This window comes from Bradyrhizobium sp. 149, assembly GCF_023073915.1.
Taxonomy (GTDB): domain Bacteria; phylum Pseudomonadota; class Alphaproteobacteria; order Rhizobiales; family Xanthobacteraceae; genus Bradyrhizobium.
In genome coordinates, this window is the sequence record NZ_JADPKK010000022.1 from 1,855,206 (window position 1) to 1,969,528 (window position 114,323).

Here is a 114,323-nt window from a genome sequence, read left to right on the forward strand (position 1 = left end):
GCGCATCTCGATGTTCGTAAGCGCGGGCGGAGACGTCAGGTCGGCGCTGACATGGCTCGGAATGCCAGCCTTGATCTCATCGAGCACCGCGACAGCAGAGCAGATCTGCCCCGGCGTGCAATAGCCGCACTGATAGCCATCATGTTTGACGAAAGCCGCCTGCATCGGGTGCAGTTGCTCGGGCGTACCGAGGCCTTCGATCGTGGTGATCCTATCGTCCTGGTGCATGACCGCGAGGGTGAGGCAGGAGTTGATGCGAACTCCGTTTATGATCACGGTACATGCCCCACACTGACCATGGTCGCAGCCCTTCTTCGAGCCGGTGAGATGAATATGCTCGCGGAGCGCGTCGAGGAGCGTGGTGCGCGTGTCCAATTGAAGGCTGTACGGCTTGCCGTTGACTTCGAACGAGACCCCGAAATCCTGCCGAGCCGCGTCAGATCTTGCCGATTGGGCTTGCACTTGCCCGCTTGGGAGGATTCCGATCATGGCCGTAGCAGTTCCGCCGACCAGGACGCCTCGTCTCGACACTTCCGAATCGACGGGGTTTGCCATGATATCTCCAGATCTCGTTGCGTGTTTTCGTATAACGCAAGCCAATCCCCGTACCGTTTGATAGTTCATGCGCCCAAGGTTGATGCGACGATGAATGTTTCTCATGTACGCCGGCGCAGGTCTGAGCCAGGGCTACACGGCCGAACTCCGCGAGCGACCATGCCGAAATTGGGGCCCAGCCCCATCCGACGTATGCGAGGACGGCGGGGAGACAAAGTATGCAGCGCTGATATGGAAGGTGCTTTGGTAGCCCTTCAGGGCATAGAACGGGTCGCCAACGGTGGCGCCGATGATTGCCAGTCGGATCACCGCGACCATAACGCCTCCAGCGGATCGGACGCTTCATTGAGCCAAATTCAGCGATCCGGAACGAGCCGGTTCAAAGGCCGAGCGGCCGCAGCTCCCGGACATGGTCAATGAAGAGCCGCAGCGCCGCTGGGACTTGGCGACGGCTCGAGTAGTATGCGTGAAATCCGGGACCAAGCGGTGCCCAGTCGTCCAACACTGTGCGCAGCGTGCCATCGCGAAGATAGTCACGAACCATTGGGTCTGCGACGTACATCAGTCCGGCGCCGTCCTTCACGGCGGCCAGTCCGATCTGCCCCTGATCAACGGTCAATCCGCCCTGAACATTCACCTCGAATTTCTCGTCACCGCGCTCGAACTCCCAGCGAAAGATGCTGTCGTCTCCGATTCGGATCCTCACGCAGCGATGAGCCTGCAGATCATCGGGATGGAGCGGTGCTCCGTAGCGTTCGAGATAGGACGGAGCCCCTACCACGAGCCAGCGGATATCGGCGGAGAGGCGCTGGGCAATCATGTCCTGCGGGACGGTGCCGCCGTACCTGATGCCAGCGTCAAAGCCGTTTTCAACCACATCTATCATCCGATTGTTCACAGAGAACTCGATTTCGATTTCGGGATATCGGTCGAGAAACGTGGCCATCACCGGCCCGATGAGAAATTGGGCCGCCTCGGTTGGTACGCTGAGCCGCACTCGCCCCCTGGGCGTTTCGCGGAAACGGTTGAGCACATCGAGGGCACCATTGATTTCATCGAATGGCCGAGCGAGCGCGGACTGGAGCGCTTCGCCTGCGGCTGTGAGCGTCACGCTACGGCTCGTCCGGTTCAAGAGGCGGAGCCCGAGACGCTCTTCGAGGCCACGCAGCGCGTGGCTCAGGGCCGAGGCGCTGATCTCAAGCTCGAGCGCAGCCCGCCGAAAATTGCGATGTTTCGCGATCTCCAGGAAATATGAGAGGTCGGCAAAGTTCGATCGACGAGACTGCATTCAGGGCTCCTTGGTTCAGCCGGAGCGCTCTACGCTTCCGGCGACAGCGTGGCGTCCCTGGAGAAGCATACATTGGTGGCGCTGATGCGCTTAGCGGCATCCACGCGGCCCTAGAAGAACAGAGCATTATGATGCAGGACATGTCAGCAACATGTAGAAGGCTTCCGCCGAACGCGGCCTGACCGAAACCGCAAGGTAGCGGAATCTGCCCGAGGGACGGCCATGTCCGCTTCGGGTCTACCAGCGGCCGCTCAGCGATCACCCGCTTCCGCGGGCAGTGACACCGTGAATGAAGCGGCAGTTTGGACTACCTCGCCTCACGCCCCCTCGAACTGCAACCTTGCCAGCCTGGCATAGAGCCCGTTCGCCGCCACCAGCTCGGCATGCGTGCCCTGCTCGACGATCTTGCCCTGGTCCATCACCAGGATGCGGTCGCAGGACAGCACGGTGGCGAGGCGGTGCGCGATGACGAGCGTGGTGCGGTGGCGCATCAGCTCTTCCAGCGCGGTCTGCACCAGCGTCTCGCTTTCGGCATCGAGCGCGGAGGTGGCCTCATCCAGCAGCAGCAGCGGCGCATCGCGCAGGATCGCGCGCGCGATCGCAATGCGCTGGCGCTGGCCGCCCGACAGCGTCACGCCGCGCTCGCCGAGCGGCGTCTCGAAACCTTCAGGCAGGCGGCGGATGAACTCGGCGGCATGTGCGAGCTCGGCGGCGCGCTCGACCTCGGCGTCCGACGCCTCGGGCCGGCCGAAGCGGATGTTGTCGCGGGCACTGGCGGCGAACACGTTCGACTCCTGCGGCACCAGCGCGATGCGGGACCGGAATTCACGGGGATCGGCGGATTTGACCGGCACGCCGTCGAGCGAGATCGCGCCGCTGCGCGGATCGTAGAAGCGCAGCAGGAGATGAAAGATCGTGCTCTTGCCGGCGCCGGAGGGACCGACGATGGCGACCTTCTCGCCCGGACGCACGGTGAACGACACGGTGTCGAGCACCTTCACGTCGGGCCGCGCAGGATAAGAGAAGCTGACCTGGTCGAAACCGACTTCGCCGCGCGCCGGCACCGGCAGCGCGCGCGGAGACGCGGGCGCGGTGATGTCGGGCCGTACATGCAAAATCTCGAACAGCCGTTCGGCTGCGCCGGATGCCGCCGAGACCTCGCCCCAGACCTCGCTGAGCTGGCCGAGGCCAGCGGCGGCGAACGCCGCATACAGCACGAACTGCCCAAGCCGGCCCGGCGAGATGGTGCCGATCAGCACGTCGTGCGAGCCGATCCAGAGGATCGCGACCACGCTTGCGAACACGATGAAGATGATGATGGCGGTGAGCACGGCGCGGGCCTGGGTCGAGGTGCGCGCGGCTTCATAGGCCTGTTCGACCTCGCCGCCGAAGCGCTTCTGGGCGAGCCCCTCGCTGGTATAGGCCTGCACGGTGCGGATCGCGCCGACCAGTTCGCCGGCATAGGCCGAGGCCTCGGCCAGCGTGTCCTGCGCATTGCGCGACAGACGCCGCACCCAGCGCCCGAAGGCGACCAGCGGCAGCACGATCAGGGGAATGGCGAGCAGCACGAAGCCGGACAAACGCGGGCTGGTGATCACCATCATCGCCGCAGCACCGAAGAACATCATCAGATTGCGCAGCGCGATCGAGACCGAGGCGCCGACGGAGGATTTGATCTGGGTGGTGTCGGCGGTCAGGCGCGACACCAGCTCGCCGCTGCGCGCGGAATCGAAGAAGGCCGGCGAGAGCGACAGCAGATGGGCGAAGACGTCGCGCCTGAGATCGGCGACGATGCGCTCGCCGATCGTCATCACGAGGTAGTAGCGCGCGGCGCTCGCGAGCGCGAGCACGGCGACGACCGCGATCATCACCGAGAAATAGCTGTTGATCAGCTCGATGCCCTCGGGCGTGAGGCCGAAATCGATCATCCTGCGCACCGCGACCGGCACCAGCAGGGTGGTCAGCGCCGCGATCGTCAGCGCCACGAAGGCCAGCGCCGCGCGGCCGCGATAGCGCGCCACATAGGGTGCGAGCGCCAGCAGCGGCCGCAGCTTGGCGCGGCCCTTCGCCGGCACCTCGATCAGGTCGGCTTCGATCGACGGGGCTTCCGCGGGCCCGGTTTCAAGCCGTTCTACTGCGCTCATGAGATCCGACCAAAAGACAAAAGAGAGGCGTCCGCTCCAGATAGGCCGCGCGCGCGGGCGTGGCAAATCCGGGATGTCCCTTAGGTGACAGCCCGGTCCTCAAAGGCCTGCCAAGGCCCTGCCAAGACACTGCAATGGCTTGTTTTACAGGGCCTCGTGGGGTATAGACCCCGCCAAATCCGTCATTCGATAGCCACTCAAGTGAGGCGCCGGGGCGCCGAGGAATTGCCATGAAAGCCGAAATTCACCCGAATTATCATACGATTAAGGTCGTGATGACCGACGGAACCGAGTACCTGACCCGGTCCACCTGGGGCAAGGAAGGCGACACGCTGAACCTCGACATCGACCCCAAGTCGCACCCGGCCTGGACCGGCGGCAACGCGCAAATGCTGGATCGCGGCGGCCGCGTCTCGCGCTTCCAGAAGAAGTTTTCGGGCTTCCTCAAAAAGGATTGATCCGGCCCTCGCGGCTGGAGACGAAAAACGCCCCCGGAGAGCCGGGGGCGTTTTTGTTTGGGGCCTCGTCATTGCAATGACGGAAGGGTGGAGCTTACCGCTCGAACGCCGCCTTCAGCGCGTTGAGGTGCGGCACCAACGGGTTGCCGATCGAGGGATGATCGACCGGCGGGGTGTGGATGGTGGTGTCCAGTCGGCGCACGCGGGTCTGCAGGCTCATCGAGCGATGGATCAGGTCCTGCAACTGCGACGGCAGCTTCTCGATGGTGTCGGTGGAGCCGGGATCGGCGGCGGAGAGCTTGACCTTGGTTTTTTCGCGATTGGCCTGGCCCAGCGTCATCTCGCCTTCCTTCACCGCGCGGTGCAGCAGCAGCCATGAGGCGAGCTGCATCAGGCGGGTGGTCAGGCGCATGCTCTCGGTCGCATAGGTAAGGCTGACGGCGCGATCGAGCGCCTTGGCCTCGGTGCGGCCGGCGCCGTCGAGATAGGCGGCGGTCTCTTCGACCAGGTCCATGCCCTCACGGAACAGGACGCCGAACGCCGCAGAATTGGTGAACCGCTCGCTGAGTTGAACGAGAGCGCCTTCGGCTTGCAAACGTTCCATGGTTAACGCCCCTTACGCAACTGTCTGACTGCCCGGCTTTGGCGCCGGCTTATGATGAACAAATCATTGCGCGGGCCGGACGCCGAGTCCAGTGACAAGCGCGGATATGGTTTCCACGGGTCTTCCCTCCGAATTCAACCGGAGCCAGTCAGTTTTTTGACCCGTTTTCTTCGCGCGAACCGGTACCCACTTCGCTCGAAAACGCTTTCGAAGCAAAAAAAAGAGCCGCCGGAAAACCGGCGGCTTTGAAAGTTGATAACAGGGAGGCGTCAAACAGAGTGGACAGGAGCCACTCGGTGTCCAAACGAGGACAGTTCCAAGTCATAAACTCGAAAGCTTAATGTGGAGTAAACGAGCGATTATTTTGAGGGTTCGTTAGCCATGTCGGTCAGTGGCCGAGTGCGCCCGCGGAACAATCTGCCCGTCATGCCCGGACTTGTCCCGGGCATCTACGTTCTTTCTTTTGGGCGAGAGAACAAGAGCGTGGATGGCCGGGACAAGCCCGGCCATGACGCCGTGGTAGCGATCACGCTCCTCTTCCAATCCTCTACGACTTGAAGATGCTGTTCGCCGCATCGCGCGAGGCGCGCTTTTTCGTGGCGGCTTCTTCCAACCTTGTGATCTCGCCCTTGAGCAGCGCGATGCGCTCGGTCAGTTCCTCCACTGACAAGAGTGAGAGATCCTGTCCGATTTCATGGCTGATCTTCTTGCGCGGACGGTCGTCGTCTTCCATCGCCATCCTTGTTCCTCCTGCGTTCGCGCGGCGAGCCAAGCCGAGGTTGCCAGCCTGCACCGCGCTGGCTAAGCAAAGGCCTCACGCCATCCCGCACCTTTGCTCAAGGACACATCATGGACAAGCTGCCCGCGCAAATGACCGTGGTCGCCATCTCCAAACCCGGCGGACCGGAGGTGCTGGTGCCGGAACAACGGGCGCTGCCGCAGCCGGGTCCCGACGAGATCCTGGTCAAGGTGCAGGCCGCCGGCGTCAACCGGCCCGACGTCGCGCAGCGCTCCGGCGCCTATCCGCCGCCGCCCGGCGCCAGCGACCTGCCCGGCCTCGAGATCGCGGGCGAAGTGGTGGCGGTCGGCCGCAACGCCAGGAAGCACAAGGTCGGCGACATCGTGATGTCGCTCGTCGCCGGCGGCGGTTATGCGCAGTACTGCATCGCCCAGGACGCCCAGGCGATGAGCGTGCCGCCGGCGCTGTCGATCAAGGAAGCCGGCGCATTGCCGGAAACCCTGATGACGGTCTGGCACAATGTGTTCGAGCGCGGCGCGCTGAAGGCCGGTGAGACGCTGCTGATCCATGGCGGCTCTTCCGGCATCGGCACCATGGCGATCCAGCTCGCAAAAGCGTTCGGCGCGAAGGTGATCGTCACCGTGGGATCGCAGGACAAGATCGACGCCTGCCTCAAGCTCGGCGCGGATCGGGCCATCAATTACAAGGACGAAGACTTCGTCGCCGTGGTCAAGGCGGAGACGAACAATGCCGGCGCCCATCTGATCCTCGACATGGTCGCCGGCGACTATGTCGATCGCAACTATGACGCCGCAGCCGTGGACGGCCGCATCGTGCAGATCGCGACCCTCAACGGGCCCAAGGTCAACGTCAACATCGCCAAGGTGATGGTGAAGCGCCTCACCCATACCGGCTCGACGCTGCGCCCCCGTAGTAATGCGGACAAGGCGGCGATGGTGGCCGCCATCGAAGCGAAAGTGATGCCGCTTTTGCGCGAAGGCCGGGTCAAGCCGCTGATCGACAGCACTTTCCCGCTGGAAAAGGCCTCCGATGCGCACCGGCGGATGGAGACCTCGGCACATATTGGCAAAATTGTGTTGGAGGTCTAGGCCAGCGGCCCACAGGACAAGCCGGAAACCCTTTGATTTTCCTTGCTTTCGTGGCATCTATCGCGACGCACCGAACCATCTTGTTCCGTTCGGAAAACGCCGTGCACCGATAGAGGCTGCACCGAAGAGTTTGCGTCGAACGCGGAGAACTGACCTTGCGTCTGATCAGGTGCCTCGCGCCCATAGCGCTGGGCCTCATGATTCTCGTCTGCGCGTTCCCGGCGCGCGCGCTGGACGCTGTCAGCGTCCGCGGTGACGCGCCCGCGATCGACCTCACCGGCGTGCTCGAGCATCAGCGCAGCGACGCCGACCGTATCCAGGTCTCCACCGCGCCCGGCACTGACGGCATCGTCCGCCGCATCGAGGTGCGCGCCCGCGAAGGTGGCCAGAACTGGGTGGTGTTCGCGCTCGCCAACAACACCGACGACCAGCTCGACCGTCTGATCGTCGCCCCGCATTATCGCATCGTCTCCTCGGGGCTGCTCTGGCCCGACCTCGGGCTGTCGCGCATCGCGACCATCACGCCCTCGACCGGCGACCGGCCGGAGCGGCAGGAGAGCCCCACCGCCGACGTCTTCCGCATCACCCTCGACCCTGGCGCCGTCATCACCTTCGTCGCGGAGCTGCGCACCGACAAGCTGCCGCAGCTCTATCTGTGGGAGCCGGAAGCCTACAAGGACAAGGTCAACTCGTTCACGCTGTACCAGGGCATCGTGATCGGCATCTCAGGGCTCCTCGCTCTCGTTCTCACCATTCTGTTCGTGGTCAAGGGCAGCATCATGTTCCCGGCCGCCGCGGCGCTGGCCTGGGCGGTGCTGGTCTATATCGGCGTCGATTTCGGCTTCTGGGGCAAGGTGCTCGACATGTCGAACAACGCCGAGCGCATCTGGCGCGCGGCGGGTGAGGCGATCCTGGCGGCGACGCTGCTGGTGTTCCTGTTCGCCTATCTCAATCTCAGTCGATGGCACGTGCGCTATTCCCACATCACGGTGGGCTGGCTCGCGTTCCTGGGCTCGCTGGTGGCGCTCGCCCTGTTCGACCCCGCCGTAGCCTCCGGCATCGCACGCATCTCGCTGGTGCTGATCGCCTTCGCCGGGTTCGCGCTGATCGTCTATCTCTCCACCCACGGCTTCGACCGCGCGGTGCTGCTGATCCCGACCTGGTTCCTGCTGGTGGTCTGGGTGATCGCGGCCGGCATGACGGTCGCGGGCTCCGTCACCAACGACATCGTCGGCCCTGCGCTGCTCGGCGGCCTCGTGCTGATCGTGATGCTGATCGGCTTCACGGTGATGCAGCATGCGTTCGCGGGCGGCGGCGCCACCACCGGCGTCGTCTCCGACATCGAGCGCCGCGCGCTGGCGCTGGCCGGATCCGGCGATTTGATCTGGGACTGGGACGTTTCCGCCGACAAGGTCTTCACCAGCCCCGAGACCGAAGCCCTGCTCGGCCTCAAGCGCGGCACGCTGGAAGGTCCGGCCGCCTCGTGGCTGGAGGTGCTGCACCCGCTCGACCAGGATCGTTTCCGCGCCGCGCTCGACAGCGTGCTCGACCAGCGCCGCGGCCGCCTGGTGCAGGATTTCCGCCTGCGCACGCCGGACGGTCACTTCATGTGGTTCGCGCTGAAGGCGCGCCCCGTCGTCGGCTCCGACGGCGAGGTCTCGCGCGTGGTCGGCACCCTCACCGACGTCACTGAGCTCCGCAACGCCGAGGAGCGCTTGCTGCACGATTCCGTGCATGACAACCTCACCGGCCTGCCCAACCGCAAACTGTTCATGGACCGGCTCGGCGCCGTCGCGCATTTCGCCAAGACCATGCCGACACTGCGGCCGACGCTGATGGTGATCGACCTCGACCGCTTCAAGCAGGTCAACGATTCCGTCGGCATCGCGGTCGGGGATTCCATCCTGCTGACGCTGGCCCGCCGGCTCACCCGCATCCTGAAGCCGCAGGATACGCTGGCGCGGCTCGCCGGCGATCAGTTCGGCCTGATCCTGCTCTCGGAGCAGGACCCCGCCCGCATCACCGCCTTCGCCGAGACCATCCGCAAGACCATCCGCGCGCCGATCGCCTTCAATGAACGCGAGATTTTTCTCACGGCCTCGATCGGCCTGGCGCTCTCTGATCCGCAGACACAGCTCACCGACGAGATCATCAAGGACGCCGAGCTGGCGATGTACCACTCCAAGCGCATCGGCGGCGACCGCATCGACGTCTACAAGTCCGCGATGCGCGCGCGGAAAACCGACCGGCTGACGCTCGAGAGCGAACTGCGCCGCGCCATCGAGCGGCAGGAGCTCACGATCCTGTACCAGCCGATCGTGCGGCTGGAAGACCGTTCGGTCGCCGGCTTCGAGGCGCTGGTGCGCTGGGACCATCCCAAGCTCGGACGCATGGCGCCGTCGGAATTCATCACCATTGCCGAAGAGACCGGCCTGATCATCGACCTCGGCATGTTCGTGCTCGACCAGACTGCCAAGCAGCTCTCGATCTGGCAGCGTGCAATGCGCTCGCGCGAGCCGATCTTCGCATCCGTCAACGTCTCCTCGCGGCAATTGCTGCGCCACGATTTGATCCACGACATCCGCACCGTGCTGTCGCGCTCCTCGGTCGCGCGCGGCACGCTGAAGCTGGAATTGACGGAATCGCTGGTGATGGAGAATCCGGAGCACGCGGCGCAGATGCTGACGCGCATCCGCGAGCTCGGCACCGGACTGTCGCTCGACGATTTCGGCACCGGCCATTCCTCGCTGGCCTATCTGCAGCGCTTCCCGTTCGACACCATCAAGATCGACCAGTCCTTCGTGCGCACCGGCAATCGCGGCACCCGTCCGGTGATCCTGAAGTCGATCATCGCGCTCGCGCACGACCTCGGCATGGACGTTGTCGCCGAAGGCGCCGAGACCGATTCCGACGCGGTCGAGCTCTACCAGATGGGCTGCGAATACGCGCAGGGCTTTGCCTTCGGCGAACCCATGGACGCCGATGCCGCGATGCGCCTGCTCACGGAAGTGCGTCTGGAAGCAGCGAGCTGACTTTCCTTCGCCTCACCCCGGCCTGCGCCTGTCGCCCTTCCGCTTCGTGAACCGCACGCTCTGGCCGTCCGGCATCCGCGTCGCCACAAAGCCCGCGGCGAGGCAGGCTTCGCGCTGCGGCATCTGGATGTCCGGGCTGCGCAGAGTGTCCCACCATGAGGCACGATTTGCCGCGCGCGGCAGGGCCGCGCCGATGATCTCCTCGATCTGTTCGTAGGTCAGCACGAATTCCGCCTGCTTCTGCCGCATCAGATAATCGCGCAACGCGTCGTAATCGTTCACCGCTGTCCTCTTCGCTGGTCGAAGGCCCGCTTTGCCCAAAAACGTGCGCCGCCGAAACCGATTTTTAACTCATTCCGGCAGCGCCGTCCCGGCTTAAACACTACTCAAGCTTTCGGGCGCATTGACTCGTGTCGGGAGCAAACGATGTTGTCTGGACCGCGCGAAGTCATGGCCCGTAGGCCATGGCGGCTTTCGGCGAAGCTGCTGATCATCTCGTCCGTGGTGACGGTGATCGGCTTTTCCGCCATTTGCGTCAACGTCATGCTGGACATGCGCCACGGCGAGGAGGCGCTCGCCCGCCAGACGCTGGAAAACCTCGCAACGACCATCGAATCCGACGTCAGCCGCAACATCGAGATTTACGATTTAGCCCTCAAGGCCGTGGCCAGCAACATGCTGCTGCCGGAGATCGCCACGGTCTCCAAGCCGATCCGTCACCTCATCCTGTTCGATCATGCGACCACGGCGAGGCATTTCGGCGCCATCCAGGTGTTCGATGCCGAGGGCCGGCTGACTATCGACGCCTCCACGCTGGATCCCATGCCGGCGAACCGGAGTGAGGAGGAGTACTTCAAGAATCATCGCGACAATCCCGGCGCCGGGCTCTTCATCAGCCGTCCCATGCTGTTCCGCGGCGCCTATTCGATCGTGCTGAGCCGGCGCATCAGCGACACCGACGGCGGTTTCCTCGGCGTCGTCGCCGGCTCGATCCGCTTCAGCTATTTCCACGAATTGTTCGAGCGGCTGAACCTCGATGCCGACGACACCATCACCGTGCTCAGGCGCGACCGCACCATCATGATGCGGCGGCCGTTCGACCTCGAGGTAATCGGCACGAACCTGAGCGATCGGCGGACCTGGAACGCCGACAATCTCCGGGTCGGCGCCTCCTATGCGGGCCAGGGCCCGATCGATCCGACGCCCCGCCTCTACGTCCGCAGCACCGGCTCCGGACCGCTATTCGTGGTGGCAGGCAAGCCATTGAACGCCGTGTTCGAGCTCTGGCAGAGGGAAGCCTACCGCATCGGCGCCGTGGTCCTGGCGCTCAACCTGTTCATGCTGGCCTCGACGCTGGTGCTCGCGCGCGAGATCGGCCGGCGTGCCGAGGCCGAGCGCAAGCTCGAGGAGATGGCGACGACGGACGCGCTCACCGGCCTGAAGAACCGCCGCAAGTTCGACCAAATGATCGACGTCGAATGGCGCCGCGCGATGCGGCAGAAGACCCCGATCGCGCTGCTGATGATCGATGCCGATCACTTCAAGGCTTACAACGACACGTTCGGCCATCAGGCCGGCGACCAGGTGCTGGTCGGCATCGCCATCTGCATTTCCGATTCGGTGAGCCGCGCCGGCGACTGCGCCGCGCGCTATGGCGGCGAGGAATTCGCCGTGCTGCTGCCGGGCACCTCGGTCACCGACGCCTTCAAGGTTGCCGAGAAGATCCGCACCAAGGTGCAGGGCTGGTCCGACGACCAGACGAGTTCGACCGTCTCCTGCGGCATCGCGAGCCTCGTTCCTACCACGGGCATGGACTGGCCGCTCCTGGTCGCCGCCGCCGACAAGGCGCTCTACGCCGCAAAAGCCGGCGGCCGCAACCAGTCGGTGGTCGCGAGCTTGCCGACGCTTTCGCTGGCGGCGTGAGGCCCGCTGCCTGTCGCCATCATTGCGAGGAGCTCTTGCGACGAACAATCCAGAGTCTTTCCGCGGGAAGCGTTCTGGATTGCTTCGCTTCGCTCGCAATGACGCGTGGAAGCAGCTGACGGCTACTGCCCCAGATACTTCTTCATCTCCGCGATCAGCCCGTCGCGCAGCTCGGGGCGCTGCAGGCCGTAGGCGATGTTGGCGCGGAGGAAGCCGGGCTTGGAGCCGCAATCATGGCGCTCGCCCTCGAACTCGACGCCGTAGAACCTTTGCGATTTGGCGAGGCCGATCATGGCGTCGGTGAGCTGGATCTCGCCGCCGGCGCCGCGCTCCTGGGTCTCCAGGATCTTGAAGATCTCCGGCTGCAGGATATAGCGACCGGTGATCGAGAGATTGGAAGGCGCGGTGCCCTTGGCCGGCTTCTCGACCATGCCGTCGACCTCGAACATCTTGCCGGTGCGTTTGCCGACGCCGCAGATGCCGTATTGATGGGTGAGATGGTCGGGCACCGCCTCGACCGCGATGATGTTGGATTTCTCGCCGAGCTTGCTGGCAGTCTCGATCATCTGCTTCAGGCAGCCGGGCGAATTGAGCACGAGCTCGTCGGGCAGCACGACCGCGAACGGCTCGTTGCCGACGATGTCGCGCGCGCACCAGACCGCGTGGCCGAGGCCGAGCGGCGCCTGCTGACGGGTGAAGCTGACGGCGCCGGCCTCCGGCTGGTTCTGCGCCAGAATCTCCTGCTCGGCCTTCTTGCCGCGCGCAGCTAGCGTCGCATCGAGCTCGAACATCTTGTCGAAGTGATCTTCGATGACATTCTTGTTGCGGCCGGTGACGAAGATGAAATGCTCGATGCCGGCCTCCCGCGCCTCGTCATAGACGTACTGGATCAACGGCTTGTCGACGATGGTCAGCATTTCCTTCGGCATCGCCTTGGTGGCGGGCAGGACGCGGGTGCCGAGGCCGGCGACGGGGAATACGGCTTTGCGAATTTTCATGGGATGGGTCGAATACCTGAGGAAGGGAGCAATGGCATCTTGCTAGCTTGTTTGCAGCCGCTAACAAAGGCGGATGTGGGGCCTCGCCCTCGCGAAGTTAAGAAAAAGGCCGTCACCAAAACTTCACCTTTGTTAAGCTAGTGGCAACCGTAACCGGGCCTTCTGAAGGCAAATTTTCAGGCCGACGGGTGAACTGATGCAATCGATGGCAGGGCTGGCAAAACGTGCTGGATTTGTGACCAGCGGGACGATGATTGCGGCCGCGTTGCTGCTGCCGGCGTGCGCGCAGGCGCAGGCGCAGAATGGCCTCTCCAATCTGTTTGGCGGTATTTTCTCCGGCCCGAACCCGGCGCCCCCGCAAGCCGCGCCCGGCCCCGGCGGCGTTCAAACGGGAGCTCAACCTTGGAGCGGCGAGGACGGTGCCTCCGGCCATCCGCTGATGACGGCGGCCGCAATCCGCGAGGCCGCCGGCAACTTCAGCAATTGCGTCGCAGCCATGTGGCCCGATGCCGCACGGCGCAACATCACGCAGGACAATTTCCAGCGCTTCACGGCTGGGCTCACGCCCGATCTGCGCATCATGGACCTGATGGACTCGCAGCCGGAGTTCACCAAGTCGATCTGGGATTATCTCGACATCCTCGTGAACGACAACCGCCTCGCCAAGGGCCGCGAGGTCCTGGCCAAATACAAGGCGCAGTTCGACGCTACCGAAAAAGCCACCGGTGTCGATCGCTACATCATCGCCTCGATCTGGGGCATCGAGTCCAACTACTCGACGCAGATGGGCGACCGCAACGTGCTGCAATCGACCGCGACGCTCGCCTGCATCGGCCGCCGCCAGGCCTATTTCAAGGACGAGTTCCTCTCGGCGCTGGAGATCCTCAACCGCGGCGACCTCAAGCCCGAACAGTTGCGCGGCTCGTGGGCCGGCGCCTTCGGCCCGACCCAGTTCATGCCGACCGCGTTCAAGCGCTTTGCCGTGGACGGCGACGGTGATGGCCGGCGTGACGTCGTCGACAATCCCGCCGACCTGATTGCGTCGACTGCCAACAATCTGAAGAAGGACGGCTGGCAGGCCGGCCAGACCTGGGGCTACGAGGTCGTGGTGCCCCAGGGCTTCAACTACATGCTGGCCGACCGCGCCAAGGCGATGACGATGGCGCAATGGGAGAGGCTCGGGCTCAAGCGCCCCGCCAACCAGCCCTTCCCGCATCCGGCCGAGAAGGCCTATCTGCTGGCGCCGGCCGGCGCGCAGGGGCCGGGCTTCCTGATGCTGCAGAACTTCCGCGTCATCATGAAGTACAACCCGGCCGAGGCCTATGCGCTGGCGATCGGCCATTTCGCCGATCGCCTGCGCGGCGGCCAGCCGTTCGTGCAGCCCTGGCCGCGGCAGGAACGGGAGCTGTCCCGCACGGAGCGGCTGGAACTGCAGCAGCTGCTGGCCCAGCGCGGATTCTACAAGGGCACCCCCGACGGCCAGTTCGGCGGTCAGACCCGGGAGGCCTTGCGCAACTTCCAGGCCTCGATCGGGGTCCCCGCGGACGGATTCGCCTCCTCCGACGCGTTGGAACGGCTACGCGGGCGGTAAAATCGCGCCGAAAGTAACCCTGAACAGGGATTTTGGCAGGCAGCCTTGACGGGGGCGGCGGTTCCCCGTGTATGGGCCAAGAATCTCAAGAGAGTCTGATAAGAGAATCTGCCCGGTTGGCGCCCGATTCCGCTATTATATCGAGCCTGTCCGATCCCCATTGCGCGTGCCCGAGATCGCATGTCGAAGAAGTCCCTGTTCAAGGCGCTGACCGAGACCGGCCCGTTGATCGCGCTGGGGACGGCGCTTGCGATTCTGGTCACGGTCGCAGGACCCGCCTCGGCGCAGTTCTTCAACTTCCCCGGCTTCGGCGGCCCGCCGCAGCGTTCGGCCCCGCCACCACCACGAGGCGGCGACCGTGGCGGATGGTTCGGGGGCGACTTTTTCGCGCCGTTCCAGCAGCAACAGCAGCAGGCGCCGCGCCAGGATTTTTCGCGCGCACCGGCGCCGGCCAAACGTGACACCATCCCCGACAGGAACGTGCTGGTGATCGGCGACGGCATGGCCGACTGGCTCGCCTATGGTCTCGAAGACGCCTACACGGAGCAGCCCGACATGGGCGTGATCCGCAAGCACAAGACCACGTCCGGCCTGATCAAGTACCAGCCCAAGGGTGAGCCCTCGGATTGGGCGGCTGCTGCAAAGGGCATCCTCGAGACCGAGAAGCCCGACGTGATCGTGGTGATGCTCGGCCTCAACGATCGCACCGCGATCCGCGAGGCGGCAGCACCCGACAAATCGGACAAGGCGACGGACAAGGACAAGAAGAACGACAAGGGCGCGCGCGCCAAGCCGCAAGGAAAACCAGGAGAAGCAAAGCCGGGCGACGCCAAGCCCGGCGACACCGCCGCAAAACCGGACGACAAGCCGGCCGATGCCGACCTGCCCCAGGACGATGCCGACAACGCCGACACGCCGCAGGTCGCCGCTCCGGAGAAAACCGCGCGCAACCCGAACGGCCTCTACGAATTCCGCGACGAGCGCTGGGTCGAACTCTACGGCAAGAAGATCGAGGAGCTGGCCAACGTCCTCAAGAGCAAGGGCGTGCCGGTGCTCTGGGTCGGCCTGCCCGCCATCCGCGGTCCCAAGGGCACCGCGGACATGCTGTTCCTGGATTCGCTCTATCGCGAAGGCGCGGCCAAGGCCGGCATCACCTATGTCGACGTCTGGGACGGCTTTGTCGACGAGGCCGGCCGCTTCCTCCAGAAGGGCCCGGACTTCGAAGGCCAGATCCGTCAGCTCCGCAGCTATGACGGCGTCTATTTCACCAAGCCCGGCGCGCGCAAGCTCGCCCACTATGTCGAGCGCGAGATCACGCGCCTGCTCGCCGGGCGCTCCGGCCCGATCGCGCTGCCGAGCGAACCGGCGACCCCCGACACCAGTGCCGAACCCGGCAAGCCCGCGCCGCGGCCGCTGGCCGGCCCGATCGTGCCGCTGGTTGCGGCCTCGATCTCGACCGATCAATTGCTGGGTGGGCCGGGCTCACGTCCTGCCGCCGTCGATGCGCTCGCTGCGAAGACGATGGTGAAGGGCGAGCCACTGGCCGCGCCCGCCGGCCGCGCCGACGATTATGCCTGGCCGCGCCGCGAAGTCGGCCGCGAGCAGGCCAAGGGCGATACGCCGATGGCCGCGACGACGCCCGACGGCAGTGTTGCTCCGGGTTCACCCGGCGCCGCCGCAGCGATCGCGCCACAAAAGCTCGCGCCCAAGAAGCCACCGGTGCAGCAGCAGCCGGCGCAGGCTGCGCCGTCCTTGCGTGATTTCTTCGGCTTCGGCGGCTCTCCGCAGCCAGCACCGCGTCAATTGGCGCCGGCACCCGGCCCGCGCAATCCAGCTCAAAACCCCGCGATCCCGCGGCCGCCGGGCAGCGTGGGGCGATCGGCGGAAGTGGCGCGGTAATTTACTGAGCTAAGGTCTCGTGTTCCGGACGCGGCGAAATGCGCCGCAGAGGGATCCAGTCTTGGACCCAGCTCTTGCTGGGGTCCCTAAAAAAAGCCCCGGCTCGGCAGCGCGGCGTATCACGTCGCGCTGCGTCCGGGGCACGATCAATGAAGCGTTGGCTCAGCCGTAATAGCGCCAGCGCGGCGGCGGACGGCGCGAAGGCCGCGACATCAGCAGCGCGAGCGCGAAGCCGATACCGCCGGCGACCAGCAGCGCGCCGAGCGGGTTGTCCTGCACCTTCTGGGCAATCGCCTGCGTGCCATCGCGGAACGTCTCGCCGCTGTTGTCGTAGGCGTCCTTGGCGTAGCCGGCCGCCGTCTCGCCGGCGTCACGGACGGCATCCTTGGCCTGGCCGTAGAGATTCTGCACGGTGCCGGCGGCTTCGCGTGCCTTGCCGGACGCCTGGGTCTGCGCATCGCTGGCCATATCTCCGACAGCGCCTTCCGCGCGTCCGGCGAATTCCTTGGCCGATCCGACAATCCGATCCTTATCCATGATGCTCCTCCTCGGGGGTCAGCCCAAGTAACCGATCAGGAGCGGCGCAGTTCCATCCGACTTGAAATTGGGCTCAGAGAATAAGCCCGCCGTCGACGACCAGTGTCTGGCCGATGATGTAGGACGACAGCGGCGATGCGAAAAACAGCGCCGCGCCCGCCATGTCAGCGGGCGTGCCCAATCGCCGCAGCGGAATGCGTGAAAGTGCGCCTTCGAGCCGCTTGGGATTGTCGGTCGTCACCTTGGTCATCTTGGTGTCGACGAGACCGGGCGCGATGCCGTTGACGCGGATACCATCCTCGGCCCAGGCCTCGCCCAGCGTGCGCGTCAATCCGACCGCGCCGGTCTTCGACGCGTTGTAAGCAGGATTGCCCATGGTGGAATGATAGGCCGCGGTCGAGGACACCATGATCAGCGCCCCCTGCGCGTCCCGCAACATGGAATGAAAGCGCGTGGCGCAGGCCATCAGGCTCATCAGATTGACTTCGACCACCTTGCGAAAGCCGGCCATCTCGAACTCGCCGCGGCGATAGAGCACCGCGCCCTGCGCGAGCACCAGGATGTCGAGCCGATCGAAGGATGGCTTGAAGGCTTCGACCGCCGCGGCATTGGCGACGTCGAGCTGCGCGTAGGTGAGACCGGCGAGATCCGAGCCTTCCTCTTGCGAATATTCCTTGGCGTGAGCACGTGTGCCGCAGACCGCAACAGCTGCGCCCCTGACGCGAAAGGCTTGCGCAATACCGTTGCCGATGCCGCTGGATCCGCCGACGACCAGCACTTGCTTGCCTGAGAAATCGAGCTCGTTCGCCATCGCGGCCTCCCGTTTGTTTTGCTTGTTTGACCTGTCTGCGGATCGATGCCAGCCTTGTCAATCTCACAACAAGAAACAAAAAGCCTCGAGGAAACACCATGTCCGAGTTCAAACAGCTCAGCCGGTCCGTGAAGGGCCTGACGGTTCTCGTCACCGGCGCGGCCAGCGGCATGGGCCGCGCGACGGCGTGCGTGTTCGCGGCCGAGGGCGCCAACGTTGCCGTCACCGATTATGACGAGCAGGGCGCGCAAGCGGTCACGAAAGAGATTGCCGCAAGCAATGGTTCGGCAAAAGCCTGGAAGCTCGACGTCGCCGACGGCGGCGAGATCAAGCGCGTGGTCGGCGATGTCGCCGCGCATTTCGGCGGGCTCGACATCATCGTCAACAATGCCGGCATCTCCGTGCGCGTCGCGATCGACGACGAGGCCTATGAGGACGCCTGGGCCCAGGGCCTTGCGGTGATGCTGACGGCGCATCCGCGCATCATCCGCGCCGCGCTGCCTCACTTGCGAAAGTCGAAGAGCCCGCGCATCGTCAACATCGCCTCGACCGAGGCGCTCGGCGCCACCGCATTGCACAGCCCCTATTCGGCGGCGAAGGGCGGCGTCGCCAGCCTCACCCGCTCGCTCGCGGTGGAGCTCGGCCGCGAAGGCATCACCGTCAACTGCATCTGCCCGGGGCCGATCCGCACTGGAATCACCGACCGGATATCGGAAGAGCAGAAGACGATCTACGCCAAGCGCCGCACTGCACTCGGCCGCTACGGCGTTCCCGAGGAGGTCGCGCACATGACGTTGAGCCTGTGCCTGCCGGCAGCGTCCTTCCTCACCGGCGCAGTCATCCCCGTCGACGGCGGCCTGATGGCGCGCAACGCGTGAGAGCCATAACGCTTAAGAGACATGCGCGCCAAGCGTTGACTTCGCCTGTTACGGGAGTAACTTTTTCCTCGACAGGGCGGGACCAACCGCTCGCAGCTCGCGGGAGAAAACGTCATGACGATCGCCATCCGTCAGCTTCATAAACATTTTGTCGGCGAAGTTTCGGGTCTCGACCTGCGGCAACCTCTCACGCAAGGCCAGGCGCGCGAGATCGAGGCCGCCATGGACAAATATGCCGTGCTGGTCTTCCACGACCAGGACATCAACGACGAACAGCAGATGACTTTTGCACTGAATTTCGGTGAGCGCGAGGACGCGCGCGGCGGCACTGTGACGAAGGAAAAGGACTACCGGCTCCAATCGGGCCTGAACGACGTCTCCAATCTCGGCAAGGACGGCAAGCCGCTGGCGAAAGACAGCCGCGCGCACCTGTTCAATCTGGGCAACTGCCTGTGGCATTCCGACAGCTCGTTCCGCCCCATCCCGGCGAAATTCTCGCTGTTGTCGGCGCGTGTGCTCAACCCGAAGGGTGGCAACACCGAATTCGCCGACATGCGCGCGGCCTATGACGCTCTCGACGACGAGACCAAGGCGGAGATCGAGGACCTCGTCTGCGAGCACTCGCTGATGTATTCGCGGGGATCGCTCGGCTTCACCGAATACACCGAGGACGAGAAGCAGATGTTCAAGCCGGTGCTGCAACGTCTCGTGCGCACTCATCCCGTCCATCGCCGCAAGTCGCTCTATCTCTCATCGCATGCCGGGAAGATCGTCGGCATGAGCGTCCCCGAGGGCCGGCTGCTGCTGCGCGATCTCAACGAGCACGCGACGCAAAGCGAGTTCGTCTACGTCCACAAATGGAAGCTGCATGACCTCGTGATGTGGGACAACCGCCAGACCATGCACCGCGTCCGCCGCTACGACCAGTCGCAGCCCCGCGACATGCGCCGCGCAACGGTGGCGGGCACGGAGCCCACGGTGCAGCAGCAGGCGGCGGAGTAGGGATTGGGGAGGCCGTAGGGTGGGCAAAGGCGCACTTGCGCCGTGCCCACCATTCTCGCAACGTGAACAGAAGTGGTGGGCACGCTTCGCTTTGCCCACCCTACGAAGCTGACGGAAACGAACTCAGGCGTGCCCCGCCTCGTTCGACAGCATGCCGGGATCGATGCCGATCTTGCGCAGCGCGCGTCCGTATTTCTCGTCGACGTCATCGCCGAAGATCAATTCCGAATCCGCATCGCAATGCAGCCAGCCATTGCTCTGGATTTCCGTCTCGAGCTGGCCCGGCGCCCAGCCGGCATAGCCGAGCGCCAGGATGGCGTGCTTGGGGCCGGAGCCACTGGCGATCGCGCGCAGGATGTCGACCGTCGCCGTGAGGCAGACGCCCTCGTCGATCCGGAGCGTCGCATTCTCGATGTAGAAATCGCTGGAATGCAGCACGAAGCCGCGGCCGGTATCGACCGGACCGCCGCGCAGCACCTTCATGCTTTCGGCATTCTCAGGCAGCTTGATGTGCTCGCCCTTGTTGATGATGCCGAGCTGCTGCAACAGCTCGGGGAAGTCGATGCTGCCGGCCGGGTGGTTGACGATGATGCCCATGGCGCCTTCGGCGGAGTGGGCGCAGAGATAGATCACAGAGCGCTCGAAGCGCTCATCGCCCATCACCGGCATGGCGATCAACAGCTGGCCGTCGAGGTAACCCGTCGAGCTCGGGAGCGCGGAAGCTGGCTTGCGGGTACTCTCGCCCGTCCTCTTGCCTGTGGGAGCCATCGTGAAGCACTCCGGTTTCAATTCCTATCCTGATGTCGGGCCGGGCCGCTGTCAAATCAAGGGTTGCAGGGACTCGATACAAGTGCATCCATCACAAGCAATTCAATGGTTTGCCGCCGGGCGACCCTGTAAAGACGTACCATGCTGACAAGAGTTCCCCGGCGTGCGGCGGTTGGCGTCGCGACAACCCTGCTTGCGTCGTGGCTGGCCCTTGCAGCGCGTGCCGACGACGCATCGCCCTGGCAGCGCGACGGACATTCCGCGGTGCGGTTGCTCGCGGGATCGCGCAGCGGCGCCGTCCTGCTCGGCGGTATCGCCTTCCAGATCCAGCCCGGCTGGAAAACCTATTGGCGCATGCCAGGCGATTCCGGCGTTCCGCCGCGCTTCGATTTCTCGAAATCCGACAATGTCGAAGCCGTGACGGTGATGTGGCCCGCGCCGCTGAAGTTCGACGACGGCGCAGGCGGCCATTCGATCGGCTATCACGACCAGGTCGTGCTGCCCTTGCGCATTATCGCCAAGGCGGCCGACAAGCCGGTGACGCTGCGCGCCGAGATCAATTATGCGGTGTGCGAAAAACTTTGCATTCCCGTCGAGGCCCACGCCGAGCTTGGCTTCAACAGCGTTGCCTCGACCGAGGATGCCAATCTGCGCGCCGCGCTCGACACCGTGCCCAAGCCTGCCACGATCGGCGATCCCAACCCGCTCACTATCCGCGATGTCAAGCGTGACGGGCCCAAGAATGTGGTGGTCGACGTCGTGGTGCCGGATGCGCGCAACGTCAATCTGTTCGTGGAAGGCCCGACGCCCGATTGGGCGTTGCCGATCCCGGCGCCGGTCGAGCCCAGCCCACCGGGCGTGAAGCGATTTTCTTTCGAACTCGACGGACTGCCGCCGGGCGCCAAGCCAGAGGGCGCAGCGCTGAAGTTCACGCTGGTCGGACCGGAGAAATCGTACGAGTTCAATACCAATTTGGAGTGACTGGTCGTCCTGGTGAAAGCCAGGACGACATCCTTGATCCAACCAAATCTTAACGAATGGTTGCTATTCCCGAAGGCTACTGCAGCGAGGCTGCCGCGGCATGTGCGTGCGCCCTGGGGATGCTTCGAATTGGCCGTGATGGATGCAGACCCCGCAACGACCGGACCTGCCGGCCTCATCACGCGGCTGCGCGAAAAATTGACGGGCGGGCCGAGCGAAGCATCGCTGACGCGGCGGCTGGCCGGCACCATCTTCGTCATTCGCGTGATCAGCGCCGGCCTTGCATATTTCTCGCAGGTCCTGCTCGCGCGCTGGATGGGCACGTCGGACTACGGAGTCTATGTCTATGTCTGGACCTGGGTGCTGCTGCTCGGCAGCATGATGGATTTTGGCATCTCGGCCTCCGCGCAAAAGATCATTCCGGAGTACCGCACCCGCGGCGAGCATGCGCTGCTGCGCGGCTTTCTCTCCGGCAGCCGCTGGCTGACCTTTGCCGTTTCCGCACTGGTGTCGCTCGGCCTCGCCGGCATCGTCAAATTGCTGTCGCCCTGGATCGATCCGGCCGAGGTGCTACCGCTCTACATCGGCTGCATGACGTTGCCCGCTTTCGTCGTCGCCAACACCCAGGACGGCATCGCGCGCTCGCATGACTGGATGCAGCTCGGCCTAATGCCGCAATTCATCATCCGCCAGGCGCTGATCATCGGCATCACGGCCTGCGCCTTCCTGCTCGGCTATCATCTCGGCGCGATCGCCGCGATGGTCGCGAGCGCCGGCGCAGTGTGGATCGCGATGACGGGACAGATGGTCGTGCTGAACCGCAAGCTCGCCGATCACATCGAGCCGGGCCCCAAGGCCTACGACATCGGCGGCTGGCTCGCCGTCTCGCTGCCGATCCTGCTGGTCGAGAGCTTTTACCTTCTGCTGTCCTACACCGACGTGCTGGTGCTGCAGCAGTTTCGTCCCTCCGACGAGGTCGGCGTCTATTTCGCGGTGGTGAAGACGCTGGCGCTGGTCTCGTTCATTCACTACGCGATGTCGGCAACGACAGCGCATCGCTTCGCCGAATACAACGCAAGCGGCGACAAGGCGCGGCTGTCGGCTTACGTCGCGCACGCCATCAGCTGGACGTTCTGGCCGTCGCTAGGGGCGACGATCGTGCTGCTCGCGCTCGGCAAGCCGCTGCTCTGGCTGTTCGGGCCGCAATTCACGGTCGGCTACGACATCATGTTCGTCGCCGCGATCGGGCTCGTGGTCCGCGCCGCGATCGGTCCGGTCGAACGCCTGCTCAACATGCTCGGCCAGCAGAAGATCTGCGCGCTGGCCTATGCGCTGGCCTTTGTGATGAACCTGGTGCTCTGCATCGCGCTGGTGCCACGCTTCGGCGGCCACGGCGCCGCGGCCGCGACCTCGATCTCGCTCTGCTTCGAGACGGTGCTGCTGTTCTGGATCGTGCGACAGCGGCTGGGATTGCACGTGCTGGCGTTCGGGAAATAGGCGCTTCCCGCCTGCCCTGGCATGGGTGCCCTCGGGGAACGGCGGCTTCGAAGCGCGCCCGGCAACGAAGCGAAATACCTACCTATCGCCCGGCATGCAGCACGATTTTTCTTATTGCTCCCAGACGGTTGCGCTCCAGGGAAAGAATATTCTACGCAGTATTGCCCAACTGACGAGATAAACCTAAGATTCCCTGGACATGATTGATCCACTCTACGTCGCCTCCGGTTTCGGCGTCGGCCTGCTCGTCGGGATGACCGGCGTCGGCGGCGGCTCGCTGATGACGCCGCTGCTGATCCTGCTGTTCGGCATTCATCCATCGACCGCGGTCGGCACCGACCTGCTCTATGCCGCCGCCACCAAGGCCGGCGGCAGCGTGGTGCATGGCTGGTCGCGCAGCGTGCATTGGCCGGCGGTGCTGCGGCTCGCCTGCGGCAGCCTTCCCGCGAGCGCGCTGACGCTGCTCGTGCTGTGGGAGCTCGACCTCAAGAGCGATTCCGAGCGCAGCCTGGTCAATCTGGTGTTGTGCTTCGCGCTGCTGCTGACCGCGACCTCGCTGATCTTCCGCAAGGCGATCATGGAGCGTTATCGTCGGCGCCTGGAGCAGGTCGATGACCGCACCACGGCGATCGCGACGGTCGTCACCGGAATCGTGCTCGGAGTGCTGGTCTCGATTTCATCGGTCGGCGCCGGCGCGGTCGGCGTCACCGTTCTGCTGCTGCTCTATCCGCGCCTGCCGATGGCGACCATCGTCGGCTCCGACATCGCCCATGCGGTCCCGCTGACGCTGATCGCCGGAATGGGGCACTGGGCGCTTGGCGACGTGGATTGGGCGCTAATGGGCGTGCTGCTGATGGGTTCGCTGCCCGGCATCATCGTCGGCAGCTTCAGCGCGACGCGCGTGCCCGAGACGGTGCTGCGCCTGACGCTTGCCAGCGTGCTGTTCGTGGTCGCCGGCAAGATCATGTTCGCGGAGCTGAACCTGTCCTCGGCATTCGTGACGGCTCTGGCCTGGACACACTGAACGAAAATGGCGGAGCTCGGCTCCGCCATTCGCCAACCGTCGCGGATTACTCCGCGGTCCAGCCGCCGTCGATCGACAGGTTGGTGCCGGTGATCTGCGCTGCATCGTCGCCGCACAGGAACAGCGCGAGTGCTGCGACCTGCTCGGAGGTGACGAACTCCTTGGTCGGCTGCGCGTCGAGCAGCACGTCGTTGATGACCTGCTCGCGCGTGAGGTTGCGGGCCTTCATGGTGTCGGGGATCTGTTTCTCCACCAGCGGCGTCCAGACATAGCCGGGGCTGATGCAGTTGCAGGTGATCTTGTGGGTCGCGACCTCCAGCGCCACGGTCTTGGTCAGGCCGGCGATGCCGTGCTTGGCCGACACATAGGCCGACTTGAAGGGCGAGGCGACCAGCGAGTGGGCGGAAGCGGTGTTGATGATGCGGCCCCAGCCCTTCTTCTTCATGCCGGGGACGGCGGCGCGAATGGCATGGAAGGCCGAGGACAGGTTGATCGCGATGATCTGGTCCCATTTCTCCGGCGGGAATTCCTCGATCGGCGAGACGAACTGGATGCCGGCATTATTGACGAGGATGTCGACCGAACCAAAACTCTTCTCACCGAGCGCGATCATCCCGGCGATCTCGGCCGGCTTGGTCATGTCGGCAGGCGAATAGACCGCCTTCACGCCGAAATCGGACTCGATCTTGGCGCGCTCTTTCTCGATGTCCTCCGGCGAGCCGAAGCCGTTGATGACGACATTGGCGCCAGCGGCGGCGAAGGCGCGCGCGTAAGCAAGCCCGATGCCGCTGGTCGACCCGGTCACGACGGCATTCTTGCCTGAGAGACTACCCATATTCATTCGCTCCTTTTTGGCGGGGGCGCGGTGACGTCCCCCGTGAGATCGTAGGTCACCATGGTCTCGCCGGATTGCGGCCGCTCGAGCCAGTCCTTATGGCGCATCGACAGGTGAACGTCCTGCACGCCGGCTTCCCAATGCTCGACCATAGCGACATGCGAGAAATCGTAATCCTTGGACGAGGATTCGTAGTTCTTGCTGCGATAGATCAGGTGCACCACGGTGACGGTGCTTTCGCACGCCGCCTTGTTGAGAATCTCGACCGACGGATCGTTCTTCAGGTAATCCGGCAGCTTCCCGATCAGGTCTCGCAGAGCCTTGCGCGCGTTGTGCACCTGCTTGTTCTTGTCGGTGTTCATCCGCGTGCGGCTGGAGAAGCGGATGTCCTTCTCGCGCTCGGTGGCCTCGAGCAGCGAGGTCGGCAGGTCGCCGCGGGCGCTGAACAGGTCAACCTGGAAAATCAGCAGGTCGCGATCGGTCTCCGTATCGAGCACATAGTCGAGCGGCGTGTTGGAGGCGATGCCGCCGTCCCAGTAATGCTCGCCCTCGATCACGACGGACGGAAATCCGGGCGGCAGCGCGCCGGAGGCCATGATGTGCTCGGGGCCGATTTTCTTGCCGAGCTTCTTGAACTCGTAATTGTCGAAATATTTGAAGTTGCCCGAGGTGACGCCGACCGCACCGACCGACAGCCGCGTCTTCAAATCGTTGATGCGATCGAAATCGACCAGACGCTCCAGCGTCTTCTTCAGCGGCGCGGTGTCGTAGTAGCTTTCGGCCTGAGGGCTGCCGGGCGGCCACAGCGGCGCGGGCGGCATGCGAGGCGTGAAGAATCCGGGCACGCCGAAGGTCGCGATCAGGGCGGCGCTGGTCGAATTGAACAGCTCGCGGCTGTGATCGCTCTTGCCGATCGGCTTCCACGGCACCGGCGCGGAGACCATCTCCCAGAATTCCTTGAGCCGCTTGACCCGGGTGTGCCCCTCGTTGCCGGCGATGATGGCGGCGTTGATCGCGCCGATCGAGATGCCGGCGACCCATTCGGGCTCGAAGCCAAATCCGCACAGGGCCTGATGGGCTCCGGCCTGATAGGAGCCGAGCGCGCCGCCGCCCTGCAGGACCAGGACACGTTGCGCATTTGCGGGGACGCTGGCGGATTCCGGACTGGTCTGATGGGTCATGCGGGAACAATAGCAGATGGCGAGCGACCGTGGCGACAGTCTGCCGCGGCGTCAATGCAGCCGCGGATCAAGTCTGGCTTATCGAGGGTCGGTCGAGGCCAGGATCATGGTCCAGAACACCTTGTATTTGGTGCCCGGAGCATAGCCCGCCGCGATGCCTAATTTTGTGACACCGCTCTTGAGCATGTTGGCGCGGTGCGGAGGCGAGTCGCGCCAGCCTGAAAACGCTTCCGCCAGGGTATGATAGCCGGCCGAGACGTTCTCGACCGCAACATTCGCCGGATAGCCGCCGGCGGCCAGGCGCTTGGCCAGTGGCGCGCGGACGTCATGGTCCATCTTGTTGGCCGCCGCCATGGCCTGCGACTGGGATTCGGCGAGCCGCATCAGATCGGGGTCGATCACGACGGTGCCGAGCCCGTTGTTCTGGCGGTATTGCGAGATCATGATCGCTGCCGCCTGCGCATCGACCTGCGCGCCCGGCACAGCCATATCGGCATACATCGAGGGCTGCTGGACCGGTGCTTCGTTGCCGGCGCAGCCGGCGAGCAGCAAAGTGATGAGTATTGCGGCCGCGGCGCGCATGAACAGAAGCCCCCAAATCAGGGGCCGTTGTTGCATACCAACCGTGGCTGAAAGGTGAATATTGAGGAAAAATTGACCCGTCGCGCCGGCTCACACGCCGGCAAATATCCGATAGCGGCGGGGCTCCAGGCCGATCGTGTCGCCGGCGCGCAGTTCCCTGTCGCGGGGAGCATCGATCTCGATGGTCTCGCCGCCAGATAGTGCCACCTCGGCCCGCTGCACCGGACCGAAATTCCGGACATGCTGCACGGCGCCCTCGAAGGCACCGCTGCCGGGCGGCCCAACCAGCATGTCGTGTCGCCGGACGAACAGTCTTGACGCGCCAGGAGCAAGCCCGTCTGCTGCGAGCCGAAGCGGCCGGTCGCCGAGCCTGATGACGCCGGCTTCGATCTGGACGGGCAGCTCAATGGATTCGCCGATGAAGCCGTGGACGAAGGCGGTCGCCGGAGTTTCATAGACGTCGTCGGGCGAGCCGATCTGCTCGATCCTGCCCTTGTCCATCACCACGACGCGGTTGGCGACTTCGAGCGCCTCCTCCTGATCATGAGTGACGAAGATCGAGGTGACGTTGATCTCGTGATGCAGCGAGCGCAGCCATCGGCGCAGCTCCTTGCGCACTTTGGCATCGAGCGCGCCGAAAGGCTCGTCGAGCAGCAGGATGCGCGGCTCGATCGCGAGCGCGCGGGCGAGCGCAATACGCTGGCGCTGGCCGCCGGAGAGCTGGCTCGGATAGCGGTCGGCGAGCCAGTCGAGCTGCACCAGATCGAGCAGCTCCTTGACGCGCGCACGGATGGTGGCTTCGTCCTTGCGGATGGCGCGCGGCTGCACGCGCAGGCCGAAGGCGACGTTCTCGAATACCGTCATGTGGCGGAACAGCGCGTAGTGCTGGAATACGAAGCCGACGTGCCGTTCGCGCGCGCCCTGCGCCAGCGCGTCCTCGCCGTTGAAGGTGACCTCGCCGGAATCAGGCCAGTCGAGGCCGGCGATGATCCGCAGCAGCGTCGTCTTGCCGGAGCCAGAGGGACCGAGCAGCGCGAGCAGCTCGCCATTGTCGACCTTGAGATCGACGCCGTCGAGGGCTTTGAAGCTGCCGAACTTCTTGACGAGATTCCTGACTTCAATGGTCACTTGCGTCGTGTCCTTCGTCGAGATGATTTTCGAGAACGGTCTTGGCGATCAGCGTGATCAGCGCAAGCATCGCGAGCAGCGAGGCGATCGCGAACGCCGCAACGAACTGGTATTCATTGTAGAGAATCTCGACCAGAAGCGGCATGGTATTGGTCTCGCCGCGGATATGGCCGGAGACGACGGAGACTGCGCCGAACTCGCCCATCGCGCGCGCGTTGCAGAGCAGGACGCCGTAGAGCACGCCCCATTTGATGTTAGGCAGCGTGACGCGGAAGAAGGTCTGCAGGCCCGAGGCGCCGAGCGAGATCGCGGCTTCCTCCTCCTGCGTGCCTTGCTCCTGCATCAGCGGGATCAGCGCACGCGCCACGAAGGGGAAGGTCACGAAGGTAGTCGCAAGCGCGATGCCGGGCACCGCGAACAGGATCTGGATGTCGTGATCCCTAAGCCAGCCGCCGAAATAGCCCTGCGCGCCGAACAGCAGCACGAAGACGAGGCCCGAGATCACCGGGCTGACCGAGAACGGCAAATCGATCAGCGTGATCAGGAAGGTCTTGCCCGGGAATTCGAACTTGGCGATGGCCCAGGCCGCGACGAGACCGAACACGAGGTTGAGGCCGACCGAGATCGCCGCCACCACCAGTGTCAGCCTGATCGCGGACAGCGCCTCCGGATCGGCCAGCGCGGCGAGATAAGCGAGGATACCCTTCGAGAAGGCCTGCGCGAACACCACCACCAGCGGCAGCACAACGAAGACGCCGAGAAAGATCATCGCCAGCGCGATGATGACGATGCGGACCGCACGTGGTTCGGTGCGAAGGTTGTTCCGCGCGGCCGCCGCATGCGCGCGTGCCTTGGCGTCGGGAGCCGAGAGTGAGACGGAATCTGCGATCTGCATCGTCATGGTCCGTCCTCAACGCACCGGAATCCGGCTCTGCGACCAGCGCTGGAGCCGATTGACGGCGAAGATAATGACGAAGGACACGACGAGCATGACCACCGCGATGGCGGTTGCGTCGGCGTAGCGAAATTCAGAGAGGCGGATCACGATCAGCAGCGGCGCGATCTCGGAGACGTTGGGCAGATTGCCGGCGATGAAGATCACCGAGCCGTATTCGCCGACCGCGCGGGCGAAGGCGAGCGCGAGCCCGGTGAGCAGCGCAGGCCCGAGCGAGGGCAGGATCACGCGAATGATGGTCTGCCAGCGGCTGGCGCCAAGGCTGCCCGCGGCCTCCTCGATCTCGGGGTCGAGATCCTGGAGCACCGGCTGCACGGTGCGCACCACGAACGGGATGCCGATGAAGATCATGGCGACGAAGATGCCGACCGGCGTGAACGCCACCTTGATGCCGGCCGCCGCGAGCGGCGCGCCGAGCCAGCCCTTCTCGGCGAACAACGCGGTCAGCGCGACGCCAGCGACCGCGGTCGGCAACGCAAAGGGCACGTCGACGATGGCATCGAACAGCCGCCTTCCCGGGAAGCGGTAGCGCACCAGCGCCCAGACGATGATGCTGCCCATGACGAGATTGACGCAGGCGGCCGCAAAGGCGAGCCCGAACGACACGCGCAAGGCATTGAGCGTGCGGCGGCTGGAGAGGATGTTCCAGAACTGCTCGGGGCTCAGCTCAAGCGATTTCAGGAACAAGCCGGCGAGCGGAATCAGGATGATGATGGACAGCCAGGAAAGCGTCAGTCCCATGGTGAGACCAAAGCCCGGCAATGTCCGGCGTCGTGCTGCGATTGCGCTCACCAGGCCCCCTAAAGCCCCTCCGACAGCGCCCGATCAGTTCTTGTAGATCTGATCGAAGACGCCGCCGTCGGCAAAATGTTCCCTCTGCGCCTTGGTCCAGCCGCCGAAAAGTTCGTCGATCGTGAACAACTCGACCTTGGCGAAAGAGTTTTCATGTTTCTTAGCGATCTCGGGATCGCGCGGACGGTAGAAATTGCGTGCCGCGATTTCCTGACCTTCCTTGGTGTACCAGTATTGCAGGTAGGCATCGGCGACGCTGCGGGTGCCTTTTTTATTGGCAACCTTGTCGACGATCGTCACCGGCGGTTCCGCCAGGATCGAGAGCGGCGGCGCCGCGATCTCGAATTTCTCCGGACCGAATTCCTTGAGCGCCAGGTACGCCTCGTTTTCCCAGGCGAGCAGCACGTCACCGACGCCGCGCTCGACGAAGGTCACGGTCGCGCCGCGCGCTCCCGTGTCGAGCACCGGCACCTGCTGATACAGCTTTCCGATGAAATCCTTGGCTTTGTCCGGCGCGCCGTATTTCTTCTGCGCAAAGCCCCAGGCCGCCAGATAATTCCAGCGCGCGCCGCCCGACGTCTTCGGATTCGGCGTGATCACGGCGACGCCCGGCTTGAGCAGATCGTCCCAGTCCTTGATGCCCTTCGGATTGCCCTTGCGGACCAGGAACACGATGGTCGAGGTGTAGGGCGATGAATTCTGCGGCAACCGCTTCTGCCAGTCAGCCGCCGTGAGACCTTTGCCCGCGATGGCGTCGATGTCGTAGGCGAGCGCAAGCGTCACCACGTCGGCCTGCAATCCGTCGATCACGGCGCGCGCCTGCGAACCGCTGCCGCCATGCGACTGCTTGATCTCGACGCTCTTGCCGGTTTCCTTCTGATAGGCATTCGCGAACGCCTTGTTGAACTCGGCATAGAGCTCGCGCGTCGGATCATACGATACGTTCAGCAGATTGATGTCAGCGGCGAGAGCCGAGCTTGCCAACAAGCCTGTCACGAGCAGTCCTGCAGCGAGCGGAACGATACGGCGCATCATGTCCATCTCCATTCGCTTCGATGACGTCGATGTCAGCGAAGACCTGCGGGCATAACTCGGGGCGAAACGCGCTTAAGTCAACGGAACCGGATTTTCTTGTTCGCAAGCGGGCAGCGTGACCATGCTACGAAGTCTTCATCGTGTGGATGCCGCATTCCGTCTTGGCCCGGCCGCGCCAGCGACCGGCACGCTCATCCTCGCCTTCGGCCGTTCTGCTCGTGCAAGGCATACACCCAACCGACAGGAAACCGGACTGGACCAGGGGATGACGCGGCAATTTGGCGCGGGCGAAAATGGCCTCGAGTTCCTCGCGCGAGACATTGGCGAAGGGATTGAACTTCAATCGCGCGCCATCGTCCTCGACCACCGGAATGTCGGCGCGCGAGCTGCCCTGGAAGCGCTTGCGGCCGTTAAGCCATGCATCGAACGGCTTCAGCGCCCGGGCCAGCGGCTCGACCTTGCGGATACGGCAGCAGGCGTCGGGATCGGAAAACCAGAGGTCGCGGTCGGGATCTTCGCGCGACAGCGTCTCCTCCGCGGGCCTGATCGAGCGGACGTCCTTCAGGCCCAGCGTCGCGATCAGCGTGTCGCGATAGGCGAGCGTCTCCTCGAACAGCCAGCCGGTGTCGAGGAAGATCACGGGGATCGCCGGATCGACGTCGGCCATGACCTTCAGCAGCGTCGCCGATTCCGTGCCAAAGGACGACACCAGCGCAAGCTTGTCGCGTCCGACCGTCTTCAGCGCCGCGGCGATGATTTCGGCGGGCGAAGCATCGCGCAAGGCACAATCGAGCTCCTCCGCTGAGGGCAGCGCAGAGACGGAGATTGACGAAACTGGTGGCGCGATTGCGTTCACGTGCCGACACCCTCGGAGTGACGCAGCTGCATGCGCCGGTGCAGCGCCGTGATGCGGCCGTCGCCGGTGGGCTGGTAGAATACCGAGTAGCGCTTCGCGGTCTGCATGAAGGCTTCCGCGTCGGCCTGCTTCTTGACGTCGAAGGAATCGAAGCCGGCGCGCAGCATGAACACGAACTGGTCCCGCAGGATCTGCCCCGTCGCACGCAATTCGCCTCGGTAATTGTAACGCTCGCGCAGCAGCCGCGCCTGGCTGTAGGCGCGTCCGTCGCGGAAGGTCGGGAACACCAGCGCGACGACGGCGATCTTGCCGAGATAAGGCACCAGCTCGGCGATGTCGCGATTGTTCGGCCAGATCACGCCGACCTTGCCGGCCCGCTTGAGCAACGCATCCGCCTCGCCGACGAAGCGTTCGGCCGGCACCAGGATGTCGCCGCCCTCGGGCAGCGGCGTGTCCACGGCAAGCTTGACGAAGCTGTCGTCGGCGATCTTTCCGCCATTAACGAGTGGCATAGACGCGCTCCTTGAAGGGTTCGACACCGAGGCGTTTTACGGTGTCCATGAACAGCTCTTCCGGCCGCTCGCGCAGCGCCAGATAGGCTTCCACGATGTCCTCGACGACGTCGGCGACCTCGTCGAACTTGACGCCGGGGCCGATCAGATTGCCGAGTGCGGCACTCTCGTCGGCGCGGCCGCCGATGGTGATCTGGTAGACCTCCTCGCCGTTCTTCTCGACGCCGAGAATGCCGATATGGCCGACATGATGATGGCCGCAGGCATTGATGCAGCCGGAAATGTTGATGTGGAGACGGCCGATCAGATTGGCGAGCTCGTGATTGGCGAAGCGCCGCGTCAACTCCTGAGCGATCGGGATCGAGCGCGCATTGGCCAGCGAGCAATAGTCGAGACCCGGGCAGGCGATGATGTCGGTGATCAGATTGACGTTCGGCGTCGCCAGCCCGAGCTTGTCGAGCGCCTTCCACAGCGCCGGCAGGTCGCGCTTGGCGACGTGCGGCAAAGCGAGGTTCTGCTCGTGACCGACGCGGATCTCACCGAAGGAATATCTGTCGGCGAGATCGGCGAGCGCGTCCATCTGCTCGGCGGTGGCATCGCCCGGAGGCGCGCCGATCGGCTTCAGCGAGATCGTGACGATGGAATAGCCCTGAACCTTGTGCGGGGCCACCGAGTTCTTGCGCCACGCCTCGAAATCCGGATCGGCTGCGGCCTGGCGCAGCTCGTCCGGCATGTGCGGCAGCTTCTCGTAGGAAGGATAGGCGAAGCGCGAGCGGATGTCCTCGATCACCTCGTCGTCGATCTGGAGCGAGGAGTTGCGGATGTACCCCCACTCCTCCTCGACCTCGCGCGAGAACTTCTCGATGCCAAGCTCGTGCACCAGGATCTTGATGCGCGCTTTGTAGATATTGTCGCGGCGGCCGTACTGGTTGTAGACCCGCAGGATCGCCTCGATATAGCTGAGGATGTCGCGGCCATGGCAGAAATGCTTGATGGTCTTGCCGATGAACGGCGTGCGTCCGAGTCCGCCGCCGACCAGCACCTCGAAGCCGGTCTCGCCCTTCTCGTTCTTGATCAGCTTCAGCCCGATGTCGTGGATCTTGATCGCGGCGCGGTCATGGTCTGCCGCGGTGATCGCGATCTTGAACTTGCGCGGCAGGAACGAGAATTCCGGATGCAGCGTGGTGTGCTGGCGGATCAGCTCCGACCAGATGCGGGGATCCTCGATCTCGCCGGGCGCGACGCCGGCCCACTGGTCCGAGGTGACGTTGCGCATGTTGTTGCCGGAGGTCTGCATCGCATGGATGCCGACCTCGGCGAGATCGGCCAGCGCATCCGGCAATTCGGCAAGCTTGATCCAGTTGAACTGGATGTTCTGCCGCGTCGTGAAATGGCCGTAGCCGCGGTCATATTTGCGCGCGACGTGGGCGAGCGCCCGCAACTGGTTCGATGCCAGCGTCCCGTAGGGGATCGCGACGCGGAACATGTAGGCGTGCAGTTGCAGATAGACGCCGTTCTGAAGCCGCAGGATCTTGAACTCGTCCTCGGTGAGCTCGCCGGAGAGGCGGCGCTTCACCTGGTCGCGGAACTCCGAGACGCGCTCGTTGACGAGCGTGCGGTCGATTTCGTCGTAAGCATACATGAGAGAACGCCTTAAGCCTGGACCGGCTGTCCGATGGTCACGCCGGTGCGGCGGATCTGTTCGCGCAGATTGCCGGGTTCGATCTTGCCGTCCGCACCGACCTGTACCGGCGCGATATAGGGACCGATCGCGCCGACGTCATCGGCAACGGACTCCGCAAGCAACGCTTTCGCCTCGTCGGAGTTGCGCACGATTGCGGCTTCCGACAGGTCCGCGGACCAGCTCTTGGCGGCGGTGCGGTAAACCACGATACCGTCCCAGGTGCGGTTGGCGGTCACCACCGAGGGGCCGGCGATCTTGATCTTCTTCTGTTCAAGCGGGGAGGTCATTCGGCTGCATCCAATAGGTCAGAGATGATTTGTTTTGGGGTTTGGCGGCGAAGCGATCCGGCGTGCCGGACCACATCGCCGATGATGAGAATGGCAGGACCGCCATTTGTCCGTCGCACCAGTTCGGGCAGATCGCGCAGCGTGCCGATCGCGCCTTGTGCATCGGGACGCGTGACGCGAGCAAACACGCCAACCGGCGTCTCCGGCGAACGGCCGGCGGCAAAGAGGCCGGCGCGTATGGCCGGCGCCGCAGTCATGCCCATGTAGACCACGACGGTCATTTTGGTGTCGGTCAGCGTCGACCAGTCCACGACTTCCGCGTCGCGCGCCTTGTGCGCGGTGAGGAAGGTGATGCGGGTCGCTTCATGACGGTAGGTAAGCGGCACCTCGAAATCGGCGGCACCGCCCAGCCCTGCGGTGATGCCGGGAATGATCGAATAGGCGACGCCGGCGGCGCGCAGGGCTTCGACTTCTTCGCCGCCGCGGCCGAACACGAAGGGATCGCCGCCCTTCAGCCGCACCACGCGCTGGCCCGATTGCGCGGCCTCGATCATGCGCTGGTTGATCGCGTCCTGTCCGATGCCGGGCTTGCCGACGCGGCGGCCGACCGCAACCCGCGTGGTGTCACGGCGAATGCGGTCGAGAATTTCAGGCGAGACCAACTCGTCATGGAAGACGATATCGGCGTCCTGGAGCGCGCGCAGCGCCTTGATGGTGAGCAAGTCCGGATCGCCCGGACCGGCGCCGACCAGCGCGACCGAGCCTTCCGGCTTGTCGGCCCGTGCGAACGCGGATGGATCGGACATCGCCTTGAGCGCCGCGTCCGCCTCGCCTTTGCGGCCGGCCAGAACGGCGGCACCGATCGGGCCGTCGATGACGCGCTCCCAGAAGCGGCGGCGCAGCGGAAAATCGGCAATACGTTCGTTGATGGATTTGCGGAAGCCGCCGATGAACTCGGCGAGCTCGCCGATGCGCGCCGGCAGCAGCGCCTCGATCTTCTCGCGCACGCGCCGCGCCACCACCGGCGACGTGCCGCCAGTGCCGACAGCGACCACGACATCGCCGCGATCGACGATCGCCGGGAAGATGAAGCTCGAATGCTCAAGATCGTCCATGACGTTGACGGGCAGGCCGAGCGCCTTGGCGCGGCCCGACATCGCCACGCCGACATCGCCGGCGCCGGCGCAAACGATGGCGATGATTCCTGAGAGATCGGCGCTCAGCGGATCGCCGGTGGTGATGTCGATGCGCGCCGCGTCCTCGGAGCTTAGACCCAGGTCCTGATTGCCGTCGATCGCATGCACGCGAATGCGCGCACCGGCGGCGGCGAGCACGCGCAGCTTGGCGCGCAAAAGCTCACCCGCACCGATGAGGACCACCGGACCGGCCTTGAGATCGAGGAACACCGGCAAGAACCGCATACGATACTCGCTTCCCCTACATCCGGGGTTGACTGGAATTATTTTCTATATATGTGTCGTTTCGAGCGCGCAAAGAGAAAATTTCTTCTTCTCTTTCGCGCCGCAACTATAGAATTTTCGCCTCCAAACGCAAAGTGGCAGAGATGCATCTTCTCAAGGACGATTCCGCAGCCAATGGGCTGAGCAGCTCCGCTCTCGTCGAGCGCGTGCCTGCGCAAGAATTTTCTGCCGACCTTGCCCCGAGCATGGATCATCTCGACCAGCTCGAAGCCCAGAGCATCTATATCTTCCGCGAGGCCTTCGGCCGCCTCAAGAAGATTGCCCTTCTGTGGTCGCTCGGCAAGGACTCCAACGTCATGATCTGGCTGGCGCGCAAAGCCTTCTTCGGCCGCCTGCCGTTCCCCGCCCTCCATGTCGACACCGGCAAGAAGTTTCCGGAGATGTATCGCTTCCGCGATCACTACGGCAAGGAGTGGGATCTCGATCTGCGCGTCGAGCCCTGCCCGCCGATCGATGCCGTCGACCCAACGCTGCCGCCCGCCGCCCGTTCCGCCGCGCGCAAGACCGAGGGCCTGAAGATGGCACTCGGCAAATACGGTTTTGACGGCCTGATTGCCGGCATCCGCCGCGACGAAGAGGCCACGCGCGCCAAGGAGCGCGTGTTCTCGCCGCGCGGCTTGGAGGGCAATTGGGACGTGCGCGACCAGCCGCCGGAGTTCTGGGATCATTTCAATGCGTCGCCGCCGCAAGGCGCGCATTTGCGCATCCATCCGATCCTGCATTGGACCGAGTCCGACATCTGGGCCTACACCAAGCGCGAGAACATTCCGATCATCCCGCTCTATCTGTCGCAAAACGGCAAGCGCTATCGCTCGCTGGGCGATCAGGACATCACCAATCCGGTCGCCTCAAACGCCTCGAACATCGACGAGATCCTGATCGAGCTCGAGCAGACCAAGGTGCCGGAACGCTCCGGCCGCGCGCTCGACCACGAGACCGAGGACGCTTTCGAGCGCCTGCGTGTCGCCGGCTATCTCTGATCAAGGACGCGAGCGTCGTATGAACATGATCGTCACCCCCGCATCGCCCGCCACTCCGAACGGCACGACGCGACCACAGGTCCGCATCGTCATCGTCGGCCATGTCGACCACGGCAAGTCGACGCTGGTCGGCCGCCTCCTGCACGAGACCGGCAGCCTGCCCGACGGCAAGCTCGAAATGCTCAAGGCCGTCAGCGCGCGGCGCGGCATGCCGTTCGAATGGTCTTTCCTGCTCGACGCGCTCCAGACCGAGCGCGACCAGGGCATCACCATCGACACCACGCAAATCCGCTTCCGCACCAATTCGCGCGATATCGTGCTGATCGACGCGCCCGGCCACGCCGAATTCCTGCGCAACATGATCACCGGCGCCTCCCAGGCCGACGGCGCGGTGCTGATCATCGACGCGCTCGAAGGCGTGCGCGATCAGACCCGGCGGCACGGCTATCTCCTGCATCTGCTCGGCGTGAAGCAGGTCGCGGTTGTCGTCAACAAGATGGACCGCGTCGACTTCTCCGCCGAACGCTTCAATGAAATCAGCGACGAGATCTCGGCGCATCTGCAGGGCCTCGGCGTGAAGCCCACGGCCGTGATCCCGATTTCCGCCCGCGACGGCGACGGCGTCGCCGAGCGCACCGACCGCATCGGCTGGTACAAGGGCCCCACCGTGGTCGAGGCGCTTGACAGGCTCGAGCCGGCGCGGCCGCTGGAAGCGCTGGCGCTGCGCCTGCCGGTGCAGGCGATCTACAAATTCGACGACCGCCGCATCGTTGCAGGCCGCATCGAATCCGGCAGCCTGGTTGCCGGCGACGAGATCGTGATCATGCCGGCCGGCAAGATCGCAAAGATCAAGACGGTCGAGAGCTGGCCGGTGACGCCGGTCGCGGGCCGACAGGGCGCGGGCCGCTCGGTCGGCATCACGCTCGACCGCGAGCTGTTCGTCGAGCGCGGCGACATCATCGCGCATACGACCAGCGCGCCGCGCGAGACGCGGCGGCTGCGCGCGCGGATCTTCTGGCTGCACGACAAGCCGCTGGCCAAGGGCGACCAGCTCCTGGTTCGCTGCGGACCGAAGGAAAGCCGTGCCACGGTCGTCGCGATCGAGAAGGCGGTCGATCCCGGCGAGCTGTCGAGCGTCGAGAACAAGGCGATCGGCCGCAATCATGTCGGCGAGATCGACATCTCTCTTTCCAATTCCATTGCCACCGATCCCTACACGGAAAATCCGCGCACCGGGCGTATCGTGATCGAAGTATCCGGCCGTATCGCCGGCGGCGGTCTCGTGCTGTCAGTCGATGCCGGGCAGCGCGCCCTGCCCGTGGACATCGTGCCGGTGGAATCCGCGCTGCGGCCCGACGAGCGCTCTGCGCGCTATCAGCACAATGGCGCCGTGGTCTGGCTCACCGGGCTGCCGGCCTCCGGCAAGTCGACGTTGGCCAAGGCGCTGGAACGGCGGCTGTTTTCGAATGGCGGCTCGCCGATCCTGCTCGACGGCGACACGCTGCGCGCCGGGCTCAACAGCGATCTCGGATTCTCGACCGCCGATCGCAGCGAGAACATCCGCCGTCTCGCAGAAGTGGCGACTCATCTCGCCCGCAACGGCCACATTGCCATCGTCGCCGCCGTCTCGCCCGCCCGCGAGGACCGCGCCACCGCGCGCCGCATCGCCGACACGTCGTTCCGCGAGATTCATGTCGCGACACCGGCCGAGATCTGTGAAGAGCGCGACCCCAAGGGCCACTACAAGAAGGCTCGCGCCGGCGCGCTTCAATCCTTCACCGGCATCCTCAACGACTACGAGACGCCGCAGGCGGCCGAGCTCGTGATCGACACGTCGAGGCGGACGGTCGCCGAGGCGGCGGACGAGATCGAACAGATGCTCAAGACAACCGGCGTGCTGTTCGACGAAGTCGTGGACCTCGCCGCGAATATTTGAGGACAATGCATCCGCGCATGCGGTGCGTTCCCTCCCCACTTGTGGGGGAGGGAGCGCACTTGTGCCCGTGGCGCGGGACCAGGCTCAAACGTTTGTAAACGAGCCCACCCCGCCTCGCCTTGACATTTTGACAGGCCTCGGGGGCCTTCTCACGGCCCCGATTTTGGGGCTAATAAGACCCCGAAAGCCGCTCCTTGGAGCGCATTTTGCTGCTGTCGGATCAAAAGCAGCCAAAAACAGCCATTTCCAACGAGAAAGCCCATCATGAAACGCGTCGACGCCCACGGATTGAAGATCGCTCCCGTCCTGTTCGATTTCGTTGCCAAGGAAGCGGCCCCGAAAACCGGGATCGCGCCGGATGCGTTCTGGGCCGGGCTTGCCGCCATCATCAGGGAGCTGGGGCCGAAGAACCGCGCGCTGCTGGCGGTGCGCGACACGCTGCAGGCCAAGATCGACGACTGGCACCGCGCCAACAAGGGCAAGGCGTTCGACCTCAATGCCTATACCGCCTTCCTGAAGGAGATCGGCTATCTCGTCCCGGAGCCGGCGACGCAGAAGGTCGAGACCGCCAATGTGGACGAGGAGATCGGCAAGATCTGCGGCCCGCAGCTCGTCGTGCCCCTGACCAATGCACGCTACGCGCTGAACGCGGCGAATGCGCGCTGGGGCTCGCTCTATGACGCCTTCTACGGCACCGACGCGATCCCGCACGATCCGTCCGAGAGCGGCAAGGGCTACAACAAGGCGCGCGGCGACAAGGTGATCGCAAAAGCGAAAGCCTTCCTTGATGCCGCCGTGCCGCTGGCGACCGGCAGCCACACCGACGTTACCGCCTATAGCGTGGTCGCAGGCCAGCTCGCGGTGAAGCTGAAGAGCGGCAACGCCACCGCGCTGAAGGAGGCCGCGCAATTCGCGGGCTTCCAGGGCGATGCCGCCGCACCGAGCGCGGTGCTGCTCGCCAACAACGGCCTGCATGTCGAGGTGAAGATCGACCGCACCAGCGCGATCGGCAAGAACGATCCGGCCGGCGTCGCGGACGTGATCATGGAATCCGCGGTCTCCACCATCCTCGACATGGAGGATTCGGTCGCCGCGGTCGATGCCGAGGACAAGGTGCTGGTCTATCGCAACACGCTAGGCCTGATGAACGGCACCCTGTCGGCCGATTTCGAGAAAGCCGGCAAGACGCTGACGCGCTCGCTCAATGCCGACCGCAGCTACAAGACGCCCGACGGCAAGGGCGAGATCAAGCTGCACGGCCGCAGCCTGCTCTTGATGCGCAATTGCGGTCACCACATGTTCACCGACGCGGTGCTGGACGAAAACGGCGAGGAGATTCCGGAAGGCCTGCTCGACGCCGCCGTCTCCGGGCTTCTGGCCGTGCATGACTTGAAGGGCAATTCAAAGGTCAAGAACAGCCGCACCGGCTCGGCCTATATCGTCAAGCCAAAGATGCACGGCCCCGACGAGGTGTCGCTGACCTGCGAGATCTTCGACCGCGTCGAGAAGATGCTGTCGCTGCCCGAGAACACGCTCAAGGTCGGCATCATGGACGAGGAGCGGCGCACCACCGTCAACCTCAAGGCCTGCATCCAGCGCGCCTCCAAGCGCATCATGTTCATCAACACCGGCTTCCTCGACCGCACCGGCGACGAGATCCACACCTCGATGGAAGCGGGTCCGATGATCCGCAAGAACGAGATGAAGGCGCAGGCCTGGATCAAGTCCTATGAGGACTGGAACGTCGATACGGGCCTGACCTGTGGCCTGCCGGGCCATGCCCAGATCGGCAAGGGCATGTGGGCCGCGCCGGACAAGATGGCGGACATGCTTGCCCAGAAGCTTGCCCATCCGCAGGCCGGTGCCACCACCGCCTGGGTGCCCTCGCCGACGGCAGCGACGCTGCACGCGCTGCACTACCACCAGGTCAACGTCACCGCGCGCCAGCAGGAGCTCACCAAGGGCGGACCGCGGGCAAAACTCTCCGACATCCTCACCATTCCGGTGTCGAAGTCGAACTGGGCGCCCGACGACGTCAAGCAGGAGATCGACAACAACTGCCAGGGCATTCTGGGCTATGTCGTGCGCTGGATCGACCAGGGCGTCGGCTGCTCCAAGGTGCCTGACATCCACGATGTCGGCCTGATGGAAGACCGCGCCACCTTGCGCATCTCCAGCCAGCACCTCGCCAACTGGCTGCACCAGGGCGTCATCACCGAAGCGCAGGTGATGGAATCACTCAAGCGCATGGCGGTGGTGGTCGACAAGCAGAACGCCGGCGATCCCATCTACAAGCCGATGGCGCCCGCCTTCGACGGTGTCGCGTTCAAGGCGGCCTGCGACCTCGTCTTCAAGGGACGCGAGCAGCCGAACGGCTACACCGAATACATCCTCACCGCCCGCCGCCGCGAGGCCAAAGCTGTTGGCTGACCAGGCGGCCCGCTGATAGCCAGCCGACTAGCAACACCAGAAGCCCCGGCTCGCGCCGGGGCTTCTTCGTTTGCGGCAGCACCGCGCCCGCTAGAACACTGCCAGATATTTCAGCAGCGACACGATACCGATGATGATGACGATAATGCGCGCGATCTGCTTGGCGCGGCCGTCCATCGGCAGCATGTTGATGAGGTAAAGTACGAGAATGACGACGAGAAAGGTGACGAGTACGCCGACCAACATTGCGAGGACCCCCATTCAGGCCAATTGCTGACGATGTCTTAACGTTCAACTCCCGCGCCGGTTCCATCGAGGCAACCCACTGCAACTTCTAGTAAATACGTACTTCTACGATCAACGGGGCCGCCTAAAACTTTACCCTTTTCCTTTCAGATGCGGTCACCGTTTTGGCCCTGAGCCGCAAACGGCGTGCGATTGCCTGGTCTTACGGGCCCCTTCTTTTCCGATGTTGCCGGGGCGACTTCACGAACTTTGCAATGGGAATTGGGGACTTCAATGCTGAATCGTCTGACCGTATCCGCGCTGCTGAAGGCGGTGATCGCGATCACGTCGGTCTGTGTGGTGATCGCACTCTCGCTCACCGCCTACGAGTCCTGGGATCGCCTGAAGACCGCCAACCGCATCTCGCAGATCGCCGACACGTCCGCCGACCTGTTCAAGGCGATGCACAATCTGCGCACCGACCGCTCGACCACCTTCCGCCTCCTCAATGCGACCGAGCCGATGGACGGCGAGATCGAGAAATATCTGCGCGCCCTGCGCGATGCCCAAATGCCCGCCATGGCGCGCGCGCTCGAGCTGCTGCCGACCATCGACTTTCCGCAATCGGGCACGCTGGTGCCGGAGCTCGCGCGCCTCTACAAGCTGCTGACCGAGGAGCAGAAGCAGTTCTGGGAGGACGTTGCCAAGTCCAAGGAGCAGCGCCGCGCCGGCCTGCCCAAGGAATACATGGAAACGACCCAGGGCCTGCTCGACGTTCTCGACAAGCTCTCGAACACGTTGGCCGCCACCGTCAATCACCAGGACGCGGCGATCGACCAGCTGCTGTCGATCAAGCAGAGCGCTTGGCTGCTGCGCAACACCGCAGGCGAAGCTTCGCTGATCGTCTCGACCGGCCTCAACGCCGGCAAAATCTCGCCGGAGACCCGCTACGCCTACACCCAATATGTCGGCGGCACGGCCGCGATGTGGAAGGCGCTGGAATTGTCGACGTCCGGCATGCAGTTGCCGGCGGGGCTCGCCTCCGCGATGGCCTCTGCCAAGACCTCTTATTTCGAGCCGCAATATCTGGCCTTGCGCGACCGCCTCGCGGATGCGCTGGTCAAGGGCGAGAAGCCCGAGATGACGGCGAACCAATGGAGCCCGCTCACGGTCGGACGCATGGCCAGCGCGGTCGCGGTGGCGGAAGCGGCCCTCGACGCCGCCAAGGTCCATACGCAGGAGCAGCGCGGCGCCGCCCAGCGCGCACTGATGGTGCAGCTCACGCTGCTGGCGCTCGCCCTCGGGCTCGCCGTCGGCGCGATCATGCTGGTCAGCCGCCGCGTCATCACTCCGCTCAACACGATCAGGGACGCCATGCTGAAGGTCGCCGGCGGCGACCTTGCCGTCGACAGCGGCTATCTCGATCGCCAGGACGAGATCGGCGCGCTTGCCGGCGCGCTGGAGACCTTCAAGCAGCAGGCCAACGAGAAGCTCAAGATCGAGGCGCAGGAGCACGAACGCAATGTGGGCGCCTCCGCCCGCCAGCGCGCGGTCGAGGCCTATGTCGGCGAGTTCGAGGGCGCGGTGCGCAAGACGCTCGGCGAATTGAGCGAGGCCTCCGGGGAGATGCGCAAGACCTCGGACGATCTCTCCGCGGTGTCGCGCCAGACCAACGACCGTGTGCAGGTCGCCGGCAAGGCTTCCAATGACGCCTCGACGAGCGTCGACAGCGTCGCCGCCGCCGCCGAAGAGCTCAGCGCCTCGATCAACGACATCAGCCAGCAGGCGGCGCATGCCGCAGGCATCGCCAGCCGCGCCGTGACCCAGGCGCGCGAGACCGACGGCACGGTGCAGGGACTCCAGAAATCGGCCGGCCGCATCGGCGAGGTCGTCGGCATGATCAACACCATTGCGCAGCAGACCAATTTGCTCGCGCTCAACGCCACGATCGAGGCGGCCCGCGCCGGCGAAGCTGGCCGCGGCTTTGCCGTGGTCGCCTCCGAGGTGAAGTCGCTGGCGAGCCAGACCGCCAAGGCGACCGAGGAGATCTCCGAGCAGATCGCCGACATCCAGAAGGTCGCGGGCGACGCCATCAGCGCGATCCAGACCATCGGCGGCATCATCGGCGAAGTGAACGAGGTCGCCACCGCGATTGCCGCCGCCGTGCAGGAACAGGGTGCGGCCACGCAAGAGATCACCCGCAGCACGCAATTTGCGGCGCAGGGCACCAGGAACGTCTCGGACAACATCACCGGCGTGAAATCCAATGCGGACGCGGCTGCCGCCGCCGCCGACAACGTGAAGCACGCCTCCGAGATGCTGGAGAGCCAGAGCCGCCAGCTCGGCCATGAGGTCAGCGACTTCCTCGGCAAGATCCGCGCCGCGTAAGCGAGGCAGCGTAAACCGGCCGCGCCGTGAAGGCATGACACCCGTAATTTTACGGCAGCAGCGCTGCCTAAGTTTTTACTCTTTGCGGGCCAAATGACTGCACGCGCGCGCCGCAAGGCATCCGCGTTTGCTGCGCGCATCCCCTTGTTCGAAGTTCGGGGCTGCCGTCCATGACCTTCGAAACGCTACCCGGGTGTCCGATGCTCAATCGCCTGACCGTATCCACGCTGCTGAAGGCGGTAATATTCTCCACTGCACTCGTCGTCGTCATCGGGTTCTCGATCAGCGCATGGAGCTCATGGGTCCGGCTTCAGCAGGCCAGCCGGATGGTCGCCATAGCCGCGGCCTCGGCCGACGGGTTCAAGGCCATGGCGAACATCCGGGCCGACCGCTCGACCACCAACCGCCAGTTGACCACCGACATCCAGATCGACTCCGAGATCGAAAAATACATCCGTGGTATTCGCGACGAGCTGATGCCGGCCCTGGGGCGCGCAATCGACATTCTTCCCTCGATCGACATTCCGCAGCGTGACGCGATCGTCGCCGATCTGGCGCGGCTGAACAAGGCACTGCTGGCGCAGCAAGCCGAGTTCTGGACCGAAGTCGCCAAGCCCAAGGCGTCACGCCGGGTTGCGCTTGCCAAGGAATATCTCGAGAGCGAGGACGGGCTGACGAGCATTCTTGAAAAATTGTCGCCCGTGCTCGCAGCCAGCGTCAATCACCAGGACGCCACGATCGACCAGCTTCTGATGATCAAGCAGATGGCCTGGCTGCTGCGCCAGAACGCCGGCGAATCATCCGTTGTCGTCGGCAATGCCTTGACCAGCGGCAAAGTCGCGCCGGAGGCCCAGCTCGCCTTCACGAAATTCGTCGGGGCGACGGAGGCGGCCTGGAGCGCGATCGAGCTGGCCGCCACCGGCATGCAACTGCCGCCGGCGCTGTCCGCGTCCATGGCGGACACCAAGTCGGTCTATTTCGACCCGCAATATACCGGCACGCGTGATGGCATCATCGCGACGGTGGCGAAGGGCGAGAAGCCCTCGATGACTGCCAATCAGTGGAGCCCCTTCTCGGTCGGCCGCATGGCAAGCGCGATCAAGCTCGCCGATGCCGCGCTTGCCGCAGCCAGGGAACATGCCTCTGCCCAACGCGCCGGCGCGCAGCAATGGCTGCTGATCCAATTGGCCCTGCTCGCCGCAGCGATCGTCCTGACCGGCGCCGCGATACTCGCGGTCAGCCGCCGCGTGATCACGCCGCTGCACCGAATTCGCGATGCCATGCTCAAGGTTGCCGGTGGCGACCTCACCGTCGACAGCGGCTATCTCGCTCGCCATGACGAGATCGGCTCCCTCGCCGGTGCGCTTGAGACCTTCAAGCAGCAGGCGATCGACAAGCTCAAGATCGAGGAGCAGGAGCGCGAGCGCAACGCCGGCGCCGCCACGCGCCAGCGCGCGATGGAGACCTATGTCGGCGAGTTCGAGGGCGTCGTACGCAAATCACTGGGTGAACTGAGCGAGGCCTCCGGCGAGATGCGCAAGACCTCGGGTGACCTCTCCGCGGTATCGCGCCAGACCAACGAACGCGTCGAGGTCGCCGGCAAGGCGTCCAATGATGCTTCCATGAGCGTCGACAGCGTCGCGGCCGCCGCCGAGGAGCTTTCCGCCTCGATCAACGACATCAGCCAGCAGGCCGCGCACGCCGCAGGCATCGCCAGCCGCGCCGTCAACCAGGCGCGTGAAACCGACAGCACCGTCCAGGGACTGGCGCAATCCGCGGGACGCATCGGCGAGGTCGTGGGTCTCATCAACACCATCGCGGCACAGACCAATTTGCTGGCGCTGAATGCCACGATCGAGGCCGCGCGCGCCGGCGAAGCGGGACGCGGGTTTGCAGTTGTGGCATCCGAGGTGAAGTCATTGGCGAGCCAGACCGCCAAGGCGACGGAGGAGATTTCGGAGCAGATCGCCGACATCCAGAAGGTCGCCGGCGATGCCATCACCGCGATCCAGGTGATCGGCGGCATCATCGGCGAGGTCAATGAAGTCGCTACCGCCATCGCCGCCGCCGTGCAGGAGCAGGGCGCGGCGACCCAGGAGATCACCCGTAGCACGCAATTCGCAGCGCAAGGCACCAAGAACGTCGCGGCGAATATCACCGGCGTAAAGGCCGACGCCGACACCGCAGCCGGAGCCGCCGAAAACGTCAAGCAGGCCTCCGAAATGCTGGAGACGCAGAGCCGCCAGCTCGGTCATCAGGTCAGCGATTTCCTGGGCAAGATCCGGGCGGCGTAGGGCAACACACACTCGATGTCGTCCTGGCGAAAGCCAGGACGACATTGGAGGAAGTTCACCCTATTCCTTCGCCACCACCGGCACCTGGCGGAATTTTGCGCGCACCGAGTCGGGCAGCGGAGAGAAGTTCATCGCCACGCCGCGGCGGTCGTTGGCATTGCGGCTGGCGACCACCAGGCCATCGGCACCCGCGACGATGTCGCCCTTGCGCAAGGTGGGATCGTCGTCGACCTTGACCTGGGCGAGCCCGGCCGGATCTTTGCCGTTGCAGGTGCAGCCTGCAACGATCTCGTTGCGGTAACGGAAGGCGTTGGGCAGGTCGGAATAGGATTTACCCTTGTCCGTCGTGGCGTCGTCGATATTGCTGCCATAGACCAGCGAGGTTTCCGAGGTCGGGCAGAAGCTCTTGCAGGACTGCGCCTTGCTCTCGGCATCGTTTCCCTGCGCCGGGAAATAACGTCCGTCGCAGCCGCGCACGCAATAGGCCGTGCCGCCGCCATAGGAGGCCCGCTGGCGCGGCGTGTCGTAGCGCGGCGTGTCATCGGTCTGGAACGGCATGCGAATTTCCGGCGCCGCCCGCCCGCGAAAGCCGCCAAACAGCGCCGAGAAGAAGTCCTCCGCATGCGCCGATGGCGTAACCGCGAGGCCGAAGGAGGCGACGGCGAATAATGCCGCCGCGCCACCGGCGAGTTTGCCGATCGAACGTCTCTTCATGTGACCTCACTCGACTCTCAGTTTACGGCCGACGTGGAAATGTTCAGCGCCTGCCGGCCCGAGGGCAGCGCCGTCACGGCCGGACGCTTGCGCATGGGATCGCTGCCTTTCGCCATCAGCGGCGCGTTCTTCGGCAGAACTACGACCTTGGCGCCGACATTGACGCGGCTGAACAGGTCGGTGACGTCCTCGTTGGTCATGCGGATGCAGCCGGACGAGACGAACTTGCCGATTGTGGTGGGATCGTTGGTGCCGTGGATGCGATATTCGCTCGAACCGAGATACATCGCGCGCGCGCCGAGCGGATTGCCGGGGCCGCCGGCGACGAAGCGCGGCAGATAGGGCTGGCGCGCGATCATCTCCGCCGGCGGATGCCAGTCCGGCCATTCCGCCTTGCGGCTGACGGTCTGCACGCCGGACCAGGTGAAGCCCTCGCGGCCGACACCGACGCCATAACGGATGGCGCGGCCTTGGCCGAGCACGTAATAGAGATAAGTGTTGTTGGTATCGATGACGATGGTACCGGCCGGCTCGCTCCGGTCGAAGCTGACAATCTGCTTGCGCAGGCGATCGGGCAGCGCGGCATCCTCGTCGGAGGCCTGCGACTCCTGACTCGTATAGCCCGGGCTTCCATAGCCCCGGTTTGCATAAGCCTGGCTTGCATAAGGCTGCGAAGAGCCCTGATCCTGCGGGTAGGTCTGATCGTGGGAATAGGTATAACCCAGCGTCTGCGCGCTTGCGGCGCCGAACGGCATTGCCAGCAGAGCGGAGGCAAACGCGGTGATGCGACGCGGCGAAAACCGTCGTCGAGCTGCAGAGAACTTCGTCATGTGCTGCCCCGTTGGATGCCTGCATCAGGGTGATGCGCTGGTCCAGTCAACGCGGTCGCGCCGATACAAGTTCCGCGGCCGGACGCAGCAGCCAAGTCACAGTCAAGCGAGCGTTTCTTCACGAAGCCGCGATGGAACCCGCAGGGCGTCTGGACGTTCTCCCCTCGTCATGGGCGCGCGACCGCAGGCTCCGTGCCGGAGAGGTATTGTGCGCGTCCTTCCCAATGAACGTATGACTCCCGGCAACAGCGAGGGCACTCCGCTTCCCGAGAGCCACGGCGAACTTCCACCGGTGATCCGGCGCAGCGAGTTCGTCGCCTTCTCGCTGGCCGGACTGCTCCTCATCGCGGTCGTCGCCGTGCTCTACGTCGGAAAGGCGTTCTTCCTGCCTGTCGTAATGGCTTTCGTCACCGGCACGATGCTGTCGCCGGCGGCAACCTTCCTGGAGCAGCGGAAAGTGCCGCGCGGGCTCGCCGCGGCCTTGATCGTGATCGCGGTGACCGCCGTCGTCGGTTTCCTCGTCGCGCTGATCGCCTCACCGGTGATGGAATGGAGCTCGCGCCTGCCCGAACTCGGCGCGAAATTGAAAGACAAGCTGCATGTGTTCGACCGCCCGCTGGCGCTGTGGCGGGAGCTGCAAACCATGGTCGGCGGCTCGGATGGGCTGCCGAGCTTTCAGATGCCGAAATTCGAATGGGTGCAGCCAACGCTGGAATTCTTGTCGCCGACCTTCACCGAATTCCTGCTGTTCTTCGTCACCCTCATCCTGTTCATCGCGAGCTGGCGCGACCTCCGCCGCGCGATGATCATGACCTTCAGCGATCACGACGCACGGCTGCGCACGCTTCGTATCCTTAACGAGATCGAGGTCCATCTCGGCAACTATCTTCTGACCGTGACTCTCATCAATGTCGGCGTCGGCGTTGGCACGGGCCTGGTCTGCGCGCTCACCGGCATGCCCAATCCTGCCGGCCTCGGCGCCCTCGCGGCCACCCTCAACTTCATCCCGATCATCGGGCCGGTGGCGATGTTCGTCGTTCTGGTCGTGGTCGGACTGGTCAGTTTCCCGACTATCGGGGGTGGTCTGATGGCGGCGCTGGCCTTTGGCGGCCTCACCTTCCTGGAGGGGCACTTCGTCACGCCGACCATCATCGGCCGGCGGCTGGAGCTCAATGCGCTTGCCGTTCTGTTGGCGCTGGCATTCTGGACCTGGCTGTGGGGCCCGATGGGCGCGTTCCTGTCGTCGCCGCTCCTGATCGTCGCGCTGATCCTGAAGGAGCATCTGCTGCCGGCGGATTCGCCGCAGCTCCCGCAAGCTTGACGGGTTTCCGTGAACGGAACTTCCCCGGCGACGAAACGTTTTCCGGCTATCTCAGCCGTCAACAGTTCGGAGCTCCTGATGTCCACGACCAATGCGGAAGCCGGGATGAGAGACTGGACCGACAAAGCCACCAGAGAACGCCTCGAGAAGGATGTAGCAGCCGTGAAAAGCGATATCGCCGCCCTCACCGATCAGATCACCGACGCGCTCAATAATTTTGCCAACTCCTCCGGCAAGCAGGCCCGCCGCGGCTATCGCCAAGCGCGCGAGAACGTCGATTCCGCCATCGACGACATGTCGGAGCGCGGCAGCGCAATGATGGGCGCGGCACAGGAGGCCTACGGGTCGATCGAGGAGTCGCTCGAAGACGCGATCACGCAGCGGCCGCTCGCGACTGTCGGGCTTGCGCTTGGCATCGGCTTCCTGATCGGCGCCGCCTGGCGCCGCTGATGTCGCGAACGGATTTTAAGACGGCGGCGCTGCGGCGCCGCCGGTGTCGGCTTGTGGGGATTTGAGGAGCGAGGCATGTTTCAGCGCATCATCGACGGGATCAGTGCATCCACCGGAACGACTGTGCGGCTGACCTCGCTGGCAGCGGGCGCGGCGTTCGCGCTCTTCATCACCACGTGCTTCCTGTGCGCGGCGGCATTCATCTCGGTGCTGGAGAAATATGGTCCAGTGCAGGCCTGCCTCGCCGGTGCCGGTGTCTTCTTTCTGCTGACCCTGACCGCGGCGGTGAGCTATTGGGCCTACAAACGGGAGTCGCGCAAGCAGGCTCATATCGCGGCCGAGCGTGCCACGAAATCGGCGGCCTCGAGCATGCTCGCGGACCCCATGCTGCTCGCCACGGGACTCCAGATCGTTCGCGCCATCGGGATCAAGCGGCTGCTGCCGATCCTGGCGATCGGCGGCGTCGCCCTCGGAATCATCGCGAGCCGCGCCGGCGTACCCGACGAGACCTCGGCCGAACCTGCCGAGTAGCGTCCGCGCGGGTTAGAAAGTTTCGTCCCAAGTCCCGCGAGCGCATCTATCGGATTCGGAATGGCGGCGCGGTGTCAATTTGCGCCGTCCGGCGCGAATGCTCCCCACCATCACGCAAACGCTACTCGGATAGACAGGCGGTTGCCGCTAAAAGCAGCGCCCCTGATTCCAAAAGTCATTTTTTTCGATGAAACCGTCCGTCAAGGCGAACCTCGCCGCATTCAATCACGACCCCCGGCTCTATTTGACGCTCGGCATCGCCAACTGGTCGATATTCGTCGACCACATCCCGAACAACGTCGTCAATTTGCTGACGCTGCGAAACTTCGGCTTCAGCGGCGCCGCCGACCTGTTCGTGTTCGTGGCCGGCTATGGCATGGCCATCATTCATGGCAAGATCGCGCTGGAACGCGGTTACGTCGTCGCAGCGACGCGCATCTTCCAGCGCGTCTGGCGGCTCTACGCCGCCTATGTCGTTCTGTTCGTGATCTACATCGACAGCATCGCCTATGTCGCCTCGCAATCGATGGCGCCGGAGATCATCCACGAATACAACATCTCGGGCATCCTCGAGCATCCGCTGCGGATCCTGGTACGCGGACTGGTGCTTCAGGAAGAGCCGCTGAACCTCGATCTCCTGCAACTGATGATCCCGCTGATGGCCGTCCTTCCGTTCGCGCTGTGGGGGCTGTTGCGGCGTCCGAACCTGACGCTGGCGGCATCGGTCGCCCTGTACTTCGCGGCGCGCTGGTTCGACTGGAATTTCCGGGTCTATCCGGACCAGGAGTGGACCTTTAACCCGTTTTGCTGGCAGATGCTGATGGTGCTGGGCGGCTGGTTCGCCGTGACCGGTGCGTCCGGCCGCGCTCTGCACGGCCGTTCCTGGCTGCGCGTGCTTGCAGGCGCCTATCTCGTATTCGCGATGGCGATCACGCTGATGCGCCACTCGCCGGCGCTCGCTGCCTACTTGCCGGATATCGTGCTCGACACCATCACGCCGACCGACAAGGAAAACCTCGCACCCTATCGCGTGGTCCACTTCCTTGCGCTCGCTTTCCTCGCGACATATCTCGTCCCTGCCGATCATCCCGGCCTGCAATGGAGATCGCTACAGACGGTCATCAGATGCGGCGAGGAATGGCTCGCAGTGTTCTGCGTCGGCGTATTCCTGTCCTTCGCCGGCCATCTCATCCTGATCACCGGCGCCAATCTGGTGGTGATGCAGATCGCCGTGAGTCTGGCCGGCTTCGCCGCGATGGCCGCGGTCGCATATTACATCGCCTGGTCGAAGCGGCAGGACCTGCCCGCCGCCTTGCGGCGGCAGGCCTAGCCCGGCCCCCTCCGATTCCACTAGGCCGGCCATCACGGCTGCGCTATGCGGAACGGGAGCGGATTGCGCGGGGAGGCCGGGCGTGGTGATGGCGAATGGCGGGGGTGAGGGAGCCGACAGTGCGCCCCGGCGCGGCCGGCCAAGGTCGATCGAGACCACCAATGCCATTCTCCAAAGCGCCTATACGCTGATGGCCGCGACCGGCCTTGCCGCCACCACGATCGACGCGGTCGCGCGGCATTCCAGCGTCTCCAAGATGACGATCTACAAATGGTGGCCGTCCCGCGAAGCCTTGCTGATCGACGCCTTCCTTCACCACGCCGCGCAGATGCTGCCGCTGCCGCCCGCAAGCTCGGGCAGCCCCGCCGCGCGCGCACGCCGCCATGCCGCCGCCTATGCCGAAGCGCTCGAGGGCGAGTTCGGCAAGGTCCAGCTCGCCGTCATCTCCGAATGCATTTCAAAGACCGGCTCCGCCGAGCTGTTCTACGCCCGCTATCTGCAATTCCGGCGCGACGCACTGGTGGAGATGATCGCCGCAGGCCAGAACGACGGCAGCATTCTGGCGGAAGCGCTGCCCGAGGATCTCTACGACGCGATCTATGGCGGCCTGTTCTACCGCTACGTCTTCGGCATCGCGCCGATCACGCCGGCCTACGCGCGGAATCTGGTTGACCTCGTGCTGCGGCCGAAGAGCTAGAGCGTCTTCGAGCCAAATGGATACCGGTACGCGTGAAGCACACGTCAAGAATCCAGAGCTTCGGTTCTGATTCAATCAGAATCGATAATTACCGCGCCGGCCGGATCGGTGCTGAAAGCTTGTCGGTGCGGTCGCGCTCGGTCATGTCCTCGACCGTCTCCATCGGCGCGGTCAGCTCGTAGACATAGGAGACGTCGGTGAAATAGCGCTTGGCGGTGCCGCCGAGCGCCTCGGGCGCGACGCGGTCGAGCAGGATCAGGCCGAAATCGGAATCGGGGCGGCGCGTCGCCTCGCTGGTGTTGAACTCCTCCCAGCGGAAATGGAAGACCTCGCCGGCCCCTTCGCTCGTCACCGTCCAATTGGCGGTGATGTGCGGATGCTTGCCGACCAGCGACAGGCCCTCGTCGGAGTGCGAAGCGAGCTCGAAGAAGAGCAGCGACAGGCTCTGCGCCGCGCGCGCACTGACTGCGATATCAGGACCGGTGACGGCGATGCGGTCGGCGTGCGGGATGGCGCGCGCCTCGAACAGGCCCTTCAGCTTGACGCCCTGCCACTGGCTCTCGCTGAGCAGCGAGACAACGTTGGACATGGCGTGGATGCGACCGATCAGGAGTTCGCGCGCGACGTCCATGTCGGCACCGTGGCGCAGCGTGCGGGTCACGATCGACTGGATCACCGCCAGGATGTTCTTGACCCGGTGGTTGAGCTCGTCGATGACAGCTGTCAGCCGGCGCTCGAAGCCGATTCTGACCTGGATTTCCCGGCTGAGCCGCAGATTGTTGTAGGCGACATAGCCGAACAGGCCGCACACCATCGCGGTGATCGCAAAGCCGATCGCCGCCACGATGATCGCAGTCTGCTCGGCGCGACGCGCCGAGTTGGTCTTGGCGTAATAGCCGAGCTGCCAGTCGCGACCACCGAAGCTCACCGTGCGCGTCGCCGAGGGTGCCGGCCCGTCAGCCGCCGTCGTGCGGGCCGAGACCACGCCTTGATCATTGGCAACGAGCTCGCCACCCTCCCTGCGCGGATCCTTCAGCGCGACCGCGAACAACGACATGTCGTCGTTGGTCAGCATCAGGGAGGAGAGTTCGTAGGAAAATGTGATGAAGCCCGCCGGCTCCGTCGCGCCCTCGGGGATGACGGGAGCGGCCACGATGATTCCGATCGGCCCGCCGCCGCGCAGAAGAGCAACCGGTTCTGAGGCAACCGACCTCTTCTCCACTCTGGCGCGCGCCAGCATGGCACTGCGCACCTGATCCTGGTCGTAGCTGCGGCCGGGCAGCGCCTTGGTCTCGTTGCTGCGCGGCTCGAGATCCATCAGCACGTCGACCGGCTGGGTGACGTCAGCCGGATCGATCGGCTTGTCGTCATAGGTGCGGATCCGCGGATTGGGGAAGCCGGCGCTCGCGATGGCCGCCTGCGCTGCGGCAAGCTCGTTCGGCTTCAGGCGGGCGACCCAGCCCGCCACCACGAAATCGGTTTTGAAGGCGTAGATGGCCGAGCGCAGCGGCTCGAGCATGTTCGGCTTGAGCACCGACGGCGCCCGGAACAGGCCGGAGGCAACCCGCGCGAGCAGTTCGCGCTCGGTGAGCCGGTCCTGGACCAAGCTTGCATGGACGTCGATTGCGCGCGCCAGCGCGATCCGGTCCAGCGCCAGTTCCTGGTCGTGAACGCGATAGGCCGCAAGCCCGGAGAGCAGGGCTCCGAGCAGGGCGATGAAGCCGATGATGAAACCCAGCCGGACCACGCGACTACTCAGGCGAAAGCAGGAGGTCGGCAATAAACACGGAGCATATGGACGCCGCTCGAACGGGCACGTGCCGAAACAGGGTGAACCCCAATGGCCGAGATAATGGAGGAGGAGGCATCAGTACGCAACTTGGGTCGCCTGAAAAGCTTAATCCGCCCGGGCGACGGTCCGGCGGGGATGGATTTGCTCCGGGTACCGGAGGTAGTTAATTGCCGTGACCGAAATTTGTTCCGCGGATGCGGCTCCGCCCAGGGCGTCAAAGGGAGAAACGCCTGTTTTAAGTGGTCACGCCGGTCAGCTGGCCCGTTTCAAGCCGCCTTTGGTCTCGATGAAGCCGATGATGCGGTCGAGCCCCTGGCTCTTCTTCAGGTTGGTCATGACGAACGGCCGCTCGCCGCGCATGCGCTTGGCGTCCGTCTCCATCTTTTCCAGGGAGGCGCCGACATGGGGCGCTAGGTCGATCTTGTTGATGACAAGGAGGTCGGACCTGGTGATGCCGGGGCCGCCCTTGGACGGGATCTTGTCGCCGGCTGCCACGTCGATGACGTAAATGGTGAGGTCGGCGAGCTCCGGGGAAAAAGTGGCAGCGAGGTTGTCACCGCCGGATTCGATCAGCACGAGATCGAGCCCGGGAAACTTGGCCCGCATGTCCGCTACCGCGGCGAGATTCATCGAGGCGTCCTCGCGGATCGCGGTGTGCGGGCAGCCGCCGGTCTCGACCCCTGCAATGCGGTCCGGCGTCAGCGAGCCCGAGCGCACAAGAAATTCCGCATCCCATTTGGTGTAGATGTCGTTGGTGATCGCGGCGATGTCGTAGCGCTCGCGCATGGTCTTGCAGAGCAGGTCCATCAGCGCGGTCTTGCCCGATCCGACCGGACCGCCGATGCCGACACGCAAGGGGCCGTGAGACGTAGCCATTGATTTCTTTCCTATCGTCGCCCTGGTCATCGTGCTGGCGATTGCGGGGTGTACTGGCCCGCAATCATGATCTGAACAGCCGTGTATATTGCGTCTCGTGCCGCAGGCTGGCGAGGTCGGCGCGAAACGTCGCGCCGCCGAGATCGTCCAACGTCGCATTCAGCGCACGATTCGCAGTCGCGGCGACCGCGGCTTCCAGCCTCACCAGCACGCGCTGGCTGTCGGTCTGGCCAAGCGGAATGAGCCGGCTGGCCGCGGAAATCCAGTTCGAGACCAGCGCATGCAGGAAGGCGTGCAGCGTCGGCGCCAGCGGCACGCCGTGTACCGCAGCGACCACGCCAACGGCGACGGGATAGACCAGCGGCGTACGGCATGCCGCGACCATGGCATCCAGGCCGTCGGCATCCCACGCGGCGCGGGCGATGTCGATGAAGGCACGGCCCTGCGAAGTCGTCTCCAGCTGCCGCTCGCGCGACGGCACGAAGGCCGCGGCGAGCTCGGCGATATCGCTCAAGGTGTCGCCCTCGCCCATGTCAGTGGCGCGATGGGCGTGGACCACAAACGTCGCGTCGCAGAAGCCCGAGCCATCGCGGAGCATCGCATCGAGCCAGTCCGCCAGCGACGCGGCGTCGGTGATGTCGCCGGCCTCGACCGCCCATTCGAGGCCGCTGGAGTAGGAAAAGCCCCCGACGGGAAACGCCGGCGACAGCCACGTCATCAGCCGGTACAGCGCCGCCGCCTCGCGCTCCGCGAGATCGCCGGCGCTGACCGGCTCATTTGTGGTCATGAGCATGCTTGTGGCCGTGGTGATGGTCGGGGTGATCGCAATGCTCGTCGTGGTGGTGGTCGTGACCGTGGTCATGCGCGGCATGATCGTGGTGATGATCATGACCGTGATGATCATGGCCATGATCGTGACGTCCGTGATCGTGATGCGCGTGGTCGTCGTGTCCATGCGCATGACCGGCATCGGCATAGGCGCCGCCCTCGGGATCGAACGGCGCCTCGATCTCGATCACGCGCGCACCGAGGCCCTTCACCATGGCTTCGATGACGTGGTCGCGGCGGATGCGCAGGCCTTTGGCCATGATCTGCGTCGGCAGATGGCGATTGCCGAGATGCCAGGCGACGCGGATGAGGTGGTGCGGATCGTGGCCGCGGATCTCGAGCAGCGGCTCGGGTGCGGCAACCACCTCGACCAGCCGGCCGTCCTCCAGCACCAGCGCATCGCCGCCGCGTAGCGCGACGGCATTCTCCAGGTCGAGCAGGAACTCGAGCCCCCGCGTCCCTGTCATCGCCATGCGGCGGCGGTGCCGATCGTCGAAATCGAGCACGACCGTATCCGCCGCCGCTTCCGTGAAGCGGTGTTGTCCCCTGACCTGCGTCGCCCGGATCATGCGCTTTTACCCCGTTACCGTGTCTCGACCTTCTCGGGCGTGATCACTTCGATCTTCGGCGGTGCCGTAAAACACTTCACCGCGACACGGCCAAATGTCTTCATGTGCTCCTGGCCGCGATGCGGCACCAGCGCCTCGGCGTTCTCCCACTGCTCGACGAACACCATCTTGGCGGGATCGGTGACGCTCTCATGCAGATCATAGGCGATATTGCCAGGCTCTTTCCGCGTCTCCTTGATGCAGGCGGTGGCAGCTGCAATGAATTCGGCGCGTGTTTCGGGCTTGATGGTCAAGGTGGCGACGACGTAGATCACGAGAAATCCTCCCGGCTTTTCTTCTGGGCTTCAGATGCCGGGCGCGACCTTAGACCAGGCGGGATCGAACGCAAAACCCGAAAAGCTGCCGCCGGATGCGCCGGAGACATGCGCGGCGCTATTTCAGTACATGAAATATCGCTGTGCCATCGGCAGCACCTCGGCGGGGGGGCAGGTCAAAAGCTCGCCGTCGGCCCGGACCTCATAGGTCTCCGGATCGACCTCGATATTGGGCGTGGCGTCGTTGTGGATCATGCTCTTCTTCGAGATCCTGCCGCGGGTGTTCTGGACCGCATAGAGCTTCTTGTCGATGCCGAGCTTTCGGGCGAGGCCGCCGGCGATGGCGGCCTTCGAGGTGAACACCACCGAGGAAGCGGTGCGCGCCTTGCCGAAGGCGCCGAACATCGGCTGGTAATGCACCGGCTGCGGCGTCGGGATCGAGGCGTTGGGATCGCCCATCGGAGCGGCGACGATCATGCCGCCCTTGACGACGCAATCCGGCTTGACCCCGAAGAAGGCTGGCGACCACAGCACGAGATCGGCGAGCTTGCCCTTCTCCACCGAGCCGATCAGCTTCGAAACGCCATGCGCGATCGCGGGATTGATCGTGTATTTGGCAATGTAGCGCTTGACGCGAAAATTATCGTTGTCCTTGCCCTTGTCCTGCGGCAGCGAACCGCGCTGCTTCTTCATCTTGTCGGCGGTCTGCCAGGTCCGGATGATGACTTCGCCGAGGCGGCCCATGGCCTGGGAGTCCGAGGAGATCATGGAGAGCGCGCCGAGATCATGCAGGATGTCCTCGGCCGCGATGGTCTCCTTGCGGATGCGGCTTTCGGCGAACGCCAGATCTTCCGCGATCGAAGGATCGAGGTGGTGGCACACCATCAGCATGTCCAGATGCTCGTCGATGGTGTTGCGCGTGAAGGGCCGCGTCGGGTTGGTCGAGGACGGCAGCACGTTCTTCAGTCCTGCGACCTTGATGATATCAGGGGCGTGACCGCCGCCGGCGCCCTCGGTGTGGAAGGCGTGAATGGTGCGGCCCTTGAATGCCTTGATCGTGTCCTCGACGAAGCCGGATTCGTTCAGCGTGTCGGTGTGGATCATCACCTGGATGTCGTAGTCGTCCGCAACCGACAGGCAGGTGTCGATCGCAGCCGGCGTGGTGCCCCAGTCCTCGTGCAGCTTCAGCGCACAGGCGCCGGCCTTGATCATCTCGACCAGCGCGGCGGGCCGCGAGGCGTTGCCCTTGCCGGAAATGCCGAGATTGACCGGGAAGGCGTCGAACGACTGGATCATCCGCCCCATGTGCCACGGCCCCGGCGTGCAGGTGGTGGCGAAGGTGCCGTGCGAGGGACCGGTGCCGCCGCCCAGCATCGAGGTGACGCCAGACATCAGCGCGTGCTCGATCTGCTGCGGGCAGATGAAGTGGATGTGGCTATCGAAGCCGCCGGCGGTGAGGACCTTGCCCTCACCCGCGATCACGTCCGTACCGGGGCCGATGATGATGGTGACGCCCGGCTGGATGTCGGGATTGCCGGCCTTGCCGATACCGGCGATCATGCCGTCCTTGATCGCGACGTCGGCCTTCACGATGCCCCAGTGATCGACGATCAGCGCATTGGTGATGACGGTGTCCGCCGCGCCCTGCTTGTTGGTGACCTGCGACTGGCCCATGCCGTCGCGGATCACCTTGCCGCCGCCGAACTTCACCTCCTCGCCATAGGTGGTGAAATCCTTCTCGACCTCGATGACGAGATCAGTGTCGGCCAGCCGCACCTTGTCGCCGGTGGTCGGGCCGAACATGTCGGCATAGACGGAACGCTTTATTTTGACGGACATCACAAGCCCCGTTTGCGTTTGAATTTTGGATCGATGCTCACAGCGAGGCCCTCGCTGTGAGCACCATGTCGTCGAATGTCGTATCGAGCCATTGATTGCCGCCGCGGCAGCCCGCCACCACCTGTTCGGCCCAGCCGCTGTAGTCGGCGAGGTCGTCGCGCTCTTCAGTGGTCGGATCGGGATGAATCCGGGCGCCAATGTTGCTGATCTTGTCGGCGATCTTGATCAGCCTGGCCCCGGCCGACTTCTTCGGCGCATCAATCACCTGCTGACGCCATCGCTCGTCCTTCGGCAGGTTCATGTCGTCGGTGCACTCGACCACAAGGGACGCGACTCGATCGGAGAACTTTTGCGCGAGCTCCTCGCGCGTGGTGTCGGTGTCCTCGATCGAATCATGCAGCCAGCCGGCTGCAACGAGCTCGGCGTCGGCACCATCGGTCGCCGTCGCAAGCATGTTCGCGACCTCGGCAAGGTGGTTGATGTAAGGGTCTTGACCGCGGCCCTTGCGCGCCATCCCGTTGTGGCGGCGCGCGGCTAGCTCGGCGGCTTCGGAGATGAGGCGGACGGGTGACAGCATGGCAAAGACCTCCGTTTTCGCCTCAACCGTGCCGCGCCGCACTCGTTCCTGTGGAGCTCACAGCTTCCCCATGACGTCGCCGCGGAAGCCGTAGATGGTCCTCTTCCCGGCCACCGCGACGAGCTGGACCTCGCGGGTCTGGCCCGGCTCGAAGCGAACGGCCGTGCCGGCAGCAATGTCGAGGCGCATGCCGCGAGCCTTCTTGCGGTCGAACTTCAGCGCCGGATTGGTCTCGAAGAAGTGGTAGTGCGAGCCGACCTGGATCGGGCGGTCGCCGGTGTTGGCAACGGTCAGCTTCACGGTCTTGCGGCCGGCATTGAGCTCGATCTCGCCGTTCTGGATGAAGAGTTCGCCGGGAATCATGTTGCGCTCCTACCTGATCGGCTCGTGCACGGTGACGAGCTTGGTGCCGTCCGGAAAGGTCGCCTCGACCTGGATGTCGTGGATCATCTCTGGGATCCCCGGCATCACCTGGTCGCGTGTGAGGACCTGCGCGCCGGATTGCATCAGCTCGGCGACGGTGCGGCCATCGCGCGCGCCTTCGAGGATGAAATCGGAAATGAGCGCGATCGCCTCGGGATGGTTGAGCTTGACGCCGCGATCCAGCCGGCGGCGGGCCACGATGGCCGCCATCGAGATCAGAAGCTTATCCTTTTCGCGGGGAGACAGGTTCATACGAAATCTCTTAGGTTCACATCGTCAATTCAGCGAGGCGGTCAGTTCAGCCAGAGGCGCGGCAGCGCCGTGCCGGTGCGCGCCAGCACGGCCATCATGTCGGCGCGCAGGCGCGCCGCATCATGGGCACAGAACCGCGCCATTGCAAAGCCATTCCAGGCGGAGATCCCGACCTCGCCGGCGAAGGATTCCGAGGCCTGGCGGAGACACTCGATCAGGGCCTCGTCGCCGGGCACGATCAGCGCCGTGCCGATCGCGGCGCCGCCCTTCGCCACCGCCGATCGCGCAAGCTTTGCGCCGATATTGCCGTCGAGCCTGACGGTCTCGGCGAATACCAGCGTGCCGCCGCGACGCAACCGCCAGCGGTCGACGAACTCACCCTGCTCCATCCGTTCGCCCATCGCGGTACGGCCGAACACGACAATCTCGCACAGCAGGAGCGAGGCACTCGCATCGAGGTCTATGTCGAAGCGCCGATGGACTCGCGCCCGGTCGAACAGAATCGTCTCCTGCGGCAGCCAGCCGAGATGTGCGCGTGCGGCAACCTTCAGCGCGATGTTGAGCTCTGCCGCCTGCCCCGGCGCGCGGTAGACCTTTTCCGCGGCCGCCGTCGTCAGCGTCAGCTTCGAACTATCCGCGGCCGCGATCTCGATGTCGAAGCGGTCGCCGCCGGCGACGCCGCCGGCCGTGTTGACGAACACGCCGGAGAGACCCTCGTCCTCCGGCGAAGGGAAGCGCACGCGCAGGGAGCCGGACTCGTGCAAGGTCCCGCGCCGCGTTACGCCGTCACGTGCATGGACGTCGAAGCGCACCGCGCCGCGGGCACGGTTGGCTTCGAACACCGAAGATGTCGCTGAAACGTCGCTGCGCATCCGCCTCCCCAGCCGGTCGCGGCAGAATGGCCTATAGCGCCATCTGGCGGCTGATTTCGCTCGCGTCGAGATTGGAGCGGTCGCAGGTGAACTTCACCGCGCCGCGATCCATCACCGCAAAACTGTCGCCGAGTTCGCAGGCAAAGTCGAGATATTGTTCGACCAGCACGATAGCGATGTTGCCGAGGTTGCGCAGGTACGAGATGGCGCGGCCGATGTCCTTGATGATCGAGGGCTGGATGCCCTCGGTCGGCTCGTCGAGCAGCAGCAGTTTCGGCCGCATCACCAGCGCGCGGCCGATCGCGAGCTGTTGCTGCTGGCCGCCGGAGAGATCGCCGCCGCGCCGGCCGAGCATGGATTGCAACACCGGGAATAGCGAGAACACGTCGTCCGGAATGTGCCTGTCCTCGCGCCTGAGCGGGCCGAAGCCGGTCTTGAGATTCTCCTCGACCGTCAGAAGCGGAAAGATCTCGCGGCCCTGCGGCACGAAGCCGATGCCTTTTCGCGCGCGTTCATAGGGCTTCAGGCCGGTGATGTCGCTGCCGTCGAGCATGATCGCGCCCGAGGAGATCGGGTACTGCCCGACCATGGCGCGCAACAGCGAGGTCTTGCCGACTCCGTTACGCCCGAGCACGCAGGTGACCTTGCCAGGCTCGGCCGCGATCGACACGCCGCGCAGCGCCTGCGCCGCGCCGTAGAACAGGTTGATGTCCTTGACCTCAAGCATCGCTCAGCGCCCCAGATAAACTTCGATGACCCGCTCGTTGGACGAGACCTGGTCGATGGTGCCTTCCGCGAGCACGGTCCCCTCGTGCAGGCAAGTGACCTTGACGCCGAGCTCGCGCACGAACGTCATGTCGTGCTCGACCACCATCACGGTGTGGGTCTTGTTGATTTCCTTGAGCAGCTCGGCGGTGAGATGCGTCTCGACGTCGGTCATGCCAGCGACGGGCTCGTCGACGAGAAGCAATTTCGGATCCTGTGCGAGCAGCATGCCGATCTCGAGCCACTGCTTCTGACCGTGGCTGAGGCTGCCGGCGAGACGGTTGCGGGCATCGGTGAGGCGGATCGTCTCCAGCACCTTGTCGATCTGCTCGGACTCCGCCCGGCTGCCGCGCCAGAACAGCGTGCCCCTGACGCTGTGATCGACATTGAGAGCAAGCAGGAGGTTGTCCTGTACGGTCTGGCTCTCGAACACGGTCGGCTTCTGGAATTTGCGGCCGATGCCGAGCTCGGCGATGCGGGTCTCGTCCAGGCGTGTCAGGTCGGTGACACCGTCGAACAGCACCGTGCCTTCGTCAGGCCTGGTCTTGCCGGTGATGATGTCCATCATCGTGGTCTTGCCGGCGCCGTTCGGGCCGATGATGGCCCGCATCTCGCCGGGCTCCAGCGTGAGCGAGAGGTTGTTGATGGCGTGGAAGCCGTCGAACGAGACGTGCACGCCGTCGAGATACAGCATTGCGGAGGTCGCGCGGGTGTCCATGACGTTCATCGCGCTACTCCGCCATCTTGGGTTCGGTGACGCCATCTTCGGCCGCGGCGCTCGCAATGGTCGCGGCGGTGCGTTTTTCCTTCGACTGGTCCCACCAGGCGTTGAAGGTGCCGACGATGCCCTTGGGCAGCAGCAGCGTCACCAGGATGAACATGGCACCCAGCATGAACAGCCAGTAGGGCGCGAGCATGCCGGAGGTGAAGAACGTCTTTGCGTAGTTGACGACGACGGCGCCGAGCGCGGCGCCGACCAGCGTACCGCGGCCGCCGACCGCAACCCAGATCACCGCCTCGATCGAATTGCCCGGCGCGAATTCGCTCGGATTGATGATGCCGACCTGCGGCACATAGAGCGCGCCGGCGACGCCCGCCATGCAGGCCGACACCGTGAACACGAACAGCTTGTAGGATTCGACGCGGTAGCCGAGGAAGCGCGTGCGCGATTCCGCATCGCGCACGGCGATCAGCACCTTGCCGAGCTTGGACGAGACGATGGCGCGGCAGATCAGGAAGCCGGCGATCAGCGCCACGCAGCTCAGCGCGAACAGCGCAGCACGGGTGCCCTCGGCCTGCACGTTGAAGCCCAGAATGTCCTTGAAGTCGGTCATGCCATTGTTGCCGCCGAAGCCGAAATCGTTGCGGAAGAAGGCGAGCAGCAGTGCATAGGTCATCGCCTGCGTGATGATCGACAGATACACGCCCGTGACGCGGGAGCGGAAGGCGAGCCAGCCGAAGCAGAAGGCGAGCAGGCCCGGTACGATCAGCACCATCAGCGCGGCAAACCAGAACATGTCGAAGCCGTACCAGTACCAAGGCAGCTTCGAATAGTTCAGGAACACCATGAAGTCCGGCAGGATCGGGTTGCCGTAGACGCCGCGGCTGCCGATCTGCCGCATCAGGTACATGCCCATCGCGTAGCCGCCGAGCGCGAAGAAGGCACCGTGGCCGAGCGAGAGGATGCCGCAATAGCCCCAGATCAGATCGATCGAGAGCGCCAGGATGGCGTAGCAGACATATTTGCCCCAGAGCGCGACGAGATAGGTCGGCACCTGCAGGAACGAGCCCGCGGGCAGCAGCAGGTTGGAGAGCGGGATGAGGATGCCGCAGGCCGCGACGACGGCAAGGAAGATCGTCGCGCCGCGGTCCAGCGATCGCGTCAGCATGTGAGGGGTCATGCTTCCACCGCACGGCCCTTGAGCGCGAACAGGCCGCGCGGCCGCTTTTGAATGAACAGGATGATGAGAACGAGGATGGCGATCTTGCCGAGCACGGCGCCGGCGACCGGCTCCAGGAATTTATTGGCGATGCCGAGCGTGAAGGCGCCGACCAGCGTGCCCCAGAGATTGCCGACCCCGCCGAACACCACGACCATGAAGCTGTCGATGATGTAGCTCTGGCCGAGATTGGGGCTGACATTGTCGATCTGCGACAGCGCCACGCCGGCGATGCCGGCAATGCCCGAGCCGAGGCCGAAGGTCAGCGCGTCGACGCGCGAGGTGGCGATGCCCATCGAAGCCGCCATGCGGCGGTTCTGCGTCACCGCGCGCATCTCGAGCCCGAGCGCGGTGTAACGCAGCATCGCGAGCAGGATCGCGAACACCGCAAGCGTGAACACAAGAATCCAGAGCCGGTTATAGGTGATGGTGATCTGGCCGAGCTCGAACGCGCCGCTCATCCAGGAGGGGTTGCCGACCTCGCGATTGGTCGGCCCGAACATGGTGCGCACCGCCTGCTGGAGCACCAGCGAGAGGCCCCAGGTCGCGAGCAGCGTCTCCAGCGGGCGGCCATAGAGAAAGCGGATGATGCTGCGCTCGATCACGACGCCGAGCGCGCCGGCCACCAGGAAGGCGAGCGGCACCGCGATCAGCAGCGAGTAGTCGAACAGGCCGGGATAGCGGGTGCGGATCACCTCCTGCACCACAAAGGTGGTGTAGGCCCCGATCATCACCATCTCGCCATGGGCCATGTTGATGACGCCCATCACGCCGAAAGTGATGGCAAGCCCGATCGCGGCAAGCAGCAGCACCGAACCGAGCGAGAGGCCGTACCAGGCATTCTGCACCATAGACCAGACCGCGAGCGAACTCTGGATCGAGCCGATTGCGCTCGCGGCAGCCTTGGTCACCGAGGCCGGCTGGTCGCCCATGCCGGTGAGCAGCGCCATCGCTTCCTGGTCGCCGCGCGCCTTGATGGTGGCAACGGCTTCGAGCTTCTCGACTTCGGTTGCGTCGGACTTGAACAACAGGATCGCCGCGCGGGCGTCGCCCAGCGCAGCCTTGACAGATCGGTTGGTTTCCTTGGCGAGCGCGCCATCGACGGCTTCGAGCGACGTCTCCTCATGCGACTTGAAGACGGACTGCGCGGCCTGAAGCCGCGCTCCGATATCCGGTGACTGCAGCGTCAGGCTGCCGATCGCGGCATCGACGCTCCGGCGCAGGCGGTTGTTGAGGCGGACCGCGCTCGCACTGTCGGGCACGCTGGCCACCGCCTGACCAGTTGCCGCGTCGATCGACTTGCCGTCGGCGCCGGTGACGTAGACCTTCTTGCTGTCCGGATCGGCCATGAGCCGGCCGTCCTGGAGCGCGCTGATGATCGGAAAGGCCAGCCTATTGCCGCTGCTTGCGACCACGCCGATCGCCTCTTCCGTGTCGGAATAATCATCGTTGGCGAATTTGGCGACCGCATCCTCGAATGGACCGGCGAAGGCCGGCAGTGCGAACGCGATCAGAAGCAACGAGAGCAGGAGCGAACAGAGACGGGCGGACAAATTGGCTGGCACTGTGAAAGACCCCGGCAGAAAGGGCGGAGAAGGCGGCGGGATCGCCGCCTTCTCCGATCGTGCAATGGAGCGTCAGATCCGGATCAGGAGCCCGAACCGAGGCACTTGTTGGTCTTGGTGTTGAAGTTGCCGCACTTCTTGCCGACCCAGTCGCCGACCAGGTTCTTGGAGCCATCGAGCTCCTTCGACCAGGCGTCGCCTGCGACAAGACCGGGGGTCTTCCACACCACGTCGAACTGGCCGTTGGCTTTGATCTCGCCAATGAACACCGGCTTGGTGATGTGATGGTTCGGAAGCATCTTGGAGGTGCCGCCGGTCAGGTTCTTGGCTTCGATTCCCGGGAGCGCGTCGATCACCTTGTCCGGATCGGTCGACTTCACCTTCTCGACCGCCTTGACCCACATGTCGAAGCCGATCACGTGCGCTTCCATCGGATCGTTGGTCACGCGCTTCGGATTCTTGGTGTAGGTCTGCCACGCCTTGATGAACTTCTCGTTCTCCGGCGACTTGATCGACTGGAAGTAGTTCCAGGCAGCGAGATGGCCGAGCAGAGGCTTGGTGTCGATGCCGGCGAGTTCTTCCTCACCCACCGAGAACGCGACGACCGGGATGTCCTTCGCCTTGATACCCTGGTTGCCGAGCTCCTTGTAGAAGGGAACGTTGGCGTCGCCGTTGATGGTCGAGACCACCGCGGTCTTCTTGCCGGCCGAACCGAACTTCTTGATGTCGGCCACGATCGTCTGCCAGTCGGAATGACCGAACGGCGTGTAGTTGATCATGATGTCTTCCTGGGCGACACCCTTGGACTTCAGATAGGCTTCCAGGATCTTGTTGGTGGTGCGCGGATAGACGTAGTCGGTGCCCGCGAGCACCCAGCGCTTCACCTTCTCGTCCTTCATCAAATAGTCGACGGCGGGGATCGCCTGCTGGTTCGGCGCGGCACCGGTGTAGAAGACGTTGCGCTCGCTCTCCTCGCCCTCATACTGCACGGGGTAGAACAGGATGCTGTTCAGCTCCTTGAACACCGGGAGCACCGACTTGCGCGACACCGAGGTCCAGCAGCCGAACACGACCGAGACCTTGTCCTTGGTGATCAGCTCGCGCGCCTTCTCGGCGAACAGCGGCCAGTTCGAAGCGGGATCGACGACGACGGCTTCGAGCTTCTTGCCGTTGACGCCGCCCTTCTTGTTCTGCTCGTCGATCAGGAAGAGGATGGTGTCCTTCAGCGTGGTTTCGCTGATGGCCATGGTGCCGGAGAGGGAGTGAAGGACGCCGACCTTGATGGTGTCGTCCGCGGCCTTCGCGCCGGAAATGGAGGCCAGACCGAGCATCAGTCCGGCGGTCGCGGCGAGAACGCCACGGCGGCTAAATGGCGCCGCTATATCGTGAGTGGATTTGCTATGCATGAGTGTCTTGTCTCCCTGACGCAGACGTGAAAAACGCTGCGAAACGGCCCCACGGCCGCCTGCGATTAACGGATTCGCAAGAACCGTGCCATGGATCGGGCACCTGTCAAGCCATTGGTCTTACTTACAAAATCGACGGAAAACGAAGTTTCGGCACAGCCGGATAGCCTAAAGATTGTGCAGTTTGAATGTATGCGAAAGTGGCAGGCAGGTTATTTTCTGAGCAATTTCCACAATCTGACTAAATTTCCGGCATAACTAATTCAGCACCGCAATCGCCATTTGTGGTGAGCGTGTCTTGAAACCGCCCCTTCGATGTTCCATATGGAGGTCGAGGCCTCTTGCGAATCAAGAGACCGTTGCGAGCCGCGTGTTCTTAAGCCCTTTCGGGCGTCTGGCTTGCCCCATCTCACCAAGCCATCCGACACCCCAAACACGCAGGTGTCCCTTTGACACCCTTATTGCGCGTGCCCCGCTGACTGCGCCGGGCGCCTGCTTTCGACATGGAAAGAACCCCTCTTTTGACTTCCTTTCAGGATTTCGGCCTCGCCGAACCCATCGCACGTGCCCTCACCGAAGAGAACTACGTCACCCCCACCCCCATTCAGGTCCAGACGATCCCGACCGCGCTGACCGGCCGCGACGTCGTTGGTATCGCCCAGACAGGAACCGGCAAGACCGCGTCCTTCGCGCTGCCGATCCTGCACCGCCTGCTCGAGAACCGCATCAAGCCGCAGCCGAAGACGACGCGCGTCCTGGTGCTGTCGCCGACCCGCGAGCTGTCCGGCCAGATCCTCGACAGCTTCAACGCCTATGGCCGCCACATCCGCCTGTCCTCGACGCTCGCGATCGGCGGCGTGCCGATGGGCCGTCAGGTCCGCTCGCTGATGCAGGGCGTCGAGGTGCTGGTCGCCACTCCCGGCCGCCTGCTCGACCTCGTGCAGAGCAACGGACTGAAGCTCGGCAGCGTCGAATTCCTCGTGCTCGACGAGGCCGACCGCATGCTCGACATGGGCTTCATCAACGACATCCGCAAAATCGTCGCCAAGCTGCCGATCAAGCGGCAGACGCTGTTCTTCTCGGCCACCATGCCGAAGGACATCGCCGAACTGGCCGACGCCATGCTGCGCGACCCCGCCCGCGTCGCGGTGACCCCGGTCTCCTCGACGGTGGAGCGCATCCAGCAACGCATCATCCAGGTCGACTTCTCTTCCAAGCCCGCCTTACTGGCCAAGCTGCTGAAGGACGAGCCGGTCAACCGGGCCCTGGTCTTCACCCGCACCAAGCACGGCGCCGACAAGGTCGTAAAGACACTCGAGAAGGCGGGGATCCCCGCCAGCGCCATCCACGGCAACAAATCGCAGAATCATCGCGAACGGACGCTCGCTCTGTTCCGCTCTGGCGATATCCGCACCCTGGTCGCCACCGATATCGCCGCCCGCGGCATCGATGTCGACGGCATCACCCACGTCATCAATTTCGACCTGCCCAACGTGCCCGAGACCTACGTGCATCGCATCGGCCGCACCGCGCGCGCCGGCGCCGAGGGCACCGCGATCTCGCTGGTCGCAGGCGGCGAGGAACTCGCCTATCTCCGCGACATCGAGCGGCTGATCAAAGTGACGCTGCCGCGCGAAGACCACCGCACCGACGCTGGCCGCCGCGATGCGGGCCCTCCCCCGCAGCAGCAACGACAGGGCCGGCCAAGCCGCCCGGGCCAGCGTCCGCAAGGCGCACGGCACGGTGACGGACGGCGTGCCGACGAAAGGCATGCGGACGGGCGCCACCACAGTGCCGCCAAGCAGGGCGACGGAAGGCCCGGCGAGGGACGGCATGGCGATGCCAGGCATGTTGACGGAAGGCCCGGCAGTGGCCCGAAGGCTTCTCGTCGCAGCCGCTCCGGCGGCAAGGCGCATTCTTCGCCAACCGGCCGTCCGGAACAGCGTTCCGCGCATAGCGCCGGGGCGCCTGATGGGATACAAGGCGTTGCCTTTTTGCGCCGCGAGAGTCGGCCGAACGGCCAACCGAACCGCAAACCCCATTCGCACTAGCCGTCCACGACCTGGAGAAATTCATGGCTAAGGAAGAGCTGATCCAGTTCGAAGGACTGGTCACCGAAATCCTCCCCGACGCGCGCTACCGCGTGCAGCTCGACGCCGGACACGAGATCGTCGCCTACACCGCCGGCAAGATGAAGAAGAACCGCATCAAGACTCTGGCGGGCGACCGCGTGACGGTGGAGATGTCGCCCTATGACCTCGAAAAGGGCCGGCTGATTTTCCGCCACAAGGACGAACGTCCGAGCGGGATGGGCGGGCCTCCGCGTCCCGGACAGCGCGGCGGCCAGTTCCGGCGCCGCTAATAGGGCTCAGCGCGCGAGCGCGGACCCAGAATTCTGACCTTATGCTGATCCGCCGTGATGTCACGGCGGATCAAAAAATCGTGCATGTCAGGATTGTTATGGGGCCTTGTTTCCAGTAAAATCAGATCATCGATTTTCGGCCGGACGACATTAGCATCCACCGGTACAGCCGGTTCAGACACGCTGACGACCCTTCCAAAATTCGATCTAACCTGCCTGCGCGAGCGGGCTCTTACATTGTGTTATCTGAGAAGGGACTACCCCCATGAGCATGGGAACCGTGAAGTGGTTTAACGCGACCAAAGGCTTCGGCTTCATCCAGCCCGACGACGGCGGCCAGGACGTATTCGTCCACATCAGCGCCGTCGAGCGCGCTGGTCTCGGCACGCTGAACGAAGGCCAGAAGATCTCCTACGAGATCGTGGCCGACCGCCGTTCCGGCAAGTCGGCAGCGGACAACCTCCGCTCCGCCGGCTGAGCCTACCGCTTACGGCCCGATCGGCTCAAGCGAACAAGTCAAAAGAAAAGGCCGGGCGCGACGCCCGGCCTTTTTCATTCCAGAGCATTATCGGTTCTGATTGAATCAGAGGAGACATCGCTCAGCGTTATGCTCGACTTCAGGACGAATTTGACGGAAGGCGTGTACAGGTAACTCGCCTGGCTGAAGATGAGATAGGTCTTGGGGTCAAGAGCGCTGACGGAATCATCGAGGTGACCCGCGCGCCTGTCGGCAACGAAGCCGCGCACCGAGCAACGGGCCTTCTTCCAGATATTTGCAATCGCTCGCATCGTTCCGCTTAGATCCATTTATCAGGGAAAGGGTTCATTCTTGAAGCCGCGGTCGCCACAGCAGCCGCTTGTTGCTACACCCCATGTTGTAGCCGAGCCCAGTGACGATGAGCGGCCACCGATAGAACAGCCGCACCACGACGACCTGGCCGGACGTCCCGGCACTGTACTGCACGCCGGTCGGGTTGCAGCTGCAGGAATCGCCATAGCGACCCCGGCCGTTAGGGCTGCGTTAACCGCGAGCGACGCAGGGCATGGAGACGGCGACACGGAAAGAGAAACTCGCACGCGCGCGCGTCGGGCGGGGACTATCCTTGCCCGGCAACCCGCCAATCAATCTCGCTGGCTGGTCTTATTAGTTGGTCTTGGCGCCCGCACCGGCACTGCCGCTGGCCGTGCCGCTCAACGAGCCGGCCTGGCTCATCGCGCTGTTGAAGTAGGTGTCGCTGTCGCCGAGCGTCACGCGGCGCTGGCAAAGCGGCGCGCAGCTGTAGGACTCGCGCTCGATCCCGCGATAGACGGTGACGAGCCGATCGCTCGGACCTTCGACCTGGATCTGGCGGTCGACCAGGATCTCGCCGGCCCGGTCGAGCGCAATGAAATTGGTGGCGCCATAGCCCTTTCCGGTCACGACGATCATGCCGCCGGGCTGGAGCGTGACGTCGGCGATCAGGGGATTGCCGACCACGATGGTCGCCACCTTGCCGGGCAGCCGCACCAGCTTGGCCTGGTCGACATTGACGGCGATGGTATCGGCGGACTCGGCAACGCCGGCAGCGGGCGATGCCAGCGCCGCAGCCACAACCAGAAGACAGACGCGCGCATGACGGCGCAGCAATTGTTTACGCATACTCTTACCCCCGGGAGGTCACAAACCGGCAGAAGCGATCAGATAACAGCCGAGCCGGTGCCCGACCCGGCTAACCTGCCCTTAATTCGTGAACGTTCCGCAAATTCACCGACTATTGTTTGAACGGACTGACGTTTTTGCGGCCCAAGGACGCTAGCGGCGGAACGGAAAGGCAAGCTGCCCTCCGATCTCCCTCGGCATCGTGGCTTCGTCCTTGCCGTAGTCCTGCGGCAGTCTCCCCTCCGGCATGCGGAAGGTGCCGAACAGCACATCCCAGATCGGGAACGTGCCGGCAAAATTGGTCTCGCCGCCCTCGTCGAGCGAGGTGTGATGCCAGCGATGGAACACCGGCGTCGCCAGCAAATATTTGAACGGCCCGAAGGTCCAGTTCAGATTGGCGTGGACGAAGGCCGAATGGAAGGTCGTGAACGGGGCGAGCCAGACCATGGCGTTCGGCGAAATACCGGCCATCAGCAGCACGACGTCGACCGCGATCGTGCCGAGTACGAGATTGACGGGATGGAAGCGGGCCGCCGAAATCCAGCTTATCTCCTCCGAGGAGTGATGGATCGCGTGGTACTTCCAGAACCCGCCGCCGTGGAACAGCCGGTGCAGCCAGTACATCATGAAATCGGACAGGACCAGGAACAGCACGGCTTGGACCCAGAGCGGCAATAGCGACAGCGGACCATGGCCATTGTCGTAGAAGGCGATGAGTTCGTCGGCATCATGGATGTTGAAGACGAAGCTCGCGCCGACGATCAGAAGTCCGATCCGCGTGACGCGTGCGAACACCGGAACGACAAACCAGTAGCAGATGTCCGTGATGATCTCCCGCTTGCGCCACCAGGGCACGCCAGGATTGCAGGCCCAGACATGCTCGAGCCCGGTGAAGACCACCGCGAGCGCGAAGGTCGTGGGGATCACCTTCGCGATGGTCTCGCCGAACATCAAGGCGACTTCCATGGGCAGGCTCGACATCGTCGCCTCTCTTGCGAATTGCTGGTCCCGCCTACGCGTACTCCCCTAAATTTAAGGGACGGTGAAGCCGGTGCTGCGCTTGCAGCACATCCGGAACCGGGACGAATTACAGCTGGTGCCTTAAGGCGGAATTCACTCTGGCCCGCGGCAAGCGGGTTTGCCCGATCGAATTAACTCTACCGAAAGAGCTCGGATCTCATGGTCATCGCGTCAAGCACAACGCCGAACGAGGCGATCCCACCCCAGATGGAGTTTTGTTCATGAAGAACCTGATTGCGCGTTTCGCGAACGATGAATCCGGCGCCACCGCCATCGAATACGGTCTGATCGCCGCGGGCATCGCGCTGGCCATCATCACTGTCGTCAATAACTTGGGCGTCACGTTGAACGGCAAGTTCACCTCGATCTCCACCGGCCTCAAGTAAGCGACGGACGAACGACGGCAAAAGCCCCGGACCTCCGGGGTCTTTGTTTTTCTAGACGGCGAGTTCCAGTGGCGTTGAGCAAGTACAGAACCGATGCCGCGATCGCGGCGAACGAGGCGGAGGCGGCGCAGACCGGCTCGCCGGCCTACTGGGTCTGCCTTGCGCTGCTGCTTGCGACGGCCGCGCTCGCCGCGCGCATTGCCAGTCTCTGGTAAGCACGCTTTCGGCAGTTCAGCCCTTGGCGACCGCTGCCGCCGTTTTCGGTTTGTTTAGCACTGCCGGCTAGCATCCGGCGACGCCAGCTCCGCGGCAAACCCAGGCCTCAAGACGCAGCCCATGATCCTCGACCTTGCGCGCCTTCTGCTCTTCCCTGCCCTGATGGCATTTGCCGCCGCGAGCGATCTGTTCACGATGACGATCTCGAACCGCGTATCGCTGGCGCTGGTCGCCGCCTTTTTCGCGCTCGCTCTCGCCGGTGGCATGGCACCTTACGAGATGCTGAGCCATGTCGGCGCCGGCGCGCTTCTCCTGGTCGTGGCCTTTACCTGTTTTGCGATGGGTTGGGTCGGCGGCGGCGATGCCAAGGTCGCGGCCTCCGTCGCGCTCTGGTTCGGCTTCGCGCAGCTGATGAACTTCCTGCTCTACGCCTCGCTGTTCGGCGGGGCGCTGACGCTGCTCCTGCTCCAGTTCCGGCAATGGCCGCTGCCTTACGGGCTCGCGGGCCAGGCTTGGCTCGCGCGGCTGCACGCCAAGGAGAGCGGCATTCCCTACGGCATCGCGCTCGCACTGAGCGCGCTGATGGTCTACCCGGAGACCGAATGGGTGAAGGCGATCGACCTCACTCACCTCGCGTTGCGCTGAGCGCACCGGGTAAACCCGGCGTTAAGGCGATTTAGATACGCCTCATTAACCATGCTTTGACGAATAGCTGGTCAACTGCCGATTACGGCGGCGTCAGCGTCGCGGCGTCTAGTTGGAAAGTGAAGCGTATGAATAGGGCACGCATTGTCGTCCTGACGGTCGCCATCTGCGCCGGCGGTGTCGCCGCGTATCTGGCGAGCGGCTCGGACAATTCTGCGCCCCCTCCGGCTCCGGTCGCGCAGCTTCCGACGGTCGACGTCCTGGTGGCCAAGAACGACATCGGCCTCGGCCAGACCGTCAAGCCGGAAGACGTTCAATGGCAGACCTGGCCGACCGCGACCGCCAGCGCCACCTTCATCCGCCGCAACGAGCGTCCCGAGGGGGTAACCCAGGTCACCGGCTCGATCGCACGCGCCCCGTTCATCCAGGGTGAGCCGATCCGCGACCAGAAGTTGGTCAAAGCCGAAGGCTCCGGCTTCATGGCGGCAATCCTGCCCACCGGCATGCGGGCGATCTCGACCGAGATCTCGCCGGAGACCGGCGCAGGCGGCTTCATCCTGCCCAACGACCGCGTCGACGTGCTTCTGACGCGCCGTCTCAAGAACCCGGACCAGAGCAGCGGCGCCCCTGATGTGGTCACGTCCGAGATCATCCTGGCCAATGTCCGCGTCCTGGCCATCGACCAGGCGCCGAAGGAGAAGGACGGGCAGAACGCAGTGGTCGGCAAGACCGTCACCCTCGAGCTCAATCCCGCTCAGACCCAGGTGCTTTCCTCGTCCCGCCAAGCCGGAACGCTGTCGCTGGCGCTGCGCAGCATCGTTGACGTCAAGCTGAGCGAGATCGCGCCCGATGACTCCGCGCAGAAGCGCGATGGCGTTTCGATCATTCGCTACGGTATCCCAAGCTCGACGGCGAAGGCACGATGAGGACTGTCGATATGAAATGCAGGGCGGATTTGGCGACGATGCGGGCCTCTGTGGTCCGCGCCCTGTCGTTTTCGGCTGCTGTCGCGCTCGCGCTCAACCCGGTGCTGACCCCCGTGGTCGCCGCCGACTATCGCCCTGTGGCGCAGGCTGCGGCCGATGGTCAAATGAACGCGCGATTCCTCTCGCTCGGCGTCGGCAAATCGATCGTCATCGACCTTCCGCGCGACATCAAGGACGTGCTGGTTGCTGATCCAAAGATCGCCAATGCGGTCGTCCGCTCGGCGCAACGCGCCTATATCATCGGCGCCTCGATCGGCCAGACCAACATCGTGTTCTTCGATTCCGCCGGCCAGCAAATTGCGGCCTATGACATCGCGGTCAAGCGCGACCTCAACGGCGTGCGGGCCGCCCTGAAGCAGGTCCTGCCGAATTCAGACATCCAGATCGACGGGCTAGGGGACGGCATCATCCTGACCGGTTCGGCCGCGAATCCGGTCGAAGCCCAGCAGGCCAACGACCTCGCCGCGCGCCTCGCCGGCGGCCCCGAGAAGGTCGTGAACTCGATCGTGGTCCGCGGCCGCGACCAGGTCATGCTCAAGGTGACGGTCGCCGAAGTGCAGCGGAGCATCATCAAGCAGCTCGGAATCGACCTCACCGCCAATCTCAACTACGGCACCTCCGTCGTCAGCTTCACCAACTCCAATCCGTTCACGGCTCTCGGCCACAACCTCGTCGACGGCAACAACCTGACCACGAAATTCGGCGCAACCCCGTCGGTGCAGGCCACCCTGCGTGCGATGGAATCCGCCGGCGTGATCCGGACGCTCGCCGAACCGAACCTGACCGCGATCTCCGGTGAATCGGCAACGTTCATCGCCGGAGGTGAATTCCCGGTGCCTGCGGGCTATGCGTGCGATCCCACCACGCATGTCTGTACCACCCAGATCAGCTTCAAGAAATTCGGCATCTCGCTCAACTTCACCCCCGTCGTTCTCACCGAGGGCAAGATCAGCCTGCGGGTGATGACCGAGGTCTCTGAGCTCTCCAACGAAAACGCGATCACGCTGTCCCAGGCCGTGACCTCGACCTCGGTCAACTCGCTCACGGTGCCTTCGATCAAGACCCGCCGCGCAGAAACCTCGCTGGAGATTCCCTCCGGCGGCGCGATGGCGATGGCCGGCCTGATCCAGCAGCAGACCAAGCAGGCGGTCAGCGGACTGCCAGGTCTGATGCAGCTCCCGATACTTGGCACGCTGTTCCGCAGCCGCGACTTCGTCAACAACGCGACCGAGCTGGTCGTGATCGTGACGCCCTATATCGTTCGCGCAGTTGCGCAAAAGGATCTGTCGCGACCGGATGATGGCTTCTCCGCGCCTGCAGATCCGCAGGCCGAGCTGCTCGGCAACATCAACCGCATCTACGGCGTGCCCGGCCGGACCGAACCGGCCAAGAACTATCGCGGCACCTACGGCTTCATCACCGACTGAGGCGGAACGGGGACTTCATGAAGATCACAAAACCACCCCAGATTCGCAGACGCGCCATCCACCTTGGTGGCGCGCTCGTCGGCATGGCGCTCGCCCTTGGCGGCTGCAAGCACGACGAAGCGGTCACGGCCTCCATTCCCGACGACTACAAGCAGCGCCATCCGATCGCGATCGAGGAGCAGAATCGCTCCATCGTCGTCTTCGTCGGCCATGCCCGCGGCGGCTTGACCGCCGCCCAGCGCGCCGACGTGATGGGCGTCGCGTCGGCCTGGCTGCACGAAGGCACCGGCGCGATCCGGATCGACGTGCCGTCCGGCACGCCCAACGCGCGTCCGGTCGCGGACACGATGCGTGAGATCCAGGCGATGCTGTCGGCGGCGGGCGTTCCGCCGCGCGGCATCAACGCGCGCCCTTACCAGCCGGAAGACAAGCGTTTCCTGCCGCCGATCCGGCTCACCTATTCCAAGATCGCCGCGGTCGCGGGTCCCTGCGGCCTGTGGCCGGAAGACATCGGCCCTTCGATGAAGAACAAGAGCTGGTTCGAGAACAAGGACTATTACAATTACGGCTGCGCCTATCAGCGCAACCTCGCGGCGATGGTCGACAATCCGTCGGATCTCGAGCAGCCGCGGCCCGAAACGCCGTCCTACACGGCGCGGCGCACCGCCGCGTTGGAGAAGTATCGCAAGGGACTGCCTACGGCGGTCGCCTATCCTGAGGCCGACAGGGCCAAACTCAGCGACACCGGCAAATGATCAGCTACGCTCGTCAGCCCCAAGAAGAGCAGTCTGAGGCATCTCGCCCGCCGATCGAGGAGCATATTGCGCCTGCGCCGCGCGTTTCCGTCCAGGCTTTCTGCGAGACCGTCGAAACGGCGGCCGCCGTGCAGTCGGCCGGCGAAGATCGCCGTCTCGGCAAGGCCCATCTGAAGATCCAGATGGGCGGTATGGCCGCTGCGGTCGAAGCCTACCGCTCCGCACCCACGCCGAACGTGATCGTGCTCGAAAGCGACGGCCGCAACGACCTGCTGGGCGGGCTCGACCATCTCGCGACCGTCTGTGACGCCGGCACCCGCGTGGTCGTGATCGGCCGCATCAACGACGTCATGCTCTACCGCGAGCTGGTGCGCCGCGGCGTCAGCGACTACGTGCTTGCGCCGGTTGGCGCGATCGACGTCGTGCGCTCGATTTGCAACTTGTTCTCGGCGCCGGAAGCCAAGGCCGTCGGCCGCATCATCGCCGTGGTCGGCGCCAAGGGCGGCGTCGGCGCGTCAACCATCGCCCACAACGTCGCCTGGGCGATCGCACGCGATCTCGCGATGGACGCGGTCGTCGCCGACCTCGATCTGGCCTTCGGCACTGCCGGGCTCGACTATAACCAGGATCCGCCGCAGGGTATTGCCGACGCCGTGTTCTCGCCCGATCGCGTCGATACCGCCTTCATCGACCGCCTGCTGTCGAAATGCACCGACCATCTCAGCCTGCTGGCGGCGCCGGCAACGCTCGACCGGGTCTATGATTTCGGCACCGAGGCCTTCGATGCCGTGTTCGACACGCTGCGCTCCACCATGCCCTGCATCGTGCTCGACGTTCCGCACCAATGGTCGGGCTGGACCAAACGCGCCTTGATCGGAGCGGACGATATCCTGATCGTGGCGTCGCCCGACCTTGCCAATTTGCGCAACGCCAAAAACCTGTTCGATCTCCTGAAGGCCGCGCGCCCCAACGACCGGCCGCCGCTCTACTGCCTGAACCAGGTTGGCGTGCCGAAACGGCCCGAAATCGCCGCGGCGGAGTTCGCCAAGGCGATCGAGAGCCAGCCGGTTGTCTCGATCCCGTTCGAGCCGCAGATCTTCGGCTCGGCGGCCAATAACGGCCAGATGATCGCAGAGATCTCGGCCAACCATAGGTCGATCGAGATGTTCCTTCAGATCGCCCAGCGCCTGACCGGCCGCAGCGAGACCAAGAAGCAAAAATCGTCCCTGCTTTCACCCCTGATTGAGAAGTTGCGGGGAAAATAAGCCGCCGCATGGAGTTGTTAAGTGTTCGGTAAGCGTAGCGGAACAGACACCGACCCTCGGGCCCCGAAGCCCGGCGCTGTGTCGCCAGAGCCTGCCCAGGCTCCGGCGCCCGCCGTGTCGCGCGCGCCAGCGACGGTCGCCTCGCCGCCGCTTGCCCCGGCGAAGCCTGCGCCGACCATGGAAGCCCGCCGCTCGGACAATTACTACGAGGTCAAGGCGACCATCTTCGGCGCGCTGATCGAAGCCATCGACCTTGCCCAGCTGGCCAAGCTCGACTCCGAGTCCGCGCGGGAGGAAATCCGCGACATCGTCAACGAGATCATCGCGATCAAGAACATCGTGATGTCGATCGCCGAGCAGGAAGAGCTGCTCGATGACATCTGCAATGACGTCCTCGGCTACGGTCCGCTGGAGCCGCTGTTGTCGCGCGACGACATCGCCGACATCATGGTCAACGGCGCCGACACCGTCTACATCGAGGTCGCCGGCAAGATCCAGCGCACCGGTATCCGCTTCCGCGACAACCAGCAGCTCCTCAACATCTGCCAGCGTATCGTCAGCCAGGTCGGCCGGCGTGTCGACGAATCCTCGCCGATCTGCGACGCGCGCCTGGCCGACGGCTCCCGCGTCAATGCCATCGTGCCTCCGCTGTCGATCGACGGCCCCACGCTCACCATCCGCAAATTCAAGAAGGACAAGCTGACGCTCGATCAGCTCGTCAAGTTCGGCGCAATCTCGCCGGAAGGCGCGGAAATCCTCCAGATCATCGGCCGCGTTCGCTGCAATGTGCTGATCTCCGGCGGTACCGGCTCGGGCAAAACCACGTTGCTCAACTGCCTGACCAACTACATCGAGCACGACGAGCGCGTCATCACCTGCGAAGACGCCGCCGAACTCCAGCTCCAGCAGCCGCACGTGGTACGATTGGAAACCCGCCCGCCCAACATCGAGGGCGAGGGCCAGGTCACCATGCGCGAGCTGGTGCGCAACTGCCTGCGTATGCGTCCCGAACGCATCATCGTCGGCGAAGTCCGCGGACCCGAGGCGTTCGACCTGCTCCAGGCCATGAACACCGGCCATGACGGCTCGATGGGCACGCTGCACGCAAACAATCCGCGCGAGGCGCTATCGCGCTGCGAATCCATGATCACGATGGGCGGCTTCTCCCTGCCTTCGCGCACCATCCGCGAGATGATCTGCGCCTCGATCGACGTCATCGTCCAGGCCGCGCGCCTGCGCGACGGTTCGCGCCGCATCACTCACATCACTGAGGTGATGGGCATGGAAGGCGACACCATCATCACCCAGGACGTCTTCCTCTACGACATGATCGGCGAGGATGCCAACGGCAAGATCATCGGCCGGCACCGGTCGACCGGAATCGGCCGCCCGAAATTCTGGGAACGCGCCCGCTATTACGGCGAAGAGAAGCGCCTTGCAGCGGCGCTCGACGCTGCGGAAGTGGCGCCGACGACGTGAGCAGGTCAGCACAGCCATGAACATGCAAGTCCTTGCCCTCAGCTTCCTCGCCACCGCCGCCGTCGGCGGCCTCGCCTGGGTCTTCCTGTATCCAATGCTGTCCGGGGAACGGAAGGCGGAGAGCCGCCGCGCCTCGATCTCGCGCGCGGAGGTGCCCACGGCCCGCGCGGCCGAGAAGACGCAGCGCTCGCGCCGCGAGCAGGTCGAGACCTCGCTCAAGGATCTCGAGGCGCGGCGCCAGCAGGAGAAGAGCGTACCGCTCAGTGTTCGCCTGTCGCAGGCCGGCCTCGACTGGGAGCCGCAGAAATTCTGGATCGTGTCTGCCGTCGTGGCGGGCGTGCTGTTCGCAGTCGCCTTGTTCGTCGGCGGCGGCCTGCTCGGCGCCGCCGGCCTCGCCTTTGCCGGTGGCTTCGGCCTGCCACGCTGGGCGCTTGGCTTCCTGAAGAAGCGCCGCGAAAACAAGTTCCTGGCCGCGTTGCCCGATGCCGTCGACGTCATCGTCCGCGGCATCAAGGCGGGCCTGCCGTTATTCGAATCGATCAAGGTCGTCGCCGCCGACGCGCCAGAGCCGCTGCGCTCCGAGTTTCTGTCCATCATCGAGACGCAGGCGGTCGGCATGCCGCTCGGCGAGGCCTGCACGCGGCTCTACGATCGCATGCCGCTGCCCGAGGCCAATTTCTTCGGTATCGTCATCTCGATCCAGCAGAAGTCGGGTGGCAACCTCTCTGAAGCGCTCGGCAACCTCTCCAAAGTGCTGCGCGACCGCAAGAAGATGAGAGAGAAGATCCAGGCGATGTCGATGGAAGCCAAGGCCTCGGCCGGCATCATCGGCTCGCTGCCGCCGATCGTGATGTTCCTCGTCTACCTCACGACGCCACAATACATCTCGGTGCTTTGGACTCATCCCACCGGCCAGCTCATGCTGGTCGGCTGCGTCGTCTGGATGTCGGTTGGCATCATGGTGATGAAGAAGATGATCAACTTCGACTTCTGATGGTGCCTTATGGTTGAGTTCCTCGTTGCGAAACTTCACGACGTCCACTTCATGACGATGCTGCTGGCGGCCATCGCCGCCAGCGCTACCGTCTATACGCTGGTGATGCCGTTGTTCGCCGGTGAGGGTCTTTCCAAGCGCATGAAGGCGGTGGCGAATGAACGTGAGCGCATCCGGCAGCGCGAGCGCGAGCGCCTCCACAAGACCGAAAAAGTCTCGCTGCGCCAGACGCCGAAGCAGCTCGTCTCGAAGGTCGTCGACGACTTCAATCTGACCAAATGGCTCGCGCAGGAAGCTGCGCGGGACAAACTCATCATGGCGGGCTATCGAGGCCAGGCACCCTACATCACCTTCCTGTTTGCCCGCCTGGTGGCCCCGCTCGTGCTGTTCGTCGGCTCGGTCGTCTACGTGTTCCTGATCGCGCATATGGAGCGGTCCATGCCGATCAAGATCGGCATCTGCGTCGGTGCGGCCTATCTCGGCCTGCAGGCGCCGATGCTGTTCCTCAAGAACGCGATCTCCAAGCGGCAGCTCTCGATCAAGCGCGCCTTTCCCGATGCGCTCGACCTGCTCCTGATCTGCATCGAATCCGGCATGTCGGTCGAGATGGCGTTCCGGAAGGTCGCGGTCGAAATCGTGGGTCAGTCGATCGCGCTGTCGGAAGAGTTCACCCTGACCACGGCCGAGCTGTCCTATTTGCAGGATCGCAAGGTCGCCTATGAGAACCTCGCGCGGCGCACCGGCCTTGAGGGCGTCAAGTCGGTATGTCTCGCGCTCCAGCAGGCCGAGCGTTACGGCACCCCGCTCGGCCACTCCTTGCGGGTCATGGCGCAGGAAAACCGCGACATGCGCATGAACGAAGCCGAGAAGAAGGCCGCCGCGCTGCCGCCGAAGCTGACGGTGCCGATGATCCTGTTCTTCCTGCCGGTGCTGTTCGTTGTCATTCTCGGACCGACCGGCATCAAGATCACCGAGATGCAGTAACGTGAGACGCGGACCACGCGCGGTCCGCGGGCGCCTTCAAGATTGGAAGATCACGTCTGATCAGTCGGGCTGGCGGAGCGAGGCGACCGGCGTCCGCTTCGGTGCCCCCTGCGGGACGGTGCTGCGGGTCAGCATTTCCTTGAGATAGGCGACATTGGCCGCAGCCTGGTCCGGCGGCAGATCCGCCTTCACGATGGTCTCGGCTTCGGCGAAGCGACCCTGGAGACCGACGACCAGACCCAGATTTTGCCGCACCCGCGCGCTTGCGCGCGGCGAGGCGTAGGCCTGCCGCAGCGCGTCTTCGGCCTTCGGCAGGTCTCTCGACAACATGTAGGACAGGCCGAGATTAGAGAGTACGCCGGGATCGCCCGGCGCGATCTTGAGCGCGCCCGCATAATAGGAGCGCGCTTCCTCGTGACGGCCCATCTGATCGAGCGCGGTCCCCTGCACTGAGAGCAGGCGCCAATCCGGGTTGTCGGGCGAATGCGCCTTCGACAAAACGTCGAAGGCTTGCTGGAAATTGCCGTTGTCGGAAAGCGCGCGGCCGTATTGGGCCATCAGCGCCTTGTTGCCGGGATTGGCGATGGTCGCCTGCTCGAGCACGGCGGCGGCCTGGGCGCGCTGGCCGTTGGCCCGCAAGGCCTGGCCGTAGGCGAGCGCCGCGTCGGCGTCCTTGGGATTGGCACGATAGCGCTCACCATAGACTTCGGCGGCGCGCGCGGGATCGGTGGGAGCGGCTTCCGCCCGCGGCCCGACCGAGCCCGTGACGTCGGAGAGTTTCGAAATCGCCGTGCAGCCGCCGAGGCCCATGGCCACCGTCGCCACCAGCGAGGTGGACGCAAGAAGCCGGGCAAGGCTGAACCGTTCAAGACTGAACCGATGACGCATGACGCTTTGACTCTCGAGCCGATTGATCGAGCCGAACGCGCCAGCAATAGACTGTTAACCCTAACGGCCGGTTAACTCGCCCGTCACTGCGGCGCCTGCGGCGGCACCTTGCCGCCAAGACCCGAATCGACGCCGAGCGCCTTCGCCTGCTCGTTCAGGTCCCGCAGCAATTGCAGTCGCTGCCGCGCCTGGATATCGACATCGTTGCCCGGGCGCGCCGCCCTCGGCAATTCGCGCCTAAGATCGTCACGATTGACCGCCTCGCGCGGAGCTCGTCGAACTGGACGCCGCCGATGCCGAGCACATTTGCCGATTGCTCGATCAATCGGCGCAGCAGCGCGATCGCGCTCGCGTGAGCGGCAGGTCTCAACATGAGATACGAAGCCTGCCCGATGATGGTTTCGCTCACCCGATCAATATTCGATGGCGAGCCGCTTGCGGATTTCGTCGATGCGCTTGTCAAGCGCATCGAACCGCGCGTGAACGGAGCGGTCGTGGAGATAGAAGACGTAACCGCCGGCAAGGAACGCGAATATCCAATGATGATGCTCGACATAGCCAAAAATCGCCTCGACGGCCTGGCCGATGAATGTGACCACGCTCCACACAAATTCCATTGCACTTCCTCCCGGCCGGCTTTGTCGTCGGCCGCCGGAGATCTCCCCACCCGACGGCCGTCGCCGGAACCTAGCATAGCCCCCTTGCTGCGAGTAGCGGATCGCTGAACGGTGACAGCAAAGCTGATTGCAGCGGCGGCGAAACTCTGCGAAGTCTCGTCCGTTCTTATGACCCGCTCGATCTGACGATCCGGACCCGCCAATGCCTTCTGTCTTCGAGACGTCGCCTACCGCCATCCCGATCACTTTCGTCACCAAGTCGAGCTGGGATCAGGTCGCCGAGACGCTGCCGGCAGCGCAACGCCAGTTCGCCGCTGCGAATGCCTTTACCGCGAAGCCAAGCGGCTATCTCGCCCTGCCCGCTCCCGATGGCGCGATCGCGCAAGTGCTGTTCGGCATCGAGGACGAAGATGCAAGATCGCGCGACCTGTTCCGACCGGGCGCCCTGCCCGGCCTGCTGCCGCCGGGCATCTATCGCTTCGCCAATGCACCGCACGATGCACGACTCGCCGCACTCGCCTTCGCGCTCGGCAGCTACCGCTTCGCCCGGTACCGCAAGGCGGACCGCCCCGAGGTCCGCCTGGTGCCGCCCGACGGCGTCGATGCGACCGAGATCAACCGCATCGCGGACGCTGCAATGCTGGCGCGCGACCTCATCAACACGCCAGCCAATGACATGGGGCCGGAAGAGCTGGCCGCGGCCGCGCAAGATCTCGCCGCCGAATTCGGTGCAAGCTTTGCCTGCACCATCGGTGCTGCCTTGAAGACGGATTTTCCGCTGATCCACGCCGTCGGCATGGCCTCCGACCGCGCACCGCGGCTGATCGACATCGGCTGGGGCGACCCGGCTCATCCCAAGGTGACGCTGGTCGGCAAGGGCGTCTGCTTCGACACCGGCGGACTCGACCTGAAGCCGTCGAGCGGCATGCTGATCATGAAGAAGGACATGGGAGGCGCCGCCAACGTGCTGGCATTAGCGCGCATGGTGATGGATGCGAAGCTCAAGGTCTGCCTGCGTGTGCTGATTCCGGCCGTGGAGAACGCGGTCGCGGGCAATGCCTTCCGCCCGCTCGACATCTTCACCTCGCGCAAGGGCATCACGGTCGAGATCGGCAATACGGACGCGGAAGGACGGCTGGTGCTCGCCGACGCGCTGGCGCTGGCCGACGAGGAAAAGCCCGACCTGTTGATCGATCTGGGTACGTTGACGGGAGCAGCGCGCGTCGCGCTGGGGCCGGATTTACCGCCCTTTTACACCAATGATGAGACGCTTGCCGCCGACGTCGCGCGATGCGCGGTGAAGGAGAACGACCCGTTGTGGCGCATGCCGCTGTGGCCGCCCTACGACGCGTGGCTGGACTCCAAGACAGCCACCATCACCAACGCACCGTCCGGCGGCTTTGCCGGCTCGATCATTTGCGCGCTGTTCCTGCAACGCTTCGTCGAACAGGCCAGGAGCTGGCTGCATGTCGACATCTACGGCTGGACCCCCTCGGCGAAGGCCGCACGACCCGAGGGCGGCGAGTGTCAGGCCGCGCGCGCAATCTACACATTGCTGAGCGAGCGCTATGCGTGATCCAAGGCACGGTCCAAGTCACGATCCAAGTCACGATCCAAGGCTGACACCGGCGCGGGGCGACCTCGCCGCGAAATATCTCGAAGGCAAGGTGCAGGCGGATCGCTTCGTCACGGGCGAGGAGTTCGAGATCGTCGAGGCGATCGCGCCCGTGCGCGAGCATCCGTCATCGGACGCGATGCTGATGACGCAAGCGCTGCGCGGCGAGCGCGTCACGGTCTACGATCGCAACGGTGAGGGGTGGGCCTGGGGTCAGCTCAATGGCGACGGATATGTCGGCTGGCTGCCGGATGCTGCGCTCAGGACACCCTCGGCCGCCCCGACCCACATGATCAGCGCGCTACGAACCTTTGCCTTCCCCGGCCCCTCGATAAAGCTGCCGCCGGCAGACACGCTGATGATGGGATCGAAGATTGCGGTCGCGCGCGAGGACGGCAGCTTCGCCGTGACGCGCGACGGACAATATCTGCCCAAGGCCCATCTCGCCCCGCTTGGTCATCGCGAGCCGGATTTCGTCACCGTCGCCGAGCGTTTCGTTGGCACGCCCTATCTCTGGGGCGGCAAAAGCAGTTTTGGTATCGATTGCTCCGGTCTCGTCCAGGTCTCGCTGACATCGGCGGGCGTCGGCTGCCCACGCGACAGCGACATGCAACAGGCCGGCCTCGGCCGCGCACTGGAGCCGCATGAGTTGGGCAAGCTGCAACGCGGCGATCTCATTTTCTGGAAGGGTCATGTGGCCATCGTCCGCGATGCCGGCACCATGGTTCACGCCAATGCGCATCACATGACAACGGAGATCGAACCGGTCGAGCCGGCGATCGCCCGGATCAGGACGGCTGGAGGCGAGGTCGCCGCGATCAAGCGGCTCTGACGGCGGCTACGTCGCCACCGATCCATTCCCCTCGGTCTCCAGCCGAAACGCCGCCGCAAACAGCGCGCGTGTGTAATCCGTCTTCGGGTTCTTGAAGAGTTCGGCGGCTTGGCCTTCCTCGACGACCTTGCCGCCGCGCATCACGATCAGATGGCTGGCGAGCGAAGCGACAACGCGTAGATCGTGCGAGATGAACATGTAGGTGAGGTCGCGACGGCGCTGCAATTCACGTAGCAGATCGACCATCTGCGCCTGAATCAGCATGTCGAGCGCACTGGTCGGCTCATCCAGCACGACGAAATCCGGCTCCAGCACCACCGCCCGCGCGATCGAGATGCGCTGGCGCTGGCCGCCGGAGAATTCATGCGGATAGCGGTAGCGGGTATCCGGCTTCAGCCCGACATCCTCGAGCGCCTTGACGACGCGCTCCTCACGCTCCTCGCGCGAGAGCTTCGGCTGATGCACGGTGAGGCCTTCGGCGACGATGTCGGCGACCGACATGCGCGGGCTGAGCGAGCCGAACGGATCCTGGAACACGATCTGCATGTCGCGCCGGAACGGCCGCATCTCCTTGAACCGCAGGCCCTGGATATCTTTTCCGAGGAACACAATGCGTCCGTTCGAGGAGATCAGCCGCATCAATGCCAGCCCCAGCGTGGTCTTGCCCGATCCGGACTCGCCGACGACGCCGAGCGTCTCGCCCTTGCGCACGGCGATGCTGACGCCGTCGACCGCCTTGATGTGACCGACCGTCTTGCGCATCAACCCGCGCTTGATCGGGAACCAGACTTTCAGGTCGTCGGCCGACATTACCACCGGCGCATCCGGCTGCGGCGGCGCCGGATCCGGCTTCGGTTCCGCGGCGAGCAGGTCGCGCGTATAGGGATGCTTCGGGCTCTTGAAGACCTGCTCGACCGGTCCCTGCTCGACGATCTCGCCGCCCTTCATGACGCAGACCTGGTCGGCGATGCGACGCACGATGCCGAGATCGTGGGTGATGAAGAGCAGGCTCATGCCGAGCCGGCCGCGGATCTCTGCGAGCAGCGTCAGGATCTGCGCCTGCACGGTAACGTCGAGCGCCGTGGTCGGCTCGTCCGCGATCAGGAGGTCCGGCTCGTTGGCAAGCGCCATCGCGATCATCACGCGCTGGCGCTGGCCGCCGGAGAGCTGGTGTGGATAGCTCTTCAGCCGCGTTTCAGGCTCGGGAATGCCGACCTGCGTCAGCAATTCCAGCGTCCGCCTGCGCGCCTCGGCATTGCTGGTCGGATTGTGCAGCTGGATGATCTCGCCGATCTGCGCCTCGATCGTGTGCAGTGGATTGAGCGAGGTCATCGGCTCCTGGAAGATAATGGAGATGTCGCTGCCGCGAATCCCCCGCATCTCCTGCTCCGACTGATCGATCAGTTCCTGTCCCTTGAAGCGGATGCTACCCGAGGGATGCGAGGCGTTCGGATAGGGCAGCAGCTTGAGGATCGAGAGCGCGCTGACCGACTTGCCGGAGCCGGACTCGCCGACCAGCGCGACGCACTCGCCGCGCTTGATCTGGAACGATACCTTGTCGACTGCGAGCGTGGTGGCGCCGCCCTGGTGGAAGGCCACCGAGAGGTCGCTGACGCTGAGCAGAGGCTGGTTGATCGCGTCCATTGGTTTACCTGAACGTCTTGCGCGGATCGAAGGCGTCGCGCACAGCCTCGCCGATGAAGATCAAGAGCGACAGCATGATCGCGACCGAGAAGAAGCCGGAGAAACCGAGCCAAGGCGCCTGCACGTTGGACTTGCCCTGCGACAACAGCTCGCCGAGCGACGGCGAGCCGGGTGGCAGTCCGAAGCCGAGGAAGTCGAGCGCCGTCAGCGTCATCACCGAACTCGATACGATGAATGGCAGGAAGGTCATGGTCGCGACCATTGCGTTCGGCAGCAGATGTCTGAACATGATCACGGCGTTCGAAACGCCGAGCGCCCGCGCCGCCTGGATGTACTCGAAATTGCGTCCCCGCAGAAATTCCGCGCGCACGAGTCCGACCAACGACACCCAGGAAAACAACAGCAGGATGCCGAGAAGCACGAAGAAGCCCGGCACCAGCACCGACGACAGGATCAGCAGCAGATAGAGCGATGGGATTGCGGTCCATATCTCGATGAAGCGCTGGAATAACAGGTCGATCCAGCCGCCGAAATAGCCCTGCACCGCGCCGGCCGCGATGCCGACAATTGATGAGACGATGGTCAGGCAGAGGCCGAACAGCACCGAGATGCGGAAGCCGTAGATCAGCCGCGCCACCACGTCGCGGCCCTGATCGTCGGTGCCGAGCCAGTTGTATTCGAGATCGCGACAGCTCTTGAGGCCCTTCTTCTCGACGACAGGCTTGCACTGCGCTTCCGTCAGCATCCAGGTCGGCGGCGACGGTGCTGGCGTCGGCAGATCGAGATTGTGGGTGTCGTAGGAGTAGCGGATCAGCGGCCAGACGATGCTGCCACCCTTGTCCCTGATCAGCTTCTGCAAATAGGGATCGCGGTAGTCGGCTGCCGTTTCGAAGTCGCCGCCGAAAGTGGTTTCCGAATAAGTGACGACCGACGGCCAATAGAGGCGGCCATCATATTTGATCAGGAACGGCCGATCATTGGCGATCAGCTCGGCGAACAGCGACACCACAAACAGGATCAGGAAGATCCAGAACGACCAGTAGCCGCGCCGGTTCGCCTTGAAATTCTGCCAGCGCCGCCTGTTGAGTGGCGACGGCACGAACGGTTTGCGCGTCATCGGCACGGCATCGCCGAGTGGCGACTTCGCAGTGGTTTCGATTGGCCTGGTGGGGGCGGTCAGCGTCATCAGACCTCCCGAGCCTCGAAATCGATCCGCGGATCGATCCACATATAGGTCAGGTCAGAGATGAGGTTGATCACGAGGCCAACGAGCGAAAAGATGAAGAGCGTGCCGAACACCACGGGGTAGTCGCGGTTGAGGACGCTCTCGAAACTGAGCAGACCCAGCCCGTCCAGCGAGAAGATGGTCTCGATCAGAAGCGAGCCCGAGAAGAAGGCGTGAATGAAGGTGCTGGGAAAGCCGGCGATGACGATCAGCATCGCGTTGCGGAAGACGTGACCATAGAGCACCCGGTTCTCGCTGCAGCCCTTCGCGCGCGCAGTCATCACATATTGCTTGCGGATCTCGTCCAGGAACGAGTTCTTGGTCAGGAACGTCATGGTGGTGAACGCACCGAGCCCCATGGCGATCAGCGGCAGCGTCAAATGCCAGAAGTAATCGATGATCTTCCAGTACCAGGGAAATTGCGACCAGCCGTCTGAGGTCAGTCCGCGCAGCGGGAACCAGTTGAAGAACGATCCCCCGGCAAACAGGATGATCAGGAGGATCGCGAACAGGAAACCGGGAATGGCGTAGCCGAGCACGAGCACGCTCGACGTCCAGGTGTCGAAGCGCGTTCCGTCCCTGACCGCCTTGCGGATGCCGAGCGGAATCGAGATCAAATAGGTCAGCAGCGTCAGCCAGATGCCGAGCGAGATCGAGACCGGCAGCTTTTCCTTGACGAGCTGCAATACGCTGACGTCGCGAAAATAGCTCTTGCCGAAATCGAAGCGGGCGAAGTTCCACACCATCAGCGCGAAGCGCTCCGGGGCCGGCTTGTCGAAGCCGAACTGCACTTCCAGCTTTTTGATGAAATCGGGATCGAGGCCTTGCGCGCCACGATATTTCGAGTTGATGGCGTCACCGCCGGCCCCCAACTGCCCCGGGGCGCGCTGCGCGAAGTCGCTGCCGCCCGAAATGCGCGAGGTACCGCCGGTGTCGGCGCCCGAGAGCTGCGCGATCACGCGCTCGACCGGGCCACCCGGCGCGAACTGCACGACGATGAAGGAAACGAAGAGGATCCCGAGCAAGGTAGGGATCATCAGCAGGATGCGGCGGGCGATATAGGCGCTCATGGCTATTTCGCCTGCTCCAGCTTGGCGGCCTTGCCGCCATCATACCACCAGATATCGGGAGCGCCGACGCCGTTGGCATAACGCGGCAGCTTCTGCGGATGGCCGAATTGGTCCCAATAAGCAAGCCGGTGCGTCTTGTTATACCATTGCGGCACCCAATAGCGGCCGGCGCGGAACAGGCGATCGAAGGCGCGGCAGGCCACGGTCAATTCCTCGCGACTGTCGGCCGCCATGATCTTCTCGATCACGGCGTCGATGGCCGGGCTGGCGATGCCCGCCAGATTGTATGAGCCTTTGGTTGCGGCGACCTGCGACGAGAAGAATGCGCGCATGGCATCGCCCGGCGTTGCCGACATGCTGAAGCGTTGGATCGTCATGTCGAAATCGAAATCTTCCTGGCGCGCCTTGTGTTGCACGGCATCGACGAGGCGCACACTCGCTTCGATGCCGAGCGTCGCAAGGTTTTTGATGTAGGGCGCATGGTGCGGCTGGAACGAAGGCTCGTCCAACAGGAACTCGATCCTGAACACGTCTCCGTTCGGCAGCACCCGTTTGCCGTCCTTGATAGGCAGGCCGGCCTCGCTGAGCAGTTGCTGCGCCTTGCGCAACAGGCTGCGGTCTTGCCCGGAGCCGTCCGAGACCGGCGGCGTGAACGGCGCGGCAAAGACTTCATCCGGAACCTGACCGCGGAACGGCTCCAGCAGCTTCAGCTCGTCCGGCGAAGGAGGCCCGTCGCTCGCCATCAGGTCGGAGTTCTGAAATGGTGACACGGTACGGGCATAGGCGCCGTACATGATGGTCTTGTTGGTCCATTCGAAGTCGAAGACATTGATCAGGGCCTCGCGGACGCGAGGATCCCTGAACTTGTCGCGCCGCGTGTTGATGAACCATCCTTGCGCGCCGGACGGCGTGTCGTCGGGCACGACCTCCATCTTGACGCGACCGTCCTTCACGGCGGGAAAATCGTAACGCGTCGCCCAAAGGCGGGAGGTGAACTCCTCGCGGTAGAGATAGTTCTTGCCGGTAAAACCTTCGAAGGCGACATCGCGGTCGCGGTAGAATTCGTAGCGCACGACGTCGAAATTGTAGCTGCCGCGGCAAGGCGCCAGGTCGGCAGCCCACCAGTCCTTGACGCGCTCATACTCGATGTAGCGGTTGACCTCGAACTTGCCGACCTTGTAGGGCCCTGACCCCAGCGGGACCTCCAGCGACGTTTCGTCGAACGGACGAGACGCATAGTAGGCCTTCGAGAAAATCGGCAGTCCCGCGACATAGAGTGGCACGTCGCGCGCACGTCCCTTGGCAAAGGTGACGACGAGCGTCGCGTCGTCGATCGCTTCCGCGCTGACCATGTCGCGCATCTGCACGATGATCAACGGATGGCCCTTGGTCTTCAGCGACGTCAGCGAGAACGCCGCATCGTGAGCGGTGAGCCTGGTGCCGTCGTGGAATTTCGCCTCGGGCCGCATCGTGAAGCGATAAACCAGCCTGTCCGGCGATATCCGCACGGATTTGGCGGCAAGCCCGTACATCGCGTCCGGCTCATCGCTTGCTCGTACCATTAGCGGCGAAAACGTCATGTCCACGCCTTGCGCGCCGTCGCCCTTCAGGATGAAGGCGTTGAGCGAGTTGAAGGTCTGATAGGACTGATTGTACGCGCGCACCGACGGAATCAGCGAGAATGTCCCACCCTTCGGCGCATCCAGATTGACGTAGTCGAAATGGTGGAAGTCGGCGGGATATTTAAGGTCGCCGAATGCAGACATGCCGTGAGCCTCGGCGGACATCTCGGACGCTGTCGCGCTCCGGAGCCAGGCGGCGCTGAACGCGCCGCCTGCACCCAAGGCCAGCACGTGCCGGCGTGAAAGCTGCGCCATGCGAGAAATGCCCTTCACGATTTCTTTGCGATCCGCGCCGCCTTGTCTGCGTCATACCACCAGATGAACGGGAAGCCGGATTGACCGTATTTGGGCAACTCCGCCGGCCGGCCGAAGCGGTCCCAACGCGCGGTGCGTACCTTCGTATAGGTCCACTGCGGCACGACGTAATGATTCCACAGCAGCACGCGGTCGAGCGCCTTGGTTGCCGCGACGAGATCGTCGCGACCCTTGGCGTAGATCACCCGCTCGATCAGCTTGTCGACCGCCGGGTTCTTGATGCCGGCAATGTTGCGCGAACCGGCGATGTCGGCCGTCTTCGACGACCAGAACTCGCGCTGCTCATTCCCCGGCGACTGCGACTCGCCCCAGGAGTTGGTGACGATGTCGAAGTCCCACTCGCGAGTCCTGTTCTCGTATTGGGTCGGATCGACCGTCCGCACGCTGACGGCAATACCGAGCCGTTCCAGCGACGGCTTGTAGAACAGCGTGATCCGCTCGAAGCTCGGATCCGAGTTCAGCAATTCGAGCGAGAACTGGGCGCCGGTCTTGACGTCGATCAGCTTGCGGTCGCGCACCTCGTAGCCGGCTTCCTTGAACAACCGCAGCGCCTCGCGCAGATTATCGCGCACGGCTTCCGGACTGCCGCCGACCGGATTGGTGTAGGCCGCCGTGAAGACTTCGGGCGGGACTTCGGCGCGGACGGTCTCGAGGACCTCGAGCTCCTTGCCCTGCGGCAACCCGGTCGCCATCAGCTCGTCGATGCCGTCGAAATAGCTACTGACGCGTTTGTACTGACCGTAGAAGATCTGCTTGTTCATCTCCTCGAAGTCGAACGCGTAGTTGAGCGCACGACGCACGCGGGGATCGCTGAACTTGCCGCGGCGCAGGTTCGGCACGAAGGCCTGCATGACGCCCGAGCTGCGATTGGCAAACTCCTCGAGGAGGACGCGCTTTTCGGTCACCGCCGGGAAATCGTAGGCAGTCGCCCAGTTCTTCGCGCTGTTCTCAGTGCGCCAATCGACCTGATCGGCCTTGAAAGCCTCGATCGCGACGGTCGCGTCGCGGAAGTACTCGTAGCGCAGCTCGTCGAAATTATTGCGGCCCACATTGGCGGGGAGGTCGCGTCCCCAATAATCCTTGACGCGCTCCAGCACGATCGACCGTCCGGCAACGAATTCCTTGACCCTGTAGGGGCCCGAACCCAGCGGCACTTCGAGCGTGGTGGCGGAGACATCGCGCTTGCGGCCCTGTGCGTCCGTCCCCTCCCACCAATGCTTCGGCAGGACCGTGAGTTGGCCTACGATCTGCGGCAGTTCGCGATTGCCCGGTGCGTCGAACACGAACTTTACCTCGCGCTCGCCGACCTTCTCGGCCTTCAGCACATGGCTGTAATAGGCCGAGTACATCGGGTGGTGCTTCTTGAAGGAATCGAGCGAGAAGATCACGTCGTCCGCGGTGACTGGCTTGCCGTCGTGCCATTTGGCGTCGGAGCGCAGACGATAGGTGACGAAGGAGAAATCGTCGGGATGGCTGACGGCCTCGGCCAGTGCGCCGTATTCGGTCGAGACTTCGTCGAGCGCAGCTGTCAGGAGCGATTCATAGATGAATGCCACGGCGCCGGCGACCTGCCCCTTCACACCGGAGACGACGATGTTGAAATTGTCGAAGGTGCCGACCGCGATCTGGCGCGCGACGCCGCCTTTGGGCGCATCCGGATTGACGTAGTCGAAGCGCTTGAAGTCCGCGGGATACTTGACCTGTCCGAACAGCGACAGAGCGTGGCGCCAGGGGAGCGCGCCGGCAGATTGCGCATGCGCTGCGCCGGCAGGAAGGCCCCCTACGGAACCAAGGGCGGGGAGCGCCGCGGCAGCGGTACCAGTGAGCAGGAGATCGCGTCGGGTAAGGGCCAAATCAACATTCCTGTCTTGAAGGAGGCTACTCCTTTAAGTTCCCAATATAGGCGAGGTTTCGACGGAATATGTTGCTTTTTCCTCATCTTGGAAGGCCGGCCCGCCGATCGCTGCGGCCAAACGCCCCGATAACAACGCCGCGAGGGCCCGATAAGCAAAACGGCCGGGCTTTGAGCCCGGCCGCGTACTGAGATCGATGACGATATGTCTTACTTCGCCGCGGTGGGCAGCGGCTTCGGGCTGTCGGAGAGGCTGTTCAGATACGCGATGACGTCGGCGCGCTCGCTATCCTTCGGGATGCCGGCAAAGCCCATTGCGGTGCCCGGGACAGCCGCCTTGGGATTGGCGATGAACTTGTTGAGCGCATCGAAATCCCAGGTGCCGCCCTTGGCCTTCATCGCGGCCGAGAAGTTGAAGCCGCCGCGGCCCTGGCCAACATGGTCGCCAACGACGCCATAAAGATTGGGACCGACACGGTTCGGGCCGCCCTTCTCGAAGGTGTGGCAGGCGCCGCACTTCTTGGCGGCGGAGGCGCCCTTCTCGACCGAGGCGGTCTGGAGCAGCTTTTCGATCGGCTCGGCAGCCGCGGCGGCAGCGCCGCCTTCCTTGCCGTGGCCGGCGTCTTCCTTCACGGCGATCTCGAAGCCCGGCTTTTCCGGCATCTTGGGTGAGAACAGCGCACTCGCGGTGAAGCTCGTCACCAGCAGGACGAGACAGGTGCCGAGCACGGCACCGAGAATCTTGTTCAGTTCGAAAGAGTCCATTTCCGGCCAGGCCCCACACCGCAAGAAGGATCGAGCGGCCCACAGCGGCCGCCACGACGAGCCTCGGAGAATCAAACGTTCCCTATTGTTTCCCCGAGTTTTGCCATTGAGATATCGGTTTGCCCGGGGTCTGGCAACCCGTATAAGCGAGCGGGCTTCAAGCCCGTCCCCACCGCATTTCCCGGCGCGGAAAACGCCCCGTTTCCAGGCTCTTGAACGATGATCGATCCCCGCATCCTGGTGCTTATTCCGGCCCGCATGGCCGCCACCCGCCTGCCCGGCAAGCCGCTCGCCGATATCGCGGGGCAGCCGATGATCGTGCACGTCATGCGCCGTGCCGAAGCCGCCGGGATAGGCCGGGTCGCGGTCGCGACCGACACCGCAGAGATCGCTTCCGTCGTGACCGCCCATGGCGGCGAGGCCGTGATAACCCGCCCGGAGCACCCCTCCGGCTCCGACCGCATCCACGAGGCCATGCAGAAGCTCGATCCGGACGGCAAGGCCGAGATCGTGGTCAATCTCCAGGGCGATTTCCCGACGATCACGATCGACAACATCCGCGAGGTGCTGCCGCCGCTGCAAGACCCCGCCGTGGACATCGCCACGCTGGCCTCGCAGATCCACACCCAAGAAGAGGACCTTGCGCCGAGCGTCGTGAAGGCGATCGGAACCTCGCTCGGTGGCAGGCGCATGCGCGCGCTTTATTTCACCCGCGCGACCGCGCCGACGGGCGACGGGCCGCGTTACCACCATATCGGCCTCTACGCCTATCGCCGCGCCGCGCTGGAGCGCTACGTCTCGCTGCCACCCTCGCCGCTGGAATTGCAGGAGAAGCTCGAGCAGCTCCGGGCGCTGGAGGCTGGAATGCGCATCGACTTCACCATCGTCGATACCGTGCCCCGCGGGGTCGACACGCCGGCGGACCTGGAAACCGCCCGCAGCATCCTTTCCAAATCCTGAGCCGCTGTTACAAGGCCGAGCATGAGCAAGCTGAAAATCGCATTCCAGGGCGAGCCTGGGGCCAATTCCCACATCGCCATCGTAGAGGCCTATCCCGACGCCGAGCCGATGCCCTGCGCCACCTTCGAGGACGCGCTGTCGGCGATCTCGTCGGGCGAGGCCGATCTCGGCATGATCCCGATCGAGAATTCGGTCGCGGGCCGCGTCGCCGATATCCATCATTTGCTGCCGGCCTCCGGCCTGTTCATCGTCGGCGAGTGGTTTCTGCCGGTCCGGCATCAGCTGATGGCGGTGAAGGGGACCAGGCTCGAAGACATCAAGAGCGTCGAGAGCCATGTGCACGCGCTCGGCCAGTGCCGGCGCATCATCCGCAAGCTCGGCATCAAGCCAATCGTGCACGCCGATACCGCCGGCAGTGCCCGCGACATTTCCGAGCGCAACGACAAGTCCGTCGCCGCGATCGCCTCGCGCCTCGCCGCGCAGATCTACGGCCTCGACATTTTGGCTGAGGACATCGAGGACGAGGCCCACAACACCACGCGCTTCGTGGTGCTGGCGCGCGAACCGAAATGGGCCGCACAGGGCTCCGGTCCTCTGGTCACCACTTTTGTCTTCCGGGTGCGCAATTTGCCGGCCGCGCTCTACAAGGCGCTCGGCGGCTTTGCCACCAACGGCGTCAACATGACCAAGCTCGAGAGCTACATGGTCGACGGCAATTTCTTCGCCACCCAGTTCTACGCCGACGTTGACGGCCACCCTGATGACAAGGGCCTCGCCTTCGCGATCGAGGAGCTGAAATTCTTCTCGCGCGAATTCCGCATCGTCGGCGTCTATCCGGGGCACCCGTTCCGGGCGACGATGGAATAGCCTCGGTTTACGCCGCCTGTTTCGCCAGCCCGAACGCCTCCGCCAGCAGCGAATACGATCTCTTTCGCGCCTCGTGGTCATACACGGCGGTGATCACCATCAACTCGTCCGGCCTGCTCGCGTCGATCAGCGGCTGCAGCGTCTTCTGCACGGTTGCAGGGCTGCCGACGAACAGGCGCGAACGGTTGCGCAGGATCGAGGTGCGCTCGGAGTCGGTGTAAGGATAGGCCAGCGCCTCCTCCACACTCGGCAACGGAAGATACTGGCCGCGGTCGCGGCGCAGGCGGTTGAGGTCGAAAGACGCGGCGAGCTTTTCGGCCTCGTCGTCGGTATCCGCCGCGATGACGGCGACCGCGAGGATCGCGCGCGGACTCGTGCTCCAGGCCGAGGGCTGAAAACGATTGCGGTAACGCACCATTGCATCGACCGCATCGTGGGACGCAAAATGATGGGCGAAGGCAAAGCCCATGCCGACCTGCGCGGCGAGCTCCGAGGAATAATCGCTGGAGCCGAGCAGCCAGATCGGCGGCAACGGCGTATCATCGGGCATCGCGACGACGTTGTGGTAAGGATGGCCCGAGGGGAATTCCCGGGTCTGCCACAGGATCAATTCGTGCAGGCGCTCGAGGAAATCGTCGCCTTCGCGGCGGTCGAGCCGGCTGCGCAACGCATAGGCCGTGGCACCGTCAGTGCCGGGGGCACGGCCGAGGCCGAGATCGATGCGGCCGGGAAACAGCGCCTCCAGCATCTTGAAGCGCTCGGCCACGACCAGCGGCGCGTGATTGGGCAGCATCACCCCACCGGAGCCGACGCGGATGTGCTTCGTCACCGCCGCGATCTGCCCGATCATCACGTCGGGCGCCGGACTCGCGACGGAGGCAAGGTTGTGATGCTCGGCGAGCCAGTAGCGGACATAGCCGAGCCCGTCGACATGGCGCGCCAGGTCGATGCTGTTGCGCAGCGCCGCGGCGGGCTTTGTACCTGTTGTGACGACGGAGAGGTCGAGGACTGAAAGCGGGATCATGGCGCGCTAACGTAGTGGAGGGCAGCGCGGCGGCAATGGGCAGGCCGCGCAGGTCTGACGTGCAGGTCACAGGGCCCGCGCCCCGGACCTCGCCGCAGCGTTGGGCCAACGATACGCTGATAGCATGGACTTCTTACTGCCCACACACCAAAATCGCACCAAATAGTCGCCAACATCTTATTAAGAAGCTGATATGTTTAGCATCTTATGAGAATACGGACTTCCCAACCTGATTTCAAATTGCAAAACTTTTCCTTCCGACATCGCGTAAGTGGGCGATTTCCCATCATCGATGGGCTGTCGAATGCGACCACTTTGGCTTATCTTAGCCTCTTCCAATCGAGACCTGACCGCTGGCCGCCAAGTGACCTGGCGAGCCCTTGGAGTGAGTGGTGCCCATGACTGACGTGACGACGCCTGCCTATACCGACGGGCAAGACGGGCACCTGAAGCGGCCTGCGATCTCGTTCGAGTTCTTTCCGCCCAAGACGGAAGAGATGGAGCGCAATCTCTGGGACACCATCAACCGGCTGGCCCCGCTCGACCCGAAATTCGTCTCGGTAACCTATGGCGCCGGCGGCTCGACCCGCGAGCGCACCCACGCGACCATCGCACGCATCCTCAAGGAGACCGCGCTGCTGCCGGCCGCGCATCTGACCTGCGTCGGCGCCTCGCGCGGCGAGATCGACGAAATCGTCGACCGCTATCACGAAGTCGGCGTCCGCCATATCGTCGGCCTGCGCGGCGATCCCGCGGGCGGCATCGGCACGGCCTATTCCAGCCATCCCGACGGCTACCAGAGTTCCGCCGACCTCGTCGCCGGCATCAAGAAGCGGCACGGCGATATCGAGGTGTCGGTCTCGGCCTATCCCGAGAAGCACCCCGAGGCGCGAGACTTCGACGATGATATCGACACGCTGAAGGCCAAGGTCGATGCGGGCGCGACCCGCGCGATCACGCAGGTGTTCTTCGATAACGACCTCTATTTCCGCTATCTCGACCGCGTCCGCGCGCGCGGGATCAACATCCCGATCGTGCCGGGCATCATGCCCATGCACAATTTCAAGCAGGCTCGCAATTTCGTCACCCGCGCCGGCACCTCGGTGCCGGACTGGTTCGCCGCGAAATTCGAAGGGCTCGACGAGGACGCCGAGACCCGCAAACTGGTGGCGGCCACCGTCGCGGCCGGTCAGGTGCAGAAGCTGGCGAAGCACGGGGTCGACACCTTCCATTTCTACACCATGAACCGCGCCGATCTCGTGTTCGCGATCAGCCATTTGCTCGGCATCCGCGCCAAGAGCGCGCAGAAGGCGGCTTAAGACAACATGACCGTACCCACCTCTCCCAAGCGAACTGCCCTGCTCAATGCCGCGCGCGAGCGTATTCTCGTGCTCGACGGCGCCATGGGCACGATGATCCAGAACCTCCAGTTCGACGAGGCCGCCTTCCGCGGCGAGCGCTTCAAGAACTTCCATCGCGATTTGCGCGGCAACAACGATCTCCTGATCCTGACCCAGCCGCAGGCGATCGAGGACATCCACGCGGCGTATTTGCGTGCCGGCGCCGACATCGTCGCCACCAACACCTTCTCGACGACCTCGATCGCACAGGCCGATTACGACCTCGCCGGCATCGTCTACGAGATGGCACGCGAAGGCGCCCGCCTCGCCGGCAATGCCGCACGCCGCGTCGAGGCCGAGGACGGCAAGCCGCGCTTCGTCGCCGGCGCCATCGGACCGACCAACCGCACCGCCTCGATCTCGCCCGACGTTTCCAATCCCGGCTACCGCGCCGTCACGTTCGACGATCTGCGCAAATCCTATGGCGAGCAGATCAACGGCATGCTCGACGGCGGCGTCGATCTGCTGCTGGTCGAGACCATCTTCGACACGCTGAATGCCAAGGCGGCGCTGTATGCGATCGCCGAAATCACGGAAGAGCGCGGCATCGACATGCCCGTGATGGTGTCGGGCACCATCACCGACAAGTCCGGCCGCCTGCTGTCCGGCCAGTTGCCGGAAGCGTTCTGGCATTCGGTACAGCACGCGAAGCCCGTCACCATCGGCTTCAACTGCGCGCTCGGCGCCGAAGATCTGCGCGCGCATATCGCCGATATAGGCCGCGTCGCCGACACGCTTGTCTGTGCTTATCCCAATGCCGGCCTGCCCAACGAGTTTGGCCAGTATGACGAGACCCCGGAATACATGGCCCGCTTGGTCGGCGAGTTCGCGCGTGATGGCCTCGTCAACATCGTCGGCGGCTGCTGCGGCACCACGCCGGACCATATTGCGGCGATTGCGGCTGCGGTCGCGCCGCACAAGCCGCGCATCGTGCCGGAGATCGAGCCCCGCTTACGGCTCTCCGGCCTCGAGCCATTCATCCTGACCGACGCCATTCCGTTCGTGAACGTCGGTGAGCGCACCAACGTCACCGGCTCCGCCCGCTTCCGCAAGCTGGTCACCGCCGGCGACTACACCGCCGCATTGCAGGTGGCGCGCGACCAGGTCGAGAACGGCGCGCAGATCATCGACGTCAACATGGACGAGGGTCTCCTCGACTCGGAAGCCGCGATGGTGACCTTCCTCAACCTCGTCGCCGCCGAGCCCGACATCGCCCGCGTCCCCGTGATGGTCGACAGCTCGAAATTCTCCGTGATCGAAGCCGGCCTGAAATGCGTGCAGGGCAAGCCGGTCGTCAACTCGATCTCGATGAAGGAAGGCGAGGAGAAATTCATTCACGAGGCCAAGATCGCCCGCCGCCACGGCGCGGCCGTGGTGGTGATGGCGTTCGACGAGGTCGGCCAGGCCGACACGTTCGCGCGCAAGACCGAGATCTGCAAGCGCGCCTACGGCATCCTGGTGAACCGCGTCGGCTTCCCGCCGGAAGACATCATCTTCGATCCGAATATTTTCGCGATCGCGACCGGCCTCGAGGAGCACAACAATTACGGCGTCGACTTCATCGAGGCGACGCGCTGGATCCGCAAGAATCTGCCGGGCGCGCACATTTCTGGTGGTGTATCCAACCTGTCGTTCTCGTTCCGCGGCAACGAAACGGTGCGCGAGGCCATGCACTCGGTGTTTCTGTATCACGCCATCAAGGCCGGCATGGACATGGGCATCGTCAATGCCGGGCAGATGATCGTCTACGACGACATCGATCCCGAATTGCGCCAGGTCTGCGAGGACGTCATCCTCAACCGCGACCCCGGCGCGTCCGAGCGTCTGCTGGCGCTTGCCGAGAAATTCCGCGGCAACAAGACCCAGACCAAGGAAGCCGATCTCGCCTGGCGCGAATGGCCGGTGGCGAAGCGGCTGTCGCATTCGCTGGTGCACGGCATCACCGAATTCATCGAGCAGGATACCGAGGAGGCCCGCAAGGCCTCGACGCGGCCGCTCGACGTGATCGAAGGACCGCTGATGGCGGGCATGAACGTGGTCGGCGATCTCTTCGGCGACGGCAAGATGTTCCTGCCGCAGGTGGTGAAATCCGCCCGCGTGATGAAGCAGGCTGTCGCCTGGCTGATGCCGTTCATGGAAGAGGAGAAGGCGCGCAATCTCGCCAACGGCATCGGCACGGAAGGCTCCTCGTCCGCCGGCAAGATCGTGCTCGCGACCGTCAAGGGCGACGTCCACGACATCGGCAAGAACATCGTCGGCATCGTGCTCCAGTGCAACAATTACGAGGTCATCGACCTCGGCGTGATGGTGCCGGCGGCCAAGATCGTCGAGACCGTGAAGGCGGAGAAGGCCGACATCGTCGGGCTGTCCGGCCTGATCACGCCCTCGCTCGACGAGATGGCGTTCTTCGCCGCCGAACTGCAGCGCGAAGGCCTCAAGCTGCCGCTCTTGATCGGCGGCGCCACCACGAGCCGCGTGCATACCGCGGTCAAGATCGACCCGAGCTATCGCGCCGGCCCCGTGGTGCATGTCAACGACGCCAGCCGCGCTGTCGGTGTTGCCTCTGCGCTGCTGTCGCCCGAGAGGCGCGAGGCCTATGCCGCCGAAGTGCGCGCCGAATACGCCAAAATCTCGGACGCGCATATGCGCGCCCAGGCCGACAAGAAGCGGCTGAAGCTGGAAGTGGCGCGCAAGAACCGCGTGCCGGTCGACTTTGCCGCAAACAAGCCGGTGAAGCCGACCTTCCTCGGCACCAGGAGCTTTGACGACTACGATCTCGCCGAGCTGGTGCCCTATATCGACTGGACGCCGTTCTTCCAGACCTGGGAGCTTGCGGGCCGCTTCCCGGCGATTCTCGATGACGCCAAGGTCGGCGAAGTCGCGCGCTCGCTCTACGACGATGCACGAAAAATGCTCGACCTGATCGTCAAGGAGAAATGGTTCCGGGCGCGCGCGACCGTCGGCTTCTGGCCGGCGAATGCGCAAGGCGACGACATCGTGCTCTATGCCGACGAGAGCCGGACCAAGACGGTCGCCACGCTGCACACGCTGCGCCAGCAGCTCGAGAAGCGCGAGGGCCGTTTCAACGCCGCGCTCGCCGACTTCGTTGCGCCCGCCGGCGTGCCCGACTATGTCGGCGGCTTCGTTGTCACCGCCGGGGTCGGCGAGGATGTGGTCGCCGACCGCTTCAAGATGGCCAATGACGACTATTCCTCGATCCTGTGCAAGGCGCTGGCCGACCGTCTTGCCGAAGCCTTCGCCGAGCGCATGCATGCCCGCGTCCGCCGCGAGTTCTGGGCCTATGCGCCGGACGAGGCGCTCTCGACCGACGAGTTGATCCTGGAGAAGTACCAGGGCATCCGTCCCGCCCCCGGCTATCCCGCGCAGCCCGATCACACCGAGAAGGCCACGCTGTTCGAGCTGCTCGACGCCGAGAACACCGCGGGCGTGAAGCTGACCGAGAGCTTTGCGATGTGGCCGGGCTCTTCGGTGTCGGGGCTCTATCTCGCCAATCCCGAGAGCTATTATTTCGGCGTCGGCAAGATCGAGCGCGATCAGGTCGAGGATTATGCCGCGCGCAAGGGCATGAGCGTCGCCGAGACCGAGCGCTGGCTCGCGCCGATCCTGAACTACATTCCCGCGCACGAGGGCGCGAGCGACAAGGCGGCGTTCGCGGCAACGCCCGCAAACGACGAGACGTCGAATGACCTCGCCTCGCATCCGCCGGGCTGCACCTGCGCGTTGCATTTGGTCTGGCGGAAGAAGCGCGCGGGCGCGGGTTAGGCCTCGTCCCGCACACGCTCTGTTCAAAAGCTCAAAAACAACCCCATGCACAGTAGCGATGGGGTTGAAAAGCCTGAATAATTTTTTCGCTCCGGAGCAGGCATGCGGAGGCGGGATCGTCGGCGGCCGTCTGGGCCACGACCGCCGGCATCGTTGACGCGTCGGGCAAAACACCTGTAACATTCCATAGTCGCCCACTGCGCCAGTCTCGCACTTCGCGATGCGAGCTTCACCCCTTCGGTGGCGCCAGCGGCTGCACGATCTCCCGGAACGGCGCCAGCGCCTCGCAGCGTTCGGCATGCGCCGACAGCGCCGGATAGCGCGAGGGCTCGAACAATTGCGGATGCGCCTCGCGGGTGAAGCGTACGACGCAGGCCACCGCGATGTCGGCATGGCCGATGCGGTCGCCCAGCCAGTGCGGCGTCGTGACCCTGGCGCGTTCGGCTTCCAGCACGCCGAGCACGTCAACAATCTGGGCCTGGCAACGCTCGACCCACAGCGTGAGCTGCTCCTTCCGCAGCACGCGCTCGTAGAGCAGGCTGACCGCCTTGTCGCCGAGGCCGGAGGCGAGCGCGCAGATGCGCAGGTGACGCCGCCGCTCGGCACCGCCACGCGGCAGCATCGCCTTCCCCTCGCCGACGAGCTCGTCGAGATAATCCAGGATGATCATGCTCTCGATCAGCGTCTCGCCGTCGTCGAGCACCAGCGTCGGCACGCGGCGCAGCGGATTGTAGGGCGCGATCTTGTCGGCATCGCCGAAGGTCGACCACGGCCGGTGCTCGAAGGCGAGGCCATAAAGCTTCAGGGCAATCGCGACGCGGCGGACGAAGGGGGAATCGTATTGGCCGATCAGGAACATGATTCTTGCTCTTCACAGGCGTTGGACAAGGCAGGGCCGATCAGTTTCCACGGCAAGATCGGCGCGACGCAAGGAATATCTTGGAAATGGAGCATTGCGTCGAACGCAACGGCGCCGGGACAGCGTGTCCCGGATGCGCTAACAAGGACGCATCATGACAGAGACAACCGACATCACGCCGGAACGGATTGCGGCGACCGAGGCCGTCATCCGCCCGCACATCAGGCGCACGCCGCTCGTTCGGACTGATCTCGCCGATTTTGGGCTGCCGTCCGCGCCGGTCATTTTCAAGCTGGAGATGCTGCAACATTCCGGATCGTTCAAGGCGCGGGGCGCCTTTGCCAATCTGCTGCTGCGGCATGTGCCGCAAGCCGGCGTCGTCGCGGCATCCGGCGGCAATCACGGTGCGGCGGTCGCCTACGCCGCGCAACGGCTCGGCATCCCGGCCACGATTTTCGTGCCTGACATCACCTCGCCGGCCAAGGCCGAACGCATCAAAGACTACGGCGCGCAGCTCGTGGTGGCGGGCGCCCGCTATGCCGACGCGCTCGCCGCGAGCGAAACCCAGGTCGCGCAGACTGGCGCCCTTGCCGTTCATGCCTACGACCAGGCAGAAACCCTGCTCGGTCAAGGCAGCGTCGGAATGGAGCTGGAGCAGGATGCAGCGGGCATCGACACGGTGCTGGTTGCAGTGGGCGGCGGCGGCCTGATCGGTGGTATGGCAGCCTGGAGCGCCGGCAGGACGCGCATCGTGGCGGTCGAGCCGGAGCAATCGCCGACGCTGCATGCCGCCTTCGCGGCAGGTGAGCCGGTCGATGCTCCCGCGGGCGGCATCGCCGCCGACAGTCTCGCTCCGCGACGCGTCGGGCAATTGATGTTTCCGATCGCGCGAGCCCATGTCGAGAGAGTCGTCCTGGTCGCCGACGAGGCCATCCGGCAGGCGCAGGCGGCGTTGTGGTCGAGCTTGCGCGTTGTGGCCGAGCCCGGTGGTGCGACCGCATTTGCCGCCTTGCTCTCCGGTCGCTATCGTCCTTCACCGGGAGAACGGGTCGCGGTACTGCTGTGCGGCGCCAACACCAATGCGGTGAATTTCAACAGCTAGGAAGCGTCGCATGATCAGGTATCGCAAACTTATGCTGACGTTGATCCTGCTTCCTCTGACCGGCCACGGCGCCCACGCACAGGACCGCCCGATCGGCTTTTTGACGCCGTCGAAGAACATCGCCTGCCAGTTCTTCACCGACAGCGGCCAAAGAAACGATCAAGGCGTGCTCCGCTGCGACATCATGAACCTGGAGACGCGTCCGCGTCGGCCCGCCGATTGCGAGCTCGAATGGGGCAACGCCTTCGAGATGAGCGCGAAAGGAGCCGCGGGGCGCATCTGCGCCGGCGACACCATCATGGACCCGTCGCTGCCCGTGCTCGCCTATGGCGAGGTGTGGCAGCGTGCGGGGTTCACGTGCCGATCGGAGCAGACGGGGCTGACGTGCTTCAATGCGATGCAGCACGGGTTTTCGCTGGCACGGGCGGAGCAGAAGGTGTTTTGAGGAGTGGCCCGCATGAAGCGGAGCGCCACACTCCGTCATTGCGAGCGCAGCGAAGCAATCCAGGATCTTTCCACCGAAACAGACTGGATTGCTTCGTCGCAAGGGCTCCTCGCAATGACGGTGGAGAGGCAGCTGCGCACTATTCAATGATCGGCATATGCTTCGCCGCCGTCCGCGGCAGCGGCCCGTCGAGGCGCGGGTCGTTGGCGATCTCGACCTGGCGGCGGAACGGGCGGAAGCCGGAGCGCTGGTAGAATGCAACGGCGGACGGATGATCGAGGGTGCAGGTGTGCACCCAGACACGGGACAGGTCGCGCGACCATGCGAGCTCAAGCGCGCGGTTCATCAGGAAGCGTGCGGCACCAGTTCCGATCAGTTTTGCAGTGACACCGAAATAGACCAGCTCGCACTGGCCGGGCTCGCGGAAATCCAGCTCCAGCAGGCCTTCATCACGGCCGTCCACGATCAGGGCGTAGACCTCGATCCCCGGTGCGCGGATGGCCACGGCCAGTTCCGCGTCGCTCATGCGCGCCCGGGAAAACCACAACCACTCCTCGCCGACGCGGCGGTGAAGGTCGCGATACCAGTCGAGCGCGGGCGCGTCGACCTTGCGCAGGGTCCACGCGCCCACGGGATCGTCGCGGCGCGCAGGCACTGCGGTCATCTCGAGGTGGGTGACGACGGCGGCGATCTTGCCGGCGGGAATGTCCGAATAGCCGTCGGGGAGGATCATGGCGGTGTCCTGTGGAGCCGAGCGCGAGCCACATATTTTGCGTCGTCCCGGCGAAGGCCGGGACCAATAACCACGGATGTAGGTTGCTTTGTGATACTGGAACGACGAGTCCTATTCGCAATAGCTGCTGCGGAGTATGGGTCCCGGCCCCCCGTGCGCAATTGCGCACTAGGCCGGGACGACGGTGGTGTTTGCGGCTGCGTCCTTGTTTAGATCGCCTTGTTCACCTCGGCGTCAGGGTGATCGCCTCCGCGGTCGCAGCCTCGACCGCGGCGCGGCTGTAGAGCAGCGGCACATACTGGCCGGTTGCCCACAGCGGCGCGAGGTCGCGATAATGGCCGCTGAAGGGATCGCCCGACTGGCCCGGCGTGTTGATAGTGCGGCTTGCATCCCAATTGCCGACGTCGAGCACCATGCGGAACGACGCGCCGGCGAACAGCTGATAATCGGTGCGGCGATAGGTGGCCGCGCGCGGCACATTGGCGGCGCCGCCGTAAGCCAGCGGACCGACCGAGAGCTGAGCGGCCGTCGCCTTGTCGGCGAGTGGCATCAGCGCGTGGTCGAATTTTGCGACGTGCAGGCGGCCCCAGCGCCAGGTGGATGAGTCAGTGCCGAGCTTGGCCATAACGTCGGCGACGGCCGCTCCCAGGCTGTCGCGCAGGATCTGGTCGCGCGCGGCAACGGGATCCGAACCGAACGACGGATCCGGAGATTCCAGAGCGGCGACGAGCGCCGAAATGCTGGATGCTTCGGGCGCGATCAGGTCGGCGGCCTTGGGCGCCGTGGTCTTCAACAGCACCGGCCCAAGATGATTGGCGATCCAGACCTCGAACAATGCAGCCGCGGCACTGTCGGCGGCGTCACGCGCGTCCCAGGGCTTGAGGAGTTCGAGGCCCTTCTTCACATTGGCATCATCCGAACTGAGCTGCTGCAACAGCTTAACCAGCCGCCGCCCCAGCATCGTGGTGTCGTCGTTCTGCAGATCCATGGCGTCGGCCAAGGTCACCTTGCTGTTGGCCTGCAGCACCTCGGTGATGCGCTGCCAACGCGCACTGTCCGCCCATTCGAACCCGACCTTACGCTCGCTGACGGGATAATCCGCCGGCAGGTTCATCTGGTTGGCGGTGGCGAGAAAGCCCTGCTTGGGCTGATAGGCCTTCGGCAGATCGTCCAGGGAGAGAAAACCCTGCCATTCATAGCGGCCGTCGCCGGGCACCGGCATCAGGCCGTCATAGTTGGCGCGCCGCGGCGTCTTGCCGGCGGCGACCCAACCGATATTGCCCTTGGTGTCCGCATAAACCTGATTCTCCGACGGCGCGCCCCAGCGGCGCATGGCCGCGAGAAATCCATTCCAATCCTTCGCCGTCATGTAGTCGGAGGAGCCGAAATAGGCGGAGGTGCCGGGCTCGAACCAGATCGAGCGCACGGCGAACGCGCGCTTGTTGGCGTCGTCGACATGGATCACCGGACCGTGCCGGGTGAATTTCAGCTCGACATCGCGGTCGCCCTCGCTTTTCACCTGCTCCTTCTCGTGAACGATGCGCATGTCTTCCCAGCCGGTGCCGTAGCGGTACTGGTTGGGATTTTGCGGATTGAGCTCGTAGACGTAGAGGTCTTCCTGGTCGACGTTGAAGATGGTGAGGCCGAAGGCGATGGTGCCGTTGTGGCCGATCGAGATGCCGGGGAGTGCCGGCTCGCCCGCGCCGATCACGGAGAGGCCGGGCGCATTGAGCCCGACGATGTAACGCAGCGAGGGCACGCTGTGCTCGCGATGCGGATCGTTGGCAAGGATCGGGCGGCCTGTCGCGGTGCGCGACGCCGCGATCACCCAATTATTGGAGCCGACGGTGTCGCGTTGCTGGTCGGCCTCGGTGAGGTACTTGTCCGGCTCGTGCGCGAGTGCGGCCTGGCGATCTTTCGGCGCGGCAAAGGCCACGGGACGCGTCGCGAGATCGTACGCCGCCAGCACCGCCTTCGGCACGCTGCAGGGATCGAGACCGTCAGGGATTTTCGTCGTCCAGGTCGGCTCGAGCTTGACGCGAAAACGATCGGCATCGAGGCCAGCCGCGCAGGCGACCAACGAGCGCTTGACCTCGGAGGCGACATTGCGCGTCAGGCCGTGGCTGCGGATGCGGACGATGTCATCCGCCGTCCACGGATCCGGCATGGTGCCGGCGATCCTGAACTCGATCGGCAATGGGCGCTTGCCCGCGCGCACATCGGCGACGTAGGCGTTGACCCCGGCGACGAATGCGTCCGCATAGGTCTTCGCCTTGGGGCCGTAAGCCGCCCACTCCGCTTTCATGTCACCGCGATAGAGGAAGAGCCGCAGCGCCTTGTCCTGCTCGGCATAGGCAGGGCCGAAATCTTTTGCGAGCAGACCAAGCCCGCGCTTGCGCCAGAGATCGATCTGCCAGAGCCGGTCGCGTGCGGCATTGAAACCTTGCAGAAAGAACAGGTCGTGCTCATTGCCGGCATAGATGTGGGGGATGCCCCAGACATCGACCAGGATCTGCGCGGGAGCGTTGAGACCGGCAACGTCGGTCTTCACCTGACGCGCGCTCCCGAGCGGGTTCGCCTGCTCGCGCGCGAGGGCCGTCGAGGTGAGCAGCGTGGCACAGATTGCTGCGCCACAGAGCTTTTGGATGACCCGGTTGAAATCCGTGTTCATTGTCGTTCCTCCCATTGTTGTTATTTAGTGCGTCGTGCGCGCCCGCTATTCGCCCTCGTCGCTCGCCAGCACACCTTTCACCGCCCTCGCCCATCCCGCGAGCTTCCGCTCGCGCGTGGCCTGGCTCATCACCGGCTTGAACCGGTGCTCCAGCCGCCAGTTGTCGGCGAATTTTGTCGGCTCGGGATAGACGCCGGCCTGGAGGCCGGCGAGATAGGCGGCGCCGAGTGCTGTGGTTTCCTGGATCACGGGGCGGTCGACCGGCGCGTCGAGCAGATCGGCGAGGCGCTGCATGGTCCAGTCGGACGCGGTCATGCCGCCGTCGACGCGGAGCACAACGCTGGCGGTTTCCGAACTCGGCCAGTCGGCGCGCATCGCGGCCCAGAGATCAAACGTCTGGTAGCAGACGCTTTCCAGCGCGGCGTGGGCAAGCTCGGCCGGGCCGGTGTTGCGGGTGAGGCCGAACAGCGCACCGCGCACGCGGGGATTCCAGTACGGCGCGCCCATGCCGACGAAGGCCGGCACGAGATAGACGCTCTGCATGGAGTCCGACTGATCGGCAAGAGGTCCGGTTTCGGCGGCGTGCTTGATGAGGCCGAGCCCGTCGCGCAGCCACTGCACCGCGGAGCCCGCGACGAAGATCGAGCCTTCGAGCGCGTAGGTGCGTTTGCCGCCTAGCTGGTAGGCGATGGTGGTGAGCAGCTTGTTCTTCGAGGCCACGGGCGTGGTGCCAGTGTTGAGCAGCGCGAAGCAGCCGGTGCCGTAGGTCGACTTCATCATGCCCGGGCGGAAGCAGGCCTGGCCGATGGTCGCGGCCTGCTGGTCGCCGGCGATGCCTGAGATCGCGATGGCGCCGCCGAACAGGTCCGGGGTGCTCTCGCCGAAACGGGCGGAAGAATCCTTCACCTCAGGCAGCATCGAGCGCGGCACGCCGATGATCTCCAGCAGCTCATCGTCCCACTGGCCGGTATGGATGTTGAACAGCAGCGTGCGCGAGGCGTTGGTGGCATCGGTAGCGTGCACCTTGCCGCCGGTGAGGCGCCAGAGCAAATAGCAATCGACGGTGCCGAACATCAGCTCGCCGCGCGCGGCCCGCGCCCGTGCGCCGGGGACATGGTCGAGAATCCAGGCGACCTTGGTGCCGGAGAAATAGGGATCGATGATCAGGCCGGTCTTTTGCGAGATCACGGGCTCGCGGCCGTCGGCTTTCAGTTTCGCGCAGATGTCGGCGGTGCGGCGGTCCTGCCAGACGATGGCGCGATGCACGGCCTGCCCCGTGGCGCGGTCCCACACCACGGTGGTCTCGCGCTGGTTGGTGATTCCGATCGCGGCGATGTCCTTGGCGGTGATGCCGGCCTGCGCGATCGCATCGCGGCAGACCGTCACGGTCGAGGTCCAGATGTCCTCGGGCTCGTGCTCCACCCACCCCGACGCCGGAAAATGCTGCGGAAATTCGGCTTGCGCCTTCGCCGCAATGGAAATGTCGCTGCGAAACACGATCGCGCGCGAGGAGGTGGTGCCTTGGTCGATGGCAAGGACGAAAGACATGGAAGCGAACCTTGGTGTTCCCCGAGGGATCATTGTGTGGCGCCAAAGGGAGCGGATTGGGGAGGGAAGGTCAAGCCCGCCGCGCTGATCCAGGCGAGCAAGAACGCATGTGGCAGGGCTAGGACAGAGATTGCGAAAATGCTACATGCCGGGCGGGCAGATGGGGCGGCATGACCTTCACTTCACTTCAGTTCGGCATCTTCGTCGCGATCGTGTTTGGCATCTATTACCTGCCTTCATTGCGCAGTTTCCAGGTCCCGCTGCTCGTCCTCGCAAGCGTGTTCTTCTACGGCTTCGGCCAGCCCGAGTTGCTGCCGCTGCTGCTCGTCGCGGTCCTCGGCACCTATCTCTGCCTGGTGCTTGCCTTCGAGAACCGAACCCTATGGATGCCGGCCGGCATCGTCTTCAATCTCGGCCTGCTGGCGTTCTTCAAATACAAGTTCCTGTTCGTTGACGCCGCCGCGGCCCATCTGACCGGCGCCGCGCCGGTCGACTTCCTGCTGCGCTTGCCGCTGCCGATCGGCATCTCGTTCTTCGTCTTCCACAACATCAGCCTGCTGGTGGACCTGACGCGCGAGAAACGCAGCGTGCGCTTGCGCGAGGTGTTCCTGTACATCATCTTCTTCCCGCAGCTCGTATCCGGCCCGATCACGCGTGCGGCCCAGTTCATGCCGCAGATTGCTCCCAAGCGGATCAGTGACGTTGCCTTCGTCGAGGCCGCGAAGTGGATTCTGGTCGGCTATTTCTTCAAGCTGTATGTGGCGAACAATCTCAACGAGATGACGTCCTATATGGATTTCCCGCTCTACGAGACGCTGCGCACGCAGGATCGCTGGCTGCTGGTGTTCCTCTACAGCTACCAGATTTACGCCGACTTCTTCGGCTACTCGGCGATCGCGCTCGGCCTCGGCCTGCTGTTCGGCTATCGCCTGCCCGTGAACTTCAACCTGCCCTACATCTCGACCTCGTTCTCGGAGTTCTGGACGCGTTGGCACATCTCGTTGTCGAGCTGGCTCAGGACCTATTTGTACATTCCGCTCGGCGGCAACCGTCATGGACCGACACGAACCACTCTCAACCTGATGATCGTGATGACGCTTGGCGGACTCTGGCATGGCGCCAGCCTGAGCTATGCCCTGTGGGGCATGGCGCACGGGTTCCTGCTCGTCCTCGAACGGCCGTTCCTGAGACTGCTGGGCGATGGAAACCCCGCGGTGCGGGTGATCCGGATGGGCATCGTCTTCTTCTGCGTCACGATGCTCTGGATCTTCTTCAAGCTGCCGAACTTCGACCACGCGCTCAGCTATCTCAAAGGAATGTTCATGGCGACGGACGTGCCCAATCCGCCAAAACTGTTCACCAATCTCGCTTTGCTCTACGCCTTGCCTGTGATCATCCAGCATGCGGGCATCGGCGCGCTGATCGAAGGCCGGCTGCGGCGATGGGAGCCGTATCTCTATGGCGCGCTCGCGGCGCTCGCCTGTCTCGAAGCGGGGCCCGACAGCACTTTCATCTACTTCCAGTTCTGACATGCAGCAGGATTTTTCGCTTTCATGGCTGGTCAAGTGCGTTGCGGCTGCAGCTGCGCTGCTGCTGGCCTGCGCCTTCACCACGGCGCGCTTCGGCTCGGCCCTGCAGCAGCCGGCGGTCACGACCCGCGGCGGCAGCCTGATCAGCCTCAACCGCTATGTGCAGGATCCCACGCCTGATATCGTGCTGGTCGGCAGCTCGATCGCCTGGCGCCTCAAGGAGGAGTATTTCTCGCCTCCGCGCGTCCGCAATCTTGCGCTGGCGGGCGGCTCGCCGGTGACAGGTCTCGAGATCGTTGCGAACCGGCCGAACCTGCCGAAGATCGTGCTGATCGAGACGAATATCCTGACGCGCGAGTCCGACAGCGCGCTGATCGAGCGGTTTTCCGGCGGCGCGGGCACCGAAGCGCTGCTGTTGCGCCCGGTGCGAACGGCGATCGCGGGCTATGAAACGTGGAAGCACGGTGAACCCAATCCCGCCCGGGCGCGCACCGAGCGAGATCGCCTGCTCAGCCAGCCGCCGAGCACGTTCGACAACAAGGTCTATCTCGACCGTGCGCTGGAGCAGATGAACGAAGCCGACCCGACCGTGCCGGCACGCGCGAATGTGGTCCGCATCAGGCAGCTCGTCGACGAGCTGCAGCGGCGCGGCGCCCGCGCGTTTCTGATCCACGTTCCCTTTGCGCCGGAGATCGAAGGCTCCCGCATGGCCCGGATGACCAAAGAGATCCTCGACGAAGCCTTCCCGGATCGCAGGCTTTGGCTCCCGTTCGATCCGCCGCGAAGCGAGCTGCGTTGGGACGACGGCGTGCACCTCGACGAACGCTCCGCCCTGGTCGTCGTACGCGCCATCGAAAGCGCCATCGATAGCTCCTTGGCCGAGCGAGACAGCGCGCGCCGCCCGTAGCGGAGGACCGGCGACTACGGCGCCGCCGTGGTCACGCCGCCGTCGATGACGATGGTCTGTCCGGTCATGAAGCTCGACGCATCCGAGCCGAGGTAGGCCACGGCGCCTGCGATTTCGTCGGGTTCGCCGATGCGGCGGAGCGGCGTGGTGGCAGTGCGGCGTTTTAGATTCGCCTCGTCTTCCCACAGCGCGCGGGCGAAATCGGTCTTGACGAGGCCCGGCGCGATGCAGTTGACGCGGACGCCTTTCGGACCCCATTCGCCGGCGAGCGAACGGCACAGCGCGAAGTCGGCAGCCTTGGAGATGCCGTAGGCGCCGATCACGGTGGAGCCGCGCAGGCCGCCGATCGAGGAGATGATGACGACCGAGCCCTTGCCGCGCTCGGCCATCTGCGGGATCGCCAGCGCGGAGAGCCAGATGTTGCTCTTGACGTTGCTGCCCATGATCTTGTCGAAGGCCTCGTCGGTGATGTCGAGCAGCGGGCCGTAGTAAGGATTGACGGCGGCGTTGCAGACCAGGATGTCGATCTTTCCGTAGTGCCTGGTCGCACCCGCGATCAGCGCCTCGACCTCTTGCTTGCGCGCGATGTTGCAGGGGATGACGGTTGCCTCGCCGCCGGCCGCCTTGATGCCGTCGGCGACCTCCTGGCAGGCCTCGGCCTTGCGCGATGAGACCACGACCTTGGCGCCGAGCTTTGCGAGCAGCTCGGCGGAGGCGCGGCCAATGCCGCGGCTGGAGCCGGTGACGACGGCGACTTTTCCGGTGAGATCGAACGGGGTGTTTTTCATTGGTGTTGCCTCGCTGATTCAACGATCTCCGTCATTGCGAGGAGCGAAGCGACGAAGCAATCCAGACTGTCGCCGCGGACAGATTTCTGGATTGCTTCGCTTCGCTCGCAATGACGGCGGTGGAGCTGTCAGATCAACCCGCCACCATCCGCCACGCGGCGCTGGTGGTAGTCGGTGTCGCCGAACGAGTTCTCGATCATGGTGAGGCGCTTGAAGTAGTGGCCGATCTTCGCCTCCATGGTCATGCCGATGCCGCCATGGAGCTGGATCGCCTGCTGTCCGACGAACTTCAGCGACTTGCCGATCTGCACCTTGGCCGCCGCAACCGCGTTGCTGCGCTCCTTGGCGTCCTCGAAATCGCCCGCCATGGTCGCAAACATCGACATCGATCTCGCCTGCTCGGTGGCGACGAACATGTCGGCGGCGCGGTGCTGGAGCGACTGGAAGGTGCCGATCGGCACGCCGAACTGCTTGCGCGTCTTGATGTACTCGACGGTGGTCTTGAGCGATTCGTCCATCAGGCCGACCGCTTCGGCGCAAAGCGCGATGCGGGCTTCGTCGACCACACGCTCGATCAGCGCGAGCGAATCGTCGGGATTGCCCAGCGCCGCATCGGCACCGACCTCGACGCCGGTGAAGGTGATGTCGGCGGCGTGCAGGCCGTCCTGGGTGGGATACGATTTCTTGGTGAGGCCCTTGGCGTTGGCCGGCACCAGGAACACGCCGATGCCGCTCTTGTCGCGGCGCTCGCCCCTGGTGCGCGCGGTCACGATGAGGGTGTCTGCGTTCTCGCCGTTGAGCACGACGAACTTCTCGCCGTCGATGACCCAACCCTCGCCCTTCTTCTTTGCCGTCGTGGTGACGTCGAACAGATCGTAGCGCGAGTTCTTCTCGAGCTGGGCAAATGCAAGCGTCTTGCTGCCGTCGACGATCCCTGGCACATGCGCGGCCTTCTGCGCATCGCTGCCCGCATGGCGCAGGAAGCCGCCGCCGATCACGACGGTCGCGAGATAAGGCTCCAGCACCAGCGCCTTGCCGAGCGCTTCCATCACGATCATGGTCTCGACGCCGCCGCCGCCGAAGCCGCCATCGGCCTCCGAAAAGGGCAGGCCAAGCAGGCCCTGCTCGGCGAGCTTGCCCCAGACGGCTTTGCTCCAGCCGCCCTTCTCCTTCATGTACTTCTTGCGGCTCTCGAAATCGTAGGAATCGGTCAGGAGGCCGTCGATGCTTTCCTTGAGAAGCCGTTGCTCCTCGTTCAGATCAAAATCCATGGTTCTCTACTCTCCCGGTATTGATTTCGTCATGCCAGCCTTGTGCCGGGCATCCACGTTCTTCGTGCCGCGAGGCGTGGATGGCCGGGTCAAGCCCGGCCATGACGGCGAGTGTGTGGTGATAGGGCGCGGTCACAGCCCTAGCACCGCCTTGGCGATGATGTTGCGCTGGATCTCGTTGGAGCCGCCGTAGATCGAGACCTTGCGGTTGTTGAAGTAGCTCGGCGCGATCTGGGCGGTCCAGTCCATGGCTTCGTTCGAACCGTCGTCGCCGTGCACATCATAGGGTGCTGCGAACGGGCCGATCACTTCCATCAGCAGCTCGGTGGTGGTCTGCTGGATCTCGGAGCCCTTGATCTTCAGCACGGAGGACGCCGGATTGGGCTTGCCCTTGCCGTGCTTGCTTTCGTCGGCGACGACGCGGAGCTGCGTGAGCTCGAGCGCCTTGAGCTCGATTTCGCAGGCCGCGAGCTTGTCGCGGAAGGCCGCGTCCTGGATGATCGGCTTGCCGCCGGATTCGACCTTGGAGGCGAGATCGCGGATGCGGCGCAGCCGCTCCTTCGAGACGCCGACCCGCGCGATGCCGGTGCGCTCATTGCCGAGCAGGAATTTCGCGTAATCCCAGCCCTTGTTCTCCTCGCCGATCAGGTTCTCGATGGGCACCTCGACGTCGTCGAAGAACACTTCGTTGACCTCGGCGCCACCGTCGATGGTCTGGATCGGGCGCACGGTGACGCCCTTCGACTTCATCGAGAACACGATGAAGGAGATGCCCATCTGCTTCTTGGCACTTGGATCGGTGCGGCAGAGGCAGAAGATCATGTCGGCGTGCTGGGCGAGCGTGGTCCAGGTCTTCTGGCCGTTGATGATCCACTTGTCGCCCCTGCGCTCGGCCTTGGTCTTGAGCGAAGCGAGGTCGGAGCCGGAGCCGGGCTCGGAGAAGCCCTGGCACCACCAATCGTCGACATTGGCAATGCGGGGCAGATACTGCTTCTTCTGCTCTTCGTTGCCGAACGTGTAGATGACGGGGCCAACCATGCTGACGCCGAAGGCGAGCGGCTGCGGCGCCGGATAGGACTGCAGCTCCTCGTTGAAGATGTAGTGCTGTACGGAGGTCCAGCCGGTGCCGCCATATTGCTTGGGCCAGTGGCTGACGCCCCAGCCTTTCTTGTTGAGGATGCGCCACCATGTCACCATCTCGTCCTTTGAGAGGTGGCGGCCCTCGACCAGCTTGCGCCGCGTATCCGGCGGCACGTTGTCGCGGAAGAATGATCGCACTTCCTCGCGAAACGCCTGCTCTTCTTTCGTGAATGCGAGATCCATCGGATCCTCCTTGTGAGCCTATTCTTATCTTATCGTCGATACGAGTTTCGTTGATTGTGACGGTTTCTGCTGCTGGCGCAACTCATGGCGCGACAGCTTTCCGACCGGCGTACGCGGCAGATCGTCGACGAATTCGACCTCCGCCGGCAATTCGTGCTTGCCGAGCTTGCCGGTGAGCTGCGCGCGCAGCTCGTCGAGCGAGAACGGCCTTGCGTCCGGCTTCAGCTTGATGAAAGCCTTGGCGGCTTCGCCGCGGTACTGGTCGGGAATGCCGAGCACGATCACCTCGTGCACGCCTGATATGGCGTAGATCGCCTGCTCGATCATCTGCGGATAGACGTTGAAGCCGCCGGAGATGATCATGTCCTTCTTGCGGTCGACCAGGAAGAAATAGCCGTCGGTATCGACATAGCCGATGTCGCCGGTGAGGAAGCGGCCGTCGACGAAGGCCTCCGCGGATCCCTCCGGCTTGTTCCAGTAGCCTTTGGTGACGTTCGGGCCCTTGATGCGGATCTCGCCGACTTCGCCCGGCGGCAGCACTTTCGTGGGATCTTCTAGCGAGACGACGTCGAGCTCGATGCCGGGCAGCATCAGGCCGATCGAGCCGGGCTTGTCGGGACCTGTCGGCGGATGGCCGGTGCCGGGCGAGCAGGTTTCGGTCATGCCCCAGCCGCTGCGGAGCTTCTTGCCGACCTTGCGCTCGAAGAAATTTGCGATCTCCACCGGCAGCGGCGCCCCGCCGGAGCCGATGGTGGCGAGGGAGGAGAAATCGCGCTTGTCGAGATCGGGAAGGGCTGCGATCGCGATCCACATCGTCGGCACGCCGGGGAAATAGGTCGCGCGCTTGATTTCGATGTCGCGCATCACCGCCTCCACGTCAAAACGTTGATGCAGCGAGATCAGATGGCCGCGGCTGAGCGAGGACAGCAGCACGACGGTGAGCGCATAGATGTGGAACAGCGGCAGCACGCAGATCACGCGCTCGACGACGTCGCCGCGCGCAGCACGCGACGGCTTGCCCCAGACGTCGTAGATCGACACGGCCGAGGTGAGATTGCCGTGGGTGAGCATTGCGCCTTTGGGCAGTCCGGTGGTGCCGCCGGTATATTGCAGCAGGGCGACATCGTCGGCGGTCACGGACGGCCACTGCGTCGGCGCGGTCGCGCCTTCGACGAAGGTCCTGAAGGTAGCGACGCGGGG

At 64.3% G+C, this 114,323-nt stretch carries 105 protein-coding genes and 1 pseudogene (2 of these 106 cut by a window edge); 44 read left to right on the forward strand and 62 right to left on the reverse strand.

Translation table 11 applies throughout. The annotated features are described in order from the left end of the window. The 3 genes from paoA to IVA88_RS26610 form a co-directional block, all read right to left on the reverse strand. On the reverse strand, positions 1-555 hold the 5' portion of the coding sequence (paoA, locus tag IVA88_RS26600; protein WP_247500419.1) for an aldehyde dehydrogenase iron-sulfur subunit PaoA. Its footprint begins 87 nt before the window's first position; only the first 555 of its 642 coding nucleotides appear in the window; it begins with the start codon at positions 553-555; its stop codon lies off the left edge, out of view. 379 nt (positions 556-934) lie between these two features. Further along, positions 935-1,843, reverse strand: a complete 909-nt coding sequence (locus IVA88_RS26605) for a LysR family transcriptional regulator (RefSeq protein ID WP_247500108.1) — start codon at positions 1,841-1,843, stop codon at positions 935-937. 317 nt (positions 1,844-2,160) lie between these two features. Next, entirely contained in the window at positions 2,161-3,987 is a 1,827-nt protein-coding gene (locus IVA88_RS26610; RefSeq protein WP_247500109.1) for an ABC transporter ATP-binding protein/permease, read from the reverse strand. A 230-nt stretch (positions 3,988-4,217) separates the two neighbouring features. Here IVA88_RS26610 and rpmE point away from each other — a divergent pair, with 230 nt between their 5' ends. Next, entirely contained in the window at positions 4,218-4,445 is a 228-nt protein-coding gene (rpmE, locus tag IVA88_RS26615) for a 50S ribosomal protein L31 (protein WP_008137002.1), read from the forward strand. Between the two features lie 94 nt (positions 4,446-4,539). On the opposite strand, the gene IVA88_RS26620 is transcribed toward rpmE, so the two are convergent. After that, positions 4,540-5,049, reverse strand: a complete 510-nt coding sequence (locus tag IVA88_RS26620; protein WP_106941886.1) for a DUF1465 family protein — start codon at positions 5,047-5,049, stop codon at positions 4,540-4,542. Between the two features lie 547 nt (positions 5,050-5,596). Continuing rightward, positions 5,597-5,788: a DUF1192 domain-containing protein gene (locus IVA88_RS26625; RefSeq protein WP_247500110.1), complete on the reverse strand. Its 192-nt coding sequence runs from the start codon at positions 5,786-5,788 to the stop codon at positions 5,597-5,599. 110 nt (positions 5,789-5,898) lie between these two features. Here IVA88_RS26625 and IVA88_RS26630 point away from each other — a divergent pair, with 110 nt between their 5' ends. Further along, positions 5,899-6,897: an NAD(P)H-quinone oxidoreductase gene (locus IVA88_RS26630; protein ID WP_247500111.1), complete on the forward strand. Its 999-nt coding sequence runs from the start codon at positions 5,899-5,901 to the stop codon at positions 6,895-6,897. A 155-nt stretch (positions 6,898-7,052) separates the two neighbouring features. Next, the gene (locus IVA88_RS26635; RefSeq protein ID WP_247500112.1) at positions 7,053-9,929 is read left to right on the forward strand and encodes an EAL domain-containing protein; all 2,877 of its coding nucleotides are present in this window, start codon (positions 7,053-7,055) and stop codon (positions 9,927-9,929) included. Between the two features lie 12 nt (positions 9,930-9,941). Here IVA88_RS26635 and IVA88_RS26640 read toward each other — a convergent pair whose 3' ends face one another. Then, positions 9,942-10,211, reverse strand: a complete 270-nt coding sequence (locus IVA88_RS26640) for a hypothetical protein (RefSeq protein WP_247500113.1) — start codon at positions 10,209-10,211, stop codon at positions 9,942-9,944. Positions 10,212-10,355: 144 nt separating this feature from the next. On the opposite strand from IVA88_RS26640, the gene IVA88_RS26645 reads away from it, so the two are divergent. After that, positions 10,356-11,852 (forward strand): diguanylate cyclase, encoded by a 1,497-nt coding sequence (locus tag IVA88_RS26645; RefSeq protein WP_247500114.1) that lies wholly within the window; start codon positions 10,356-10,358, stop codon positions 11,850-11,852. A 122-nt stretch (positions 11,853-11,974) separates the two neighbouring features. Here the strand turns inward: IVA88_RS26645 and galU are convergent, their stop codons facing one another. After that, positions 11,975-12,850 (reverse strand): UTP--glucose-1-phosphate uridylyltransferase GalU, encoded by an 876-nt coding sequence (galU, locus tag IVA88_RS26650; RefSeq protein WP_247500115.1) that lies wholly within the window; start codon positions 12,848-12,850, stop codon positions 11,975-11,977. Between the two features lie 196 nt (positions 12,851-13,046). Between galU and IVA88_RS26655 the strand changes: the two genes are divergently transcribed. Continuing rightward, the gene (locus tag IVA88_RS26655) at positions 13,047-14,441 is read left to right on the forward strand and encodes a lytic murein transglycosylase (protein ID WP_247500116.1); all 1,395 of its coding nucleotides are present in this window, start codon (positions 13,047-13,049) and stop codon (positions 14,439-14,441) included. Between the two features lie 180 nt (positions 14,442-14,621). Continuing rightward, positions 14,622-16,340: a DUF459 domain-containing protein gene (locus tag IVA88_RS26660; protein WP_247500117.1), complete on the forward strand. Its 1,719-nt coding sequence runs from the start codon at positions 14,622-14,624 to the stop codon at positions 16,338-16,340. A 162-nt stretch (positions 16,341-16,502) separates the two neighbouring features. Here IVA88_RS26660 and IVA88_RS26665 read toward each other — a convergent pair whose 3' ends face one another. After that, positions 16,503-16,877 carry a CsbD family protein gene (locus IVA88_RS26665; RefSeq protein ID WP_247500118.1) on the reverse strand — a complete coding sequence of 125 codons (375 nt, stop codon included), beginning with the start codon at positions 16,875-16,877 and terminating at the stop codon, positions 16,503-16,505. A 73-nt stretch (positions 16,878-16,950) separates the two neighbouring features. Then, positions 16,951-17,688, reverse strand: a complete 738-nt coding sequence (locus tag IVA88_RS26670) for an SDR family oxidoreductase (protein ID WP_247500119.1) — start codon at positions 17,686-17,688, stop codon at positions 16,951-16,953. Positions 17,689-17,786: 98 nt separating this feature from the next. Here IVA88_RS26670 and IVA88_RS26675 point away from each other — a divergent pair, with 98 nt between their 5' ends. Both IVA88_RS26675 and IVA88_RS26680 read left to right on the forward strand, forming a co-directional pair. Then, a complete protein-coding gene (locus IVA88_RS26675) occupies positions 17,787-18,566 on the forward strand; it encodes an SDR family NAD(P)-dependent oxidoreductase (protein WP_247500120.1) in 780 nt (259 codons plus the stop codon). Between the two features lie 114 nt (positions 18,567-18,680). Beyond that, positions 18,681-19,568 carry a TauD/TfdA family dioxygenase gene (locus tag IVA88_RS26680; RefSeq protein ID WP_247500121.1) on the forward strand — a complete coding sequence of 296 codons (888 nt, stop codon included), beginning with the start codon at positions 18,681-18,683 and terminating at the stop codon, positions 19,566-19,568. Positions 19,569-19,691: 123 nt separating this feature from the next. Here the strand turns inward: IVA88_RS26680 and IVA88_RS26685 are convergent, their stop codons facing one another. Next, positions 19,692-20,336, reverse strand: a complete 645-nt coding sequence (locus tag IVA88_RS26685) for a YqgE/AlgH family protein (RefSeq protein ID WP_247500122.1) — start codon at positions 20,334-20,336, stop codon at positions 19,692-19,694. 141 nt (positions 20,337-20,477) lie between these two features. Between IVA88_RS26685 and IVA88_RS26690 the strand changes: the two genes are divergently transcribed. The 3 genes from IVA88_RS26690 to IVA88_RS26700 all read left to right on the forward strand — a co-directional run bounded on the left by IVA88_RS26690 (position 20,478) and on the right by IVA88_RS26700 (position 23,838). After that, positions 20,478-21,317 (forward strand): protein-disulfide reductase DsbD domain-containing protein, encoded by an 840-nt coding sequence (locus IVA88_RS26690; RefSeq protein WP_247500123.1) that lies wholly within the window; start codon positions 20,478-20,480, stop codon positions 21,315-21,317. A gap of 129 nt (positions 21,318-21,446) precedes the next feature. Next, the gene (locus IVA88_RS26695) at positions 21,447-22,814 is read left to right on the forward strand and encodes a flippase (protein ID WP_247500124.1); all 1,368 of its coding nucleotides are present in this window, start codon (positions 21,447-21,449) and stop codon (positions 22,812-22,814) included. A 199-nt stretch (positions 22,815-23,013) separates the two neighbouring features. After that, positions 23,014-23,838: a sulfite exporter TauE/SafE family protein gene (locus tag IVA88_RS26700; protein WP_247500125.1), complete on the forward strand. Its 825-nt coding sequence runs from the start codon at positions 23,014-23,016 to the stop codon at positions 23,836-23,838. 46 nt (positions 23,839-23,884) lie between these two features. On the opposite strand, the gene IVA88_RS26705 is transcribed toward IVA88_RS26700, so the two are convergent. The 12 genes from IVA88_RS26705 to cysG form a co-directional block, all read right to left on the reverse strand. Further along, complete coding sequence (locus IVA88_RS26705) at positions 23,885-24,673, reverse strand: 3-hydroxybutyrate dehydrogenase (RefSeq protein ID WP_008137046.1); 789 nt, start codon at positions 24,671-24,673, stop codon at positions 23,885-23,887. 2 nt (positions 24,674-24,675) lie between these two features. After that, entirely contained in the window at positions 24,676-25,854 is a 1,179-nt protein-coding gene (locus IVA88_RS26710; RefSeq protein ID WP_247500126.1) for a DUF3734 domain-containing protein, read from the reverse strand. Positions 25,855-25,932: 78 nt separating this feature from the next. Next, positions 25,933-26,436 carry a CAP domain-containing protein gene (locus tag IVA88_RS26715; RefSeq protein ID WP_247500127.1) on the reverse strand — a complete coding sequence of 168 codons (504 nt, stop codon included), beginning with the start codon at positions 26,434-26,436 and terminating at the stop codon, positions 25,933-25,935. 90 nt (positions 26,437-26,526) lie between these two features. Continuing rightward, on the reverse strand, positions 26,527-27,564 hold the full coding sequence (locus IVA88_RS26720) for a sulfate ABC transporter ATP-binding protein (protein ID WP_247500128.1): 1,038 nt from the start codon (positions 27,562-27,564) through the stop codon (positions 26,527-26,529). Continuing rightward, a complete protein-coding gene (gene cysW / locus IVA88_RS26725) occupies positions 27,554-28,465 on the reverse strand; it encodes a sulfate ABC transporter permease subunit CysW (protein ID WP_247500129.1) in 912 nt (303 codons plus the stop codon). Before cysW ends, IVA88_RS26720 begins: the two co-directional genes overlap by 11 nt. Before the next feature lie 9 nt (positions 28,466-28,474). Next, on the reverse strand, positions 28,475-29,311 hold the full coding sequence (gene cysT, locus IVA88_RS26730) for a sulfate ABC transporter permease subunit CysT (protein ID WP_346657638.1): 837 nt from the start codon (positions 29,309-29,311) through the stop codon (positions 28,475-28,477). Positions 29,312-29,344: 33 nt separating this feature from the next. Beyond that, the gene (locus tag IVA88_RS26735; RefSeq protein WP_247500130.1) at positions 29,345-30,346 is read right to left on the reverse strand and encodes a sulfate ABC transporter substrate-binding protein; all 1,002 of its coding nucleotides are present in this window, start codon (positions 30,344-30,346) and stop codon (positions 29,345-29,347) included. Positions 30,347-30,470: 124 nt separating this feature from the next. Then, a complete protein-coding gene (locus tag IVA88_RS26740; RefSeq protein WP_247500131.1) occupies positions 30,471-31,202 on the reverse strand; it encodes a phosphoadenylyl-sulfate reductase in 732 nt (243 codons plus the stop codon). Beyond that, on the reverse strand, positions 31,199-31,714 hold the full coding sequence (locus IVA88_RS26745; RefSeq protein ID WP_247500132.1) for a DUF934 domain-containing protein: 516 nt from the start codon (positions 31,712-31,714) through the stop codon (positions 31,199-31,201). Before IVA88_RS26745 ends, IVA88_RS26740 begins: the two co-directional genes overlap by 4 nt. Then, the gene (locus tag IVA88_RS26750; RefSeq protein ID WP_247500133.1) at positions 31,701-33,356 is read right to left on the reverse strand and encodes a nitrite/sulfite reductase; all 1,656 of its coding nucleotides are present in this window, start codon (positions 33,354-33,356) and stop codon (positions 31,701-31,703) included. The genes IVA88_RS26745 and IVA88_RS26750 overlap by 14 nt, the downstream gene beginning before the upstream one ends. An 11-nt stretch (positions 33,357-33,367) precedes the next feature. Then, positions 33,368-33,685, reverse strand: coding sequence for a DUF2849 domain-containing protein (locus IVA88_RS26755; RefSeq protein WP_247500134.1), 318 nt, complete (start codon positions 33,683-33,685; stop codon positions 33,368-33,370). Beyond that, positions 33,682-35,106, reverse strand: a complete 1,425-nt coding sequence (gene cysG, locus IVA88_RS26760) for a siroheme synthase CysG (protein WP_247500135.1) — start codon at positions 35,104-35,106, stop codon at positions 33,682-33,684. Before cysG ends, IVA88_RS26755 begins: the two co-directional genes overlap by 4 nt. Before the next feature lie 245 nt (positions 35,107-35,351). On the opposite strand from cysG, the gene cysD reads away from it, so the two are divergent. The 3 genes from cysD to IVA88_RS26775 all read left to right on the forward strand — a co-directional run bounded on the left by cysD (position 35,352) and on the right by IVA88_RS26775 (position 40,512). Then, entirely contained in the window at positions 35,352-36,146 is a 795-nt protein-coding gene (cysD, locus tag IVA88_RS26765) for a sulfate adenylyltransferase subunit CysD (RefSeq protein ID WP_106942182.1), read from the forward strand. Between the two features lie 19 nt (positions 36,147-36,165). Beyond that, entirely contained in the window at positions 36,166-38,082 is a 1,917-nt protein-coding gene (gene cysC / locus IVA88_RS26770) for an adenylyl-sulfate kinase (protein ID WP_247500136.1), read from the forward strand. A 264-nt stretch (positions 38,083-38,346) separates the two neighbouring features. Continuing rightward, on the forward strand, positions 38,347-40,512 hold the full coding sequence (locus IVA88_RS26775; protein WP_247500137.1) for a malate synthase G: 2,166 nt from the start codon (positions 38,347-38,349) through the stop codon (positions 40,510-40,512). Between the two features lie 90 nt (positions 40,513-40,602). On the opposite strand, the gene IVA88_RS26780 is transcribed toward IVA88_RS26775, so the two are convergent. Beyond that, entirely contained in the window at positions 40,603-40,758 is a 156-nt protein-coding gene (locus IVA88_RS26780) for a Thivi_2564 family membrane protein (RefSeq protein WP_247500138.1), read from the reverse strand. Between the two features lie 273 nt (positions 40,759-41,031). Here IVA88_RS26780 and IVA88_RS26785 point away from each other — a divergent pair, with 273 nt between their 5' ends. Then, on the forward strand, positions 41,032-43,125 hold the full coding sequence (locus IVA88_RS26785) for a methyl-accepting chemotaxis protein (RefSeq protein ID WP_247500139.1): 2,094 nt from the start codon (positions 41,032-41,034) through the stop codon (positions 43,123-43,125). Positions 43,126-43,325: 200 nt separating this feature from the next. Beyond that, a complete protein-coding gene (locus tag IVA88_RS26790) occupies positions 43,326-45,419 on the forward strand; it encodes a HAMP domain-containing methyl-accepting chemotaxis protein (protein WP_247500140.1) in 2,094 nt (697 codons plus the stop codon). Between the two features lie 60 nt (positions 45,420-45,479). On the opposite strand, the gene IVA88_RS26795 is transcribed toward IVA88_RS26790, so the two are convergent. Together IVA88_RS26795 and IVA88_RS26800 are read right to left on the reverse strand one after the other, a co-directional pair. After that, the gene (locus tag IVA88_RS26795) at positions 45,480-46,133 is read right to left on the reverse strand and encodes a DUF2865 domain-containing protein (RefSeq protein ID WP_247500141.1); all 654 of its coding nucleotides are present in this window, start codon (positions 46,131-46,133) and stop codon (positions 45,480-45,482) included. Between the two features lie 17 nt (positions 46,134-46,150). Next, positions 46,151-46,963 carry a L,D-transpeptidase gene (locus IVA88_RS26800; RefSeq protein ID WP_247500142.1) on the reverse strand — a complete coding sequence of 271 codons (813 nt, stop codon included), beginning with the start codon at positions 46,961-46,963 and terminating at the stop codon, positions 46,151-46,153. 208 nt (positions 46,964-47,171) lie between these two features. On the opposite strand from IVA88_RS26800, the gene IVA88_RS26805 reads away from it, so the two are divergent. The 5 genes from IVA88_RS26805 (at position 47,172) to IVA88_RS26825 (ending at position 51,292) form a co-directional block, all read left to right on the forward strand. Further along, positions 47,172-48,284 (forward strand): AI-2E family transporter, encoded by a 1,113-nt coding sequence (locus tag IVA88_RS26805; RefSeq protein WP_247500143.1) that lies wholly within the window; start codon positions 47,172-47,174, stop codon positions 48,282-48,284. 78 nt (positions 48,285-48,362) lie between these two features. After that, a complete protein-coding gene (locus IVA88_RS26810) occupies positions 48,363-48,734 on the forward strand; it encodes a DUF883 family protein (RefSeq protein WP_247500147.1) in 372 nt (123 codons plus the stop codon). 75 nt (positions 48,735-48,809) lie between these two features. Beyond that, a complete protein-coding gene (locus IVA88_RS26815) occupies positions 48,810-49,265 on the forward strand; it encodes a hypothetical protein (RefSeq protein ID WP_247500148.1) in 456 nt (151 codons plus the stop codon). A 187-nt stretch (positions 49,266-49,452) separates the two neighbouring features. Next, on the forward strand, positions 49,453-50,595 hold the full coding sequence (locus IVA88_RS26820) for an OpgC domain-containing protein (protein WP_247500149.1): 1,143 nt from the start codon (positions 49,453-49,455) through the stop codon (positions 50,593-50,595). Between the two features lie 88 nt (positions 50,596-50,683). Beyond that, positions 50,684-51,292, forward strand: a complete 609-nt coding sequence (locus IVA88_RS26825; protein WP_247500421.1) for a TetR/AcrR family transcriptional regulator — start codon at positions 50,684-50,686, stop codon at positions 51,290-51,292. Positions 51,293-51,380: 88 nt separating this feature from the next. Here IVA88_RS26825 and IVA88_RS26830 read toward each other — a convergent pair whose 3' ends face one another. The 15 genes from IVA88_RS26830 to urtA form a co-directional block, all read right to left on the reverse strand. Then, positions 51,381-53,039 carry an HWE histidine kinase domain-containing protein gene (locus IVA88_RS26830; protein WP_247500150.1) on the reverse strand — a complete coding sequence of 553 codons (1,659 nt, stop codon included), beginning with the start codon at positions 53,037-53,039 and terminating at the stop codon, positions 51,381-51,383. 297 nt (positions 53,040-53,336) lie between these two features. Continuing rightward, positions 53,337-53,960 carry an urease accessory protein UreG gene (gene ureG, locus IVA88_RS26835; RefSeq protein ID WP_247500151.1) on the reverse strand — a complete coding sequence of 208 codons (624 nt, stop codon included), beginning with the start codon at positions 53,958-53,960 and terminating at the stop codon, positions 53,337-53,339. A gap of 64 nt (positions 53,961-54,024) precedes the next feature. Then, positions 54,025-54,753, reverse strand: a complete 729-nt coding sequence (locus tag IVA88_RS26840; RefSeq protein WP_247500422.1) for an urease accessory protein UreF — start codon at positions 54,751-54,753, stop codon at positions 54,025-54,027. Continuing rightward, positions 54,734-55,357, reverse strand: coding sequence for an urease accessory protein UreE (ureE, locus tag IVA88_RS26845; protein ID WP_247500152.1), 624 nt, complete (start codon positions 55,355-55,357; stop codon positions 54,734-54,736). The genes IVA88_RS26840 and ureE overlap by 20 nt, the downstream gene beginning before the upstream one ends. Before the next feature lie 14 nt (positions 55,358-55,371). Next, entirely contained in the window at positions 55,372-55,671 is a 300-nt protein-coding gene (locus IVA88_RS26850) for a putative quinol monooxygenase (protein WP_247440139.1), read from the reverse strand. Positions 55,672-55,794: 123 nt separating this feature from the next. Further along, a complete protein-coding gene (gene ureC / locus IVA88_RS26855) occupies positions 55,795-57,510 on the reverse strand; it encodes an urease subunit alpha (protein ID WP_247500153.1) in 1,716 nt (571 codons plus the stop codon). 37 nt (positions 57,511-57,547) lie between these two features. Then, positions 57,548-58,087, reverse strand: coding sequence for an HD domain-containing protein (locus IVA88_RS26860; RefSeq protein WP_247500154.1), 540 nt, complete (start codon positions 58,085-58,087; stop codon positions 57,548-57,550). 57 nt (positions 58,088-58,144) lie between these two features. Beyond that, positions 58,145-58,450: an urease subunit beta gene (locus tag IVA88_RS26865; RefSeq protein WP_247500155.1), complete on the reverse strand. Its 306-nt coding sequence runs from the start codon at positions 58,448-58,450 to the stop codon at positions 58,145-58,147. Between the two features lie 9 nt (positions 58,451-58,459). Further along, positions 58,460-58,762, reverse strand: coding sequence for an urease subunit gamma (locus IVA88_RS26870; RefSeq protein ID WP_018454667.1), 303 nt, complete (start codon positions 58,760-58,762; stop codon positions 58,460-58,462). A 41-nt stretch (positions 58,763-58,803) separates the two neighbouring features. Then, complete coding sequence (locus tag IVA88_RS26875; RefSeq protein WP_247500156.1) at positions 58,804-59,634, reverse strand: urease accessory protein UreD; 831 nt, start codon at positions 59,632-59,634, stop codon at positions 58,804-58,806. A 31-nt stretch (positions 59,635-59,665) separates the two neighbouring features. Then, positions 59,666-60,361 (reverse strand): urea ABC transporter ATP-binding subunit UrtE, encoded by a 696-nt coding sequence (gene urtE / locus IVA88_RS26880; RefSeq protein ID WP_247500157.1) that lies wholly within the window; start codon positions 60,359-60,361, stop codon positions 59,666-59,668. 3 nt (positions 60,362-60,364) lie between these two features. After that, positions 60,365-61,126 (reverse strand): urea ABC transporter ATP-binding protein UrtD, encoded by a 762-nt coding sequence (urtD, locus tag IVA88_RS26885; RefSeq protein WP_247500158.1) that lies wholly within the window; start codon positions 61,124-61,126, stop codon positions 60,365-60,367. 4 nt (positions 61,127-61,130) lie between these two features. Beyond that, the gene (gene urtC, locus IVA88_RS26890; RefSeq protein WP_247500159.1) at positions 61,131-62,300 is read right to left on the reverse strand and encodes an urea ABC transporter permease subunit UrtC; all 1,170 of its coding nucleotides are present in this window, start codon (positions 62,298-62,300) and stop codon (positions 61,131-61,133) included. Continuing rightward, positions 62,297-63,904 (reverse strand): urea ABC transporter permease subunit UrtB, encoded by a 1,608-nt coding sequence (urtB, locus tag IVA88_RS26895; protein WP_247500160.1) that lies wholly within the window; start codon positions 63,902-63,904, stop codon positions 62,297-62,299. The genes urtC and urtB overlap by 4 nt, the downstream gene beginning before the upstream one ends. Before the next feature lie 83 nt (positions 63,905-63,987). After that, positions 63,988-65,310 (reverse strand): urea ABC transporter substrate-binding protein, encoded by a 1,323-nt coding sequence (urtA, locus tag IVA88_RS26900; protein WP_247500161.1) that lies wholly within the window; start codon positions 65,308-65,310, stop codon positions 63,988-63,990. 503 nt (positions 65,311-65,813) lie between these two features. On the opposite strand from urtA, the gene IVA88_RS26905 reads away from it, so the two are divergent. The 3 genes from IVA88_RS26905 (at position 65,814) to IVA88_RS26915 (ending at position 68,150) form a co-directional block, all read left to right on the forward strand. Next, on the forward strand, positions 65,814-67,361 hold the full coding sequence (locus IVA88_RS26905; RefSeq protein ID WP_247500162.1) for a DEAD/DEAH box helicase: 1,548 nt from the start codon (positions 65,814-65,816) through the stop codon (positions 67,359-67,361). 23 nt (positions 67,362-67,384) lie between these two features. Next, on the forward strand, positions 67,385-67,672 hold the full coding sequence (gene infA, locus IVA88_RS26910) for a translation initiation factor IF-1 (RefSeq protein ID WP_007599789.1): 288 nt from the start codon (positions 67,385-67,387) through the stop codon (positions 67,670-67,672). 265 nt (positions 67,673-67,937) lie between these two features. Further along, a complete protein-coding gene (locus tag IVA88_RS26915) occupies positions 67,938-68,150 on the forward strand; it encodes a cold-shock protein (RefSeq protein WP_247320093.1) in 213 nt (70 codons plus the stop codon). Between the two features lie 74 nt (positions 68,151-68,224). On the opposite strand, the gene IVA88_RS26920 is transcribed toward IVA88_RS26915, so the two are convergent. The 4 genes and pseudogenes from IVA88_RS26920 to IVA88_RS26935 all read right to left on the reverse strand — a co-directional run bounded on the left by IVA88_RS26920 (position 68,225) and on the right by IVA88_RS26935 (position 70,292). Continuing rightward, a complete protein-coding gene (locus IVA88_RS26920) occupies positions 68,225-68,461 on the reverse strand; it encodes a hypothetical protein (protein ID WP_247500163.1) in 237 nt (78 codons plus the stop codon). A gap of 21 nt (positions 68,462-68,482) precedes the next feature. Further along, a pseudogene (locus tag IVA88_RS26925) lies at positions 68,483-68,669 on the reverse strand (pilus assembly protein); the annotation flags it as partial. A gap of 147 nt (positions 68,670-68,816) precedes the next feature. Next, the gene (locus tag IVA88_RS26930; RefSeq protein WP_247500164.1) at positions 68,817-69,311 is read right to left on the reverse strand and encodes a pilus assembly protein N-terminal domain-containing protein; all 495 of its coding nucleotides are present in this window, start codon (positions 69,309-69,311) and stop codon (positions 68,817-68,819) included. A 153-nt stretch (positions 69,312-69,464) separates the two neighbouring features. Next, positions 69,465-70,292 carry a sterol desaturase family protein gene (locus tag IVA88_RS26935; protein WP_247500165.1) on the reverse strand — a complete coding sequence of 276 codons (828 nt, stop codon included), beginning with the start codon at positions 70,290-70,292 and terminating at the stop codon, positions 69,465-69,467. A gap of 260 nt (positions 70,293-70,552) precedes the next feature. Between IVA88_RS26935 and IVA88_RS26940 the strand changes: the two genes are divergently transcribed. From IVA88_RS26940 to IVA88_RS26985, 10 genes are all read left to right on the forward strand, one after another. Continuing rightward, a complete protein-coding gene (locus IVA88_RS26940; protein WP_247500166.1) occupies positions 70,553-70,717 on the forward strand; it encodes a Flp family type IVb pilin in 165 nt (54 codons plus the stop codon). Between the two features lie 74 nt (positions 70,718-70,791). Continuing rightward, the gene (locus tag IVA88_RS26945; RefSeq protein ID WP_247500431.1) at positions 70,792-70,932 is read left to right on the forward strand and encodes a hypothetical protein; all 141 of its coding nucleotides are present in this window, start codon (positions 70,792-70,794) and stop codon (positions 70,930-70,932) included. 121 nt (positions 70,933-71,053) lie between these two features. Next, a complete protein-coding gene (locus IVA88_RS26950; protein ID WP_247500167.1) occupies positions 71,054-71,578 on the forward strand; it encodes a prepilin peptidase in 525 nt (174 codons plus the stop codon). Positions 71,579-71,706: 128 nt separating this feature from the next. Beyond that, entirely contained in the window at positions 71,707-72,504 is a 798-nt protein-coding gene (cpaB, locus tag IVA88_RS26955; RefSeq protein ID WP_247500168.1) for a Flp pilus assembly protein CpaB, read from the forward strand. A gap of 11 nt (positions 72,505-72,515) precedes the next feature. Further along, the gene (locus IVA88_RS26960) at positions 72,516-73,991 is read left to right on the forward strand and encodes a type II and III secretion system protein family protein (protein WP_247500423.1); all 1,476 of its coding nucleotides are present in this window, start codon (positions 72,516-72,518) and stop codon (positions 73,989-73,991) included. 17 nt (positions 73,992-74,008) lie between these two features. Continuing rightward, positions 74,009-74,746, forward strand: coding sequence for a CpaD family pilus assembly protein (locus tag IVA88_RS26965; protein WP_247500169.1), 738 nt, complete (start codon positions 74,009-74,011; stop codon positions 74,744-74,746). Continuing rightward, positions 74,743-76,011: an AAA family ATPase gene (locus IVA88_RS26970; RefSeq protein ID WP_247500170.1), complete on the forward strand. Its 1,269-nt coding sequence runs from the start codon at positions 74,743-74,745 to the stop codon at positions 76,009-76,011. The genes IVA88_RS26965 and IVA88_RS26970 overlap by 4 nt, the downstream gene beginning before the upstream one ends. A gap of 21 nt (positions 76,012-76,032) precedes the next feature. Further along, positions 76,033-77,490 (forward strand): CpaF family protein, encoded by a 1,458-nt coding sequence (locus tag IVA88_RS26975; protein ID WP_247500171.1) that lies wholly within the window; start codon positions 76,033-76,035, stop codon positions 77,488-77,490. 16 nt (positions 77,491-77,506) lie between these two features. After that, a complete protein-coding gene (locus IVA88_RS26980; protein ID WP_247500172.1) occupies positions 77,507-78,484 on the forward strand; it encodes a type II secretion system F family protein in 978 nt (325 codons plus the stop codon). A 9-nt stretch (positions 78,485-78,493) separates the two neighbouring features. Continuing rightward, entirely contained in the window at positions 78,494-79,468 is a 975-nt protein-coding gene (locus IVA88_RS26985; protein ID WP_247500173.1) for a type II secretion system F family protein, read from the forward strand. Between the two features lie 60 nt (positions 79,469-79,528). Here the strand turns inward: IVA88_RS26985 and IVA88_RS26990 are convergent, their stop codons facing one another. The 3 genes from IVA88_RS26990 to IVA88_RS27000 form a co-directional block, all read right to left on the reverse strand. Beyond that, a complete protein-coding gene (locus tag IVA88_RS26990) occupies positions 79,529-80,356 on the reverse strand; it encodes a tetratricopeptide repeat protein (RefSeq protein WP_247500174.1) in 828 nt (275 codons plus the stop codon). 83 nt (positions 80,357-80,439) lie between these two features. After that, entirely contained in the window at positions 80,440-80,586 is a 147-nt protein-coding gene (locus IVA88_RS26995) for a hypothetical protein (protein ID WP_247500175.1), read from the reverse strand. Between the two features lie 183 nt (positions 80,587-80,769). After that, complete coding sequence (locus tag IVA88_RS27000) at positions 80,770-80,973, reverse strand: hypothetical protein (RefSeq protein ID WP_018454690.1); 204 nt, start codon at positions 80,971-80,973, stop codon at positions 80,770-80,772. 202 nt (positions 80,974-81,175) lie between these two features. Here IVA88_RS27000 and IVA88_RS27005 point away from each other — a divergent pair, with 202 nt between their 5' ends. Both IVA88_RS27005 and IVA88_RS27010 read left to right on the forward strand, forming a co-directional pair. After that, entirely contained in the window at positions 81,176-82,549 is a 1,374-nt protein-coding gene (locus IVA88_RS27005; protein WP_247500176.1) for a leucyl aminopeptidase family protein, read from the forward strand. Next, complete coding sequence (locus tag IVA88_RS27010) at positions 82,542-83,420, forward strand: C40 family peptidase (RefSeq protein ID WP_247500177.1); 879 nt, start codon at positions 82,542-82,544, stop codon at positions 83,418-83,420. Before IVA88_RS27005 ends, IVA88_RS27010 begins: the two co-directional genes overlap by 8 nt. A gap of 6 nt (positions 83,421-83,426) precedes the next feature. Here the strand turns inward: IVA88_RS27010 and IVA88_RS27015 are convergent, their stop codons facing one another. From IVA88_RS27015 to IVA88_RS27040, 6 genes are all read right to left on the reverse strand, one after another. After that, the gene (locus IVA88_RS27015) at positions 83,427-85,064 is read right to left on the reverse strand and encodes an ABC transporter ATP-binding protein (protein WP_247500178.1); all 1,638 of its coding nucleotides are present in this window, start codon (positions 85,062-85,064) and stop codon (positions 83,427-83,429) included. 4 nt (positions 85,065-85,068) lie between these two features. Then, positions 85,069-86,250: an ABC transporter permease gene (locus IVA88_RS27020; protein ID WP_247500179.1), complete on the reverse strand. Its 1,182-nt coding sequence runs from the start codon at positions 86,248-86,250 to the stop codon at positions 85,069-85,071. Further along, complete coding sequence (locus IVA88_RS27025; RefSeq protein WP_007605353.1) at positions 86,250-87,359, reverse strand: microcin C ABC transporter permease YejB; 1,110 nt, start codon at positions 87,357-87,359, stop codon at positions 86,250-86,252. The genes IVA88_RS27020 and IVA88_RS27025 overlap by 1 nt, the downstream gene beginning before the upstream one ends. 2 nt (positions 87,360-87,361) lie before the next feature. After that, the gene (locus tag IVA88_RS27030) at positions 87,362-89,236 is read right to left on the reverse strand and encodes an extracellular solute-binding protein (protein WP_247500180.1); all 1,875 of its coding nucleotides are present in this window, start codon (positions 89,234-89,236) and stop codon (positions 87,362-87,364) included. A gap of 14 nt (positions 89,237-89,250) precedes the next feature. Next, a complete protein-coding gene (locus tag IVA88_RS27035) occupies positions 89,251-91,149 on the reverse strand; it encodes an extracellular solute-binding protein (protein WP_247500181.1) in 1,899 nt (632 codons plus the stop codon). Positions 91,150-91,358: 209 nt separating this feature from the next. Beyond that, a complete protein-coding gene (locus IVA88_RS27040; protein WP_247500182.1) occupies positions 91,359-91,913 on the reverse strand; it encodes a cytochrome c family protein in 555 nt (184 codons plus the stop codon). Between the two features lie 219 nt (positions 91,914-92,132). Here IVA88_RS27040 and IVA88_RS27045 point away from each other — a divergent pair, with 219 nt between their 5' ends. Both IVA88_RS27045 and IVA88_RS27050 read left to right on the forward strand, forming a co-directional pair. Beyond that, positions 92,133-92,873, forward strand: a complete 741-nt coding sequence (locus tag IVA88_RS27045) for a 3-deoxy-manno-octulosonate cytidylyltransferase (RefSeq protein ID WP_247500183.1) — start codon at positions 92,133-92,135, stop codon at positions 92,871-92,873. A gap of 21 nt (positions 92,874-92,894) precedes the next feature. Continuing rightward, on the forward strand, positions 92,895-93,740 hold the full coding sequence (locus IVA88_RS27050; protein ID WP_247500184.1) for a prephenate dehydratase: 846 nt from the start codon (positions 92,895-92,897) through the stop codon (positions 93,738-93,740). Positions 93,741-93,747: 7 nt separating this feature from the next. Here IVA88_RS27050 and IVA88_RS27055 read toward each other — a convergent pair whose 3' ends face one another. Further along, positions 93,748-94,764: an LLM class flavin-dependent oxidoreductase gene (locus IVA88_RS27055; RefSeq protein ID WP_247500185.1), complete on the reverse strand. Its 1,017-nt coding sequence runs from the start codon at positions 94,762-94,764 to the stop codon at positions 93,748-93,750. Between the two features lie 398 nt (positions 94,765-95,162). Here IVA88_RS27055 and metF point away from each other — a divergent pair, with 398 nt between their 5' ends. Next, complete coding sequence (gene metF, locus IVA88_RS27060; RefSeq protein WP_247500186.1) at positions 95,163-96,083, forward strand: methylenetetrahydrofolate reductase [NAD(P)H]; 921 nt, start codon at positions 95,163-95,165, stop codon at positions 96,081-96,083. Between the two features lie 6 nt (positions 96,084-96,089). Next, positions 96,090-99,947 (forward strand): methionine synthase, encoded by a 3,858-nt coding sequence (gene metH / locus IVA88_RS27065; protein WP_247500187.1) that lies wholly within the window; start codon positions 96,090-96,092, stop codon positions 99,945-99,947. A 229-nt stretch (positions 99,948-100,176) separates the two neighbouring features. Here the strand turns inward: metH and IVA88_RS27070 are convergent, their stop codons facing one another. Further along, the gene (locus IVA88_RS27070) at positions 100,177-100,806 is read right to left on the reverse strand and encodes a glutathione S-transferase family protein (protein ID WP_247500188.1); all 630 of its coding nucleotides are present in this window, start codon (positions 100,804-100,806) and stop codon (positions 100,177-100,179) included. Between the two features lie 154 nt (positions 100,807-100,960). Here IVA88_RS27070 and IVA88_RS27075 point away from each other — a divergent pair, with 154 nt between their 5' ends. Next, positions 100,961-101,908: a threonine/serine dehydratase gene (locus IVA88_RS27075; RefSeq protein WP_247500189.1), complete on the forward strand. Its 948-nt coding sequence runs from the start codon at positions 100,961-100,963 to the stop codon at positions 101,906-101,908. A gap of 10 nt (positions 101,909-101,918) precedes the next feature. Beyond that, positions 101,919-102,353: a DUF6636 domain-containing protein gene (locus IVA88_RS27080; RefSeq protein ID WP_247500190.1), complete on the forward strand. Its 435-nt coding sequence runs from the start codon at positions 101,919-101,921 to the stop codon at positions 102,351-102,353. A gap of 139 nt (positions 102,354-102,492) precedes the next feature. Here IVA88_RS27080 and IVA88_RS27085 read toward each other — a convergent pair whose 3' ends face one another. From IVA88_RS27085 to glpK, 3 genes are all read right to left on the reverse strand, one after another. Continuing rightward, positions 102,493-103,086 carry a GNAT family N-acetyltransferase gene (locus IVA88_RS27085; protein WP_247500191.1) on the reverse strand — a complete coding sequence of 198 codons (594 nt, stop codon included), beginning with the start codon at positions 103,084-103,086 and terminating at the stop codon, positions 102,493-102,495. 223 nt (positions 103,087-103,309) lie between these two features. Beyond that, the gene (locus IVA88_RS27090; protein WP_247500192.1) at positions 103,310-105,757 is read right to left on the reverse strand and encodes a penicillin acylase family protein; all 2,448 of its coding nucleotides are present in this window, start codon (positions 105,755-105,757) and stop codon (positions 103,310-103,312) included. A 45-nt stretch (positions 105,758-105,802) separates the two neighbouring features. Beyond that, the gene (glpK, locus tag IVA88_RS27095) at positions 105,803-107,305 is read right to left on the reverse strand and encodes a glycerol kinase GlpK (RefSeq protein WP_247500193.1); all 1,503 of its coding nucleotides are present in this window, start codon (positions 107,303-107,305) and stop codon (positions 105,803-105,805) included. 170 nt (positions 107,306-107,475) lie between these two features. Here glpK and IVA88_RS27100 point away from each other — a divergent pair, with 170 nt between their 5' ends. Both IVA88_RS27100 and IVA88_RS27105 read left to right on the forward strand, forming a co-directional pair. Continuing rightward, positions 107,476-108,834, forward strand: coding sequence for an MBOAT family O-acyltransferase (locus tag IVA88_RS27100; protein WP_247500194.1), 1,359 nt, complete (start codon positions 107,476-107,478; stop codon positions 108,832-108,834). Position 108,835: 1 nt separating this feature from the next. After that, entirely contained in the window at positions 108,836-109,741 is a 906-nt protein-coding gene (locus IVA88_RS27105; RefSeq protein ID WP_247500195.1) for a hypothetical protein, read from the forward strand. Positions 109,742-109,755: 14 nt separating this feature from the next. Here IVA88_RS27105 and IVA88_RS27110 read toward each other — a convergent pair whose 3' ends face one another. The 4 genes from IVA88_RS27110 to pimA form a co-directional block, all read right to left on the reverse strand. Beyond that, on the reverse strand, positions 109,756-110,529 hold the full coding sequence (locus IVA88_RS27110) for a glucose 1-dehydrogenase (protein ID WP_247500196.1): 774 nt from the start codon (positions 110,527-110,529) through the stop codon (positions 109,756-109,758). A 128-nt stretch (positions 110,530-110,657) separates the two neighbouring features. Beyond that, positions 110,658-111,800: a pimeloyl-CoA dehydrogenase small subunit gene (pimD, locus tag IVA88_RS27115; RefSeq protein ID WP_247500197.1), complete on the reverse strand. Its 1,143-nt coding sequence runs from the start codon at positions 111,798-111,800 to the stop codon at positions 110,658-110,660. A gap of 132 nt (positions 111,801-111,932) precedes the next feature. Further along, positions 111,933-113,123, reverse strand: a complete 1,191-nt coding sequence (gene pimC, locus IVA88_RS27120) for a pimeloyl-CoA dehydrogenase large subunit (protein ID WP_247500198.1) — start codon at positions 113,121-113,123, stop codon at positions 111,933-111,935. A 24-nt stretch (positions 113,124-113,147) separates the two neighbouring features. After that, positions 113,148-114,323, reverse strand: the 3' portion of a protein-coding gene (pimA, locus tag IVA88_RS27125; protein ID WP_247500199.1) for a dicarboxylate--CoA ligase PimA. It continues 504 nt past the right edge of the window; only the last 1,176 of its 1,680 coding nucleotides appear in the window; its start codon lies off the right edge, out of view; it ends in the stop codon at positions 113,148-113,150.

Excerpts from the sequence above, each read along its gene's own strand:
- IVA88_RS26605 (WP_247500108.1), bottom strand. The coding sequence starts at position 1,843 with ATGCAGTCTCGTCGATCGAACTTTGCCGACCTCTCATATTTCCTGGAG.
- IVA88_RS26610 (WP_247500109.1), bottom strand. The coding sequence starts at position 3,987 with ATGAGCGCAGTAGAACGGCTTGAAACCGGGCCCGCGGAAGCCCCGTCG.
- rpmE (WP_008137002.1), top strand. The coding sequence starts at position 4,218 with ATGAAAGCCGAAATTCACCCGAATTATCATACGATTAAGGTCGTGATG.
- IVA88_RS26620 (WP_106941886.1), bottom strand. The coding sequence starts at position 5,049 with ATGGAACGTTTGCAAGCCGAAGGCGCTCTCGTTCAACTCAGCGAGCGG.
- IVA88_RS26625 (WP_247500110.1), bottom strand. The coding sequence starts at position 5,788 with ATGGCGATGGAAGACGACGACCGTCCGCGCAAGAAGATCAGCCATGAA.
- IVA88_RS26630 (WP_247500111.1), top strand. The coding sequence starts at position 5,899 with ATGGACAAGCTGCCCGCGCAAATGACCGTGGTCGCCATCTCCAAACCC.
- IVA88_RS26645 (WP_247500114.1), top strand. The coding sequence starts at position 10,356 with ATGTTGTCTGGACCGCGCGAAGTCATGGCCCGTAGGCCATGGCGGCTT.
- galU (WP_247500115.1), bottom strand. The coding sequence starts at position 12,850 with ATGAAAATTCGCAAAGCCGTATTCCCCGTCGCCGGCCTCGGCACCCGC.
- IVA88_RS26655 (WP_247500116.1), top strand. The coding sequence starts at position 13,047 with ATGCAATCGATGGCAGGGCTGGCAAAACGTGCTGGATTTGTGACCAGC.
- IVA88_RS26660 (WP_247500117.1), top strand. The coding sequence starts at position 14,622 with ATGTCGAAGAAGTCCCTGTTCAAGGCGCTGACCGAGACCGGCCCGTTG.
- IVA88_RS26665 (WP_247500118.1), bottom strand. The coding sequence starts at position 16,877 with ATGGATAAGGATCGGATTGTCGGATCGGCCAAGGAATTCGCCGGACGC.
- IVA88_RS26670 (WP_247500119.1), bottom strand. The coding sequence starts at position 17,688 with ATGGCGAACGAGCTCGATTTCTCAGGCAAGCAAGTGCTGGTCGTCGGC.
- IVA88_RS26675 (WP_247500120.1), top strand. The coding sequence starts at position 17,787 with ATGTCCGAGTTCAAACAGCTCAGCCGGTCCGTGAAGGGCCTGACGGTT.
- IVA88_RS26680 (WP_247500121.1), top strand. The coding sequence starts at position 18,681 with ATGACGATCGCCATCCGTCAGCTTCATAAACATTTTGTCGGCGAAGTT.
- IVA88_RS26685 (WP_247500122.1), bottom strand. The coding sequence starts at position 20,336 with ATGGCTCCCACAGGCAAGAGGACGGGCGAGAGTACCCGCAAGCCAGCT.
- IVA88_RS26690 (WP_247500123.1), top strand. The coding sequence starts at position 20,478 with ATGCTGACAAGAGTTCCCCGGCGTGCGGCGGTTGGCGTCGCGACAACC.
- IVA88_RS26700 (WP_247500125.1), top strand. The coding sequence starts at position 23,014 with ATGATTGATCCACTCTACGTCGCCTCCGGTTTCGGCGTCGGCCTGCTC.
- IVA88_RS26705 (WP_008137046.1), bottom strand. The coding sequence starts at position 24,673 with ATGGGTAGTCTCTCAGGCAAGAATGCCGTCGTGACCGGGTCGACCAGC.
- IVA88_RS26710 (WP_247500126.1), bottom strand. The coding sequence starts at position 25,854 with ATGACCCATCAGACCAGTCCGGAATCCGCCAGCGTCCCCGCAAATGCG.
- IVA88_RS26715 (WP_247500127.1), bottom strand. The coding sequence starts at position 26,436 with ATGCGCGCCGCGGCCGCAATACTCATCACTTTGCTGCTCGCCGGCTGC.
- cysW (WP_247500129.1), bottom strand. The coding sequence starts at position 28,465 with ATGACGATGCAGATCGCAGATTCCGTCTCACTCTCGGCTCCCGACGCC.
- IVA88_RS26735 (WP_247500130.1), bottom strand. The coding sequence starts at position 30,346 with ATGATGCGCCGTATCGTTCCGCTCGCTGCAGGACTGCTCGTGACAGGC.
- IVA88_RS26745 (WP_247500132.1), bottom strand. The coding sequence starts at position 31,714 with ATGCCACTCGTTAATGGCGGAAAGATCGCCGACGACAGCTTCGTCAAG.
- IVA88_RS26750 (WP_247500133.1), bottom strand. The coding sequence starts at position 33,356 with ATGTATGCTTACGACGAAATCGACCGCACGCTCGTCAACGAGCGCGTC.
- IVA88_RS26755 (WP_247500134.1), bottom strand. The coding sequence starts at position 33,685 with ATGACCTCCCCGCTTGAACAGAAGAAGATCAAGATCGCCGGCCCCTCG.
- cysG (WP_247500135.1), bottom strand. The coding sequence starts at position 35,106 with ATGCGGTTCTTGCCGGTGTTCCTCGATCTCAAGGCCGGTCCGGTGGTC.
- cysD (WP_106942182.1), top strand. The coding sequence starts at position 35,352 with ATGGATCATCTCGACCAGCTCGAAGCCCAGAGCATCTATATCTTCCGC.
- cysC (WP_247500136.1), top strand. The coding sequence starts at position 36,166 with ATGAACATGATCGTCACCCCCGCATCGCCCGCCACTCCGAACGGCACG.
- IVA88_RS26775 (WP_247500137.1), top strand. The coding sequence starts at position 38,347 with ATGAAACGCGTCGACGCCCACGGATTGAAGATCGCTCCCGTCCTGTTC.
- IVA88_RS26780 (WP_247500138.1), bottom strand. The coding sequence starts at position 40,758 with ATGTTGGTCGGCGTACTCGTCACCTTTCTCGTCGTCATTCTCGTACTT.
- IVA88_RS26785 (WP_247500139.1), top strand. The coding sequence starts at position 41,032 with ATGCTGAATCGTCTGACCGTATCCGCGCTGCTGAAGGCGGTGATCGCG.
- IVA88_RS26790 (WP_247500140.1), top strand. The coding sequence starts at position 43,326 with ATGCTCAATCGCCTGACCGTATCCACGCTGCTGAAGGCGGTAATATTC.
- IVA88_RS26795 (WP_247500141.1), bottom strand. The coding sequence starts at position 46,133 with ATGAAGAGACGTTCGATCGGCAAACTCGCCGGTGGCGCGGCGGCATTA.
- IVA88_RS26800 (WP_247500142.1), bottom strand. The coding sequence starts at position 46,963 with ATGACGAAGTTCTCTGCAGCTCGACGACGGTTTTCGCCGCGTCGCATC.
- IVA88_RS26810 (WP_247500147.1), top strand. The coding sequence starts at position 48,363 with ATGTCCACGACCAATGCGGAAGCCGGGATGAGAGACTGGACCGACAAA.
- IVA88_RS26815 (WP_247500148.1), top strand. The coding sequence starts at position 48,810 with ATGTTTCAGCGCATCATCGACGGGATCAGTGCATCCACCGGAACGACT.
- IVA88_RS26820 (WP_247500149.1), top strand. The coding sequence starts at position 49,453 with ATGAAACCGTCCGTCAAGGCGAACCTCGCCGCATTCAATCACGACCCC.
- IVA88_RS26825 (WP_247500421.1), top strand. The coding sequence starts at position 50,684 with ATGGCGAATGGCGGGGGTGAGGGAGCCGACAGTGCGCCCCGGCGCGGC.
- ureG (WP_247500151.1), bottom strand. The coding sequence starts at position 53,960 with ATGGCTACGTCTCACGGCCCCTTGCGTGTCGGCATCGGCGGTCCGGTC.
- IVA88_RS26840 (WP_247500422.1), bottom strand. The coding sequence starts at position 54,753 with ATGCTCATGACCACAAATGAGCCGGTCAGCGCCGGCGATCTCGCGGAG.
- ureE (WP_247500152.1), bottom strand. The coding sequence starts at position 55,357 with ATGATCCGGGCGACGCAGGTCAGGGGACAACACCGCTTCACGGAAGCG.
- ureC (WP_247500153.1), bottom strand. The coding sequence starts at position 57,510 with ATGTCCGTCAAAATAAAGCGTTCCGTCTATGCCGACATGTTCGGCCCG.
- IVA88_RS26860 (WP_247500154.1), bottom strand. The coding sequence starts at position 58,087 with ATGCTGTCACCCGTCCGCCTCATCTCCGAAGCCGCCGAGCTAGCCGCG.
- IVA88_RS26865 (WP_247500155.1), bottom strand. The coding sequence starts at position 58,450 with ATGATTCCCGGCGAACTCTTCATCCAGAACGGCGAGATCGAGCTCAAT.
- IVA88_RS26870 (WP_018454667.1), bottom strand. The coding sequence starts at position 58,762 with ATGAACCTGTCTCCCCGCGAAAAGGATAAGCTTCTGATCTCGATGGCG.
- IVA88_RS26875 (WP_247500156.1), bottom strand. The coding sequence starts at position 59,634 with ATGCGCAGCGACGTTTCAGCGACATCTTCGGTGTTCGAAGCCAACCGT.
- urtE (WP_247500157.1), bottom strand. The coding sequence starts at position 60,361 with ATGCTTGAGGTCAAGGACATCAACCTGTTCTACGGCGCGGCGCAGGCG.
- urtD (WP_247500158.1), bottom strand. The coding sequence starts at position 61,126 with ATGAACGTCATGGACACCCGCGCGACCTCCGCAATGCTGTATCTCGAC.
- urtC (WP_247500159.1), bottom strand. The coding sequence starts at position 62,300 with ATGACCCCTCACATGCTGACGCGATCGCTGGACCGCGGCGCGACGATC.
- urtA (WP_247500161.1), bottom strand. The coding sequence starts at position 65,310 with ATGCATAGCAAATCCACTCACGATATAGCGGCGCCATTTAGCCGCCGT.
- IVA88_RS26905 (WP_247500162.1), top strand. The coding sequence starts at position 65,814 with ATGGAAAGAACCCCTCTTTTGACTTCCTTTCAGGATTTCGGCCTCGCC.
- infA (WP_007599789.1), top strand. The coding sequence starts at position 67,385 with ATGGCTAAGGAAGAGCTGATCCAGTTCGAAGGACTGGTCACCGAAATC.
- IVA88_RS26915 (WP_247320093.1), top strand. The coding sequence starts at position 67,938 with ATGAGCATGGGAACCGTGAAGTGGTTTAACGCGACCAAAGGCTTCGGC.
- IVA88_RS26920 (WP_247500163.1), bottom strand. The coding sequence starts at position 68,461 with ATGCGAGCGATTGCAAATATCTGGAAGAAGGCCCGTTGCTCGGTGCGC.
- IVA88_RS26930 (WP_247500164.1), bottom strand. The coding sequence starts at position 69,311 with ATGCGTAAACAATTGCTGCGCCGTCATGCGCGCGTCTGTCTTCTGGTT.
- IVA88_RS26935 (WP_247500165.1), bottom strand. The coding sequence starts at position 70,292 with ATGTCGAGCCTGCCCATGGAAGTCGCCTTGATGTTCGGCGAGACCATC.
- IVA88_RS26940 (WP_247500166.1), top strand. The coding sequence starts at position 70,553 with ATGAAGAACCTGATTGCGCGTTTCGCGAACGATGAATCCGGCGCCACC.
- IVA88_RS26950 (WP_247500167.1), top strand. The coding sequence starts at position 71,054 with ATGATCCTCGACCTTGCGCGCCTTCTGCTCTTCCCTGCCCTGATGGCA.
- cpaB (WP_247500168.1), top strand. The coding sequence starts at position 71,707 with ATGAATAGGGCACGCATTGTCGTCCTGACGGTCGCCATCTGCGCCGGC.
- IVA88_RS26960 (WP_247500423.1), top strand. The coding sequence starts at position 72,516 with ATGAAATGCAGGGCGGATTTGGCGACGATGCGGGCCTCTGTGGTCCGC.
- IVA88_RS26965 (WP_247500169.1), top strand. The coding sequence starts at position 74,009 with ATGAAGATCACAAAACCACCCCAGATTCGCAGACGCGCCATCCACCTT.
- IVA88_RS26970 (WP_247500170.1), top strand. The coding sequence starts at position 74,743 with ATGATCAGCTACGCTCGTCAGCCCCAAGAAGAGCAGTCTGAGGCATCT.
- IVA88_RS26980 (WP_247500172.1), top strand. The coding sequence starts at position 77,507 with ATGAACATGCAAGTCCTTGCCCTCAGCTTCCTCGCCACCGCCGCCGTC.
- IVA88_RS26985 (WP_247500173.1), top strand. The coding sequence starts at position 78,494 with ATGGTTGAGTTCCTCGTTGCGAAACTTCACGACGTCCACTTCATGACG.
- IVA88_RS26990 (WP_247500174.1), bottom strand. The coding sequence starts at position 80,356 with ATGCGTCATCGGTTCAGTCTTGAACGGTTCAGCCTTGCCCGGCTTCTT.
- IVA88_RS27000 (WP_018454690.1), bottom strand. The coding sequence starts at position 80,973 with ATGGAATTTGTGTGGAGCGTGGTCACATTCATCGGCCAGGCCGTCGAG.
- IVA88_RS27005 (WP_247500176.1), top strand. The coding sequence starts at position 81,176 with ATGCCTTCTGTCTTCGAGACGTCGCCTACCGCCATCCCGATCACTTTC.
- IVA88_RS27010 (WP_247500177.1), top strand. The coding sequence starts at position 82,542 with ATGCGTGATCCAAGGCACGGTCCAAGTCACGATCCAAGTCACGATCCA.
- IVA88_RS27015 (WP_247500178.1), bottom strand. The coding sequence starts at position 85,064 with ATGGACGCGATCAACCAGCCTCTGCTCAGCGTCAGCGACCTCTCGGTG.
- IVA88_RS27020 (WP_247500179.1), bottom strand. The coding sequence starts at position 86,250 with ATGACGCTGACCGCCCCCACCAGGCCAATCGAAACCACTGCGAAGTCG.
- IVA88_RS27025 (WP_007605353.1), bottom strand. The coding sequence starts at position 87,359 with ATGAGCGCCTATATCGCCCGCCGCATCCTGCTGATGATCCCTACCTTG.
- IVA88_RS27030 (WP_247500180.1), bottom strand. The coding sequence starts at position 89,236 with ATGGCGCAGCTTTCACGCCGGCACGTGCTGGCCTTGGGTGCAGGCGGC.
- IVA88_RS27040 (WP_247500182.1), bottom strand. The coding sequence starts at position 91,913 with ATGGACTCTTTCGAACTGAACAAGATTCTCGGTGCCGTGCTCGGCACC.
- IVA88_RS27045 (WP_247500183.1), top strand. The coding sequence starts at position 92,133 with ATGATCGATCCCCGCATCCTGGTGCTTATTCCGGCCCGCATGGCCGCC.
- IVA88_RS27050 (WP_247500184.1), top strand. The coding sequence starts at position 92,895 with ATGAGCAAGCTGAAAATCGCATTCCAGGGCGAGCCTGGGGCCAATTCC.
- IVA88_RS27055 (WP_247500185.1), bottom strand. The coding sequence starts at position 94,764 with ATGATCCCGCTTTCAGTCCTCGACCTCTCCGTCGTCACAACAGGTACA.
- metF (WP_247500186.1), top strand. The coding sequence starts at position 95,163 with ATGACTGACGTGACGACGCCTGCCTATACCGACGGGCAAGACGGGCAC.
- metH (WP_247500187.1), top strand. The coding sequence starts at position 96,090 with ATGACCGTACCCACCTCTCCCAAGCGAACTGCCCTGCTCAATGCCGCG.
- IVA88_RS27070 (WP_247500188.1), bottom strand. The coding sequence starts at position 100,806 with ATGTTCCTGATCGGCCAATACGATTCCCCCTTCGTCCGCCGCGTCGCG.
- IVA88_RS27075 (WP_247500189.1), top strand. The coding sequence starts at position 100,961 with ATGACAGAGACAACCGACATCACGCCGGAACGGATTGCGGCGACCGAG.
- IVA88_RS27080 (WP_247500190.1), top strand. The coding sequence starts at position 101,919 with ATGATCAGGTATCGCAAACTTATGCTGACGTTGATCCTGCTTCCTCTG.
- IVA88_RS27085 (WP_247500191.1), bottom strand. The coding sequence starts at position 103,086 with ATGATCCTCCCCGACGGCTATTCGGACATTCCCGCCGGCAAGATCGCC.
- IVA88_RS27090 (WP_247500192.1), bottom strand. The coding sequence starts at position 105,757 with ATGAACACGGATTTCAACCGGGTCATCCAAAAGCTCTGTGGCGCAGCA.
- glpK (WP_247500193.1), bottom strand. The coding sequence starts at position 107,305 with ATGTCTTTCGTCCTTGCCATCGACCAAGGCACCACCTCCTCGCGCGCG.
- IVA88_RS27100 (WP_247500194.1), top strand. The coding sequence starts at position 107,476 with ATGACCTTCACTTCACTTCAGTTCGGCATCTTCGTCGCGATCGTGTTT.
- IVA88_RS27105 (WP_247500195.1), top strand. The coding sequence starts at position 108,836 with ATGCAGCAGGATTTTTCGCTTTCATGGCTGGTCAAGTGCGTTGCGGCT.
- IVA88_RS27110 (WP_247500196.1), bottom strand. The coding sequence starts at position 110,529 with ATGAAAAACACCCCGTTCGATCTCACCGGAAAAGTCGCCGTCGTCACC.
- pimD (WP_247500197.1), bottom strand. The coding sequence starts at position 111,800 with ATGGATTTTGATCTGAACGAGGAGCAACGGCTTCTCAAGGAAAGCATC.
- pimC (WP_247500198.1), bottom strand. The coding sequence starts at position 113,123 with ATGGATCTCGCATTCACGAAAGAAGAGCAGGCGTTTCGCGAGGAAGTG.